This window comes from Bacillus sp. EB106-07-01-XG149 (assembly GCF_058791555.1).
The window spans coordinates 259,338-374,680 of record NZ_JBYTDP010000004.1; the positions used below are offsets into that span (position 1 = coordinate 259,338).

116 protein-coding genes, 5 pseudogenes, 2 riboswitches and 1 other annotated feature (1 of these 124 only partly in view) are annotated in these 115,343 nt (G+C 35.1%); of the genes and pseudogenes, 85 read left to right on the forward strand and 36 right to left on the reverse strand.

All coding sequences use genetic code 11. From position 1 onward, the window contains the following. The first annotated feature begins 131 nt into the window (after positions 1-131). From AC3WTA_RS18330 to AC3WTA_RS18345, 4 genes are all read left to right on the forward strand, one after another. Positions 132-452, forward strand: a complete 321-nt coding sequence (locus AC3WTA_RS18330) for a PadR family transcriptional regulator (protein WP_000429486.1) — start codon at positions 132-134, stop codon at positions 450-452. Positions 453-527: 75 nt separating this feature from the next. After that, positions 528-869, forward strand: coding sequence for a DUF1048 domain-containing protein (locus AC3WTA_RS18335; RefSeq protein WP_000891990.1), 342 nt, complete (start codon positions 528-530; stop codon positions 867-869). Between the two features lie 155 nt (positions 870-1,024). Continuing rightward, on the forward strand, positions 1,025-1,786 hold the full coding sequence (locus tag AC3WTA_RS18340; RefSeq protein ID WP_000063327.1) for an ABC transporter ATP-binding protein: 762 nt from the start codon (positions 1,025-1,027) through the stop codon (positions 1,784-1,786). Further along, positions 1,787-2,536, forward strand: a complete 750-nt coding sequence (locus tag AC3WTA_RS18345; RefSeq protein WP_000837804.1) for an ABC transporter permease — start codon at positions 1,787-1,789, stop codon at positions 2,534-2,536. A gap of 106 nt (positions 2,537-2,642) precedes the next feature. Here AC3WTA_RS18345 and AC3WTA_RS18350 read toward each other — a convergent pair whose 3' ends face one another. Continuing rightward, entirely contained in the window at positions 2,643-3,605 is a 963-nt protein-coding gene (locus tag AC3WTA_RS18350) for a helix-turn-helix transcriptional regulator (RefSeq protein ID WP_492332957.1), read from the reverse strand. Between the two features lie 110 nt (positions 3,606-3,715). On the opposite strand from AC3WTA_RS18350, the gene AC3WTA_RS18355 reads away from it, so the two are divergent. The 3 genes and pseudogenes from AC3WTA_RS18355 (at position 3,716) to AC3WTA_RS18365 (ending at position 5,384) form a co-directional block, all read left to right on the forward strand. Then, entirely contained in the window at positions 3,716-4,195 is a 480-nt protein-coding gene (locus tag AC3WTA_RS18355) for a GyrI-like domain-containing protein (protein WP_492332958.1), read from the forward strand. 146 nt (positions 4,196-4,341) lie between these two features. Then, positions 4,342-4,599 carry a DUF3963 domain-containing protein gene (locus AC3WTA_RS18360; protein WP_001036171.1) on the forward strand — a complete coding sequence of 86 codons (258 nt, stop codon included), beginning with the start codon at positions 4,342-4,344 and terminating at the stop codon, positions 4,597-4,599. Positions 4,600-4,751: 152 nt separating this feature from the next. Beyond that, positions 4,752-5,384: pseudogene (locus AC3WTA_RS18365) on the forward strand (LysE family translocator). Between the two features lie 298 nt (positions 5,385-5,682). Here AC3WTA_RS18365 and AC3WTA_RS18370 read toward each other — a convergent pair. Next, positions 5,683-6,273, reverse strand: a complete 591-nt coding sequence (locus tag AC3WTA_RS18370; RefSeq protein WP_098095140.1) for a TetR/AcrR family transcriptional regulator — start codon at positions 6,271-6,273, stop codon at positions 5,683-5,685. A gap of 742 nt (positions 6,274-7,015) precedes the next feature. On the opposite strand from AC3WTA_RS18370, the gene AC3WTA_RS18375 reads away from it, so the two are divergent. From AC3WTA_RS18375 to AC3WTA_RS18410, 8 genes and pseudogenes are all read left to right on the forward strand, one after another. Next, entirely contained in the window at positions 7,016-7,597 is a 582-nt protein-coding gene (locus tag AC3WTA_RS18375) for a CPBP family intramembrane glutamic endopeptidase (RefSeq protein WP_327965539.1), read from the forward strand. Between the two features lie 76 nt (positions 7,598-7,673). Further along, positions 7,674-7,901, forward strand: a pseudogene (locus AC3WTA_RS18380) (glycosyltransferase family 2 protein); the annotation flags it as partial. Positions 7,902-8,534: 633 nt separating this feature from the next. After that, a complete protein-coding gene (gene sigI / locus AC3WTA_RS18385) occupies positions 8,535-9,257 on the forward strand; it encodes an RNA polymerase sigma factor SigI (RefSeq protein WP_002096407.1) in 723 nt (240 codons plus the stop codon). Then, positions 9,247-10,509, forward strand: a complete 1,263-nt coding sequence (locus tag AC3WTA_RS18390) for an anti-sigma factor domain-containing protein (RefSeq protein ID WP_492332959.1) — start codon at positions 9,247-9,249, stop codon at positions 10,507-10,509. The genes sigI and AC3WTA_RS18390 overlap by 11 nt, the downstream gene beginning before the upstream one ends. A gap of 204 nt (positions 10,510-10,713) precedes the next feature. Beyond that, complete coding sequence (locus AC3WTA_RS18395; protein WP_000414279.1) at positions 10,714-14,061, forward strand: trifunctional glycoside hydrolase family 18/polysaccharide deacetylase/glycosyltransferase family 2 protein; 3,348 nt, start codon at positions 10,714-10,716, stop codon at positions 14,059-14,061. A 243-nt stretch (positions 14,062-14,304) separates the two neighbouring features. Continuing rightward, complete coding sequence (locus tag AC3WTA_RS18400) at positions 14,305-14,580, forward strand: ArsR/SmtB family transcription factor (protein WP_000646593.1); 276 nt, start codon at positions 14,305-14,307, stop codon at positions 14,578-14,580. 314 nt (positions 14,581-14,894) lie between these two features. After that, complete coding sequence (locus tag AC3WTA_RS18405; RefSeq protein ID WP_000955693.1) at positions 14,895-15,569, forward strand: hypothetical protein; 675 nt, start codon at positions 14,895-14,897, stop codon at positions 15,567-15,569. Between the two features lie 527 nt (positions 15,570-16,096). Continuing rightward, positions 16,097-16,477 (forward strand): hypothetical protein, encoded by a 381-nt coding sequence (locus tag AC3WTA_RS18410; protein ID WP_000453934.1) that lies wholly within the window; start codon positions 16,097-16,099, stop codon positions 16,475-16,477. 226 nt (positions 16,478-16,703) lie between these two features. On the opposite strand, the gene AC3WTA_RS18415 is transcribed toward AC3WTA_RS18410, so the two are convergent. The 3 genes from AC3WTA_RS18415 to AC3WTA_RS18425 all read right to left on the reverse strand — a co-directional run bounded on the left by AC3WTA_RS18415 (position 16,704) and on the right by AC3WTA_RS18425 (position 19,608). Next, positions 16,704-18,155: an FAD-dependent oxidoreductase gene (locus tag AC3WTA_RS18415; RefSeq protein WP_000371161.1), complete on the reverse strand. Its 1,452-nt coding sequence runs from the start codon at positions 18,153-18,155 to the stop codon at positions 16,704-16,706. Between the two features lie 326 nt (positions 18,156-18,481). Beyond that, entirely contained in the window at positions 18,482-18,697 is a 216-nt protein-coding gene (locus AC3WTA_RS18420) for a hypothetical protein (RefSeq protein ID WP_164083069.1), read from the reverse strand. Between the two features lie 587 nt (positions 18,698-19,284). Further along, positions 19,285-19,608 (reverse strand): winged helix-turn-helix transcriptional regulator, encoded by a 324-nt coding sequence (locus tag AC3WTA_RS18425; protein ID WP_001072966.1) that lies wholly within the window; start codon positions 19,606-19,608, stop codon positions 19,285-19,287. Between the two features lie 124 nt (positions 19,609-19,732). On the opposite strand from AC3WTA_RS18425, the gene AC3WTA_RS18430 reads away from it, so the two are divergent. The 7 genes and pseudogenes from AC3WTA_RS18430 to AC3WTA_RS18460 all read left to right on the forward strand — a co-directional run bounded on the left by AC3WTA_RS18430 (position 19,733) and on the right by AC3WTA_RS18460 (position 25,691). After that, entirely contained in the window at positions 19,733-20,266 is a 534-nt protein-coding gene (locus AC3WTA_RS18430; protein ID WP_002096412.1) for an NAD(P)H-dependent oxidoreductase, read from the forward strand. A gap of 133 nt (positions 20,267-20,399) precedes the next feature. Beyond that, on the forward strand, positions 20,400-21,899 hold the full coding sequence (locus AC3WTA_RS18435) for a class I adenylate-forming enzyme family protein (RefSeq protein WP_001259947.1): 1,500 nt from the start codon (positions 20,400-20,402) through the stop codon (positions 21,897-21,899). Between the two features lie 111 nt (positions 21,900-22,010). Continuing rightward, complete coding sequence (locus AC3WTA_RS18440; RefSeq protein ID WP_000985523.1) at positions 22,011-22,559, forward strand: GNAT family N-acetyltransferase; 549 nt, start codon at positions 22,011-22,013, stop codon at positions 22,557-22,559. Between the two features lie 182 nt (positions 22,560-22,741). Then, complete coding sequence (locus tag AC3WTA_RS18445) at positions 22,742-23,305, forward strand: GNAT family N-acetyltransferase (RefSeq protein ID WP_000775350.1); 564 nt, start codon at positions 22,742-22,744, stop codon at positions 23,303-23,305. Then, positions 23,302-24,009: an SDR family NAD(P)-dependent oxidoreductase gene (locus AC3WTA_RS18450; RefSeq protein WP_492332960.1), complete on the forward strand. Its 708-nt coding sequence runs from the start codon at positions 23,302-23,304 to the stop codon at positions 24,007-24,009. Before AC3WTA_RS18445 ends, AC3WTA_RS18450 begins: the two co-directional genes overlap by 4 nt. After that, positions 24,006-24,780 (forward strand): annotated as a pseudogene (locus AC3WTA_RS18455) (GNAT family N-acetyltransferase). The gene AC3WTA_RS18450 and the pseudogene AC3WTA_RS18455 overlap by 4 nt, the downstream one beginning before the upstream one ends. Positions 24,781-24,791: 11 nt before the next feature. Continuing rightward, positions 24,792-25,691 (forward strand): PhzF family phenazine biosynthesis isomerase, encoded by a 900-nt coding sequence (locus tag AC3WTA_RS18460; protein WP_000849087.1) that lies wholly within the window; start codon positions 24,792-24,794, stop codon positions 25,689-25,691. A gap of 33 nt (positions 25,692-25,724) precedes the next feature. Here the strand turns inward: AC3WTA_RS18460 and AC3WTA_RS18465 are convergent, their stop codons facing one another. Next, complete coding sequence (locus AC3WTA_RS18465; RefSeq protein WP_000801653.1) at positions 25,725-25,934, reverse strand: hypothetical protein; 210 nt, start codon at positions 25,932-25,934, stop codon at positions 25,725-25,727. Between the two features lie 175 nt (positions 25,935-26,109). Here AC3WTA_RS18465 and AC3WTA_RS18470 point away from each other — a divergent pair, with 175 nt between their 5' ends. The 17 genes from AC3WTA_RS18470 to AC3WTA_RS18550 all read left to right on the forward strand — a co-directional run bounded on the left by AC3WTA_RS18470 (position 26,110) and on the right by AC3WTA_RS18550 (position 42,661). Continuing rightward, complete coding sequence (locus AC3WTA_RS18470; RefSeq protein ID WP_070168981.1) at positions 26,110-26,949, forward strand: aminoglycoside phosphotransferase family protein; 840 nt, start codon at positions 26,110-26,112, stop codon at positions 26,947-26,949. A 27-nt stretch (positions 26,950-26,976) separates the two neighbouring features. Further along, complete coding sequence (locus AC3WTA_RS18475) at positions 26,977-27,534, forward strand: DUF7010 family protein (RefSeq protein WP_327965519.1); 558 nt, start codon at positions 26,977-26,979, stop codon at positions 27,532-27,534. 28 nt (positions 27,535-27,562) lie between these two features. Next, positions 27,563-28,387 (forward strand): MBL fold metallo-hydrolase, encoded by an 825-nt coding sequence (locus AC3WTA_RS18480; RefSeq protein WP_000788184.1) that lies wholly within the window; start codon positions 27,563-27,565, stop codon positions 28,385-28,387. Between the two features lie 16 nt (positions 28,388-28,403). Further along, entirely contained in the window at positions 28,404-28,970 is a 567-nt protein-coding gene (locus AC3WTA_RS18485) for an SGNH/GDSL hydrolase family protein (RefSeq protein ID WP_000855211.1), read from the forward strand. 356 nt (positions 28,971-29,326) lie between these two features. Beyond that, on the forward strand, positions 29,327-29,722 hold the full coding sequence (gene spxA / locus AC3WTA_RS18490; protein WP_000236196.1) for a transcriptional regulator SpxA: 396 nt from the start codon (positions 29,327-29,329) through the stop codon (positions 29,720-29,722). 30 nt (positions 29,723-29,752) lie between these two features. Then, positions 29,753-29,887, forward strand: coding sequence for a BA3454 family stress response protein (locus AC3WTA_RS18495; protein ID WP_000573513.1), 135 nt, complete (start codon positions 29,753-29,755; stop codon positions 29,885-29,887). A gap of 350 nt (positions 29,888-30,237) precedes the next feature. Beyond that, a complete protein-coding gene (locus AC3WTA_RS18500; RefSeq protein WP_492332961.1) occupies positions 30,238-31,296 on the forward strand; it encodes an RNA-guided endonuclease TnpB family protein in 1,059 nt (352 codons plus the stop codon). Between the two features lie 226 nt (positions 31,297-31,522). Beyond that, positions 31,523-31,936 carry an Rrf2-family transcriptional regulator SaiR gene (gene saiR / locus AC3WTA_RS18505; RefSeq protein ID WP_001083462.1) on the forward strand — a complete coding sequence of 138 codons (414 nt, stop codon included), beginning with the start codon at positions 31,523-31,525 and terminating at the stop codon, positions 31,934-31,936. 124 nt (positions 31,937-32,060) lie between these two features. Next, positions 32,061-32,396: an IDEAL domain-containing protein gene (locus AC3WTA_RS18510; RefSeq protein ID WP_000987459.1), complete on the forward strand. Its 336-nt coding sequence runs from the start codon at positions 32,061-32,063 to the stop codon at positions 32,394-32,396. Positions 32,397-33,431: 1,035 nt separating this feature from the next. Further along, positions 33,432-34,751 (forward strand): aromatic amino acid transport family protein, encoded by a 1,320-nt coding sequence (locus AC3WTA_RS18515; protein ID WP_001014153.1) that lies wholly within the window; start codon positions 33,432-33,434, stop codon positions 34,749-34,751. A gap of 170 nt (positions 34,752-34,921) precedes the next feature. Continuing rightward, positions 34,922-35,344 (forward strand): STAS/SEC14 domain-containing protein, encoded by a 423-nt coding sequence (locus AC3WTA_RS18520; protein WP_078183043.1) that lies wholly within the window; start codon positions 34,922-34,924, stop codon positions 35,342-35,344. Between the two features lie 252 nt (positions 35,345-35,596). Next, positions 35,597-36,073: a heme-degrading domain-containing protein gene (locus AC3WTA_RS18525; RefSeq protein ID WP_000107928.1), complete on the forward strand. Its 477-nt coding sequence runs from the start codon at positions 35,597-35,599 to the stop codon at positions 36,071-36,073. 388 nt (positions 36,074-36,461) lie between these two features. After that, positions 36,462-37,946: a glucose-6-phosphate dehydrogenase gene (gene zwf, locus AC3WTA_RS18530; protein ID WP_070168980.1), complete on the forward strand. Its 1,485-nt coding sequence runs from the start codon at positions 36,462-36,464 to the stop codon at positions 37,944-37,946. Positions 37,947-38,042: 96 nt separating this feature from the next. Then, positions 38,043-38,936: a phosphogluconate dehydrogenase (NAD(+)-dependent, decarboxylating) gene (gene gnd / locus AC3WTA_RS18535; protein ID WP_001263671.1), complete on the forward strand. Its 894-nt coding sequence runs from the start codon at positions 38,043-38,045 to the stop codon at positions 38,934-38,936. 51 nt (positions 38,937-38,987) lie between these two features. Beyond that, positions 38,988-39,656 (forward strand): fructose-6-phosphate aldolase, encoded by a 669-nt coding sequence (gene fsa, locus AC3WTA_RS18540; RefSeq protein WP_061672754.1) that lies wholly within the window; start codon positions 38,988-38,990, stop codon positions 39,654-39,656. Between the two features lie 267 nt (positions 39,657-39,923). Continuing rightward, positions 39,924-41,465 carry a gluconokinase gene (gene gntK / locus AC3WTA_RS18545; RefSeq protein WP_033657643.1) on the forward strand — a complete coding sequence of 514 codons (1,542 nt, stop codon included), beginning with the start codon at positions 39,924-39,926 and terminating at the stop codon, positions 41,463-41,465. Between the two features lie 128 nt (positions 41,466-41,593). After that, positions 41,594-42,661: a lactonase family protein gene (locus AC3WTA_RS18550; protein WP_000782254.1), complete on the forward strand. Its 1,068-nt coding sequence runs from the start codon at positions 41,594-41,596 to the stop codon at positions 42,659-42,661. A gap of 71 nt (positions 42,662-42,732) precedes the next feature. Here the strand turns inward: AC3WTA_RS18550 and AC3WTA_RS18555 are convergent, their stop codons facing one another. After that, positions 42,733-42,906, reverse strand: a complete 174-nt coding sequence (locus AC3WTA_RS18555; protein WP_001162795.1) for a DUF1272 domain-containing protein — start codon at positions 42,904-42,906, stop codon at positions 42,733-42,735. Positions 42,907-43,101: 195 nt separating this feature from the next. On the opposite strand from AC3WTA_RS18555, the gene AC3WTA_RS18560 reads away from it, so the two are divergent. After that, positions 43,102-43,923 (forward strand): pentapeptide repeat-containing protein, encoded by an 822-nt coding sequence (locus AC3WTA_RS18560; protein ID WP_000181439.1) that lies wholly within the window; start codon positions 43,102-43,104, stop codon positions 43,921-43,923. Between the two features lie 43 nt (positions 43,924-43,966). Here AC3WTA_RS18560 and AC3WTA_RS18565 read toward each other — a convergent pair whose 3' ends face one another. Further along, on the reverse strand, positions 43,967-44,851 hold the full coding sequence (locus AC3WTA_RS18565) for a DMT family transporter (RefSeq protein ID WP_000814709.1): 885 nt from the start codon (positions 44,849-44,851) through the stop codon (positions 43,967-43,969). A 327-nt stretch (positions 44,852-45,178) separates the two neighbouring features. Here AC3WTA_RS18565 and AC3WTA_RS18570 point away from each other — a divergent pair, with 327 nt between their 5' ends. Further along, positions 45,179-45,964 (forward strand): glycosyltransferase family 2 protein, encoded by a 786-nt coding sequence (locus tag AC3WTA_RS18570; protein ID WP_080014146.1) that lies wholly within the window; start codon positions 45,179-45,181, stop codon positions 45,962-45,964. Here the strand turns inward: AC3WTA_RS18570 and AC3WTA_RS18575 are convergent. From AC3WTA_RS18575 to AC3WTA_RS18595, 5 genes are all read right to left on the reverse strand, one after another. Then, positions 45,933-46,856 carry an NAD-dependent epimerase/dehydratase family protein gene (locus AC3WTA_RS18575; RefSeq protein WP_000723114.1) on the reverse strand — a complete coding sequence of 308 codons (924 nt, stop codon included), beginning with the start codon at positions 46,854-46,856 and terminating at the stop codon, positions 45,933-45,935. The two genes, AC3WTA_RS18570 and AC3WTA_RS18575, sit on opposite strands and share 32 nt — an antisense overlap. After that, positions 46,853-48,076 (reverse strand): class I SAM-dependent methyltransferase, encoded by a 1,224-nt coding sequence (locus AC3WTA_RS18580; protein ID WP_000435761.1) that lies wholly within the window; start codon positions 48,074-48,076, stop codon positions 46,853-46,855. Before AC3WTA_RS18580 ends, AC3WTA_RS18575 begins: the two co-directional genes overlap by 4 nt. 12 nt (positions 48,077-48,088) lie before the next feature. Then, a complete protein-coding gene (gene rfbG, locus AC3WTA_RS18585) occupies positions 48,089-49,144 on the reverse strand; it encodes a CDP-glucose 4,6-dehydratase (protein ID WP_000168669.1) in 1,056 nt (351 codons plus the stop codon). 1 nt (position 49,145) lies between these two features. Next, positions 49,146-49,913, reverse strand: a complete 768-nt coding sequence (gene rfbF / locus AC3WTA_RS18590; protein WP_000648811.1) for a glucose-1-phosphate cytidylyltransferase — start codon at positions 49,911-49,913, stop codon at positions 49,146-49,148. Between the two features lie 114 nt (positions 49,914-50,027). Then, entirely contained in the window at positions 50,028-50,822 is a 795-nt protein-coding gene (locus AC3WTA_RS18595; protein WP_002096423.1) for a glycosyltransferase family 2 protein, read from the reverse strand. A 276-nt stretch (positions 50,823-51,098) separates the two neighbouring features. Here AC3WTA_RS18595 and AC3WTA_RS18600 point away from each other — a divergent pair, with 276 nt between their 5' ends. From AC3WTA_RS18600 to AC3WTA_RS18615, 4 genes are all read left to right on the forward strand, one after another. Next, a complete protein-coding gene (locus AC3WTA_RS18600; RefSeq protein ID WP_000285637.1) occupies positions 51,099-51,506 on the forward strand; it encodes a MerR family transcriptional regulator in 408 nt (135 codons plus the stop codon). Between the two features lie 121 nt (positions 51,507-51,627). Beyond that, positions 51,628-52,956 (forward strand): hemolysin family protein, encoded by a 1,329-nt coding sequence (locus AC3WTA_RS18605; RefSeq protein WP_002096424.1) that lies wholly within the window; start codon positions 51,628-51,630, stop codon positions 52,954-52,956. A 52-nt stretch (positions 52,957-53,008) separates the two neighbouring features. After that, positions 53,009-53,422 carry an ATP synthase subunit I gene (locus AC3WTA_RS18610; protein WP_000613578.1) on the forward strand — a complete coding sequence of 138 codons (414 nt, stop codon included), beginning with the start codon at positions 53,009-53,011 and terminating at the stop codon, positions 53,420-53,422. 200 nt (positions 53,423-53,622) lie between these two features. Then, positions 53,623-54,171: a DUF2179 domain-containing protein gene (locus AC3WTA_RS18615; protein WP_000938437.1), complete on the forward strand. Its 549-nt coding sequence runs from the start codon at positions 53,623-53,625 to the stop codon at positions 54,169-54,171. Between the two features lie 95 nt (positions 54,172-54,266). On the opposite strand, the gene AC3WTA_RS18620 is transcribed toward AC3WTA_RS18615, so the two are convergent. Both AC3WTA_RS18620 and AC3WTA_RS18625 read right to left on the reverse strand, forming a co-directional pair. Further along, on the reverse strand, positions 54,267-54,494 hold the full coding sequence (locus AC3WTA_RS18620; protein ID WP_000830332.1) for a DUF3923 family protein: 228 nt from the start codon (positions 54,492-54,494) through the stop codon (positions 54,267-54,269). A 54-nt stretch (positions 54,495-54,548) separates the two neighbouring features. Then, positions 54,549-54,950 (reverse strand): hypothetical protein, encoded by a 402-nt coding sequence (locus AC3WTA_RS18625; RefSeq protein ID WP_070168976.1) that lies wholly within the window; start codon positions 54,948-54,950, stop codon positions 54,549-54,551. Between the two features lie 359 nt (positions 54,951-55,309). Here AC3WTA_RS18625 and AC3WTA_RS18630 point away from each other — a divergent pair, with 359 nt between their 5' ends. Then, complete coding sequence (locus AC3WTA_RS18630; RefSeq protein WP_001024489.1) at positions 55,310-56,224, forward strand: tetratricopeptide repeat protein; 915 nt, start codon at positions 55,310-55,312, stop codon at positions 56,222-56,224. A gap of 82 nt (positions 56,225-56,306) precedes the next feature. Here the strand turns inward: AC3WTA_RS18630 and AC3WTA_RS18635 are convergent, their stop codons facing one another. After that, complete coding sequence (locus tag AC3WTA_RS18635; protein ID WP_000834828.1) at positions 56,307-57,503, reverse strand: MDR family MFS transporter; 1,197 nt, start codon at positions 57,501-57,503, stop codon at positions 56,307-56,309. Between the two features lie 112 nt (positions 57,504-57,615). Between AC3WTA_RS18635 and AC3WTA_RS18640 the strand changes: the two genes are divergently transcribed. The 4 genes from AC3WTA_RS18640 to AC3WTA_RS18655 all read left to right on the forward strand — a co-directional run bounded on the left by AC3WTA_RS18640 (position 57,616) and on the right by AC3WTA_RS18655 (position 64,147). Beyond that, on the forward strand, positions 57,616-58,158 hold the full coding sequence (locus AC3WTA_RS18640; protein ID WP_002096427.1) for a CGNR zinc finger domain-containing protein: 543 nt from the start codon (positions 57,616-57,618) through the stop codon (positions 58,156-58,158). A gap of 41 nt (positions 58,159-58,199) precedes the next feature. Next, positions 58,200-58,955, forward strand: a complete 756-nt coding sequence (locus AC3WTA_RS18645) for a class I SAM-dependent methyltransferase (RefSeq protein ID WP_000446400.1) — start codon at positions 58,200-58,202, stop codon at positions 58,953-58,955. A 147-nt stretch (positions 58,956-59,102) separates the two neighbouring features. Then, a complete protein-coding gene (locus AC3WTA_RS18650; protein WP_000546428.1) occupies positions 59,103-61,610 on the forward strand; it encodes a collagen-like domain-containing protein in 2,508 nt (835 codons plus the stop codon). A 23-nt stretch (positions 61,611-61,633) separates the two neighbouring features. Further along, a complete protein-coding gene (locus AC3WTA_RS18655; RefSeq protein WP_033659165.1) occupies positions 61,634-64,147 on the forward strand; it encodes a BC_3345 family exosporium-associated protein in 2,514 nt (837 codons plus the stop codon). A 54-nt stretch (positions 64,148-64,201) separates the two neighbouring features. Here AC3WTA_RS18655 and AC3WTA_RS18660 read toward each other — a convergent pair whose 3' ends face one another. Together AC3WTA_RS18660 and AC3WTA_RS18665 are read right to left on the reverse strand one after the other, a co-directional pair. Beyond that, positions 64,202-64,345, reverse strand: a complete 144-nt coding sequence (locus AC3WTA_RS18660; RefSeq protein ID WP_000945246.1) for a hypothetical protein — start codon at positions 64,343-64,345, stop codon at positions 64,202-64,204. 96 nt (positions 64,346-64,441) lie between these two features. Continuing rightward, a riboswitch (cyclic di-AMP (ydaO/yuaA leader) is annotated at positions 64,442-64,584 on the reverse strand. 38 nt (positions 64,585-64,622) lie between these two features. After that, a complete protein-coding gene (locus tag AC3WTA_RS18665; RefSeq protein WP_000615114.1) occupies positions 64,623-65,084 on the reverse strand; it encodes a GNAT family N-acetyltransferase in 462 nt (153 codons plus the stop codon). A gap of 137 nt (positions 65,085-65,221) precedes the next feature. On the opposite strand from AC3WTA_RS18665, the gene AC3WTA_RS18670 reads away from it, so the two are divergent. Continuing rightward, entirely contained in the window at positions 65,222-65,470 is a 249-nt protein-coding gene (locus AC3WTA_RS18670; protein ID WP_000539721.1) for a GlsB/YeaQ/YmgE family stress response membrane protein, read from the forward strand. 63 nt (positions 65,471-65,533) lie between these two features. Further along, a complete protein-coding gene (locus AC3WTA_RS18675) occupies positions 65,534-66,655 on the forward strand; it encodes an AI-2E family transporter (RefSeq protein WP_000416918.1) in 1,122 nt (373 codons plus the stop codon). Positions 66,656-66,684: 29 nt separating this feature from the next. Here the strand turns inward: AC3WTA_RS18675 and AC3WTA_RS18680 are convergent, their stop codons facing one another. Beyond that, positions 66,685-67,842 (reverse strand): 1-deoxy-D-xylulose-5-phosphate reductoisomerase, encoded by a 1,158-nt coding sequence (locus tag AC3WTA_RS18680; RefSeq protein ID WP_098095106.1) that lies wholly within the window; start codon positions 67,840-67,842, stop codon positions 66,685-66,687. A 138-nt stretch (positions 67,843-67,980) separates the two neighbouring features. After that, positions 67,981-68,189: a binding site (T-box leader), on the forward strand. Positions 68,190-68,195: 6 nt separating this feature from the next. Between AC3WTA_RS18680 and AC3WTA_RS18685 the strand changes: the two genes are divergently transcribed. The 9 genes from AC3WTA_RS18685 (at position 68,196) to AC3WTA_RS18725 (ending at position 76,839) form a co-directional block, all read left to right on the forward strand. Then, the gene (locus AC3WTA_RS18685; RefSeq protein WP_098130960.1) at positions 68,196-69,233 is read left to right on the forward strand and encodes a tryptophan--tRNA ligase; all 1,038 of its coding nucleotides are present in this window, start codon (positions 68,196-68,198) and stop codon (positions 69,231-69,233) included. 77 nt (positions 69,234-69,310) lie between these two features. Then, positions 69,311-69,460 carry a hypothetical protein gene (locus AC3WTA_RS18690; protein WP_000256360.1) on the forward strand — a complete coding sequence of 50 codons (150 nt, stop codon included), beginning with the start codon at positions 69,311-69,313 and terminating at the stop codon, positions 69,458-69,460. Further along, positions 69,453-70,211: an ABC transporter ATP-binding protein gene (locus AC3WTA_RS18695; RefSeq protein ID WP_000005819.1), complete on the forward strand. Its 759-nt coding sequence runs from the start codon at positions 69,453-69,455 to the stop codon at positions 70,209-70,211. The genes AC3WTA_RS18690 and AC3WTA_RS18695 overlap by 8 nt, the downstream gene beginning before the upstream one ends. Then, complete coding sequence (locus AC3WTA_RS18700; RefSeq protein WP_070168974.1) at positions 70,208-72,697, forward strand: FtsX-like permease family protein; 2,490 nt, start codon at positions 70,208-70,210, stop codon at positions 72,695-72,697. Before AC3WTA_RS18695 ends, AC3WTA_RS18700 begins: the two co-directional genes overlap by 4 nt. A 374-nt stretch (positions 72,698-73,071) precedes the next feature. Continuing rightward, a complete protein-coding gene (locus AC3WTA_RS18705; protein ID WP_001258489.1) occupies positions 73,072-73,635 on the forward strand; it encodes a maltose O-acetyltransferase in 564 nt (187 codons plus the stop codon). A gap of 69 nt (positions 73,636-73,704) precedes the next feature. Further along, positions 73,705-74,898 (forward strand): MFS transporter, encoded by a 1,194-nt coding sequence (locus tag AC3WTA_RS18710; protein ID WP_000417597.1) that lies wholly within the window; start codon positions 73,705-73,707, stop codon positions 74,896-74,898. Between the two features lie 122 nt (positions 74,899-75,020). Then, positions 75,021-76,061, forward strand: a complete 1,041-nt coding sequence (locus AC3WTA_RS18715; protein ID WP_000003032.1) for an ROK family transcriptional regulator — start codon at positions 75,021-75,023, stop codon at positions 76,059-76,061. A 45-nt stretch (positions 76,062-76,106) separates the two neighbouring features. Further along, the gene (locus AC3WTA_RS18720; RefSeq protein WP_000687559.1) at positions 76,107-76,487 is read left to right on the forward strand and encodes a VOC family protein; all 381 of its coding nucleotides are present in this window, start codon (positions 76,107-76,109) and stop codon (positions 76,485-76,487) included. A gap of 97 nt (positions 76,488-76,584) precedes the next feature. Beyond that, on the forward strand, positions 76,585-76,839 hold the full coding sequence (locus AC3WTA_RS18725; protein ID WP_001288566.1) for a YbeF family protein: 255 nt from the start codon (positions 76,585-76,587) through the stop codon (positions 76,837-76,839). A 118-nt stretch (positions 76,840-76,957) separates the two neighbouring features. On the opposite strand, the gene AC3WTA_RS18730 is transcribed toward AC3WTA_RS18725, so the two are convergent. Both AC3WTA_RS18730 and AC3WTA_RS18735 read right to left on the reverse strand, forming a co-directional pair. Then, positions 76,958-77,407 (reverse strand): NUDIX hydrolase, encoded by a 450-nt coding sequence (locus tag AC3WTA_RS18730; RefSeq protein ID WP_000540474.1) that lies wholly within the window; start codon positions 77,405-77,407, stop codon positions 76,958-76,960. Between the two features lie 17 nt (positions 77,408-77,424). Next, positions 77,425-78,264: a DUF2785 domain-containing protein gene (locus AC3WTA_RS18735; RefSeq protein ID WP_000355448.1), complete on the reverse strand. Its 840-nt coding sequence runs from the start codon at positions 78,262-78,264 to the stop codon at positions 77,425-77,427. A gap of 123 nt (positions 78,265-78,387) precedes the next feature. Here AC3WTA_RS18735 and AC3WTA_RS18740 point away from each other — a divergent pair, with 123 nt between their 5' ends. After that, complete coding sequence (locus AC3WTA_RS18740) at positions 78,388-79,110, forward strand: GNAT family N-acetyltransferase (protein WP_098715471.1); 723 nt, start codon at positions 78,388-78,390, stop codon at positions 79,108-79,110. Positions 79,111-79,278: 168 nt separating this feature from the next. Further along, on the forward strand, positions 79,279-80,301 hold the full coding sequence (locus tag AC3WTA_RS18745; RefSeq protein ID WP_064475865.1) for a tyrosine-protein phosphatase: 1,023 nt from the start codon (positions 79,279-79,281) through the stop codon (positions 80,299-80,301). A gap of 38 nt (positions 80,302-80,339) precedes the next feature. Here the strand turns inward: AC3WTA_RS18745 and AC3WTA_RS18750 are convergent, their stop codons facing one another. Continuing rightward, positions 80,340-80,765 carry a DUF1648 domain-containing protein gene (locus tag AC3WTA_RS18750; protein WP_000464977.1) on the reverse strand — a complete coding sequence of 142 codons (426 nt, stop codon included), beginning with the start codon at positions 80,763-80,765 and terminating at the stop codon, positions 80,340-80,342. Between the two features lie 320 nt (positions 80,766-81,085). On the opposite strand from AC3WTA_RS18750, the gene AC3WTA_RS18755 reads away from it, so the two are divergent. Next, a complete protein-coding gene (locus tag AC3WTA_RS18755; protein ID WP_000875925.1) occupies positions 81,086-81,796 on the forward strand; it encodes a YjjG family noncanonical pyrimidine nucleotidase in 711 nt (236 codons plus the stop codon). Positions 81,797-81,909: 113 nt separating this feature from the next. Continuing rightward, positions 81,910-82,872: a tubby C-terminal domain-like protein gene (locus AC3WTA_RS18760; RefSeq protein WP_000955117.1), complete on the forward strand. Its 963-nt coding sequence runs from the start codon at positions 81,910-81,912 to the stop codon at positions 82,870-82,872. Positions 82,873-82,940: 68 nt separating this feature from the next. Here AC3WTA_RS18760 and AC3WTA_RS18765 read toward each other — a convergent pair whose 3' ends face one another. Both AC3WTA_RS18765 and AC3WTA_RS18770 read right to left on the reverse strand, forming a co-directional pair. Next, positions 82,941-83,141 carry a helix-turn-helix transcriptional regulator gene (locus AC3WTA_RS18765; protein WP_492332962.1) on the reverse strand — a complete coding sequence of 67 codons (201 nt, stop codon included), beginning with the start codon at positions 83,139-83,141 and terminating at the stop codon, positions 82,941-82,943. Then, positions 83,129-83,488 carry a DUF3796 domain-containing protein gene (locus AC3WTA_RS18770; protein ID WP_000859218.1) on the reverse strand — a complete coding sequence of 120 codons (360 nt, stop codon included), beginning with the start codon at positions 83,486-83,488 and terminating at the stop codon, positions 83,129-83,131. Before AC3WTA_RS18770 ends, AC3WTA_RS18765 begins: the two co-directional genes overlap by 13 nt. A gap of 179 nt (positions 83,489-83,667) precedes the next feature. Here AC3WTA_RS18770 and AC3WTA_RS18775 point away from each other — a divergent pair, with 179 nt between their 5' ends. From AC3WTA_RS18775 to AC3WTA_RS18795, 5 genes are all read left to right on the forward strand, one after another. Next, entirely contained in the window at positions 83,668-83,862 is a 195-nt protein-coding gene (locus AC3WTA_RS18775; protein WP_000958866.1) for a hypothetical protein, read from the forward strand. An 89-nt stretch (positions 83,863-83,951) separates the two neighbouring features. Further along, complete coding sequence (locus tag AC3WTA_RS18780) at positions 83,952-84,677, forward strand: ABC transporter ATP-binding protein (protein WP_000570198.1); 726 nt, start codon at positions 83,952-83,954, stop codon at positions 84,675-84,677. Next, positions 84,670-86,328, forward strand: coding sequence for a putative ABC transporter permease subunit (locus tag AC3WTA_RS18785; RefSeq protein ID WP_000036858.1), 1,659 nt, complete (start codon positions 84,670-84,672; stop codon positions 86,326-86,328). The genes AC3WTA_RS18780 and AC3WTA_RS18785 overlap by 8 nt, the downstream gene beginning before the upstream one ends. 56 nt (positions 86,329-86,384) lie before the next feature. After that, a complete protein-coding gene (locus AC3WTA_RS18790) occupies positions 86,385-87,143 on the forward strand; it encodes an SDR family oxidoreductase (protein WP_000716962.1) in 759 nt (252 codons plus the stop codon). Positions 87,144-87,480: 337 nt separating this feature from the next. Then, complete coding sequence (locus AC3WTA_RS18795; protein ID WP_492332963.1) at positions 87,481-88,191, forward strand: hypothetical protein; 711 nt, start codon at positions 87,481-87,483, stop codon at positions 88,189-88,191. Positions 88,192-88,241: 50 nt separating this feature from the next. Here the strand turns inward: AC3WTA_RS18795 and AC3WTA_RS18800 are convergent, their stop codons facing one another. Next, positions 88,242-89,174: a hypothetical protein gene (locus AC3WTA_RS18800; protein ID WP_000812112.1), complete on the reverse strand. Its 933-nt coding sequence runs from the start codon at positions 89,172-89,174 to the stop codon at positions 88,242-88,244. Positions 89,175-89,249: 75 nt separating this feature from the next. After that, entirely contained in the window at positions 89,250-89,723 is a 474-nt protein-coding gene (locus AC3WTA_RS18805; protein WP_001056338.1) for a hypothetical protein, read from the reverse strand. Between the two features lie 271 nt (positions 89,724-89,994). Between AC3WTA_RS18805 and AC3WTA_RS18810 the strand changes: the two genes are divergently transcribed. After that, positions 89,995-91,065, forward strand: coding sequence for a pyruvate kinase (locus AC3WTA_RS18810; RefSeq protein WP_492332964.1), 1,071 nt, complete (start codon positions 89,995-89,997; stop codon positions 91,063-91,065). Positions 91,066-91,209: 144 nt separating this feature from the next. Here AC3WTA_RS18810 and AC3WTA_RS18815 read toward each other — a convergent pair whose 3' ends face one another. Continuing rightward, positions 91,210-91,491 carry a DUF1292 domain-containing protein gene (locus tag AC3WTA_RS18815; RefSeq protein ID WP_002008111.1) on the reverse strand — a complete coding sequence of 94 codons (282 nt, stop codon included), beginning with the start codon at positions 91,489-91,491 and terminating at the stop codon, positions 91,210-91,212. A 158-nt stretch (positions 91,492-91,649) separates the two neighbouring features. Further along, a complete protein-coding gene (locus AC3WTA_RS18820) occupies positions 91,650-92,330 on the reverse strand; it encodes an NAD(P)H-dependent oxidoreductase (protein WP_000185905.1) in 681 nt (226 codons plus the stop codon). Between the two features lie 129 nt (positions 92,331-92,459). Here AC3WTA_RS18820 and AC3WTA_RS18825 point away from each other — a divergent pair, with 129 nt between their 5' ends. Next, the gene (locus tag AC3WTA_RS18825) at positions 92,460-92,840 is read left to right on the forward strand and encodes a winged helix-turn-helix transcriptional regulator (RefSeq protein ID WP_000340658.1); all 381 of its coding nucleotides are present in this window, start codon (positions 92,460-92,462) and stop codon (positions 92,838-92,840) included. 59 nt (positions 92,841-92,899) lie between these two features. On the opposite strand, the gene AC3WTA_RS18830 is transcribed toward AC3WTA_RS18825, so the two are convergent. From AC3WTA_RS18830 to AC3WTA_RS18845, 4 genes are all read right to left on the reverse strand, one after another. Continuing rightward, on the reverse strand, positions 92,900-93,499 hold the full coding sequence (locus AC3WTA_RS18830; RefSeq protein WP_000473710.1) for a hypothetical protein: 600 nt from the start codon (positions 93,497-93,499) through the stop codon (positions 92,900-92,902). A 265-nt stretch (positions 93,500-93,764) separates the two neighbouring features. Beyond that, complete coding sequence (locus AC3WTA_RS18835) at positions 93,765-94,076, reverse strand: hypothetical protein (protein WP_000860705.1); 312 nt, start codon at positions 94,074-94,076, stop codon at positions 93,765-93,767. Between the two features lie 162 nt (positions 94,077-94,238). After that, on the reverse strand, positions 94,239-95,516 hold the full coding sequence (locus AC3WTA_RS18840; RefSeq protein ID WP_000425318.1) for a histidine--tRNA ligase: 1,278 nt from the start codon (positions 95,514-95,516) through the stop codon (positions 94,239-94,241). A 280-nt stretch (positions 95,517-95,796) separates the two neighbouring features. Then, entirely contained in the window at positions 95,797-97,590 is a 1,794-nt protein-coding gene (locus AC3WTA_RS18845) for a hybrid sensor histidine kinase/response regulator transcription factor (protein WP_000490861.1), read from the reverse strand. A 268-nt stretch (positions 97,591-97,858) separates the two neighbouring features. On the opposite strand from AC3WTA_RS18845, the gene AC3WTA_RS18850 reads away from it, so the two are divergent. From AC3WTA_RS18850 to AC3WTA_RS18875, 6 genes are all read left to right on the forward strand, one after another. Further along, positions 97,859-100,021 (forward strand): serine hydrolase domain-containing protein, encoded by a 2,163-nt coding sequence (locus AC3WTA_RS18850; RefSeq protein ID WP_000834552.1) that lies wholly within the window; start codon positions 97,859-97,861, stop codon positions 100,019-100,021. 203 nt (positions 100,022-100,224) lie between these two features. Continuing rightward, positions 100,225-100,701 (forward strand): Cys-tRNA(Pro) deacylase, encoded by a 477-nt coding sequence (gene ybaK / locus AC3WTA_RS18855; RefSeq protein WP_000710893.1) that lies wholly within the window; start codon positions 100,225-100,227, stop codon positions 100,699-100,701. A 568-nt stretch (positions 100,702-101,269) separates the two neighbouring features. Next, positions 101,270-102,235, forward strand: coding sequence for a hypothetical protein (locus tag AC3WTA_RS18860; protein ID WP_000910100.1), 966 nt, complete (start codon positions 101,270-101,272; stop codon positions 102,233-102,235). A 412-nt stretch (positions 102,236-102,647) separates the two neighbouring features. Then, positions 102,648-103,406 (forward strand): DUF975 family protein, encoded by a 759-nt coding sequence (locus AC3WTA_RS18865; protein WP_000579983.1) that lies wholly within the window; start codon positions 102,648-102,650, stop codon positions 103,404-103,406. A 638-nt stretch (positions 103,407-104,044) separates the two neighbouring features. Continuing rightward, the gene (locus tag AC3WTA_RS18870; RefSeq protein ID WP_000659031.1) at positions 104,045-105,169 is read left to right on the forward strand and encodes a helix-turn-helix domain-containing protein; all 1,125 of its coding nucleotides are present in this window, start codon (positions 104,045-104,047) and stop codon (positions 105,167-105,169) included. A 12-nt stretch (positions 105,170-105,181) separates the two neighbouring features. Continuing rightward, positions 105,182-106,198: an alpha/beta hydrolase family protein gene (locus AC3WTA_RS18875; RefSeq protein ID WP_327965525.1), complete on the forward strand. Its 1,017-nt coding sequence runs from the start codon at positions 105,182-105,184 to the stop codon at positions 106,196-106,198. Positions 106,199-106,455: 257 nt separating this feature from the next. Here AC3WTA_RS18875 and AC3WTA_RS18880 read toward each other — a convergent pair whose 3' ends face one another. The 3 genes from AC3WTA_RS18880 to AC3WTA_RS18890 form a co-directional block, all read right to left on the reverse strand. After that, entirely contained in the window at positions 106,456-107,112 is a 657-nt protein-coding gene (locus tag AC3WTA_RS18880; protein ID WP_078183052.1) for a GAP family protein, read from the reverse strand. Between the two features lie 12 nt (positions 107,113-107,124). Further along, on the reverse strand, positions 107,125-107,883 hold the full coding sequence (locus tag AC3WTA_RS18885; RefSeq protein ID WP_000581359.1) for a MerR family transcriptional regulator: 759 nt from the start codon (positions 107,881-107,883) through the stop codon (positions 107,125-107,127). Between the two features lie 65 nt (positions 107,884-107,948). Further along, the gene (locus AC3WTA_RS18890) at positions 107,949-108,092 is read right to left on the reverse strand and encodes a hypothetical protein (RefSeq protein WP_001183897.1); all 144 of its coding nucleotides are present in this window, start codon (positions 108,090-108,092) and stop codon (positions 107,949-107,951) included. Between the two features lie 227 nt (positions 108,093-108,319). Here AC3WTA_RS18890 and AC3WTA_RS18895 point away from each other — a divergent pair. From AC3WTA_RS18895 to AC3WTA_RS18915, 5 genes and pseudogenes are all read left to right on the forward strand, one after another. After that, positions 108,320-108,547 (forward strand): annotated as a pseudogene (locus AC3WTA_RS18895) (TetR/AcrR family transcriptional regulator); the annotation flags it as partial. A gap of 35 nt (positions 108,548-108,582) precedes the next feature. Further along, positions 108,583-108,966 carry a hypothetical protein gene (locus tag AC3WTA_RS18900; protein ID WP_002096432.1) on the forward strand — a complete coding sequence of 128 codons (384 nt, stop codon included), beginning with the start codon at positions 108,583-108,585 and terminating at the stop codon, positions 108,964-108,966. Between the two features lie 19 nt (positions 108,967-108,985). Further along, a pseudogene (locus AC3WTA_RS18905) lies at positions 108,986-109,147 on the forward strand (RNA-guided endonuclease TnpB family protein); the annotation flags it as partial. A 288-nt stretch (positions 109,148-109,435) separates the two neighbouring features. Beyond that, positions 109,436-109,539: riboswitch (purine riboswitch) on the forward strand. Positions 109,540-109,714: 175 nt separating this feature from the next. Further along, entirely contained in the window at positions 109,715-110,593 is an 879-nt protein-coding gene (locus AC3WTA_RS18910) for a 5'-methylthioadenosine/S-adenosylhomocysteine nucleosidase (RefSeq protein ID WP_000742454.1), read from the forward strand. Between the two features lie 472 nt (positions 110,594-111,065). After that, a complete protein-coding gene (locus tag AC3WTA_RS18915; protein ID WP_000672209.1) occupies positions 111,066-111,893 on the forward strand; it encodes an endonuclease I family protein in 828 nt (275 codons plus the stop codon). A 142-nt stretch (positions 111,894-112,035) separates the two neighbouring features. On the opposite strand, the gene AC3WTA_RS18920 is transcribed toward AC3WTA_RS18915, so the two are convergent. Beyond that, positions 112,036-113,466: a YfcC family protein gene (locus AC3WTA_RS18920; RefSeq protein WP_001175955.1), complete on the reverse strand. Its 1,431-nt coding sequence runs from the start codon at positions 113,464-113,466 to the stop codon at positions 112,036-112,038. A gap of 201 nt (positions 113,467-113,667) precedes the next feature. Here AC3WTA_RS18920 and rraA point away from each other — a divergent pair, with 201 nt between their 5' ends. Both rraA and AC3WTA_RS18930 read left to right on the forward strand, forming a co-directional pair. Beyond that, positions 113,668-114,147 (forward strand): ribonuclease E activity regulator RraA, encoded by a 480-nt coding sequence (rraA, locus tag AC3WTA_RS18925; RefSeq protein WP_000266065.1) that lies wholly within the window; start codon positions 113,668-113,670, stop codon positions 114,145-114,147. A gap of 338 nt (positions 114,148-114,485) precedes the next feature. Then, a protein-coding gene (locus tag AC3WTA_RS18930) for a DUF4430 domain-containing protein (protein ID WP_492332965.1) crosses the window boundary here: on the forward strand, positions 114,486-115,343 show its 5' end (the start). 870 nt of this gene lie beyond the right edge of the window; only the first 858 of its 1,728 coding nucleotides appear in the window; the start codon lies at positions 114,486-114,488; its stop codon lies beyond the right edge, outside the window.

The window sequence follows — 115,343 nt, forward strand, 5'->3', positions numbered from 1 at the left end:
ACAATGTAGTTGTAATAAGTAATACTGAATAGTGTAGTTGTACTCAAAAGCTATTCAGTAAAAATTCGCCTTAGTACTCTGTGATACTGAATATAAGTCAGACAGAATAGGGGGTAAAGGAGGATCAGGACATGGAAAATTTAACTGAAATGCTAAAAGGTTCACTGGAAGGGTGTGTGTTGGAAATCATTAGCCGCCGAGAAACGTATGGCTATGAGATTACCCGCCACCTGAATGATCTTGGGTTTACCGAAGTTGTGGAAGGGACGGTTTATACTATCCTCGTACGATTAGAAAAGAAAAAGCTTGTGAATATTGAAAAGAAGCCATCAGATATGGGGCCGCCTCGTAAGTTTTATTCATTAAATGAGGATGGCCGTCAGGAGCTTGAACTGTTTTGGAAAAAATGGGATTTTGTATCTTCAAAAATTAACGTCTTGAAGTCAAACTAGCCTCATAATATAAAATGTTCCGGCTCATATTTGGAGAGTTTCTTGTTCTGCTTTATAAAAAAGGAGGAAAATAAGATGTTGGAAATGTTTAAAAAATTAATCGGTGATAAAAAAGAGTACAAAATGATGATGGCACGTGTTGGAGCACTACCGGAAGATTATCAGTTTGTGTTTAAGAAAATTCAAAACTACATGTGGAATTTCTCAGCGGGTAATGGGATGGATATGTTGCACATACAGTATGAATTAATCGATTTGTTTGAAGCTGGTGCAGCGGAAGGCAGACAAGTGCTTGACATTACTGGGGAGGACGTAGCATCCTTTGCTGATGAACTAGTGGCAAACGCTAAAACGTATGTCTCTAAGTATCGTGAAGATTTGAATGAAAGTATTATGAAGAAATTGAGAAAAAAATAAATGCAATTAGTAATACCGACTGATTAGCTGGTTACAAATGTGAATTGCCGCCATCGCTATTCAGTTATATTTTTAAATAACTACTAAGTAATACAGAATATCAGTGATACTAAATAGAGGTTATAGGTAACCTATTTTAATAAGGGGGAAAAAGTATGAGCAATGCAGCAATTTCTGTAAAAGGGTTAAAAAAATCTTTTAAAGATAAAGAAGTCTTAAAGGGAGTGGATTTTGAGGTGCAGCGTGGCGAAATTTTCGCGCTGCTAGGCTCAAATGGAGCGGGAAAGACGACAACGGTCAACATCCTTTCAACGTTAATGAAACAAGATGATGGTGAAGTGAGTATTTGCGGATTTGATATCCAGCGTCAATCAGATCATGTTCGTCAAAGCATCAGTTTGACAGGACAGTTCGCAGCTTTAGACGGCATGCTTACTGGAAGGGAAAACTTGATAATGATTGCTAAGTTACGTGGTGTTTCCAATCCCACTCAAGTTGCTGATAATCTACTTGCAAGATTTAGCCTGACTGATGCGGCCAAGCAGAGGGCAGACCAGTATTCAGGCGGGATGAAGCGCCGACTTGATATCGCGATGAGTTTGATTGGGGCGCCAGCAGTTATTTTTCTAGACGAACCAACGACTGGACTTGATCCGGAAGCGCGGATCGAAGTGTGGGATACAGTCAAGGAACTTGCCGGCAGCGGCACAACGATCTTACTTACGACTCAGTACTTGGAGGAAGCAGAACAACTGGCAGACCGTATCGCTATTTTGCATGGTGGAACAATTATTACGACAGGTACTCTTACTGAACTGAAAGAGATGTTCCCGCCAGCAAAAGTAGAGTATATCGAGAAGCAGCCGACGTTGGAAGAAATTTTTCTTGCGATTATCGGTAAAAAGGAGGAGATGTAAATGAAAAGCAAAACAGGGGTATTACTAGGGCGCTTAATGCGTAATATTATGCGTAGTCCAGATACAATTATTACTGTAGCGATTACACCGATTATGATGATGTTATTGTTTGTTTACGTATTTGGCGGGGCTATAAAGACTGGAACAGATAACTACGTTAATTATTTATTGCCGGGAATTTTGTTAATGGCTATCGCATCCGGTGTGGCTTACACTTCTGTACGATTATTTACGGATGTAAAGAGTGGGCTGATGGCACGTTTCATTACGATGCCTATTAAGCGCTCATCAATATTGTGGGCTCACGTTTTAACTTCTCTTGTTGCTAATGTGCTTACTATCGTGGTGGTTATACTTGTTGCGCTCTTAATGGGCTTTCGTTCTAGTGCAAATATGCTAGATTGGCTTGCGGTAGCGGGAATACTGGGGATGTTTACGTTAGCGCTAACATGGCTAGCTATCATTCCAGGGCTGAAAGCGAAGTCTATGGAAGGGGCGACAGCGTACTCGTACCCACTCGTTTTTCTTCCATTTATTAGTTCAGCCTTCGTACCTACAGAAACGATGCCTAAAATTGTTCGTGCGTTCGCTGAGAATCAGCCTGTAACTTCAATCGTGAATGCGATTCGCGCCCTATTATATGAAGGGACAGTTGGCAACGATATTTGGACTGCACTCGCTTGGTGCGTAGGTATCATGATCATCTCTTACTTTTTCGCTAGTAAAGCATTTAAACGTCAGTTAGGGTAAGTGAATTAAGTCATCCGAAATTATATATATTTTTGAAAAAGCACGGGAGGTTTTCCGTGCTTTTATTATTTGCTGTGCACTCATGGTAGAAAATACAGATTATCGCTCATGGGCAATATAAGGAGATTCGTCCTTGTAAAACTTCTAATACTTCTTCAGGCATTTCCCTGATTGTAATATCTTTCCCTAGGAAAAGTAGCCAATTTGTTATCTCTGTCACTTCATCGGAATTGTTAACATCGATAAATGTTTTTAAAATGGCTGTGGATTGGTAAGGGTTTGTATAGGAAATTGAAATTTTTAAAGGATGGTATTTTTTGTACTGGGCAATCGCTTTTGGACCAAGTTCAAGTACAAGGTTAATTGCTTCGTCCTTCTTATTGAGTTTTTCTAAAATCTGTTTCTTATTTAACCTCTTTTTCGTCGTGTACGGTTCGATATTGATGAGGTCATCGACAGGAAACAGCAGTTTCTTTTCTTCTTTTAAGTCAAACCCTTCAATGATCCAATGGCTTTTTTCTTGATAAAGGTGTAATAGATAAATTGGGTAAGACTTGATTTCCTCTTCTTCTTTGAGGGTAATCAATAAATGTCTATCCAAAAGAAGGATTTTGATGAGCCGTTCTAACAAAGGGTGGGGGAGGTCAGAAAGCTCAAGTAGATCGGGATTATAAGGGTTAGTCCCTTCAAAAAGCAAGAGTTGATTTAAAAGAACGAGGTCATCTTGCTGGGTTTCTGAGATGAGTCCTAGTAGTTTTTCGGCTAAAGATTGGCGACTCTTTAGATAGGGAAGTTGTTGATTTCTTGTAGCCATAAAGGCAATAAAAAGAGCTTTGACTTCATTGTCAGTAAAGCGAACAACGGGCAGGATAGAATTATGCATGACAAAATATCCACCAGTTCTTCCAACTTCAGCGACAAGTGGCATGCCCATAGCTTCAATTTCTCTTATGTCTCTAATAGCTGTCGATCGTGATATGTTAAACTCTCGTATGATTTCAGTAATTGTAAAGTGGGAGCGATTGTTGATATACCGCATAATTGTATTAATCCGTTCAACTTTTTTCATTTGAGTCTCCTAAACAGTATCATTTTTTGACATGATTTAAAGTTATTATAAACTCATCAGATGAAAAGATAAATCGTTTGATTCATTTTAAAAAAAGGAAGGTATTGAATATGAAAAATTATACGATAGAAGAAAAAGATAGCTTTATTGTGTTAGGTATTGGAACTGAAATTAAGAGTGACTATACAGACTTTGCTGGAATAAATAAAGAAAAGGAAGACTTTTGGTCGGCTGTTAAAGAAGATGGAAGGCTGGATACTTTAAAGGCTCTAGCTACAGACGAATACATTTTTTCTGTGAGCGAAGCGGTGAATAATAAGATGATGTATTATGCTGGTGTCATGACAGAAGCACAAATAGAAGAAGAATCTAGAGTGATCCAGTTTCCGAAGGGAGAATACTTAGTAGTGAAAGGGGAAGACAAAACGGCTGAAGAGCTAAGTAATAAGCTGACTGGCATCGCCTTCGGTCAAGCTTTACAAGAAGCAAAGGATTTTGCTTATGTTGGTGGGCCAAATACAACGGTTGAGATGGGGCAAAGAAACGGCTTAGTATTTGGTGAAATGTGGATTCCAGTTGTTAGGAAGTAAAGTGATAAAAGGTACGAATATGGAAAGTAGAGGCTAACAATATTGAATTGTTGGCCTTTTTGACATAAATAAATTATTCATATGCTACTACACATTATGTTCTGATAAAATGGAATAAAAGGAAATTAATGTAAGGTGGTGGCGATTTGAATAAAAAAAGGATATTTGAGCTATTCATAGTAGCGTTTGTTTTTCTATTCCTTCATGTAAGCACATATACCAATGAAAAATTTAACGATAAATTGGGTTCCTTTACTTTCGTTGTTCTATTTCTTATGGTTTATATTTACGCTGTATTTATAGAACGGTATTTTGATGATATACAAAAGTGGGTTCGAAATATCACAATTTGTTTTGCTTTGTTAGTAGTTGCTGTAGTGTCACTATGGATAGGTTATTTTTAAATCTTTACTTAAGAGAATGAGAAGTATGTGATTACCATACATTCGATCCGATCATATTACTTAGCTGTATCGGCTTATATTAATCTTTTCTCTCCTTAATCATGATAAAATGTACAATAGGAAATTTTATGTAGCATAAAGGGGGAAGGTTTATGGTTAGCTTTAGTACTTTGTTAGCCTTTGCAATTGTTTCACTTAGCATGGTTTGTTCACCTGGGCCTAATATGATTTATCTCATTTCTCGTTCCATTACGCAAGGGCGTATGGCAGGATTTATTTCTCTTTTGGGTATTATGCTTGGATTTGTGATTTATATAATCGCAACAATGTTCGGACTTACAGTGCTATTCCTTGCAGTACCCGCTGTCTACGAAGCAGTCAAATGGGCAGGAGCTGCTTACTTGCTCTGGCTCGCCTGGAATTCGATAAAACCGGGTGCTACTTCTATTATGGAACCTCGTACTATTTCTAATGAGCCACCACGGAAATTATTTTTGATGGGGCTTATGACTAATCTTCTAAATCCAAAGATTGCTATTTTGTATGTGTCACTGTTACCCCAATTTGAAGATCCTGAGAAGGGATAGTTGCTTCTACAAGGTGCAGTTTTAGGCCTTATGCAAATCACTGTTAGTTTTATAGTCAACCTTCTAATTGTGCTTACAGCAAGTAAAATTGCTACATGGTTTGGCACACGCCCAACGTGGCTGAGAGTGCAGCGTGGGCTTATGGCAAGTGTCTTAACAGGACTTGCTGTACGTCTTGCTTTTGAACGTCGACAGTAGGAGTATCTAAAAATTTGAAGATCTATTTTTATTTTAGGGGTAGGATAAAAGAGAGGTATGTGAAAAATATACAATGATAAATAAAATTCCTACTTACAAGCGATGAGTCAGTTTTTATGTAAATATATGAATAAGTTATGTGAAAAACAGATTGGTTGTATGCCTAATATACAACGTCTAAAAAGCTCCCTTTGCTAAAAATTATTCACCCCTCTCATAAATAGAAGATCATTTTTATGAGAGGGGTCCATTCAATTTAAGTCTATAAAAATTGAATGGAAGCAATGCAAGTTCTCACTTATCTAGAATAAGTGAAAAGATGATGTTTTATTTGTTCAATAAAATACTGATGGTGTATATTATCGTTCGATACTCGACTTGCCATAATAGCGCCCTCCATTGAAGATGCCAGAAAAGAAGCGAGCGATCTAATGTCTATATCTTCTTTAAGTTCATGTTTCTCTATTCCTTCTTTTATGAGAGAAGCCATTAACATTACTGTATCATCATAACCTTTTGCTGCTGCTGTTTGTAATTCTGGGAATACTCCAGTACTTTCAATTGCGCTATTAAGCAATGGACAGCCTCCAGCAATAGGGGGATTATTAGCTGCATCTTGATATACAAGGAAAATTGCAAGAATTTTATCGATTGCTGTCTTTTTATTTTCCATTGCTTTATGAAAATGACCCCACATAATCTCACCACTTTTGTTGTAGGCAGCAAGGACAATTTCTTCTTTATTTTTGAATCTACGATAAATAGACCCTTTAGGTAGTTCAGTAGCTGTCATTATATCCTGGATGGATGTGCGAGTTATCCCATTAGTATTAAATAAATATAAAGATGTTTCAATAATTTTTTCCTTTACCGTATCAACTTTAGTCATGTGTTGTAGTCCTCCTAATAAAAACGAGCTTAATATTCCAGGTAATGTTTATCCTCTATTTTTTGTAAGTATAAATAAGTTTGAAGCAAAAATATATTATCAATCCCTATCTTATGGAAACCTCAAACAATACAGTTTGAACAGAGGTTAATCAAATTGTATTATTTATATTTTTTAAATGAATTTTCTGTCAAAAATAACATAATCAATTGTTTAATTTAGTCATGTTAGACAACTAATTTTACCTAAAATCGTAGAAGATGTAAAAATATATAGTTAATTTTAGTGCATAGACATATGAGTACTATATATAATCTTTATCAATATGTTTAGCTAAAGTGTTTGAACTACTCCCACTTTCACTTCTTATATAATAATATCTCTCGCAGTTCTTGTGGGTAAAAGCCTGATCACTTCATTCTATAAAAGAAATAATTAATGAGTACTGGAATTTGATTGTAAATAAGAAACCGAGTTATAAATATATTTGCTTTTTTCTATTTTGTTAATCATTTGTAAAAAGGGTTTAAAAAACTAGAAACTTATAGTATCATTAGATTCCGGACCGGACCGTTCGGTCCGTTGACTTGTATGAATATATTTGGAAGGAGAACCTTATGCAGAAAGAAAAATCAAAGATTGTAGGTAATTTAATTAGGGGGATAATAAAGTGAACTTTATAAACAAGAATAAAAAAGAACTTATTATGTTAGTAATTTTAACACTGTTCTTACCATTTTAAATTGGCTTGTTCATATTATTTGGCATATCACTTTTAACTAATGTCAATTTAGTTGAATCAGAATTTCTTCTTAGTGCCATCGGTTTTACTGTATCTGCTATTGTAGGAATAATTTTCTTTAGGAAAGAAATCATTCAAAGTTTTACTTATTTTAAAGAGAAAACAATTTTGAAAATAGTGAGTATTCCTATGGTGGTTTTACTTATGATGATTATTGAAAATTCTATTATGCATTTTCTAGCAACTGGTCAGCCAGAGAATCAAGAACAGCTCCTTGAAAGGGGTGGGGAAGTACCTCTTATATGTACATTGCTTGTATTTGGTATTCTGGGTCCAATACTTGAAGAAATTGTGTTTCGTTATATTTTAATAAATCGCTTTTCGCATTATATTGGTACTGCTATTGCATCTATCATTTCGATTCTAATCTTTACATTCCTTCATACGAACCAGCTTTCGGATTATGCCATTTATTTACCAGGCGCGGTGATACTTACTATTGCTTATCTAATTTCTAAAAGATCCCTTGCATATGTCATAGCGATACATATGTTAAACAATTGCCTTGGTTTTATATTGTAAGAAGTTAGCCTTGCATCTGTTACAGAGTTAAAAAACTAGAGACAGATATTTATCTAATAAAATAGAGGGAAATATTATGGCTGAAACAAACGAATCTTTAGGAAGCGATTTACAAAAGGATGTGAAGTTTTCTGTTATAATCCCTATACATAATGAAGAAAAGTACATTAGAAAATGTTTGGATTCAATTACAAAGGTATCAGAGGCATATAAAAAGCAAACGGAAGTTATAGTTGTTTTAAATCGTTGCACAGATAAAACAGAGGAAATAGCAAAATCATATAAGTGTATTACATTAAAAAATTAAGATAAAAACGTATCTAAAAAGAAATGATTAAAAATATGTAGATAAGATATATTATGATAATCAAAAAAGATAACAATAGAGAAAATCGGCAGGAAATAGTGAGAACAGCAGATATTCTTATATATAATGAGAACCCAACTTAATTTAATAGATATTATAAGAAAACCATTGATTAGCCTTTTTTCAAATCAATGGTTTTTATTTTTGAAATAAATATATATTTTTATAAAAAATATTTTTTGACCCCCATAAAACTTTGTATTCCTTCGAATATGTATAGTGAAGAAAAATGATTATGAAAGAATATTGAAGTGTTAATAAAATTACTAGATTAAGTGGGTATCCGAAATAAAAGGATTAAATTACCAATGATATAGAGAAGAGTTATTTAAAGATTGCAGATAAAATAGAAAAAGAACAAGCAAAACAATATAAGAAATGAAAATGCAGACTTAGTTTTTGTATAAATAGAACAGAATAATCATTAAGAAAACGGTGAGAAAAGTCGTTCTCGAAAAATATGAGCAACAGTAAGAAGACAAGTTCAAAGAAAAATACTAACAAAATGTGGTTAAATGGTCACTTGTTTAGTGACCATTTTGCTATGTGAAGGAGGCTGGGAGATTACAAGTGTTGAGTTTAGTAATGAAAATCTTAAGAAAACCAAAAATAGAAGATATCGTATGTAACATACAAAACAACGGAGAAGATAAGGAAGCTTTTATCGTACAGTATCAGCCGTTTATTAGAAAATCAATCTCGTCTGTCTGCCGTAGATATATTACAGAACAGGATGATGAATATAGTATTGGATTGTTTGCGTTTAACGAAGCAATTGAACAATATTCATATAAAAAAGGGAAATCTTTTCTAGCGTTTGCTGATCTTCTTATAAAAAGAGATGTAATTGACTATATACGCAAGGAGTCTAAGCATAACCTTGTCTTTTTAAAAGAAGATGAGCAAGAGGAAATGTTAGAAATGCAAGTATCGCTTACGGAGTATATGAAAGAGATGGAAAATAGTAACCGTAAGGAGGAAATTCTTCATTTTCAAAGTGTGTTAGCGGAGTTTAAAATCACATTTTCAGAGCTGGCTAAAGAATCTCCTAAGCATCGTGATACGCGTGAGCACCTAATAGAAATTGTGAAGATTATTATAAAAGAAGAGGAAATGATGGAAGAGTTGTTCCGAAAGAAAAAATTACCGCTTAAACATATTGAACCGCGTGTTAGAGTAAGCCGTAAAACGTTGGAACGACATAGAAAATACATTATTGCAATGTGTATTATCTTTGCAAACAACTATACATATATTCTTGATTACATAAGAGGGGAGAAGCATGATGAATAAAGGAATTGTGATGGATATAAAAAAGCATAACGTAGTTGTTTTAACTCCAAATGGAGAGTTTATTACGTGTAAAAGAAAAGGGGATTCTTGCATGATTGGAGAGGAAATCTCGTTTGAAGAACAAGAACAAAGAGCATCGCGTTTTTCAATCCCTTATTTCTTAAAGCCGGCATCATTACTTGTTGCTTGTTTTCTATGTGCGCTGTTATTTTTCTACAGCCAACCGGAAGAAAAAGTATTTGCTTACGTCTCAGTTGATATAAATCCAAGTTTAGAGGCGAGCGTAACGAAGGATCTTCGCGTTATAGATTTGCAAGCTTGTAATGATGATGGAAGGCGTATTTTAAAAGAATTGAAGCAATGGGAAAATAAACAATTGCAAGACGTAATACGTACGATTATAAAGCAAAGTCAAGAGGATAAGTATTTAACGAATGATAAGCAAGTTATGCTAACGGCTGTTGCAAAGGATAAGTCACTAGCACCACAGTTGGTAAAGGAAATGAAAGAATTAAAGAAAGAATATGAGCTAAAACATATTACAGTCGAATATCAAAGTAGCACGATGCAAGTACGAGAGGATGCTAGAAAAGCTGGAATTGGCACAGGAGTCTATATAAAGCAAGAGAATGAGAAGAACAAATCGCTTACTCCACCTGTCACGCCGTCTAATCCGGTGGAAAACGAAGAAGAGGTGCAATCGCAGCCGGAGTCATCTCCTGATGCATCACCAGATTTGTCTCCTGTAAAAGAAAAAAAATATGAGAAGCCAGAACAGCAAGAACAAAAGAAAACAGAGGAACAGCCATCTAGGAAAATAAAAGAAAATAATGGACAACAGCAAGGAAACAACGGAAGAGGACCTCAACAAGGGAATAACGGAAATGAGCAAGGAAACAACGGAAGAGGACCTCAACAAGGAAATAATGGAAATGAGCAAGGAAACAACGGAAGAGGACCTCAACAAGGAAATAATGGGAATGAGCAAGGAAACAATGGAAGAGGACCTCAACAAGGAAATAATGGAAATGAGCAAGGAAACAACGGAAGAGGATCTCAACAAGGGAATAATGGGAATGAGCAAGGGAACAACGGTAGAGGATCTCAACAAGGGAATAATGGGAATGAGCAAGGGAACAACGGTAGAGGGTCCCAGAAAGAAAATAATGGGAACGAGCAAGGAAACAATGGAAGAGGATCTCAACAAGAGAATAGGGGCCACCAACAAGGAAATGAAAAGAAGAATCAATAGAATATGGAAGTGAGAGATTCAATCCAAAGCTAAAAGGAGTTATCTCGCTATTGTGAGCAGTAAAAACTCCCATCTCAAAATTTGGCTGAGGCAAAGAAGTTTGATGGGAGTTGGGCTGCTTATAAATGTTCGATTGATGAGGCTGATTAAAGTAGCACTTTATTATTCTACAGTTCTATTAAGAAGGAGTATGTGAAAAATATAATGGAGAAAAACATTCAACAAGAGAAAGATAAAGCAAAACCTGTTTTTTATGATCCGAAAGGAAGGAGAAACATAGCTTTTATTTGGTTTCTATGTATCTCAATAGTTAGCGTAAGTATTGTATTTTATTTTTTCTTTCAAAGTATTTTTTCAACACCAGAAATTCCAAATATGAATACCGCTGTACAACAAGATAATAAACTTGTACCAATTAATCAAAAACTTAGTGATCAGCAGTTAAAGAAGGAAGAATTTAAACCAAATACAGAAACGAAGGATAACAAAAATTTGGTGAATTTGTCGAAGGATAGTAAACAACGTAAAGAAGTGTATGGTTTTTATGTAAACTGGGATGAAAATAGTACAACGTCTTTAAAAGAAAATATCAATTCATTAACCACGTTAGTACCAGAATGGTATCATTTAAAAGAAGATTTAACGATTAGAAGTGAGATAAAACCTGAGATTGTAAAACTAGCAAAAAAAAATCATGTGAAAATTATGCCGTTACTTACTAACTATACAGAAAAAGCTTCTGGCCCTGATAGTGATCTTATCCATAAGTTACTGAATTCGCCGAATGATGTGAAGACGAAATTTATTAATGATTTAGTAAGCGAAGTTAAAAAGAGCCAGTTTTCAGGTATTAATATTGACTTTGAGGCCGTACCTGAAAGTGATAGAGAAAACTTAACAAATTTCATGAAAGAAATTACTACGGTCTTTCATAAACATGATTTGCTCGTTACACAAGATGTTCCAGCTAATGATAAGGCTTTTGATTATGGTGCATTAGCAAAAGTAATAGATCGAATGATTGTAATGATGTACGATGAGCATTATGGAGCGGGGGAACCAGGCCCAATTGCTTCAAATAAATGGTTTCAACATACATTAAAAGAACTGAATATTCCGTCTAATAAACTTGTAGTTGCTTTCGGTAACTATGGATATGATTGGGAAGTAAATAGTAAAAAACCTGCGAAGTCTTTAACTTTTTCAGAAGTTATGACAATGGCACATGATTCCAATATGAAAATTCAATGGGATAACATGAGTGGAAATCCATATTTTAGATATAAAACAGGAGAGAAAGAACATACTGCTTGGTTCTTAGACAGTGTTACTCTCTATAATCAAGTGAAAATCGCAATGGAAAACAATGCAAAGGGGTTTGCACTATGGAGATTAGGAGCAGAAGACCCTACAATATGGAAAGTTTTAAAAAATCCGATTGAGGCCCAAAAAAATCTTGATGCATTACATAAAATTACTAGTTTAGATGAAGTGAATTATGCTGGCCAAGGTGAAATTTTACAGATTGAGAATGAAAGAAAAAATGGGTTGAGAGATTTCAAAGTAGGAAAAGATGGGTATCTTACAGATGAAGTATATGAATCCTTACCATCGGCATACGAAGTGCAACGACATGGAAAACCAAATGGGAAACAAGTAGTATTAACATTTGATGATGGGCCAGATCCGAAATATACACCGGAAATTTTAGATATATTAAAAGAGAATAAAATAAACGCTGCTTTTTTTGTACTTGGTGAAAACGCGCAACTACATCCTAATATTGTGCAAAGAATATACGAAGAAGGGCATGAAATTGGCAATCATACTTTCAAGCATCCTAACGTCGCTGATACGTCTTTACTACGAACAAAAGTAGAGCTTAATACGACGCAACGTTTAATTCAGGAAATAACTGGACATTCTACTGTTTTATTTAGACCACCATATGAAGCCGATGCTAACCCAGATTCATCAAATGAAATATTGCCTATTTTGCGTGCACAAAATATGAACTATACAATGGTGGGGGAAGAAGTTGACCCTGAAGACTGGGCAACACCATCAACAAATGAATTAGTAAAGCGTACTCTTACTCCCATTTATAAGGGAGAGGGACATGTTATTCTTCTCCATGATGCGGGAGGGAATCGTACCCATACGGTAGAAGCGCTTCCCATTATTATTAAAGAACTTAAAAAAAACGGATATAGTTTTGTAACAATTTCAGATTTAATGAATAAAGAACGAGATGAAATTATGCCTCCTGTTTCTTCTGAGGGTGAGCAATATTTACTTTACAATAAAGCTGTCTTTTCAGGGGCGGGATACTTTAAACATATATTAACAACTATTTTTTATATTGCTATTGGATTAGGTATTTTTCGATTCTTATTCTTAATTTATTTTGCATGGAAGCAGAAAAGAAAAACGCTATCTCGCTATATTAATGCGTCCTATCAACCTTTTGTTAGTGTTGTCATAGCAGCATATAATGAAGAAAAGGTGATAGCTAAGACAATTCGCTCAATTTTGGATAGTAAGTATGGAGAATTTGAAGTTATTGTTGTGGATGACGGATCGACAGATGGTACGTCAAAAGTAATGCAAGAAACATTTTATAAACACCCTAAAGTTCGTTTCATTCAGAAAGAAAACGGCGGGAAATCATCGGCAATGAACCTAGCGTTTCAACAATCGCGAGGAGAGATCATTGTCACTTTAGATGCGGATACTATTATTGCGCAAGACGCTATTTCTCTCATGATTAGACACTTTGAAGATCAGAATGTAGCGGCAGTTTCAGGTAATGTCAAAGTGGGGAATAGACGAAACTTGTTAACTACTTGGCAACATGTTGAGTATATTACAGGGTTTAATTTAGAACGTAGAGCTTTTGATGAGTTAAATTGTATTACAGTAGTTCCAGGAGCTATTGGGGCATGGCGTAAAAAGAATGTAGTTGAATCTGGATATTTAAGTGAGGATACGTTAGCAGAAGATACGGATCTTACTATTACATTTTTACGTCAAGGATATAAAATTGTATATGAAGAAAAGGCCTATGCTTTTACGGAATCACCTGAAGATGTGAAAAGTCTCATTAAACAGCGATATCGTTGGTCATATGGTACACTCCAATGTCTTTGGAAACATCGAAAAGCAGTGTTTCATACAAAACATAAAACGTTAGGATTTATTGCATTGCCTAACATGTGGTTATTCCAATATGTTCTGCAATTCATTGCTCCTTTAGCAGATATATTAATGATTATGGGGCTGTTTAGTAGCAATCCGCTAAAAGTGTTAGGGTTTTACCTTGTATTCTTTTTATTGGACCTTCTCGCGTCTCTCTTTGCATTTAAATTAGAGGAAGAGAATCCGAAACCACTAGCATGGTTAATTTTACAACGCTTTATTTATCGTCAATTTATGACTTATGTTGTCATTAAATCTATATTCTCATCTATTCGAGGAGTAGCGGTAGGATGGAATAAATTAAAGAGAATGGGGAGTGTTCAGCATTCCACGGAGCATAAGGAGGCATCTTAAGAGGGCGGGTTACCTGCTCTCTTTTTTCATTGGTTTTAGTAAGTAATATGTAATATAAAGCCTTCGCTTCCATAACGAAATTCCTAATCATTACTGATAGTGAGACATTATGTTAAGATACTCCTTTAGTTTCGGGAAAAAGTTTTTTTATCTTTTTTTAAAATGACGGACATAAAATCATATATACCTTCGAATTATATATATGGATATCAATAATATTTATATAAAAGGGGAGTAAGAAATATGAAAGCAAATAAAGAAATGTACGTAGAAATCACTGAAGTGTTAAAGGTATTGGCACATCCTGTCCGTTTATCTTTAGTAGAAATAATGCTTACAAAAGGCCCTACTAACGTAACAACAATGTATGAAACATTACAAATGCCTCAAAGTACAATTAGTCAACATTTATCTAAACTAAAAGCTACTAAAATGGTTACAGGTACTCGGAAAGGATTAGAAATTTATTATGAAGTAACGGATAGTCGTACAAAGGCAATTTTATCAAGTTTGTTGTAACGCTGACTGTCTAGACTTCAAAATTAAGAAGAGGATACGAAAGCAATTCTATGGAGAGAATTTTTAAGGTTTTTACACAAGTGAAGATCTGAAGCAAAGTCCCTTAATAAATAAAATAGTTGTTTGAATATATGGTATAAAATAGAATTTTTATACCATATTTCTTATATATGTAATAGAAGGAAGAATGTTTTGATTTCAATCTATACGCTATCTTTATAATTATTAATTACCTTAAACGTTTGAGAAAATAATAATAGGTTTGGAGTAAAAGTAAGTCCATCCAAGCTTAATTCCTAAGTGGAAAAATCAACATGCTCACTATAAAAATAATCATAGCTAAAATCCCCTGCACCCTCGGTTTTTTAAAATTACTTGTTACCTCATTTAACATTGAATTAATCCATTTTGTTGACCCAGCATTAATGTATCAGGTTACATCAAATGAAAAATTCCAAGAATCAGATGCTCAATATAAAGTTAAAGAGCAAATAGAATGGATTGCTCAATGTAATGTTGATGCTATCCTTATTACTTGTACAAATTATATTGCAATTTTACATGAAGACCAACTTTCAATATCAGTGCCAATCATTAAAATTGATGTACCGTTCTTTGATTACATATGCAATATACAGCAACCTCAGACAATTATTTTTACAAATCCTGCAACTGTTGAAGGTACAGTAGAACGCCTTAAACATCATGCTAATAGCCGTCAAAAATCTTTAGATTTAGAGGTTATTGTCATAAATAGTGTTTTTGAATTGATAATGAAAGGACTAAAAGAAGAATACAACCAAGAAATTACAAAGTTCTTAAATCAAATCATTAAAGATGAAAAGAAAGTTATCTCTGTTGCTCAATTATCTATGGTTGATGCAACTAAGCAAGTTGAGCATAAAACAGCTAAGACTATTATTAATCCATTGAATACATTAGTATCTTATATTGTAAATAAATTAAAATTAGAGAAGAAAAATCAGTGATAAACTGTTGTGTTCTTCTTTAGCTAAAGGGTTCAATTGTTGAGTGGCAGAGAAAGGAAATAATCAAAAATCCTCTTTTGAAAATTTGGGAACTTGAACAAATTGGATTAATAAAATAGCATCCTTATTTAAGTAGTAAGGATAAAATAATCATTTGCAATTTAAAAAAAGACGTATGATTAATTTAGAGTTTTTATTATACCGCCCCCTAATTTTCTATGCCTAATTGAAATTAGGGGGTTTTTTAGGTAATCCTAACTTATTTAATTTATATTCTAAAAGAAGTACCACAAAAATCAAAGAAGAATTTGCGAGATTACTTTTAAAATCAGTAACATGAAAACATCCAAAGTACAAATAGGAATTGAAAGTGATTATTTTTAAATATCAAAAAGTTAAGGGAATAGTTATAGTTGGGTAATATTGATACAAATTAAAATAGAAAAGATATGGAAGTCCATCTATAGATCTAATACTAAAGGGAAAATAACTGAAATATAAATGTAATTGAAAGGAGTGGAGTAACAATGGAGGTAAGCTTTTTTTTAGGATTTTTTTGGGGATGGGTAACGGTTATCATCACAGGAATACTTTTTGTGCGACCATCTGTACTACGTGAACTGAAAAAATTAGTGGTAGAAGACAGGGGATTTGGAATTATGTATGGATTTTTATCAATTTTCCTAGGTTTAGGTACTGTTATCCTACATAATGTTTGGGCCTTTAATTGGCAGGGACTCATTACACTTACTGCATGGCTCGCACTATTAAAAGGAATTTATGTAATTGCATATCCTGAACCATCCAAGAAAACTGATTTTGAAGTAAGGGTGCTATCTACTCGTATAGTGCTTGCTATCCTTGGTATTTTATCTTTATGGATGCTTATAATACTTTATATGAAATAGAAACAAATATTTTTGATTATAAGAGTGTAGGTGGGAGTTTTCTATAGTCCATCGGAGTGGAATTTTATAGTTAACTGTAAGTTTAGTATTTTTCCCTTGTAGACATGTTTTTATAAATAGTGAGATGGGCAAAACGAAAAGAATCCTAAATAAATAGGATTCTTTTCGTTTTATAAAAGTGAATTTATCTTGTATCACTAATATAATTGATAATCATTTTTCTGGACTATTCGCAGTTATCTACCTTGTTATACTCAATGTCGGCTATGTGACCATCTGGTCGAATCAAAATGGTATCTATATTTTTCAACTCGGAATCTTGTATTTCTCCTACAACTACCTTTATGTGCGAATCAATATTCATTTTATTTATCTTATCTATATAAGAAGGGTGTATTAATAAAATAAAGTTACCATCTTTCATTAATTCAAAGAGTTTATAATTTTTCTTATTTAGAGAAGAAATAGTGAGATTTGTACATCTTTTTCCTATCAATGGATGTCTTTCTGTATCGTGCATCGATGAATACATTACCCCTAAGCCGCTTACTCTTTCAGATAAATCGTGATTTATCTCGGGATATGTAAGTAAGTGCGAAAATAAATCCCTTAATTCCATTCCTGCGTTTGAAAAGTTTATCATTAATTGTTCTTGCGCTTGTACTTCCTTGAAAAATTGTTTTCCCACAGCATGTCTTTCAATATGATAACTTTCTAATAGACTTTCATATTTATTTTGTTTTATTGCGAGTCCTAATTTCCAGCCTATATTAAAAGCATCTTGTAGACCTACATTCAAACCTTGTCCTCCAGCAGGGAAATGAATATGTGCTGCATCCCCTGCTAAGAATACACGCTTATGTTGATAAGTATTTGCTAGTTTGGTTGCATTGCCAAAGCGAGAAAGCCATATTGCGTTCTTAATTTGAAGATGTTCACCTGTAATACTATAAATACTATCTATAAACTCTTTTTCTGTAACAGCAACATGAACGGGTATCGTCTGATTCTTAGGATCAACAATTGCAAAACGAAATACATCAGGTGCAATAGGTACCATCATTAATATCCCATTTATATTAGAAGTAGATAAAAATGGAGTATCTGGTATATCTTCTAAAATAACATCACCTAATATAGCAGTAGTTGTTGTGTTTGTTCCATTAAACGGTATATTTGATAATTCACGAACTATACTTCTTGCTCCATCAGCTCCTATTACATATGGAACTTCTATTTTATATATTGTTTCTCTTTGTTTTATTTCTAGTTGTACGAATGTTTCATATTGTTTTAAGTCTTTCAGAGTATGCCCGCGTTTAATGACTACACCTAATTCTAATGCACGTTTTTCTAATATTTCTTCTGTAATAGATTGGGGAATAAAAAGTGTATACGGAAAATCAGTATTTAAATTTTTAAAGTTTAATCTTGTATCTAAGGCAGCAAAATGACTTGTATTTAATTTCTTGCCTCTAGCTAAAAATCGATCTGCAATACCTCTCATAGCCATCAATTCTAAGGAACGGGGGTGTAGTGTGAGTGCTCTAGAATTTCGTACTCGGTCTAATCTTCTCTCTAAAACAACAACTTTTACGCCTTGGATAGCTAATTCACATGCTGCCATAAGTCCAACTGGACCACCACCAATTACCGCTACATCATAATAATTGTCCATATCATGCCCTCCATTTATTTAATTGTTTAAGAGCTAATGTGAAAAATTGTAAATAGATTTATAAATGCTATCTATTGTACATATATAATTATACTCCATTTTAGTTTCCCTGGAAACTAAAATGGAGTTCCTAGGAAAAGTCTACATAGTAAGTGTGTAGTTAAAGCTATATAGCGTGTGTGCAGCAGTAGCCATTGGGTAGCATTGATATGTAATGGCGTTTGCATTAAAGGCTGCAGCTTCTTCTGCTTGTGCTATTTTTGCTAAAAATGCTACTGCTGTAGTTCCATGTGGGAGTTGTAAAGGTCTTTCCGCTATTCGTAGTTTTAATGAAGTAGTAGTGGTTTTAACTCGACTTCAAATAATTCGCTTTCAATTTCAGTAAGTGCATACATCGATACAGGATGTGGAGAGGTATTAGATAAGACTTGTGATGAAAGAAGTTCTCCTGATGACGAGTAAAATGTAACAAACACTTGTGAAAATGGAGGGACCATAATGATTACACGGTCAGTTTTTTGTAACGTATTAACCAACTCCAAAATAATATATTTTTATAAAAATCAAAAAACAATAGATAAATATAAAGATATTATTATGGGTACTTTTCCGATAGTGAATTAAGAAAATTAATAAACTCTTTATTTTATTGTAAATAATTTAAGAGCACACAAATATGTGTGCTCTTAGAATAGAAAGGTAGTTTTCTATGAGTAGGGAGTCCCCATATAATAAAATATGCTTGTCCAATTTAAATGTGAGAAGTTTTTTATAAAAATGCTATTTGGTAAGTCTATGTGAAAAATCACCTTGTACAGGAACTCTTTGCAAAGTATTTTGTCTGCAGTCATGATTATTAAAGTTGATGAGAGCTGTTATTCGGCTAATAAAACCACATCTCAAATTGTTGACTATATGTCTAACAACTAGGATGTGGTTCAATTAATAAAAAGTATAGGATACTTTTGTTATAAAGAGTATTTATAGATGAATGTTATTGTTTTTTACTTCTGAAAGAATTGAGGTTCTAAATTACAAGTTGTTGGAGTCCCTCTACTATAACATTTCAATAGAAATATTGAACTACTAATATGAATGTATCAGATTTAATAAAGACGGTAATGTTCTTTTAGTCATGTAATCTTTTCATTTGATGATCTTTTCCCCATTCACATAGCTCATCCATAATTTGCATTAAAGATTTACCATATTCACTTATTGTGTATTCAACCTTTGGTGGTACTTCTTGATATACAGTACGATGGATAATCCCATCAGCTTCAAGTTGCCGAAGTTGTTGAGTCAGAACTTTTTGCGTAATGTTTGGGATTTCTCGTCGGATTTCACTTGTTCGCATTTTTCCATCCATTAACACACATAAAATATGAACTTTCCATTTTCCGCCGATTACATCAAGTGTCGTTGCAATTGGGCAGTCATCATTTTGATTCATATAACACCTCCACAGGTACTTTAAGGTTCCTATAGCACTTTAAAGTACGTACTTTTCAATTATATGTGACTCATTCATACTAATACGTAAAGGTTTGAATAATTTATAAAGGGGATGGAAGATGATGAAAACACTTGTAATTGTAGCACATCCTGATATTGAAAAATCAAAAATTAATAAAAGATGGATTGAAGAACTTGAGAAATATTCGGATGAAATTACGGTGCATGAATTATATAAAGTGGCACCGAATTGGGAGTTTAATGTGGAAGAGGAACAAAAGCTGTTAGTAGAACACGACCGATATATATTTCAATTTCCGCTATACTGGTACAGCTCACCACCATTATTAAAAAAATGGTTTGACGATGTATTAACATATGGATTTGCTTACGGATCAAAAGGAGATAAAGTGAAGGGGAAAGAATTTGGGGTAGCTATTTCTATAGGTGGATTAGAAAAAGACTATGAAAATAATGGGATCACGATGGATGAGTTAACAAAACCATTTCAAGCTACATGCTTATATACAGATATGAAATTTATACCTTCGTTTTATTTATACGGTGCTGAATATAAATTAAGTGATGAAGAGATTGATAAAAGCGCACCGGAGTATGTACGATATGTGATGAATAAGGAGTATTCTAATATATAAGAGGGAATAGCCATTTACTTGTTAAGTAGATGGCTATTTTTATAAAAATTATATTCACTAAGTGTAATCTTTAGTAAATTAATAGTTAATCTGGTAAAATAAAAAACCTAACATATATAAAGGGGAGTTTTACTTGAGAACGATGCAAAAATTATTACAAAAAAGAGCAATGCAATCACCAAATTTGGAAGCGCTTGTGGGGGGAGAGAAAAGGTATTCGTTTCAGCAGTACAATGAACGAGTAAATCAGCTTGCACACTATTTGTTACAAAGCGGTGTACAAAGAGGAGATCGTATTGGAATACTATGCAAAAATAATCATCCATTTCCAAGCGTTATGATAGCAAGTTTAAAAATTGGAGCTGTGTGTATTCCACTAAATCATCAGCTTACTGCGTATGAATTAGAAACGATTGTAAAAGAAGCAAAATTAAAAGTGTTAGTTATTGATGAAGAGTTCCATGAAGCTTTAAAGATTGATGCTGTTAAAGAAATTCCTTATGTAATGAAAACGACAAAAGAAGGCTTTGGTTCATTTGAATTAACATTACAAGAACAGCCAAGTACAGAGCCGAACGTAGAAGTTCATGAAGGTGATGATGCGATTTACTTATTTACTTCAGGAACGACTGGACAGGCGAAGGCATGTGTCATTGGACATAAAAACTTACATCATTATTTTGCTGAAATTGCAGGACAAAGAGAAATTCCAGCAGGTGAACGCTTTTTATCCGTGCATCCATTGTTCCATATGAGTGGCGTGCTTTCTATTTTAAATTGCATTTATCATGGCGTTACGATGATTTTCTTAGCTGATTCGAATCCTACTCTCATTTGGGATAAGATTGAAGAAGAGAAAATTACGACGATGCTTGCGTTCCCAGCTGTTTATAGCTACATGCTTGATGAGCTAAATAAAAAAGAGCGTAACATTTCAACCTTTAAAGTAGCGCAAAGCGGTGGTACAAAAGTGCCAGAAACACTTATTCAAAAATATATGGAAAAAGGAATATATATGGTGCAAGGCTATGGGAGTACAGAAGGTTGGGTTGTCACTTCATGGCATCCAATGATGGGAAAAGAAAAGATGTCTTCTGTAGGAAAAACTTTGAAACATGTAGAACTGAAAATTGTTCATCCAGAAACAGGTGATGAACTAACAAAAAATGAAGTTGGCGAGATTCATGTGAAAAGTCCATACATGTTTAAAGGGTATTGGAATAATGAAAAGGCGACGAAGAAGGTAGTAAAAGATAGTTGGTTTAACATGGGTGATGCTGGCATGATAGATGATGACGGATTCCTGCATATTATGGGAAGATATAAAGACGTTATCATACGCGGTGGTGACAACGTATATCCAGATCAAGTAGAAGATGTCATTCATGAAATACATGGTGTTTTAGAAGTTGCAGTAGTTGGGGTTCCGCATGACTTTTGGGGTGAGGTTCCGACAGCGTATATTGTAAAAGATATGCAAACGTCCTTAACAGAAGAAGAAATTATACAACATTGTAAAGAAAAATTAGCAAGTTATAAAATACCAGAAGTTGTATTTATGGAAGAATTACCGAAAAATGCTTTAGGGAAAGTGTTGAAGAGGGAATTAAGAGAAGGTGTACTTGTAAAATAAAAAGCGATTAGATGATGAGGAATCCAGTTATGTACAAAGCATAACTGGATTTTTTGATGTAATATTGAAAATAAAGGAATTTCATTCATTTCAGTACAAGGGGGAGAAAATATGGCTATAAAATTAGAAACTGAGCATTTATGTATACAACCTTTTACCAATGATGATGTATGTAGAATTAAAGAATTGGCTAATGACAAGGAATTAGCCAATATTCTTGGGCTCCCACACCCATATAAATTGGAGTTCGCGCAAGATTGGGTTGATATGCAACCAGAGCTTATAAGGCAAGGAATCGAATATCCTTTAGGAATCATTTCTAAAGAATCAAGAGAAATTGTAGGTACAATTACACTAAGAATTGACAAAGGTAACAATAGAGGAGAACTTGGTTATTGGATTGGTAAGAATTATTGGGGCAAGGGTTTTGCAACCGAGGCTGTAAATAGAATGATTCATTTTGGCTTTATTGAATTAGGTCTAAACAAAATTTGGGCATCTGCTATTTCTAGAAATAGATCATCGATTAAGGTGTTAGAGAAGGCGGGTTTACGTAAAGAAGGCACATTAAGACAAAATAGACTGTTATTAAATACATATGAAGATGTTGATGTTTATGGAATATTAAAGACAGAATACAACGTTTTAAATTACAGATAAGATTGGTAGTATGATGACAAAAGGAAACCCTTCAGAACAGGGTTTCCTTTTTGTATTTCTCAAAAATCAACATTGTAGTTTAACAAACCCTTGTTTATCAAAAACATAATAATTTACTAGATTTTGTATTTATTGTAAGATAATAAAGAATATTCAATCATTAATTAAAGGATGAGATATAAATGAAGCTGCCGCTATTACAAATAGAGACAGAGAGACTTATGATCCGTCCGTTCCAAAATGATGATTATGAAAGTTGGTTCGATGGCTTTCGTAAGAGGTTACCATCGCAGTATAAATATGACGACGGTTATCAAGATATGGCCTCATCAACGAAAGAATGGTTCACGGAATGGATAAGAGGGTTTGATGAAGCAGCACATCGAGATGAGATGTATGTATTAGGTATTTTTCGTAAAGAAGACGGAGCTAATATTGGAAAGCTAGAGCTTATAAAAATTTTACGTATGGACTATCAGTGGGCAATGATGGGGTATTCCATACATAATCAATACTGGAAAAATGGATATGGCATGGAAAGTGTGAAAGCTACGTTACCGTTATTTTTTAATCGTCTTCATTTTCATAGAATTGAATTACATATACGTGTTGATAATGAGCCATCCGTTCGTCTTGCGGAACGAGCAGGTTTTTCTTTTGAATGCAAGAGAGAGGCGTTTTCTTTAGAGAATGGTAAGTGGATGGATTTTCTTATTTATTATAAAAATAAGGAGATGGACATATGAGAGTGTTTATTACAGGTGGAAATCGTGGATTAGGGTTACAGTTAGTAAAAGTATTTCATGAAAATGGGCATATCGTTTATCCGTTAGTTAGAACGGAGGCTGCGGTAACGCAATTGAAGCAAATGTTTAGTCGTAGATGTTTTCCTATATTGGCAGACTTATCGACTGATGAGAGTACGGAACAAATTAAGAAACAACTTGCTGCGGAATATACAGAGTGTTTGGATGTAGTTATAAATAACGCTGGAATTACTGGAAAGGAGACTGAAGTTTTACATACGAATTCAGAAGAGTTAACGGACTTATTTAACATTCATTGTTTAGGTATAATTCGAGCTGTAAAAGGTACATATGTAGCTTTAGAGAAATCGGATCATCCGAGAATAATAAATGTGTCCTCTCGCTTAGGATCATTACATAAAATGGCGCACAAAGAGTTTCCGCAAGGTCAGTTTTCCTATTCCTATCGAATTGCTAAAGCTGCACAAAATATGTTAACGCTTTGTCTGCAACAAGAGTTTGAAGATAAAGGAATTCGTGTAACTGCCATTCACCCTGGAAAATTAAAGACTGACATTGGTGCTTTTGATGCGAATATGACTCCGGCTGAAGGAGCGCAAAATATATATGATTGGGTAATAGATTCAAATGAGGATGTTTCAGGGAAGTTTATTGAGCCAGGTGTGGGTGAATTAAAGTGGTGATATACGATCTTACAATTATTCAGAATTTATTTGGTCCCTCGAAAAAAAGTATTAAATGGCTTACCAAATGCATTGACGATTGAAGAGATAGAAGAAGATGCCTTTTATAACGTACAAACTTATAAAGAGAAGATAAGTAGATTTGAAGAAATTTGTTTTAACTGGGAGTTAAAAAGAGCGAGTATTGTATTAAATAAGAGGTTTAGTAGTTATAACTCAAGTGCGAGAGTGTTACTTGATGCGGATTTTTCTTTACATGCAGCAAAGATAGAAGTGTGTAGAGAGTTAGACGATGTAGAGGCGCTTTAAAAACAATTTAAATACCGTTCAATAGGAGAAACGTTATCGGTAAAAGATTTTAAATGCATTTGGGAGCAATGTATGTTGAACTCAGGAAATAAAACTTTCATTTTAAATATTGATGAGCATTTTCATTCAGTGCAAACGGAGTTAGGTAAAGGGTGGGAGAAGTCATGCATTGTTTTTTATGATGAAAAAGAGCCAATTGGTTTGTCCATACCGCATATAGAGCCTGGAACAGAAAGTGAAGGACGATTATTTTACTTTGGGGTAATGCCTCATTATCGAGAGAAAGGAATCTCTTCCCAGCTGCATCTTCAATCTTTACATATGTTAAAAGAAATGGGCGCTACTTATTACATCGGAAGCACACATACTTCAAATGAAAAGATGCAGAAGGTATTTTGGAGAAATCATTGTTCGGTGAAAACGGAGATAGAGCTTTATTATAAAATTTTTAAAGAAAGTTAGGAGAAATGAAAATGAAGACTATAAAGGTATTTCATTACGATGCATTTACGAATAAACCGAATATGGGGAATCCCGCAGGTGTTGTATTAGAGGCAGATGGATTAACAGAAGGGGAAATGCAGCGTATTGCTGAAAAAGTTGGGTTTAATGAAACATCCTTTGTTCTTTCTTCAAAAGAAGCAAATATAAAGATTCGCTATTTTACTCCCGGTCATGAAATGGATTTATGTGGTCATGCGACAGTAGGGACTATATATGCACTTCATGAAAGGGGATTATTAGAAGGGAATCATAATTTAACAATTGAAACGAAGGCAGGGATTTTGCCGATACATATAGGTGCGAATGAAAGTGGAGAAACAGTTATTAAAATGAGACAAGCAACACCCCAGTTTCAAGATTTTACAGGTTCTCAAGAGGCATTAGCACATAGTATTGGCCTTGAAGTAAATGATTTAGATGGAAAATTACCAATTGTATATGGAAGTACTGGTATTTGGACTGTAATTGTACCTGTTAAAAATCTAGAAGCATGTGAGAAAATGAAACCTAATAATAATGAATTTCCATTTGTGCTAAAAGAAATACCAAAGGCCTCTATTCATCCGCTTTGCATAGAAACATATAATGCAGAAGCAAAAATGCACGGTCGTCATTTTTCATCACCTTACTCTGGAACAATAGAAGATCCAGTGACAGGAACAGCTTCAGGTGTAATGGGAGCGTACTATGCGACGTATTTGAAGAAAGATTTTGATCATGCAATGGAATTAATCGTTGAACAAGGACAGGAAATGAATAAAGATGGTCGTGTAACGGTATATGTAACGAAAGATATAGAGAATGAAAAGCTACAAATAGATATTGCGGGAACAGCGGTGTATGTGAAAGAATTTGAAGTTTCGATATAAAAAAAGAAAGCCCGGAATACATCCGGACTTTCATTATCTGTTCAACACTTCAATATACGAAGCATCTCCAGTTGTTCTTAAAGCAGAGCGGAAATTATTGTTTTCTAACGTTTTAGCGACTTGCTGTAACTGCTGTGCATCATCATGATGGATAAGTAAGCTGTCCGCACCGCTTTCTTCTATATGAATGTGCTCAACATTTCCAATAGCATCATGTACTGCTTTTAAAAATTCAGGTTTCATAGTGACCTCCTATATGTGTGTAACGTTGTTGTTATTATTTCCTTATTTTTGAAATGTAAAAGTAAATGAATTTTTGTTATATTAAGATTTTGGAAGGGGTTTCCTGTTTGTTTGTCAAATAATAGTAAAGTTGTCTTTTAAGTTGAGGGAATCTTCGGAATTGAAGGGTGAGGAAATGGACATTTCAATAATTGCTGCGCAACTCGTTAAGGAGAAAGTGATTTCACATGATCCAAATAGCATAAAAGTGTTGAACGGAGGAACGACAAGTACTGTGTATTTGTTGGATGAAAAATATGTAGTAAAGCTGAATGAACCGGACGTAATACGTGAAGAAGCTAATTTTCTCTCGTTTTATGAGGGGAATACTTTATTTTCAAAGCTTTTGTATAAGGAACCTTTCCATACATATTTCGTATATTCTTTCCTTGAAGGTAATACTTCGTGCGAACAAGGATATAAACGAAGTACGCTTCGTACACTTGTAAAAGAAGTTATTAATAAGTATAAAATTGTTCCAGAGGCAGATGGCTGGGGATGGAAAGAAAGTCCGGTTCAATCTTGGAATGAATTTTTAACAGGAAATGTGAAGACAGCTTATGAAAATGTAAAGCGTTACATAAGTGAGGAAGAGTATAGAAAAGTTCTTAAACTAGCAAATAGGGATGCCGGAGTAAATCAGCCATTTTTATTACATGGCGATTTCGGATTTCATAATTTTATATTCCAAGAGAATGAGCTGTATGGAGTAATTGATCCATTACCAGTGCTAGGAGATCCTATATATGATTTAATTTATGCATTCTGTTCAACTCCGGAAGATTTAACGAAAGAAACGATTGATTATGTGATGAAACAATGTGTATTTCATAAAAAAGAACGAGATTTATACGAGGAAATAGTAATAGGATTATATTTGCGTATAGATACATGTTTAAGACACCACCCGAAAGATTTAGAAGATTACTTAGTAGCTTGGCGTTATTGGATGGGTGAAATTGAGCCGGCTTTATAGTACAAATAGTTTGGGGGAGATAGTGAAATGAACATAGCAGAAGCAAAACGAGATTTAGCACAAAGAACGAAAAAAGGATTTCCAGTTATAATAGCTGGTATTTTATTTTGGATTGTAACGAGTGTAACGGGTATTCTTCTTTCAGAAAAACAAGTTGTGTGGGTGTATTTAATTGGTATGGGCTGTGTGTTTCCTTGTGGCTTAATGATAGCTGCTATATTGAAAATTGATATGTTTGCGAAAGGAAATCCGCTAGGGACTTTAGCTGGATTAATTGGCGGGATAAATGTATTAAATATTCCGTTTGTGTTACTTGCCTATTTTCAATTTCCAGAGTGGTTACCTTTTGTAGTAGCGATGTTAATAGGTGTTCATTTTGTGCCGTACGTATGGATTTATGAAAGTAAAAGTTATGGTTTACTGTCAGTAGGGACTGTATTCGTAACGTCAGTTTGCGGGATTCTTTTTGCCGACAATGGATTTACTGTAATTCCATTGTCAGTTACAGCTGTCTATTTACTGACTCTAATAGGTTTAGTAATTGAAAATAAAACAGTAGATCATTATCAACAAAAATCAGCTTAATAAAAATATAGGGATAGGGGGAATTAGTTTGAAAAATTTCGTTTGTACAACGTGCGGCGTACAGTATGCAGCGAGTGTGGAAGAACCGGTAAGTTGTGTTATTTGTGATGAGGAGAGACAATATGTGAATCCGAAAGGGCAGTCTTGGACGACTTTAGAAAACTTGCGAACGAGTGATACATATAAAAATGAAATGATAGAAGAAGAACATGGACTTTATAGCATTACGACAAAACCTAAATTTGCGATCGGTCAAACCGCATTTGTTATAAAAACGGATTCCTATCGTTTATTATGGGATTGTATTACTTATTTAGATGAAACGACAATTGAGAAGATAAAAGAGTGGGGCGGGTTAGATGCGATTGCACTATCTCATCCTCATTATTATTCAACGCAAGTAGAATGGGCAGAAACGTTTGATGTACCCATTTATATACATGAAGACGATAAAGAGTGGGTAGTACGCCCGAGTAGTCGTATTATTTATTGGTCTGGCGAGTCTTTACAATTAGCGGACGGAATTACTATTCATCGTCTCGGAGGACATTTTAGCGGCGGTTCTGTATTACATTGGGAAGAAGGAAATGATAGGAAAGGTATTTTATTAACAGGTGATATTATTCAAGTTGTAGCGGATCAGCAGTGGGTGAGTTTCATGTACAGCTATCCGAACTTAATTCCATTGCCAGCGAGAAAAGTGGAGGGAATGGCGAATCGAGTGAAGCCATTACAATTTAATCGTTTATATAATGCTTTTCACGGAGTAGTGAAAGAGAATGCAAATGAGGCAGTGGAACGTTCTGCTGAAAGATATATTAAGGCGGTAGAAGGAAAGTTATTTCGTACGTAAAAGGAGAATCAGCTCTATGAAAACGTTAGTATGCTTCGGTGATAGTATTACAGCTGATGAAACGTTTTTTGATGGAACGCCAAGGTTAACACCGCGTCTGCAAGAGATGTTTCTAAATTGGAAGGTGGTAAATGCGGGGGTTCCGGGCGATAATACGTTCGACGCGTTACATAGGGTTGAAGATGATGTACTATCACATAAACCAGACTTTGTAACAGTTTTTCTTGGTACGAATGATTCGGTATTATTTGATCCAGTACCATTACAAGTATACAAAGACAATTTAGAGAAGATTGTAAGTAAGATTTCACCAGAAAAAGTATTACTTATTAGTCCTGCACCAGTTGATGAAAAACGCCAGCATAATAGAACCAATAAAGTACTTGGTCAGTATGCAGACGTAGTAGAGGAAGTGGCGAAGGAAACAGGAAGTTATTTTCTGAATTTATATGCTGAGATGATTCAAGAACAGAGTTATAAAAGATTTGTAGAAGATGATGAAAAAGACGGTTTACATTTTGGCCGACAAGGTTATGAATATTTAGCGGAGTTAATTGGTAAAAAGTTAAAAGGGATTTTGTAAGAAGCAAAGTGTGCGCGCTTTGCTTTTTTGTTCGCGTATTTCCTCCTACAATGTTGCTGTGTTCAATGCAGTAGCTTTTATTATGCTAAACATGTAGGAAAGAAATAAATAAAGTGGAATATAATTTGTTTCGCTAATGGAATGCATCCAAGACTTAACAGTTGATTAATTGAACTGTAAAGTTTAAAATTACAGTATAGTTTTTAGAAGTGAGTTGCCATCGTTTGTAAAAAACAGATAAATTAAATATATTTTGAATAAATAATATAACGTGTATTTCATTCTAAACTGTAATTTTTTTTAATACATTTCAATAATCTATATAATAATTTAAAAAGTAAAGGAGTGTGTAAAATATGGTGATTTTATATACGACAGCAAGCTGTAGTTCATGCCGAAAAGCAAAAGCATGGCTTGAAGAACATCAAATTGATTATACCGAAAAAAATATCGTATCAAATTCTCTTACAGTCGATGAGCTTAAATCCATTCTCCGTTTAACTGAAGATGGTGCTACTGAAATTATTTCAACTAGATCTAAAACTTTTCAGGAATTAAATATAAATATTGAGGCGCTTTCGCTTAATGAGTTTTATAAATTAATAATTGAGTATCCTCAAATGTTACGTCGTCCAATTATGCTGGATGAAAAAAGATTACAGGTTGGTTTTAACGAGGAAGAAATCCGCAAATTTTTACCGCGTAGCGTTCGAACATTTTTGAATATTGAATTGCAAAAAATGGCTAATTAATAAGTAATATTTTGAAAGGAGGAAGCAAAAGTGATTGAAGTATGTGTTACAGTTAATTATAAAGATAGAAACTATCACACAAATGTTATTGTGAGTAAAGATACGATTTGGACAAAAATTAAACAATTGGCAGAAGAACAAGTTAAGAAACAGTGGACTGTTTAAATTTATTTGCAACTTAAAAAGTTAAATGAAGTTAGGAGATATAGGGGAGTTCTGATAGAATATAAAGGGATTAATTTTTTCATGCTAAGCATTCTTCTTGAATATTTTAACATATTATCCGAAAGAAGTCTCCTTCCTCAGGCGTGTGAAACACGATAGTCTAGCGGCATTTCGGAGATGAATTTCGGTTTGGCGTAGCCAAACATTTGGTTTTCCTATTTATTTCGCCTCTGATATAATCAGTCTTATAAGAGGGGAATTTTGGTATAACAATGAAAGTAGATAATAATCTTGTAGTGTTCAGGTTGTGTGATCACCGTCATAGCTTATGGAAAATGAGGTGAATGGATATGCCAAAGCAGAATAAGGCGTATAAATTCCGTCTGTATCCAACAGAAGAACAAGCACATCTCATACGAAAAACATTCGGGTGTGTACGTTTTGTGTATAACAAAATGTTAGCTGAACGAAAAGAAGTATATGCAAAATATAAGACAGAGTATGAATGGTTGAAAGAAGTTGATTCATTGGCATTGGCCAACGCGCAATTAAACTTGCAAACTGCGTATAAGAATTTTTTTAGTGGTCAAAGTGATTTTCCTACATTCAAAAGTAAAAAGAGTAGAAAATCCTATACAACGAATCGAGTAAACGGAAATATTATGTTATTTGATGGTTATATCAAATTACCAAAGTTGAAAATGGTGAAACTGAAGCAACATAGAGAAATCCCGCCAAAACATATCATCAAATCGTGTACGATTTCGATGACACCTACTGGTAAATACTATGTGTCCATCTTGACTGAATATGAAAAAGAGATTGTACAAAAAGAAGTACAAAGTGTAGTTGGATTAGACTTCGCAATGGCTGAATTGTACGTGAGTAGCGAAGATGAGAAAGCCAATTATCCTCGCTTTTATCGTCAGATGTTAGAGAAATTAGCGAAGGCACAACGAGTATTAGCAAGACGTGTGAAAGGTTCAGAACGCTGGAATAAACAACGAATTCGTGTAGCGAAGTTGCATGAAAAGGTCGCCAATCAACGTAAAAATTTTCTTCATCATAAGTCTAAAGAATTAGCTACGAGTTTTGACGTTGTAGCAATCGAAGACTTACATATGAAAGGAATGTCACGAGCATTTAGATTTGGTAAGAGTGTAGCGGACAACGGTTGGAGGATGTTCACGACATTTTTAGCATATAAGCTACAAGAACAAGGAAAACAGCTTGTAAAAATAGATAAATGGTTTCCTTCTACAAAGATGTGTAGTAATTGTGGAAATAAAAAAGAAATGCCATTATGTGAACGCACGTATGCGTGTTTGTGTGGACTCACAATTGGCCGTGATTATAATGCAGCGATCAATATCAAAAAGGAAGCCATCCGCTTATTAGTGTTGGCATAAATAGTAATAAAATAACCTTTGGAACAAGGGAGTTAGCTCGGCTGTCCTAGGACAAATTCGTTAGCTATCAAAAGTAGCGATGAACCGAGAAGCCCCTACTTCAAGTAAGCTCGTAAGAGGTACTAAGTGGTGGGTAGTTCACCGTTTGACTAACCTATCTGTAATATTTATGGCTACAGTATGTTACTAAGCGAGAAATCATATTTTTTATCGTAGGAGGACAACAATGAACAGCGACTTTACTTTGGCCATTCACAGTTTAACTTATTTAGCTTTACAGCCAGATCGGATGTCAACAAGTAATGCTATTTCAGAAAGTGCAGGTGTTCATCCCGTACGCATTCGCAAAGTGCTAAGTTTGTTAAAAAAACATAAGTTTATACAATCAAAAGAGGGAACTGGTGGAGGTTTTATTTTTGCCTGTGATTTAAGTGAAATTAATCTTTGGAATATTTATCAAATAACCTCTGAAGGTGCATTGCAGCCGAAGTGTCCAGAATCAAATGATCAGTGTATTGTAGGTTCGAACATGCGGAAAGTTCTTTTTGCTATTTTCTTAGGTGCGGAAGAACATCTAGGTGAATATTTAAAGAATTATACAATGAAAGAAGTTGTTGACCTTATTAATCAAGAACGTTAAGCGGCTTAATTATTATGTAGCCGTGAGTTCTTAAAAAATAACTGTAATTAAAAATAATACAGTTTAAGTTAGTTTTTATATCTTTTTTATCGTTACAAAAATATTGATAAGAAGGTGAAAAAGTATGATGTCAAATAATAATCATGTTTTAAAAGTGGGAGATTGGGTTCGTGGAATATCAAATGAGGGTGAATTCATAGTTGGTTACATTGTATCACTTGATGAAGTGGAAGATGTAGTTACAGTTAGTATTGTGAAACGTGACGACAAGTACACAATGAACGAAGCGATTTTACTCTTTAGTAAACACGTTAACAAACTCCCTGAATCAAAGGTAATAAATAAGGAGCAAATCCTGTATCTTATAGACCTTGCATTATTAACAGGGGATGAAGAATGGTTTATTGAGCTTTCTGCAAAATTAAACTTGATAAAAGAGCTAGTTAATGAGGGATTTTAAAGGTTAAATTATTCGCTTTTCATAGGTTGAATCGTGTAATAATCAATAATATCATCTCTTTTGTTGCATTTTAATAAAAGTGGTGATTGAATGATGTAAATGAGCTGTCCATATGGGCAGCTTATTTTATTTTTTCGTGTAGCAAAATGTGAGCGGTTCTCTCGTTAGCATCAAGTTTAAAAATGTATATGAATGCACTGTTTATAATATATATCCTAAAATTTGGTTTATGCATTTAAAAAGATATTTTTTTCACCACATTAATTATTTATTAGGATATCTTTTTTAGTTTGAAATAAAATTTTTAGATAAAGAAAAATATAAAAAATTTTAAAATGAGTAGCTTAAATAAACAATATTTTACTGTGTTTTATGCTGATTAATTCCATTTTAAGCGATAGGAACAAGGGTTGCATGCTAACTGTAAAATATTATCCATGTAAAATTATATCCAATTAATATTTCTGAAAATATAAAAATATTAATTTTATAAATATACACGTTATAATGAGTGCGTCGAGAGAAATTTTATTATCTCTGGAGAAAATATAAAAAATGCGATTATTAGTAAGAAAGGTGTGTGGTTAGAGGCGAAATGTATGTAAAGTGCTTCAGTGGCTTGTGTAATCAATACCATAAATGCTGCCGAAGCTATTAAAGTGATGTATAGGATTGAGAAAGAAATGCCTCATAAATGAAGAGAGGCCGGTTTAACTGAAATTACTTTTACAAGTAATTTAGAGAAACCATAAAAGTAATACACTGTTATTAGAAATGTTGCAACGTATTTATGAAGTCTATTCAATATTGTTCTCTTAAGCGGTCTTTATATAAAGAGCGGATATTACGAGTAAACTTTTTTGTGAACGCTAACATTTATGTTAGGACGCTAACTAGCGAATGTTTCAATTTGGATTCATTATGATGAAGGACTTGCAATGTGGGGCAACTTGTAAGGAATTCATTTTCCGAAAAAAGGAATATTTGTTAGCTATAAAGAGAGACGCAAGAATAGATACAAGGGGGAGTTATTATATGAACGGGAATACTGCAAAGAAAATAGAAGTTCAAGCTGAAAATATCGCACTAAAAAATGAGCAATATGCAGATCCGAAAAAGTGGCATAAGCAGGATACTACATGGGCATTGAGCCTATTTGGAACTGCAATTGGAGCAGGGGTGCTCTTTTTACCGATTAATGCAGGTTCAGGTGGTTTATTATCATTACTACTAATTACATTGCTTGCATATCCAGTTATGTATTACTCACATAGGGCACTTGCTAAAATGATATACGCTTCTAATTCTGCTGATGAGGGGATCACAGGTACAATTAGAGAGTATTTCGGAAATAAAGCAAGTATCATTTTTAACATCGTATATTTCGGTTCAATTTATACAATCGTGCTAATGTATTCGGTTGCGCTTACAAATACTGCAAGTAGCTTTATCGTGCATCAATTGCACATGCCAGAGCCTCCAAGGGCTATTTTATCACTTGTATTAGTTCTTGGTCTTATCGCTATACTGAATTTTGGTCAAGATATTACTGTAAAGATCATGAGTATGCTAGTGTATCCTTTCATAGCTTCTCTACTGTTTATCGCAATATCTTTAATTCCACAGTGGAATACGTCAATGCTTAGCTTTTCAGCTGTTTCTACTGCTTCAACAGGAACAGGATATTTTGGAACGATATTGTTGATTCTACCAATCATCGTATTCTCATTTAATCATTCACCTATGATTTCATCATTTGTTGTGAAACAGAGAGCTACGTATGGAATAGAAGCTACTGATGCTAAATGTGCGCAAATACAAAAAGTTTGTTATATCATGACATTCGCTGTAGTTATGTTCTTCGTTTGGAGTAGTACACTGAGCTTGACTCCAGAGGATTTAAAAATGGCAAAAGAGCAAAACTTATCAATTCTTTCATATCTTGCTAATGAGCTTAATTCACCTGTAATTACGATTGCAGCTCCAATCATTGCTTTTGTGGCTATTACAAAATCATTCCTTGGCCATTATATCGGAGCATTTGAAGTAATGCGTGACATGATTATTAAGTTCGGTAAATCACGTGGAAAAGTTATTGAAGAAAAAACAATTAAGACAATCGTCCTTACTTTTGTTGTATTATCATGCTGGTTTGTTGCTTATACAAATCCAAGTATTCTTGGACTTATTGATTCTCTAAGCGGTCCATTAGTTGCTGCTATCTTATGTCTATTACCGATGTATGCAATCAATAAAGTACCAGTACTAGCTAAATACAAAGGGAAAATGAGTAACGTATTTGTTATTATTGTAGGTGTACTTACTGTTTTAGCAAGTATTAAGTCATTATTCTAATTCACGATTGTTAGTTCTAATGTAAAATAAAATAGAACGATTTTGGGACAGACTTCTCCGTTTGGAGAGTCTGTCCTTTTTTAAATTAGCGACACAAGATCATCTTTCACATAGGCTCTTTTCGTAAATAAGATTGCTTCAATGCGTAACAATTTTATCTTATTGATTTCATGGGATATTTCCGTATAATTGTAACTAAGGGAGATGATTCCAATTTAAGTAAACTGAATATTAGTACAACTGTTTCCGGAGATATAATTGTTACTCGTCTTATAGGCAAGATTAAAACAGATGATGTTTATGAATGGTTTAATGGCTTCGAGCAAGTTTGTCAGCAATTCATTTCCGAGGGACGGAAATACAAATTGCTGGTAGATAGAAAAGGGTACACGCCAGATCATTTTTCTGTTCAAAAAGTATGGAAAGATAAGTTTTTCAATGAAACGATTTTGAATCACAGTAAGGCAATTGCTTTTCTCCTTGAAGAAGGGGAGATACTGAATTATTTACAACAATCCAATACAAAAGAATCTATAAAATTTTTCGATGATTATGAACAAGCATTCATTTGGTTGAATGAATATCCTATATGAAAATTTTAGCGAACCGGTTGCTCAATCAACTGGTTTTTTTATGCTTGTAAGAAGTATCCGGAAGAAAACTTCTATACGAAATGTTTAGTACGAAAGGACATACATTTTTAAGGCGTTAAATATAATTCATAATAGCACCAAGAAGAAAAGAATACGCTTTACGTTATTAGGTTATATGGAAAGTCAGTACGGTAGGGTCGCATAATTTTAAAAATAGCAATGTGGCATAAAGTGAGTAAGGGGGATAAACATATGAGTACTTCAAATTTGAATGAAATTAGTAAACAAATTTTAATAGAGGAGGAAACACTTCAATTTTCGTCTTTTACAAATGAAGATGCTTTGCAAATAGGTTTATTTATCGTTGAAACAGCGAGGAAGGAAGGGAAATTGATTGCTGTTGATATAGCGAAAAATGGTGTGCAACTATTTCATTTCAAGATGACCGGGACAACTGCGGAAAATACACAATGGATTGAGCGTAAAAAACGAGTTGTTTCTTTGCATAATCATAGCTCGTATTATATGCAGATACAAAGTGAAATAACGGGCATTCCATATAATGAAAAATATCTTTTAGATAGGTCGGATTATGCTGCATTTGGTGGTTGCGTTCCTGTGCAAATAAAAGATGTAGGAGTTATTGGAATGATAACAGTTTCAGGGTTACCACCAGAAGAAGATCATGAATTAGTTATAAGGGCAGTTAAAAATCATTTGAAACAATAATAAAAAGGCAAAACCGAACATATTCTTGTTCGGTTTTGCCTTTTTATTATTCAGCTCATGAACATATTTCTAATAAGATGTTACGGAATAAAAATCTTTAATTCGAGACACTTTTCTTGACGATTATAATCTATGTAGTTAATATGGTAGACATAACGTAACTTAATTACTAAAAGTAATTAAGTTATTTAATATAAGTTAAACTGAGTAAGTAGGATGTGGGGAAAATGCTTTGAATTGCCACTATTAATATTGGGGACAATGAGAAAGCGACAAATATAAAAAATTAGAATTTAAGAAGTAAGATTGGATCAACAATAATAGTAGCTTCTGTACAATGCATTTTTACTATAGTGACAATGACTATACATCACGAGGGGGACTGAAATTGGAATCAATGACCTTTGTTTTATTTGGAGCAACAGGGGATTTAGCTAAAAGGAAAATTTACCCTGCACTATATAACTTATATAGAGATCAAAAGCTTCCAAAGCAAATATCCGTTATTGGGCTTGGAAGACGTGAAGTATCTCATTTAGATTTTCAAAAAAGAGTAAAAGAATCAATAGAAACTTTTTCTCGTCGCAAAGATGAAGGTACTCCGAAAATAGAAGATTTTTTAGAGTGTTTTCGTTATTGTCCATTAGATGTGAATAAGCCAGAAGATTATAAAAGGTTATTGCAAGTAGTTCGTGAAAGGGAAGAAGAACAAAATATACAAGGGAATAGAATGTTCTACCTTTCAGTTACTCCTGACTTCTTTGAGACCATTGCTTTAAATATTAAAGAAAGTGGACTTGATAAAACGGATGGATGGAAGCGCCTAATGATTGAGAAACCATTTGGTCATGATCTTACATCTGCCCGAGAGCTGAATGATAGGCTTAGTCGAACGTTTGAAGAAGACGAAATATACCGTATTGATCATTATTTAGGTAAGCCGATGGTTCAAAATATTGAAGCACTTGAATTTGCAAACCCTGTTCTCCAATCGATTTGGAATAAAGAACATATTGCGAATGTACAAATCACAGCTAGTGAAACGGTTGGTGTAGAAGAAAGAGCAGCATATTATGATCATGCAGGAGCCATTCGTGATATGGTTCAAAATCATATGCTGCAAATATTAATGATGACTGCTATGAATCTGCCGGAAAAGATCAATGCATGTGAAATTCGTGAGGAAAAACGAAAGGTCATGGAGACTCTTCGTAAAGTGAAAAAAGAAGACGTTCAAAACCATATCATTCGCGGACAATATGCTTCAGGGGAGATAAAAGGACAACAAGTTGTGGCGTATAGAGAGGAGCCAGGAGTAAATCCTTCTTCTCAAACAGATACATTTGTTGCGGCTCGCTTATGGATTGATAACCCATTTTGGACTGATGTTCCTTTTTACATACGAACAGGAAAAAGAATGAAAGAAAAGTCTACTCGTATTGTAATTGAGTTTAAAAATACGTTAAAACAGCAGTATCAAGATAGTAATCCAAATGCAGCGCCTAATTTGTTAATCATTGAAATTAGCCCAAATGAAAATGTTTCACTCCAATTAAATAGTAAAAATCCATTGAACAATGGAGAGCTTGAACCGATCCGTATTCATTTTACTTGTGAGCAAACAGGTGTGGGAATACCTGAAGCTTACGAAAGGCTTATCTATGATGCTGTATGTGGAGATTCTACATTCTTTGCTCACTGGAGAGAAGTTGAATTGTCATGGGAATGGGTGCAGCCAATCCTTGAAGCATTCGAAGAAAACTTGTTACCTCTTCATGAATATGAGTCTGGCTCGTATGGTCCGGATGCTGCTCATGCTCTATTACAAGAAAGTGAATTTAAATGGTGGTTAGATGAAGGATTGAAAAAATAAGTACATCCTTATAAGTAAAGAAATATGACAAAAAGATATTCATCATTTTATTAATGTGTATTTATGATGAAAGGTAATTCAAGGAGGAATTATATTATGAGAGTAGGATTAATTGGTTTAGGTAAAATGGGATTAAATTTAGGGAAGAATTTAATTGATCATAAACATGAAGTAGCGGCATTTGATTTAAATACGAGTGCGGTGGAAGAAATGAAAGAGTACGGTGCTACAGGTGTATCTAGTTTAAGCGAACTCGTTCAATCATTGGAATCACCAAGAATTCTATGGGTGATGGTTCCGCACGCTGTTGTTGATTCTGTTATTAATGAGGTTACACCGCTGTTATCAAAAGGAGATATTTTAATTGAAGCTGGCAATTCACATTATAAAGAGTCTATTCGCCGATATGAGCAATTAAAGAAAGATGGTATTCACTTTATGGATGCAGGAACTTCTGGCGGAATGGAAGGTGCTCGTAATGGTGCTTGTTACATGATCGGAGGAGATCAAGAAGCTTGGGACATCGTTGAACCTATCTTCCGTGATACAGCTGTAGAAAATGGATTCTTATATGCAGGGAAAGCTGGTAGCGGTCACTTCTTAAAAATGATTCATAACGGAATTGAATACGGAATGATGGCTGCTATTGGTGAAGGATTTGAGGTTTTAGAGAAGAGTGAATTTGATTACGATTATGAAAAAGTATCAAGAGTATGGAACAACGGTTCAGTCATTCGTTCATGGTTAATGGAATTGACTGAAAATGCATTTTCTAAAGATGCAAAACTGGATGAAATTAAGGGCGTTATGCATTCTTCTGGTGAAGGGAAATGGACAGTAGAAACAGCATTAGACCTTCAAACAGCAACTCCTGTTATCGCAATGTCTCTATTAATGCGCTACCGCTCATTAGATAATGATACATTTACAGGGAAAGTTGTAGCAGCACTGCGCAATGAATTTGGCGGACATGCAGTAGAAAAGAAATAAACATTTTAAAAGTATAACTCGTTAACGTTTAAAAAATGGAGGGAATAAATCATGAAGTTTTTTATTGATACTGCAAATCTTGAGGACATAAAAAAAGCATATAAACTAGGTGTTTTAGCTGGCGTGACAACAAATCCGTCTTTAGTAGCGAAAGAAGGCATTAAGTTTGAAGACCGTATTGCAGAAATTTGTCAGGCAGTACCTAACGTTGAATCTGTTTCGGCAGAAGTAACTCCAGATGTTGTAGAAGCTGAAGAAATGATCTCTCAAGCAGAAGAACTGATTAAAATTAACGGTGGTGATAAAAACATCACGATAAAACTTCCGATGACGCTAGCAGGATTAGAAGCTTGCCGCTACCTTACTGAAAAAGGTGTGAAAACAAACGTTACACTTATTTTCACTGTGAACCAAGCTCTTTTAGCTGCTCGAGCAGGTGCAACGTACGTTTCTCCATTTTTAGGTCGCTTAGATGATATTTCTGAAGATGGCGTACTATTAGTTGCTAAAATTGCTGAATTATTCGATGTTCACCAATTAGATACACAAATTATTGCGGCTTCTGTCAGACACCCAGATCATGTAACTCGTGTAGCGATGGCAGGTGCTCACATTGCAACAATTCCTTATAAAGTCATTGAACAACTTGCTATGCATCCGCTAACAGATCAAGGTATTGAAAAGTTTGCTGCGGATTGGGCGAAAGCGCCTAAGTTATAAGGAAGTAAAGTTTTCACAAATTGCTTTTCACGAGAGGACCAATCTCTATGTAACTTCATCCTGTAAAATAAATCCTGAGTTTGGTACCTTATTACGTGAAAGCAGCGATATAAAAAGACACCATGCATTTTCAAAACAGCACAATGGTTATAAAAAGGATCCCCTTATGGAGAGTGAAGTTTATGAAAACGTAGCTCTCATAAGGGAGCGTCTTTTTGTATACATCATGGTGCTCTTTTGCTATAGGAATAATTTGAAAGGGGTTACATAGTGAGCTCGAAATATATGATTGGTGTAGATATTGGGACAACTAGTACAAAATCAGTTTTGTTTTCGGTGGATGGATCAGTTATTACAAGTCATGGGATTGAATACCCTTTATATTCTCCCGCACCAGAAACAGCAGAACAAGATCCAGAAGAGATTTTTCAAGCGGTCATACATACGATTAAAGAAACTATACAATCGAGTAATGTGCAGCTAGTTGATATTCTTTGTGTTTCTTTTAGTTCGGCAATGCATAGTGTCATTGCTGTAGACGAAGCAGGGAAGCCGTTAACGAGATGTATTACTTGGGCAGATAATAGAAGTGCAAGCTGGGCAGAAAAAATAAAAAATGATATGAATGGTCATGAAATTTACCTTCGTACTGGAACACCAATCCATCCTATGTCACCACTTTCAAAATTAGTTTGGCTTAAAAATGAACATGCTGAGTTATTTGCAAAAAGCTATAAATTCATCTCAATTAAAGAGTATGTTTTCTATAAGTTATTTAATGAATATGTAATTGATTATTCTATAGCATCAGCAACAGGGATGTTCAATTTGAAATCTTTAAAGTGGGATGAAGAAGCTCTTCGTGTTGCAGGAATTTCGGAGGGAAAGCTTTCTAAACTCGTTCCAACGACGCACAGCTTAATAGGATTAGATGAAGAATTTGCAAGAGAGATGAATGTACTTGTTACTACTCCTTTTATAGTCGGTGCGAGTGATGGGGTACTATCGAATTTAGGTGTAAATGCAATAGAACCTGGAGTAGTTGCTATTACAATTGGTACGAGCGGTGCGGTGCGAGTTGTAACAAATCAGCCTGTAACGGATCCGAAAGGTAGGACTTTTTGTTATGCGTTAACTGAGGACCTTTGGGTAATTGGTGGACCGGTTAATAACGGTGGTATGATTTTTAGGTGGGTTCGTGACCAATTATGTGCGTTAGAAGTTGAACATGGGAAGCGCTTAGGAAAAGATCCTTATGAATTGCTTACTGAAATAGCAGCGAAAGTGAATCCTGGATCGGATGGTTTATTATTTCATCCGTATTTAGCAGGAGAAAGAGCTCCTTTATGGAATGCGAATGCGCGTGGATCTTTCTTTGGGCTTGGGCTACATCATAAGAAAGAGCATCTTATCCGTGCTGTTTTAGAGGGAATCATTTATAACTTGTATACAGTTCTTCTTGCTTTAAAAGAGCTAATTGGTGAACCGAAAAAAATTCAAGCGACAGGTGGCTTTGCAAGATCGGAACTTTGGAGACAGATGATGGCGGATATTTTTCATCAAGACGTATATGTTCCTGAAAGTTTCGAAAGCTCTTGCTTAGGAGCGGCAATCCTCGGGTTATATAGCTTAGGTGAAATAGATACATTACATGTAGTTTCTCATATGGTAGGTGCCAATTTTTATCATGAGCCAAACATGGAAAGTGTGGAGAAATATAAAGAATTAATACCGATCTATATTCGTCTGGCCCGTCATCTGGAAGAAGAATATGAGAGTATAGCGGCTTTTCAGAAAAAGTGGGTTTAGAGGCTACTTGGCAGGGAAATATGGTAACTTATAAAGAGGTACTCAAGTTTTTTTAGATGTTCTTTCAAAAAATAGTTTAAGGTTGTTCTGTAAAAAATATGAGGGACAAAAACTATAGGGAGAGGGTTATGAAAATGAAGGATAACAAAGAGTTTATTGGATATGTTGGAACGTACACGAAAGAAAATAGTGAAGGAATATATAAGTTTACTTTAGACACGGAAGCAAAAAAAATTAGTAATGTAACACTTGCGGCCAAGCTGGATAACCCTACATATGTAACGATTAGCAAAAATAATCAATATCTCTATTCTGTTGTTAAGGAAGGCGAATCTGGTGGTGTAGCTGCTTATTCGATTCATAGTCATACTGGAGAGCTAAAGGAAGAAAACAGACAAGTAGTAGAAGGGGCTTCTCCTTGTCATATTAGTGTTGATAGTGGAAACCATACGGTAGTTACAGCAAATTATCATAAAGGAACGATTGAGTCTTTTGTAGTTAATGAAGAAGATGGAACTGTAAATGCTGCCACATCTATTATGGCACATGAAGGTTCAGGTCCGAACAAAGAAAGGCAAGAAAAACCACATGGACATTATGCGGGATACACTCCTGATGAAAAATATGTAGTGGGTGTTGATTTAGGGATTGATAAAATCATTACGTATGAAATAAAAGATAGTAAGTTAAAAGAAGTAAATAGTTTGTCTGTAAACCCAGGAAGTGGTCCGAGACATATTGCTTTCCACCCGAACGGAAAACATGCTTATGCCATGACTGAACTTAGCTCGGAAGTTATTGCATTATCATATAATCCGGAAGAAGGGTCCTTTACAGAGTTGCAGTATATTTCTACCGTTCCAAAAGAATTTGATGACAATAGTCAAGGAAGTGCGATTCATATTTCTTCTGACGGCCACTTTGTATATGCAGGTAATCGCGGTCATAATAGTATCGCTGTTTTCAGTGTGGATCAAAATTCAGGTCAGCTTACATTTGTTGCACATACATCTACAGAAGGAAATTGGCCGAGGGACTTTGTATTAGATCCGACTGAAAAGTTTCTTATTGCGACAAATGAAAAGTCACATAACCTTGTGCTATTTTCAAGAAATGAAACGACAGGGAAGTTAACACTGCTACAATCTGATGTTGTTGTACCAGAGCCTGTTTGTGTGAAGTTTTTAAACGTTTAATTTGTGATTGGTAGAATTTCTATATATCCCAAAAACAATAAAAAAGCAAAGCGATATCGCTTTGCTTTTTTCTATTTCTTCTTCGGTCTACGTACTAATTCGCCGCCACAGTTTGGGCAAACATTTTGTCTTTCTTCTGTACATGGTGCACAAAATGTACATTCATACACGCAAATGTATGCTTCGGAATTTGATTCGAGAGATTGGTCGCAAATTTGACAGTTTGTTTTCATTTCGAGTGCCATAGTAAGTCTCCTTTTGGTTTGAATATTTATAATTTAATTATAATTCATTAGATAGAAACTGTCTTTTTCAATTGAAAGGAAATCAAATGATAAAGTTATGATTTGAAATGAAAGAGTCTATTTTATTTTAAAATTGATTATTTAGTGCAGTTGGAATATTATGAAATAGTCAAAAGACAACAGGGGGTATATATTTTGACTAATCATAACGATCATTTAAAAGCAAACTGTGAAAAATGCTTCGGTCTATGTTGTGTAGCGTTACCGTTCGCAGCATCGGTAGATTTTGCGGTGAATAAAGATGGCGGGAAGCCATGTTCTAACTTACAATCAGATTTTAAATGTAGCATACATAAAAATCTTAGAGGAAAAGGTTATAAAGGTTGTACAGTATTTGAGTGTTTCGGTGCTGGACAGAAGATTTCTCAAGTGACATTTAACGGGATTGATTGGCGGAAAGATGCAAAGCATGCGAGAAAAATGTATGATGCTTTTCCGATTATGCATCAGCTTCATGAAATACTGTGGTATTTGAATGAGGCTATTCTTTTGACGGCCACACAACCGATTCATAAAGAACTAAGTAAAGCAATTGAAGAGACGGAGCGCCTTTCAAATTTAAATGCGGACGAGTTAATGAAAGTAAATATTCCGTTACACCGTGCAGAAGTAAATGTATTACTTTTAGAAACGAGTGAGCTAGTTTGGAAGGAAATGAATGCCGCGCATAAGAAACGAATGAGTCACCGCGGAGCAGATCTTATGGGAGCAAATTTGAAGAAGAAAGATTTGCAAGGAGCGAATTTAAGAGGAGCTTATTTAATTGCGGCAAACTTAAATGGAGCAAACTTAAGAGGAGCAGATCTTATCGGAGCAGATTTACGAGATGCAGATATTCGTGGGGCTGATTTTACAAATAGTATTTTTCTGACGCAAGTTCAAATTAATGCAGCGAAAGGGGACAAACATACGAAATTGCCGAAAATGTTGTCCCGTCCATCGCATTGGAGTGCGTAAAGAGTATGGAACAGGCAGAGATTAAGAATCTCTGCCTGTTTTTTCATTTCTTTTCAAAAGTAGTAATGAAAACACTACATATAATAAGAATACCACCAATAAAAAAGTTACTATTTAATGTCTCATTTAATAAGAGCCAACCAAGCAACGATCCGACGATAGGTTGGAAGAAGAAAAATAACGATCCGATGCTTGCGTCCATTAATTCTAATCCTTTATTCCAAAGGAAAAAGGCACCTGCCGTTGAGACGACACCTAAGTAAATTACGCCTAATATTACGTACGTATTTACTGTTTCGATAGAGGTTGATTGTAGTTCCCATATCATAAAAGGTGTAATGAAAAAGAGTGAAAAGAATATGGCGTACGTTGTAATAACTAAAGATGAAAATCGAGCTGAAGCAATCTTCACATAAATGGATAGTAAAGCCCACGTAATAGCGGCCCCGACTAATATGATTGTACCGATAAAATAGGAGCCAATTTCAATATCCCATCCAATGACGATAATGACACCGATTGTCGCTATTATAGTAGATAGCAATCTGCGAGCGGTTAGCTTTTCTTTTAAAATGATTGCTGCAAATATAACCATAAATGCAGGTGTAGCTGACGTTACTAACGAGCCTGTATGAGCGTCGGATAATTTTGTTCCGATAAATTGACATGTGATCGAAATGAAATAGCCGATAAATCCAATCCAGGCGAAGAGTAGCCAATCTTTTTTGTGAATGGTTACTTTTTTCTTTTGCTTTTTTTTAGCTATTTTCAAAATTGCATATAAAACAACAAAAGCAATGATAAAGCGTAGCCAAACGAGTGTCAGTGGTGGGATAAAATCGAGTACGTATTTACTAACAACATACATACCGCCCCATATACTTGCTGCTAGTGATAAACATATAGCTCCTAAAATTGTTTGTTTCATGTAAAGTACCTCCGTCTATTTTTAGGGTATTATGAGTTCCCTAAGACGAGGCATAGTGTTATGTGTTATATGAATGCCCGCCTTAGTTTATAGACGGCCTACAGGTTGATCGTTTTCGAATGAAGTGTTGTAGTACATGAATGCATTCCTCCTTCATAATTTTATAATGATATTATAACTTAATTTTCAGTTTGTTTGGATGTTTCTTTAGAAAATGGAAATTGTTTAAGAAAGCATAGTATATGGTAGAAAAACATATTTTTGAAATAAAAGAAACCAATTACATTAATGATAAGTATAGTAAGAGTAGGATGAAAAAGTAGATTAATAGAGAAAGAGGAGGAGATTGTTATAACTACAACCGTTATTTCTCATTTTTATAATGAAGAATATTTATTGCCGTGGTGGCTTATGCATCATACGAAACTGTTTAATCATGGCATTTTAATTAATAAAGGTTCTACTGATCGTTCAGTGAAAATTTGTAAAAAATTCGCGCCGCATTGGGAAGTGCGAGATTCTTTAAATCCAGAATTTGATGCACTAGCGACAGATAATGAAGTGATGATGGTAGAACAAGAAGTAAAGGGATGGAAAATGATTTTAAATACGACTGAGTTCCTTTGTGTGCAAGATAAAAATCAGTTTTGGAAATCACTAAATGAATTGGGAGGGAGGATGTATTGGCTGGAAGGGCTTATTATGGTCGATGATCTTAACTATAATTATCCAGACCTTAACTTTGGAATACCTTTAATGAAACAGCGATTTCACGGTTATTTACCAGAAGATTGGCCGTTATGGAGAAGAGGTAGATTTATTCATAATCATGAACATGGAAGTTATACGGTTGGAAGACATTTATCTGCACATGAATCTATGATTTATCCGCCACTTGCGTGTATTGCATGGTTTGGTTTCAGCCCTTGGAACGATGCGATGAGAAAGAGGAAATTACAAATTGGTCCTACTCTTTCTGAAGCTAGTAAGCAAGGGGGAATGGGCACGCATCATATTATTACACCTGAAAAATTAGAAGAATGGTATAAGGATTTAGCAAGTGGGACGAAGGATTTACGTTTTAGTAATGCGTATCGTTATGCTTTTTTATAAATGATTCCCACCATAAAATTGTTTCTTCGATTCCAGTATTTAGATCGTATGTTGGTTTCCAGTTTACTTCAGTTTTTAAACGCTCTACATTAACGCCGACAAATAAAGGTTCATCTTTAGAGAAAGGAATCGCACCTAGTTTAATGAAATGTTCTTTTCCTATTTTTTTAGCAATGATAGAAGCTAATTCTTTAATTTGTACAGATTGACCAGAAGCGATATTGATTGTTCCTGTAACGCCATGTTCTAATACTGTTACGAGAGCATGAGCGACGTCGCTCACATGGAGAAAATCTCTTGATTGTTTTCCGTGTGTACATAGTGCTTCCTCATTTTTTAATAAGGAATTGATAATGTTAGAAACGAGTCGGTTCCCTTGTTCGTGAGGGCCATACATATGAAAAATGCGGCCCCAACACATGCTGAGGGCGGTTTGCTCAGCATACGTTTGTAGCCAGGAGTGTAGCGCGTTTTTACATAATGAATACGGTGTTTTATAGGAAAGAAGCGGTGAATCTTCAAATAGTACGCCGTTAAACCATTCATATTCTGCGCCAGTACCGGCAACAACGACTCGCTTTCCACCGCAAGTTGTGAAGTGTTGAATCAACGAGATACTGGATGTAAGCCAATAGTAATTATTAATAGATACATAACACGCTGGCGGCACTGCTTCCCAAGCTAAATGAATGAGATGACTAGGCTTCATGTCGTAAATGAGTTTTTTTACTTCTTCATCGCAAAGTAAGTTTAATTTATGCCAATGGCAAGAAAGGTGAGAAGGCTTATTTGTATTGTAAGTGGCGTGCACTTCATAGCCCTTTTGTATAAGAGAATTTACAACATATTTACCAATCCATCCACTACCGCCTGTTACAAGGATTTTTTTCATGGCTCAATCACCTCAACTTCTGGAATCGTTACTAAAAATTTGCCGCCCCATTCACGAATGAAAGAGCATTCTTTCATAATTTCATCTTTTAAATTCCAAGGAAGTATGAGAATGTAATCGGGTTTTGTACGTTTAATTTCTTCTGGAGATTTTATTGGAATGCGAGTTCCTGGTAGAAGGAGATTTTGTTTGTGAGGATTTTTATCTACTGTATAAGCTAGAAATTCTTTTCCTATCCCGCAATAGTTTAAAAGGGTGTTTCCTTTAGCTGGAGCACCGTAACCGATAATTTGTTTGTTTAAAGCTTTCGCTTCGATAAAAAACTTTAAAATATTTATTTTCAATTGTTCGATGTGTTTAGAGAAAAGGAGATAGCAATCTAATGTATCTAGCCCGTGATCTACTTCTTTTTGGATTAAGTTTGTAACATTGGAATGGATAGTGGATGAGTCATTATGATGGTTTATAAAAATACGCAATGAACCACCGTGCGTTGAAAGTTCTTCTACATCGACAATTTGTAAATGATGGTGAGCTAAAACTTTTTGAAGACTTATAAGTGAGAAATAGGAGAAATGCTCATGGTAGATCGTATCAAACTGTTTAAGGGAAATTAGATTTAATAAGTGCGGGAATTCAATTGTTATCGTGCCATCTTGTTTTAATAACGTTTTTAAACCGGCGACAAAATCATGTAAGTTTGGAACGTGTGCTAATACGTTATTTGCGACGATTAAATCAGCTTGTGGTAATTTTTTTGCTAAGTCATTGCTGAAAAAATTCACTTCAGTAGGAATTCCTTTTTGAATAGCGATTTCTGCTACATTTTTTGCTGGTTCAATTCCTAACGTTTCGATATGTTCTTTTTGAAAGTATTGTAATAAGTACCCGTCGTTACTCGCGATTTCAATTACTTTCGAATGATTTGTTAAGTTGAAACGCTTAACCGCCATTTCTACATATTGTTTAGCGTGTAGTAGCCAACTGGAGGAGTAAGAGCTGAAGTATAAATAGTCATGAAAAATGTTGTGCGGAGATTCAAATTCATCTAATTGTACAAGTAAACAAGAGTGACAAACAAATGTGTGGAGCGGATAAAATGGTTCCATTTTATATGAGTGTTCAGGAGCTACAAATGAGTTAGCGAGAGGGGAAACACCTAAATCTAAAAAAGTATTTGTGAGTAATGAGTGGCAAAAACGGCATTTTTTCTGTTCCATTTTATAGCCCCCTTATAAATTTTTGAATGCACCGATTTGTTGGCGCGTGAAAGATTCCATATTTTCACCAGATGCATATTTTTTGTACCAATCAACAGTCCAAGCGATAGAATGATCTGTTGATAACTTAGGAGTCCAACCGAGTTTATTTACTGCTTTTGTACTATCTAGTGTTAAAATGGGCGATTCATAAGGAGTATTTGTATGGGGGAAATGGATTGTTAGTGGTTGATTCCATAATTTCATTATAGAGTGAATGATATCATGAACTGTTCTGTTAGGTTCATTTATCGGGCCGAAATTCCACGCTGCTGCATATTCGGCATCCTTCCAAAGCTTCTCAGCTAAAAGGATATAGCCATGTAAAGGATCTAATACGTGTTGCCACGGGCGAATCGCGTGCTTGTTTCTAATATTTAATGTATCATCTTGTAAATATGCACGAATGACATCTGGGAATAATCGGTCTTCTGCCCAATCACCGCCGCCGATGACGTTACCTGCTCTTACTGAGGCAAGATGCAGAGTGTTAGTGCGAAAGAATGATTTTTGATAGGACGTTGCAACTAGTTCAGCGCAAGCTTTACTAGCACTATAAGGATCGAAACCTCCTAGCCGGTCAGTTTCCACGAATGCTCGGTTACCGCTCCCGTCATTTTCATAGCATTTATCACTTGTAACATTAATGATACTACGTATACTTTCTATATGTTTTGCGGCTTCTAATACGTGAACGGTACCTAAAACATTCGTTTTAAATGTTTCGATAGGATTTTTGTATGAAGTGGTGACGATTGGCTGGGCTGCTAAATGAAATAGTATGTCCGGGGTATGTTGTTTCAGGGTATGGAATAAAGAATCGTAATCTGTAATGTCGCCTTTAATTGATGTGCATTCTTTTGCTACGTTACCTTGTTCAAAAAGGTTAGGGATGGATGGGGGATGAGAAGAATAGCCAACTACTTCTGCGCCTAAAGAACTTAAAAAAAGGGTGAGCCATGAGCCTTTAAAGCCAGTATGTCCCGTAATGAATACTTTTTTCTTATTCCAAAAAGATGATGAAGCCATATTACCAAACCTTCCACGGAGCATTATTACTTTCCCATAGCTCGACTAATTTATTTTTATCGCGCAATGTATCCATTGGATGCCAAAAACCAGTATGTTGATATGCAGCCAATTCGTTTTTGTTTACTAACTGAACTAAAGTGTCTGTTTCAAAAACAGATTTATCTCCACTAATGTAGTTGAAAACATCAGGATTTAAAACGAAAAATCCACCGTTAACCCATCCGCCATCACCTAGTGGCTTCTCTTGAAAGGATGTTACAGATTGTTTATCTAAGACGAGAGAACCGAATCTACCAGGAGGTTGTACGGCTGTAACAGTAGCCGTTTTGCCGTGTTTTTTATGAAAAGCAATGAGTTCTTTTATATTTACATTACTTAATCCATCGCCATAAGTGAGGCAGAAAGGCTCATCCCCGACGTAATGTTGTATTTTTTTAACTCGTCCACCTGTTTCGGTATTTAGACCAGTATCGATTAATGTAATTTTCCATGGTTCTATACGATGAGAGTGGTTCGTAATTGTATTGTCACTTAAATGTATCGTGAAATCGGACATGTGTAAGTTGTAATTTAAAAAGAATTCTTTAATTGCATATCCTTTATAGCCTAAGCAAATAATAAACTCAGTAATCCCGTAATAACTATACAAACTCATAATGTGCCATAAAATAGGCTTTGTTCCAATTTCAATCATAGGTTTTGGTTTTAAATGAGTTTCTTCCCCAATCCTCGTTCCATATCCACCTGCAAGAATAACAGCTTTCATTTTTTCCTCCTAAAATAAAAATTTATAATATATACAGTATTCATATGAAATACAAATGGTATGGTTTTTAGCTAAGTGTGTAAAAATGTGTGGAACATGATAGGGTGAGAAATATTAAGGTTTGAATTTAGGGAATAATTGTTGATACTCAGGGTGATTACGTAGGTCTTGTGTTATGTTACTAAGCTCTAAAAATCGAGTTTCGAGTTCCTCAGAGGACTGACCATAATGAGTTTGAAGGCCCATTTGAACACCCGTTTTTGAAAGAGTAGGTGTAATTTGTAATTTTCTTATCTTTGCATGTTCGTTCCAAGGGCTAAAATAAAATTTAACAATAAATGAAGGGGAGTTATAAACTGTATGTTGATGTCGAGTAAAATGTCTACCAGGTAAATATGCGCCGTCAAGATGATTGTGTATAAATCGCCAAGCACATCCGATTTCTGGTTTATAAGGAAAAAGACCATGGTATCGTTGCTCTACTAACGGAATAGAATATCTTAGTTTTGAATAATTGTAATTATGCTTATCAATCATGACAATCATTCTAATTGCGTACATATTTTGGCCTAACATATGAAGTGATGAGAAAAATTCTGCTACATTGTTACAACAAAGAAATTCCGTAGTATTTAATACCATTTTCCAACCTGAAACTTCTCTTTCAATTTCCATCACCTCAATATCAGTATTAGTGGGATCGAAATCAAGGAATCTTGAATTTCGTACTTCCCAGTTGGGAGCAAATAATTTACAAATTTCAACCGAACGATCTGTAGAACCTCTATTAATTAATATGCCGTGATCAAATATTTTTGTATGATGCATAAGCCACCATGGTAATAAATACTCCTCGTTATAAAAATGAGAGATAATTGTCCTAGTGATTTTAATCTCCTCCAGTTGCATAAATAATGATTTTATTTCAATATTATTATCATATGTTTTAAATTAAGGAAGGTTGACAGGAATGTGTGATTCCATTTTTACATTTTGGTATCGGCATATCGAAAAAACAGTAATCTAACTATATGGATAGAGTTATAGAGTGTGAATATACTACATACTTAGATGGCATGTGGAATTGTGTATAAATTATGAATAATAAACCGTCACGTTTGACTGTACAGTTTATGTATTGTATGATGTTAGTAATATAAACAAGGGGGGAAGATCGTTGGGAAGGTGTATCGAATCGGACAGTTGGCTCTCATGGCTCACGTGTCGAAACGCACGATTGATTATTATACGAATCTAGGTATCTTAAAAGCGGAGCGATCTCAATCTAATTATCGCTATTACGATGAAACAGCATTTGAGACATTACAATTTATTGAGAAGTGCAAAGAAATGCATATGCCGCTTTGTGAGATTAAAGAGAAAATCGAGGAGAAGAAGAAGCTGCTCGGTATCAATGAACACGTTTCGAAACAAGTGAATGAAGTGACAGACCATATTCATCGGTTAGAAGCAGAGTTAACGGAGTTAAAGCCGCTTTTAGATGGATTGACTGATTCACAACGTGAAAAAATATCGAAATCTTTATCTGGTCAAACGACAGCTTTAATACAGACACTTGCTCTATTATTATAGAAAAAAGTGAAATCCGACCTCTTTAATTTTTGTATCGGGCTATGTTTTCTAGTGAACAAATAAGAAAACATTATAGTATACAGGAGGTGGACACCTTAGTTTTTTAAACTAAGGGGATTCATTGGAAATATTTAATTTAGTCATGGTTGCGATTTTAATCGCATTTACTGGATTTTTCGTAGCAGCAGAGTTTGCGATTGTAAAGGTACGTTCAAGTCGTATTGATCAGCTTGTTGCGGAAGGGAAACGCGGTGCTTTAGCAGCGAAAAAGGTAACAACAAATTTAGATGAATATTTATCTGCTTGTCAATTAGGTATTACAGTTACAGCTATGGGATTAGGTTGGTTAGGTGAACCGACAATTGAAAAGTTATTACACCCGTTATTTGAGAAATGGAACATAAATCCTTCTATCTCATCAGTATTAACATTTGGTCTTGCCTTTATGCTAATGACGTATTTACACGTTGTAGTAGGGGAATTAGCTCCGAAAACGATGGCAATTCAAAAGGCTGAACAAGTAACATTGTTATTGGCAGGTCCGTTAATGATGTTCTATAAAGTCATGTATCCATTTATTTGGGTATTAAACGGTTCAGCTCGTGTTGTAACTGGCTTATTCGGTTTAAAACCAGCTTCAGAACATGAAGTAGCTCATACAGAGGAAGAATTACGCCTTATCCTTTCAGATAGCTATGAAAGTGGCGAAATTAATCAGGCTGAATACAAGTATGTAAATAACATTTTTGAATTTGATAATCGTATTGCAAAAGAGATTATGGTACCGCGAACAGAAATCATTGGTTTCTACCTGGAAGATTCAGTAGAAGAACACATGAAAGTAATCCAAAATGAGCGATACACACGTTATCCGATTTTTGGAGAAGATAAAGATGATATTATCGGTATGGTCAACGTAAAAGATTTCTTTATTCGATATATGACCGAAGATCAAAAAGATTTATCATCCATTCGCACGTATATGCGTCCGATTATTGAAGTGATGGAAACAACTCCAATTCACGATTTATTACTTCAAATGCAGAAGAAGCGAATTCCGATGGCTGTTTTATATGATGAGTACGGAGGAACAGCAGGAATTGTAACGCTTGAAGATATCTTGGAGGAAATCGTCGGCGAAATTCGTGACGAATATGATGAAGATGAAGCACCACCAATTCAGCATGTGAATGAGCACCATAAAATCGTTGATGGAAAAGTGCTTATTTCAGAAGTAAAAGATTTGTTTGGATTACACATTGAAGAAGACGATGTGGATACAATCGGTGGCTGGATTATGATGCAAAATCATGAAATTGAAGAAGGACAACATGTTGAGGCGGAAGGTTATGAATTTAAAGTGTTAGAAAAAGACGCTTACCAAATTAAACGTGTTGAAATTCGTAAAATGGAACAAGAGCAAGAAGAAGAGAAAGCAGCAACTGTGTAAGTTGCTGCTTTTCTTCTAACGTATAAAAAATGCGAAATTAGGAGCGGATATTTTGATTCAAGCAGCCTTACGTGTATATCGATTACAATTGTATGCGATCTTTAGTGGTTTACTACTTATGTGGACGATTACTCCGTTTGGAAAACAAGTAACAGGGTTTGGTATCGGATTAGCTGTAAGTGCCTATTGTCTTTGGTTATTAGCTCGCAGAGTGGAGAAACTTGGGAAAAGTATCGTAATGAAGGAAAAGGCTCCTGGATTAGGAGTTCTAAACCGATTTGCAGCTGCCATTTTAGGAGCAATCATCATGTATGAAATTGAGCATGAAATGGAAATGTGGGCATTTGGTACAGGCATTTTAGGTGGTCACTTTTTAATGATTGTAAATTTAGCTTATGCAAATATGCAGTTAGTGAAAGAGGAAGAGAAGCAAAGGGAACATGCTTCGAAAAACATAGAGCTATGATGAAAGGGGCCTAATGGGGTTCCTTTTTTGTGTTTAAGCGAGCTAATGAAAGGAATCAAATTTACGACAAATATAATACGCTTCTTTTTTACGTTTTTCAATAGTATGAAAAATAATGTAAAAAAATTTAAAAACCCATCGATTTCTAAAGGTTATGTATGTTATTATGACAAAAGACTTTTTGAAAGAGGTGGATACCAATGTTACAAGCGTTACTTATTTTTGTGCTTCAAATTATTTACGTTCCAATTTTAACAATCCGTACGATTTTGCTTGTAAAGAATCAAACAAGATCCGCTGCTGGTGTTGGATTGTTAGAAGGAGCTATTTACATTGTCAGTTTAGGTATTGTGTTTCAAGATTTATCAAATTGGATGAACATTATTGCCTATGTCATTGGTTTTAGTACGGGACTATTATTAGGCGGTTATATAGAGAACAAATTAGCAATTGGTTATATTACGTATCAAGTTAGTTTACTAGACCGTTGTAATGAATTAGTAGATGAATTACGTCACTCAGGATTTGGCGTTACAGTATTTGAAGGCGAAGGTATTAATTCTATACGTTATCGTTTAGATATCGTTGCAAAGCGTTCTAGAGAAAAAGAACTGTTAGAAATTATTAATGAAATTGCACCGAAAGCGTTTATGTCTTCTTATGAAATCCGTTCATTTAAAGGCGGATATTTAACGAAGGCGATGAAGAAAAGAGCGTTAATGAAGAAGAAAGATGAACATGTATCGTAAAGAAAAGGGAGTAGTGCAGCTTTAAAAGCACGGCATAATCCCAAAATAAAAAGAGAGGAATCTAGTTTGAAAAAGATTCATCTCTTTTTTCTGCGTTATTTTTTTCTACTCTTTCTCAGATTAACAAGTAACCATACAACTTGAATAATGATTGGTAATATAAATGCAATTAATAAAACGATAAAGGCTATTAATTTCAGCTCCGGTGTTTGAGTAACACCGGTCCCATCAACCTCTCTTAGCCAAATGATAGCTGCCAATATCCCGAAAGTTATAATCCAAAATATGTTACCAATCCACCAATAAATCCATCTTCTTTTCATGCTAGCCCCCCTTACATTTACCCTCTGTTAAAAGTAAATTTTCGTTCGTTACATTTATAATGAAATACCTATAAAATTAATTTTTTTAACTGTATATCTAACTTGTTTAAAGGTTACCATGTCTCCATCTTGAGTATCATCTTTCGTTTGCAAAAGTTGAACTTTTGGTTTGTAATCTGTCTTATGAGCGTGCTCGATATCTTTAATGTTAACTTTGTAGGATTCGCCATTATTAATTTTTTGTTCCAATACTTTTTTATTGGCAACATAAATAAACGTCACTTTATTTTCATCAATACCTTCAGTCTTAATTTCTAATTCGTTATCTTTTGTTGTAATCGTTGGTGTTAATAATTCAATACTGCCTTTTCCAGTTTCTAAAGAATTTTCTACTATAGTTGAACATCCGGATAATATGATTCCGATGAATAGAAGAACAGCTAATTTCTGTTTCATAACATCCCCCAATTTCAAGTGATTTTTGATTTTGGTATTGCTAGACTGCTAGTGTGGAACGTAAATGTTTAGCTAGCACACTTTTTAATTGTACCATAATATGTAAATTAAAACAGGCTGTATATCCAATTTAAGGGGTTTGAAAAGTTTACTTATTGTTTTAAATTAGTATCTTTCCAGTAGGTATATATTTTCTGTAGAAAGCAGTGTTGTTAAAATCATTATGAATTGGATATCCAAATGTAGATAGGAGAAAGAACGTAATACGAAGCGCACTACTTTTTTATAGAAATTACAATTTTTTCATATTAAAATAACGATATGGAATAGATGAATTCATTCACTTCGGAGGTAGTTACTTGAACATTAACGAGAGGGCAATTGAAATGTTTGAACAAAATAAATATGTGGAAGCAATGGAACTGTTTCATCAAGCAGTACATGAATCTAGAGGTGTACAATCTCTCAATAATCTTGCTTGGATGTACTTTTATGAGGAAGAAAATGACGATAAAGCTCTGGAATTAATAAAAGAAGTTGTTAAGTTAGATCCGTCCTCATACTTCCCTTATAACATCTTAGGGGAAATTTACACGAAACAAGAAAAATGGGAAGAAGCGAAAGAAGTATTACAAAAGTCTATTTCGATGCAACCATCCAATGAAGCATTTCACAATGTAGCTGTAGCGCATTATAACCTTGGAGAGTTAGAAAAAGCTTCGGAATTTTTCTTGCGAGTTGCAGAGGATTCGGACTATATAATGTATAGCTATGTAAAATGTTTAATTGATTTAGGGCGAACGACAGAAGCGAAAGAGAAGTTAGATGCTTTTAACAGGAAAGCTGATAATTTTTTAGGAGAAATTCATGTAGCAGATTTATATGTTGAGTTGAATTGCTATAACGAAGCAATTGAATGGTTCGAAAAGGGATACAAAGAAGTTTGGAAAAGTCCTAACTGGATTAGTAGGTTTGTGTATGCTCTATATAAAGCTAATAATTTCTCCCGTATAAATGAAGTTATACAGGAATCTATCGAAGCGAAAACATCAGAAATAGAAGATGTTCAGAATGAAGAAGTAGAAGAAAACTGGACAGAAAAAGATAAGACAGAGTTAATTGAGGAATATACAGAAGAGAATAATTGTTATAAAACAATGATAGAACGTATCAAATCTGGATATGTTCCAGGGTTAGAATTTGAAACTTATCATTTAGGGGGTTGCTATTTATTTGGTTGTAAAAGACATAATCATCTTGAATATGAAAAATAAAAAGATTCGACTGTCAAATATGATGGTCGAATTTTTTTATTATAGGTTGCTTGTCTAAAGGTACCATCTCAATTGTAATGTGTTAAAGAGGTTTCGTCTCATTACATAGGTATATATCCTCTTTAGAGCTCCCTTTTTTAATATTTAAAATATGGAGTGAAATAAAACCAATAACTCCTATTCCGCCGAAAATAAGCCATGGTGTATACATTCCGTTTAAATTGGTTGTAAAAGATGTACCGGTATAATTACCGATGATAAAACCAAATGCGAGTGATAGTTGATAAAATCCGAAGTAAGTAGCTGTATATGATTCGTTACTGTAATTTGCAATAGCGATATCAGCGTTAGGTAATACGAGTGTTTCACCGATTGTAAATAAAATTACACAAATAAATAGCCAATATGGGTGTTGAAATAAAGGGATAAGTAAAAAGGAAATACTCATTAATAAAACACCGTATTTAATAATCGAAAGTGTGTTGTATTTATGAAATAGTTTTCGGAATAACACTATAAATATGACGCCTGTTATTGCATTTATCGTAATAACTAGTGTAGCAAGCTGATTGCTATTACTAATATTTTTCATATGAAGTGGAAGTGCGACAGTAAGTTGAGTAAACATAATATAGAAGGAAATCATAATAAATGAAAACAAAAGGAAAGATTTGTTTTGTGAGATAGCTTGTATCCCTAATGTAATAGACGTGTTTTCAGTAGTGACTTGGAAGTGATTTTTAAGTAAGTAAAAGATAAAAGCGAATAACAGCATAAGAGATCCTGTTAGAGAAAAAGCATAGATTGGATCGAGTAAGAGTAAGAGCCCTCCTGCAATTGGTCCGATTATTGCACCGCAATTAAAACTAAGGTTTAAATATGTAAATAAATTTTTTCTCATATGAGCTGGTTGTGAGCCGAATATGGCGCGCGCAGCAGGTTCGTAAAATGCAGTTCCGAAGCCAATAAGTGCAGAAGAAATAGAAATTGTATAAAAATCAGAGCATATTCCTAAAGCGATAAATCCGATTCCTCTTAAAAATAATCCGGCTATCATCATAATGATATAGCCTATTTTGTCAGCAATTAATCCTGAGAATAATGGGATAACTCGTGATGTGATTGTCATAACCGTCAACACTGTTCCTACTTGAACAGCAGAAAAATGAAGAAAGCTTAATAGATAAATAGCTAAAAATGCGTATACTGCAAAATACCCAAAAGACATAAAAAATGAAGAAATAAGCATGAAACGTATCGGTATTGAGAAACTTTTCATAGAACTCCTCCTAATATTGTAACCGGTAAAATTATTTAATGGTTAACTATTTTATATTATAATTATACATAAAGTCAGAAAAAAGTAAATTTTAAGAAGAAGGTGAATGGAATTGAATCAAAATGCACCAAATGAATTAGAATATATTCGGGAATTTTTAAATACATGGAAAATACCAAACGATACGAGAGAGCCAATTGATATGCTGCAAACAGAAGAGGATATAAAGCTCTTTATGGAAGAATATTTTCATGAAGAGGTTCCGTTTCATACGATAGAGGAATTAAAAAGTTTTCGAGAAGATATTCGGGTGGCAATTGAAGGCGGAGAATCATTGCAAAGGTGGTTAGAGAAATACCCATTTCATGTACATGTAAAGAAAGATATGAAAGGTATTACATATGAGCCTGTGCACGAAGAGAATGTGTATACAAAGATATTAAATATTGTGCTAATGGCGATTCAAGAAAATTTGTGGGGAAGATTAAAAGCATGCCCAGATTGTCGCTGGGTATTTTATGATCATTCGCGAAATGGAAGTAAAAGATGGTGTGGTATGTATGCTGGAGAAGAAGGAGGAAGAGCGTGCGGAACGATCGCGAAAGTGAAAAATTACCGGGCGAAGAGAAAAGGGAGATCGGGTTATGATGTGTAATTAATATTAGGGGAAGAAAATAGGATGGGGGAATGAAGGATATGGAAAGTACACAAATGTTAGCTTTAAATAAAAAGTGTTGGGATACAGTTGCACCTTATTTCTTTCAAGTGGATTGTTTACCGAAATATGGTCCGTATACAGCGTCTGAAGATGAGATTCATTTGTTAGATTCAATCAGAAATAAAAAGGTTCTTGATATTGGGTGTGGAAGTGGGCATTCGTTGCAATATATGGCAGAGCACGGGGCAGAGGAAGTATGGGGGCTTGATCTTTCAAGTGAACAAATTAAAACAGCGAATGAAACGTTAAAGTGTTGGAATCCAAAGTTAGTATGCGGAGCGATGGAAGAAGAAGGAGATATTCCGAAAGAATATTTTGATATTGTATATTCCATTTATGCATTAGGTTGGACTTCGAACTTAAGAAAAACGTTGGAACTAATTTATTCATATGTAAAGCCAGGAGGAAGTTTTATATTTAGCTGGGAGCATCCCATATATTCAAACTTAATGTATGGAACAGAGGAGATTGCTTTAAGCTCGTCTTATCATGAGGAAACTCCTATTACGTTTGAAACATTTAAAGGGGAACATGTACAAGCAACGTTATATAAAAGAAAAATGAGTACATACATAAATGAGTTAAATAGAGCGGGATTTACAATTGAGAGAATAGAAGAACCTGAACCATCTAGCGCGTTTGATGAAGAATTAGCTGAGCCGTCTACGAAATATTATTCGTTATATAAAGCTAGAGTGGTGCCAACTACTTTTATTATTAAGGCGAGGAAGTAAAGTGTTTTATAAAAAGAAGCCTATCATTTCAAATACATGAAATGATGGGCTTCTTTATTTTTAAAAAAATGAAGTCAGAGGTGTACTTTTCATATAAAAATGCATTTCATATAAAAGGTGTAATGATTTTAGGGAAGGGGGATTGTTGTGCATCATCATAAAAATTGCAAAAAATTCGGAGTGGCACTGCCTCTTCCGCTTATAGGTGCAACTGGTCCAACAGGTAATAGTGGCCCTGTAGGTCCAACTGGAGGGCATGAAGGTCCGGTCGGTCCTCCGGGAATTACTGGACCTAGAGGAGCAACTGGTCCACAAGGCCCCCAAGGTATCGAGGGAATACAAGGTCCGCGAGGGACAACAGGAGCTCAAGGAATACAAGGTGCCGTTGGTGATACTGGAGAGCAAGGAATTACAGGTCCGGTTGGTTTACAAGGTCCTCAAGGATTAATTGGAGAGCAAGGTCCTGTTGGTGATATTGGATTACAAGGACTGGAAGGAATACAAGGGATTACAGGCCCTGCTGGTAGTCAAGGTATACAAGGTTCCCCGGGGATACAAGGGGAAATTGGAGAAAGAGGACAAACGGGAGCACAAGGAATGCAAGGTGTGATAGGTGAAGGTGGTATTACAGGTGTAATAGGTCCTCAAGGTCCTCAAGGAGCGCAAGGAATACAAGGGGAGGATGGAACTACAGGTATACAAGGAGAAGAAGGTCCCCAAGGAATACAAGGAATTACTGGAGAGCAAGGACACCAAGGTGATCAAGGGATACAAGGTGTAATAGGTCCAACTGGTTCTACTGGAATACAAGGACCTCAAGGTATAAGCGGAATAAAGGGGATAACAGGTGTAATAGGCCCTCAAGGTCCACAAGGTGTTCAAGGCATACAAGGACTAAACGGATCCACTGGTTTTCAAGGAGCAAAAGGAGTACGAGGGATAACAGGAGCAACAGGGAGTATTGGTATACAAGGACCAGAAGGACCTCCGGGTGCTCCGACGGGAACAACCGGTCCAATTGGTCCATCTAGTGGAGTGACTGGTCCATCTGGCCCACCCGGTCCACCTGGGGGACCAACAGGTCCAACTGGAGTAACTGGTGCGCGGGGTGTAACAGGGGGAACTGGTGCAGTAGGAATACAAGGGTTACAAGGTATAACAGGTCCCACTGGCCCTCAAGGTGTAAGGGGTGCACAAGGTTCTCAAGGGGTAATTGGTGTAGCTGGCGTACAAGGTGCACAAGGTTCTCAAGGTAACCAAGGAATAACAGGAGCAACCGGTGTAGAAGGTCCTAAAGGGATACAAGGTCTGCAGGGAGAAATCGGTCCAATTGGTGCAGAAGGTCCTAAAGGTGTGCAAGGTATACAAGGGGTAACAGGTCCAACAGGAGCGCAAGGTATACAAGGCTTACAAGGAATAATAGGTCCCACAGGCACAACAGGAGCGGCAGGAGTCCAAGGCCCACAAGGAATACGAGGGGAAACAGGAGCAGCTGGTCCACAAGGTGCTCAAGGTATTCAAGGAGTTCAAGGAATAGCAGGAGCAGCTGGCGTTCAAGGCCTACAAGGCCCCCAAGGAATACAAGGGGAAGTTGGATTGACTGGTGCTCAAGGGTCTCAAGGGTCTCAAGGAGTTCAAGGAATAATAGGTCCAACAGGAGCTATCGGTTTGCAAGGACCTCAAGGAATACAAGGTATAGTAGGCCCGACAGGAGCTCAAGGTTCTCAAGGTATGCAAGGAATACAAGGAATAACCGGTCCGACAGGTGCGCAAGGAAGTAGAGGTCCCCAAGGGAATTTAGGAGAAAACGGGATAACAGGTTCACAAGGAGTGCAAGGTGCGCAAGGTAGTCAGGGACCCGAAGGACCACAAGGAAATGTTGGAATTACTGGTGTAACTGGAGAAACAGGAGCGACAGGAGCAACAGGGGCGACCGGAGTACAAGGTATACAAGGCGTTCAAGGGATTATGGGGATACAAGGAAGTACAGGAAGTACAGGACCTACCGGAGCAACGGGAGCAACCGGAATACAAGGTGCTCAAGGTATTCAAGGTCTACAAGGCCCAACTGGAGTAAGTGGAATGACAGGGATTAGTGGTAGTATAGGCCCAGTCGGAGCGCAAGGTAGTCAAGGGCCGATTGGAGCTGTGGGACCTACCGGAGCCACTGGTAGTATAGGGCCTATAGGTTTCTTAGGAATAGTAGGTGCAACAGGAGCAACTGGCTTACCTAGCGGAGGCGGTTATTTCTTTTCTACTTCAACGAGTGTAATTGCAGCGAATGCGTTAATACCAATCAATTCAGGATCTACAACTTTTGGTTCTGGTGTTAGTTTAACAACTGCAACAACTGTAACGTTAAGTACACCGGGAATATATTTAGTCAGCTATTATTTTCAAGGTGATCCAAATGGGGGGAATGAAACGATTTCCGTGAGGCTTACTTTAAATGGAACGCAAGTCGCAGGGAGTTTTATTTTTTATGTTACAGGAGGTACCTTTGTATTAGAACCAGCGATTTCTAATACGATGGTCATTAATGTTGCTTCTTCAAATGCTACTTTATCTTTGCAAAATGGTCCATTATCTATTGGGCATGTAACGACATTATCTGGTGTGATAACTGCTAGTTTAAATGTATTAAAAATAGTTTGACACGTTAGTTATAACGGGGGGAGATGCTTGTGAGGGAGCAAGATAAGTGTAGTAAGTTTCAATCACCTATTCCTTTTCCGGCGTCAGGTATTACGGGCCCAACTGGTCCAACTGGTCCGACAGGGTCTTTAGGTGGACCGACTGGCCCGCAAGGAATACAAGGCGTACAAGGACCAATTGGCCCAACTGGTCCAACAGGAATTCAAGGAGTACAAGGAGTACAGGGAGAGATTGGCCCAACAGGTCCAACTGGTTTAACAGGACCACGGGGTGCTCAAGGTAGTCAAGGGCCGATGGGGGAACAAGGTCCACAAGGAATTCAAGGTGTTCAAGGAATACAAGGCGAAAGGGGTCCGATTGGCCCAACTGGAATTCAAGGGATACAAGGTATACCTGGGCCAATGGGAGAAACAGGTCCAACAGGAATACAAGGTATACAAGGAATACAAGGTGAAATCGGCCCGACGGGTCCAACAGGAATACAGGGTATACAAGGAGTGCAAGGTGAAATTGGTCCGACGGGCCCAACAGGAAATACGGGAATACAAGGTGTTCAAGGTAATTTAGGGAGTAGTGGTTTACAAGGTGTAACAGGTATACAAGGAATTCAAGGTCCGATGGGGCAGGCCGGTCCAACTGGTTCTCAAGGAATACAAGGAGAACAAGGGCCAATAGGATCAACAGGGGCAACTGGTGTTCAAGGTTTACAAGGTCCACAAGGTGAGATGGGGCTAACCGGTCCAACCGGCTCTCAGGGGATACAAGGGGTGCAAGGTGTAATAGGCCCAACAGGGGCAACTGGCTTGCAAGGGGATCCCGGTCCAACCGGCTCGACAGGTCAGGCGGGAGTAACTGGTCCAACTGGATCTGCAACAGGTCCAACAGGAGCAACGGGTCCAACAGGTCCGCCAGGAGGCCCAACGGGTCCAACGGGTCCGGCAGGATCACCGGGAGGTCCAACTGGTCCGACGGGAGCAACAGGGGCAACTGGATCGACCGGAGCAACAGGAGCGACTGGAATCCAAGGAGTGCAAGGAATACAGGGACCGACAGGGGTAACTGGTTTAACAGGTTTGCAAGGCGTACAGGGTCCAATGGGGGTAACAGGTCCAACAGGTGACCAAGGAATTCAAGGTCCACAAGGAGTAATGGGAGTAACAGGTCCAACGGGTTTACAAGGTTTACAAGGCGTACAGGGACCGGTAGGAGCAACAGGTCCAACCGGTCTTCAAGGAGTGCAAGGAGCACAAGGTCCAATCGGCCCAACAGGACCGCAAGGAATACAAGGAATGCAAGGTGAGCAAGGAGTAATGGGAGCAACCGGCCCAACGGGTTTACAAGGTCTTCAAGGAATTCAAGGTCCAATCGGTCCAACCGGTCCACAAGGATTGCAAGGAGTGCAAGGCCCAAGTGGTATAACGGGTCCAACAGGTCCTCAAGGAATACAAGGCATACAGGGGCCGCAAGGGGCTATAGGTCCAACAGGTCCAACTGGAATACAAGGAATCCAAGGTCCACAGGGCCCGACTGGTCCAACAGGGGCAACAGGCCCACAAGGAATTCAGGGGATACAAGGTTTACAAGGTCCAACAGGTCCACAGGGCATTCAAGGAATCCAAGGAATCCAAGGTCCGATTGGTCCAACGGGCCCAACTGGACCTCAAGGGATACAAGGGATAACTGGCTCGACGGGTCCAACGGGTCAGGCGGGTGCAACCGGACCGACGGGAGTAACGGGACCTCAAGGTCCTCAAGGAATCCAAGGTCCACAAGGGGTAACCGGAGCAACCGGAGCAACTGGCCCGACAGGAGCAACCGGTCCACAAGGCGTGCAAGGAATCCAAGGTCCACAAGGGATAGTAGGTCCGACGGGAGCAACTGGAGTGACGGGAATAACAGGTCCTCAAGGAATACAAGGAATTCAAGGTCCACAAGGTGTGACGGGAGCAACCGGAGCAACCGGAGCGACTGGAGCGACTGGTGCAACAGGACCGACAGGAATCCAAGGCATACAAGGAATAACAGGAGCAACAGGGGGAACGGGAGTAACAGGCCCAACAGGTGTCACGGGCCCAACCGGTTTAACAGGAGCAACTGGATCATCTGCAATATCAACAGGTGGCGGCTATTTCTTTTCTACTTCAACAAGTACAATTGCAGCCAATGCCAACATTCCAATTAATTCAGGATCTACAGTATATGGAACAGGAGTATCTTTAACTAGTGCTACAACTGTCACAGTATCCACCCCAGGAATATATTTAGTAAGCTATTATTTCCAAGGGGACGCGACTGGTGGGAATGAGACGGTATCTGTCAGACTACTATTAAATGGGACGCAACTAGCAGGGAGTTTTATACAAAACGTAACGACAGTAACTGTAGTAATCGAACCTGCCATTTCAAATACGCTTCTTGTGAATGTAACGAGTGCCAATTCAACATTAATATTACAAAACGGTCCATTAGGTGTAGGGCATGTGACCACTATAGCAGGTGCGATTACGGCAAGTTTAAATGTAGTGAGAATATTATAAGGAATATAAAAAACACAAGGAATGTCTGTATAGACATTCCTTGTGTTTTTCTCTTTATCTTTTCGGTTGAAAAATATGCTGAAAGAAGTATTTGTGATGTAAGTTATCTACAACTTTATTTGCTTGATATGTGCGATGTTGTTCGAGTCGAAGTCTTTGCTCCATCATTTTTATTGCGTGATCAGATAAACGTAACATTATACATGTCTCCTTTTCTATAAATATAGGTGTCTATTGGTATCGATCCCATATTTATAATTAAGGAGGTACACTGTGTAACATAGGCAAAAAGCACCTTCCTCTCCCATTACGCTTACGAGGTTAGCTGTCGGACTCGGGAAGTGAGAGTTTCCCTACTTAAAAAAGATTCGCCCCAAGTAGCATGGCTACAAAAATGGTTCCCCCGCTCCAAATTTTGGACTCAGCAAAAGGTTTTATAAAGTAAAAGATAACACAAATAAATCGACAAGTCAAACTATTTGATGTTTTCTGATTTTTTTAGTGAGGTTAAAACCACTCCATCGGATAATATAATATCATTTATTTTAATAAATCCATGTTTTTTATATAAAGACAGAGCAGGTGTATTTTCTTTCCCTGTTTGTACAATATATGTTTGTGAAGGGGAGAACATGTCAAATACATAAAGTAGTAGTTTTGTAGCGATTCCTTTATGAAAATGATCGGGGGATACTACTAAACGATGAATATCAACTTCCTCTTCATCCATTTTAAAAGAAATAAACCCGGCAAGTGTATCTTCATAAAAATAGCCGTAGAAAATTTCATCACATGATCGAATATCGGCTACAGTATCATAAAGGCGAGGGATAGCTGTACTATTTATATATTGTGCCTCGATTTCATAAGCTGGTATTTGAATGCTTAAAATAGAAGTAGCGGTTTTGTGAGAAGTTGTTATTAATTTTTGAATCACTCGGTAAAAACCTCCTTGTAAGCTTTATTTTCATAGATTTGACAAGATTTTTCTTTATTGGATATAATAATTATAATAGTTACATAATAATTTAGTATCAAAAAGAAATACACCATAATAGAAATGGAGGACTAAAGATGGGATGGATTATCACATTAATAGTTGGTGCTATTATAGGTGCAATTGCAGGTTCTATAACGGGTAAAAATTTTCCGGGTGGTATGTTTGGAAATATTATCGCAGGTTTATTAGGTGCTTCGTTAGGTGGTAGATTATTTGGATCTTTTGGGCCATCATTTGGTGGGATTCATGTCGTGCCAGCATTATTAGGAGCAATCGTATTAATTCTTATTGTATCATTTGTAGTGAAAGCTGCAAGAAAATAATGATATAGATTATGATGAAGAGCCCTGAATAAGGGCTTTTCATCATTCGAAGAGGTGGTTTCATTGGAAAAAGTAAATATAAGAAAAAGAGATAAGTTGAAAAAGTTTTTTAGAGAACAAAATTATTTAGCTGTGTTACTTGGATTTGCGTTATTGTTTATTAACATATTATTGCTAACGAAAATTTCTTTTGTATTTACTCCGTTTATCGTCTTTTTAAAAACAATTTTCTTCCCTGTATTATTAGCGGGTGTACTATTTTATATTTTACATCCATTCGTTTCGCTTTTAGAAAAGAAAGGCGTTTCAAGAATCGTATCAATCGCTTCTATATATATAATAGTACTAGGATTATTTGTGTTTTTAGTTGTAACAGTAATCCCGATTATTAAAGATCAAATTGATGCATTAATAGATAACTTACCGTATTTCGGTCATGAAATTGAACGAGCAGCACGTAGATTCGGGGAAAGTAATTTACTAGGCAAAATTCAAGAGAATTTAAATATTGATGTAGCGAGTATGGTAAAAGACTACACAGTTGATTTTACGAAGTCGTTATCATCAGTAACTGGAAATGTAACTGGATTTTTAAGTACTGTTACAGAGGTCGTTTTAACATTTGTAATGGTTCCATTTATATTGTTCTATCTTTTAAAAGATGGTGAACAATTACCGAATCACTTTTTAAAGTTTATTTCAGAACAAAGACACCCAGCAGCGATGAGAATACTAGATGATATGCATTATGCGATTAGCTCGTATATTAGAGGGCAAATTATCGTTAGCTTGTTTATCGGTATTATGCTATTAATCGGTTACCTTATTATTGGTATTAAATATGCGGTATTACTCGCTATTTTAGCAATGATTGTAAATATCGTTCCGTACGTAGGACCAATCATTGCAATTACACCAGCATTAATTATCGCATTTATTGACTCGCCATCAATGGTGTTAAAAGTAATTATCGTAATGATGGTCGTACAATTAGCAGAAGGTAAATTTATTTCTCCGCAAGTTATGGGAAAAAAGCTAGACATTCACCCGATTACTATCATTTTTATTATTTTAACTGCCGGAAATTTATTTGGAATTATGGGGATTATTTTAGCAATTCCAGGATATGCGATATTAAAAGTGTTAGTAACGCATAGTTATAGATTTGTTAAGTTAAATACGTAGGAAAAAGAGCTAAAACAGATAAAACTGTTTTAGCTCTTTTTTATTAACAATTTATTTGCATATTGGCGTGCCCATTGATCCGCTTCTAATATAGCATCTAATGAAGGATCTTTTACGTTATGATGAGCTTCAATTGTTGTGTAAATTGTTTTTTCAATATCGAAAAAGGCAATTTCGTTTTTAAGAAACAGTGCATTTGCAATTTCATTTGCTGCATTTAATACAGCAGGGGTAGTACCACCGATTTTGCCACATTCATATGCGTATTGTAGACAAGGGAACTTCTCTAAATCTGGTTTTTCAAAATGTAAACTACCGAGTTCTAATAAATTTAATTTTTCATAGGAAGAAGGTAGCCGAGTAGGATAGTGAAACGCATATTGAATCGGCATTCTCATATCAGGGGCACCGAGCTGCGCCATAACTGATCCGTCAATAAACTCCACTAAAGAGTGAATGATACTTTCTTTATGAATCATAACATCAATTTTTTTATAAGGAATATCGAATAGCCATTTCGCTTCCATTACTTCAAAACCTTTATTCATTAACGTGGCAGAATCAATCGTTAGTTTTGCACCCATTAGCCAGTTTGGGTGTTTTAAAGCATCCTTCGCTTGTAATGTTTTCATTTCTTCACGTGTTTTATCACGAAAAGCACCGCCAGAAGCTGTAACAATTAACTTGTCAATTTCTTTATTATTTTCTCCGTTTAAACATTGGAAAATAGCTGAATGTTCACTATCAACTGGAATTAAACGACATCCGTTTTGTTTCGCAAGTTCAGTTACAATATGTCCAGCTGCAACTAAAGTTTCTTTATTAGCAATAGCGATATCTTTCTTCGCTTTTAATGCTTCAATTGTTGGGAGTAATCCTGAAACACCAACGACGGAACTTAATACAAGATTTGAATTAGGGTGAGTAGCTACTGCAATTAAGCCATCAGTTCCGTATGTGATTTTTGTATTCGCTGAAATACGCGTACGAAGTGTGTCTGCTAACTCTTTTGTTGCCACACTTACAATACAAGGTTGAAATGTTTTGATTTGTTGCTCAAGAAGATCAATATTATAATTTGCGGTTAAACCGACGATTTTAAAGTGTTCAGGATGGGCTGAAACGACATCTAATGCAGATGTGCCAATGGATCCTGTTGAACCTAAAATAGATATATACTTTACCATGAAAAAACCTCCAAAGTTGTTTCGAGTATTTCTGCAAACCTATATGTTATTGGACAAGTAAAGTGGAAATTCCTGCTATATAAAACGGAAAATTTAGGTTTATTTGAAAGTTAAATGTGATAAACTGTAAAAAAAACCCTAAAAGCAATGAAAGAGAAGAGTACATATTCGAAACTTTTCAGAGAGCTGATGTGTGGTGGGAATCAGTAAGGGATGAATATGGAATGGGCTCTGGAGCTTCTAGCTGAAATGAGTAGGCAAAGACGGTTACTTCACGTTAAGAAGTTGAAGTGAGCTATTAATGATAGCTAATTAAGGTGGTACCGCGGGAGTCTCTCGTCCTTTTTTTTAGGATGGGAGACTCTTTTTATTTTGAGAAAGGAGGAGTTAGGTTGAGTGAAAAAATAATGTTAACAGGGATTAAGCCGACAGGTTATCCGCATTTAGGGAATTATATTGGGGCGATAAAACCTGCATTGCAAATGTCAAAGAAGAATGAAGGAAAAGCATTGTATTTCATAGCTGATTATCATGCGTTAAATGCTGTACATAATCCAAGTCAGTTTAGTAATTATACGAAAGAGGTAGCCGCTACTTGGTTATCACTCGGACTTGGTGAAGATGTTATTTTTTATCGGCAAACAGAAGTGCCGGAGATTCTAGAATTAGCTTGGATATTAGCTTGCCTAACTCCGAAAGGGCTTATGAATCGTGCCCATGCGTATAAAGCGAAGGTGGAGCAAAATAAAGAAGCAGGTTTAGAGATAGATGCGGGAGTGAATATGGGATTATATACGTACCCGATTTTAATGGCTGCTGATATATTACTATTTCAAGCGACGCATGTACCAGTAGGAAAAGACCAAATTCAACATATTGAAATTGCTCGTGATATTGCGACGTATTTTAATCATACATTTGGTATGACATTTACGCTTCCGGAGTATGTCATACAAGAAGAAGGTGCCATTTTACCTGGTCTTGATGGAAGGAAGATGAGTAAAAGTTACGGAAATGTAATCCCATTATTTGCAGATCAAGAAAAACTACGAAAATTAATATTTAAAATCAAAACAGATTCTTCACTTCCGAATGAACCGAAAGAACTAGAAACATTATTTATGACATATAAAGAATTTGCGATGGAAGATGAAATACAGTCGATGCGCGAAAAGTATGAAACTGGAATCGGATGGGGCGATGTGAAAAAAGAGTTGTTTCGCGTTGTAGACCGCGAATTAGCCGGACCTCGTGAGAAATACGCTATGTATATGAATGAGCCAAATTTATTATACGAAGCGTTAGAAAAAGGGGCCGAGCGGGCAAGAGGAATTGCGAAGGTAAATTTAGCGGAAATTAAAAAACGGATTGGATTTGAGAGGGAACGCTGAGCGTTCCCTTGTTTTTTTATAAAAAAATCGAACGAAATTTAAATTTGTTACCAATATAGAGTGAGGGAGGGATAGAAATGGTTACAATTCTCGAATTAAAAATGTTACTAGTTCAAATAGGAACAGAAATTGTACCACCTAGTAATTTGAAAGAAAAAATTTTAATTCAGGTTAATTTGGTGAAGGGAATAAAACTTAATAATGTTGAGGTGAATAATGATGAGTGAAGTTGTCTTAGCAGTTCAAGATTTAAGTAAAACATATGAGAGTGTAGATACAAATGTTAGGGCGTTACAAAATGTATCTTTGGAGTTAAATAAAGGAGAACTCCTTGCCATAATGGGGACGAGTGGATCTGGGAAGAGTACATTACTTAACATACTTGGTGCTTTAGACAAGCCTGATGAGGGAGTTGTATATGTAAATGGTGAAGTGCCTAACAATATGTTTGTTGAACCATATGCGACGGAATACAGGCGGGATAACATAGGATTTATTTTTCAGTCATTCCATTTATTAAAGGATTTATCTGTAGAAGAAAATATTGCATTACCCCTCATATTATCAGCTGATTCAGAAGAGGAGATACGAGAAAAAACAAATAAAATATTAGATGTTCTTGGTTTAGTAAATTGGAGAAATCATCGACCAGTTCAGCTTTCTGGGGGACAACAACAACGTGTTGCAATTGGTAGGGCGTTAATAACATCTCCTCCAATTGTTCTTGCAGATGAACCTACTGGAAATTTAGATTTCAATACGTCTAATGATATTTTACGAGTACTAGTCGATATGAAACAAAGATTCAATCAAAGTATGATTCTTGTTACTCATGATCCTCACATTGCTACGTATGCAGATCGGGTTCTCTTCTTTCATGATGGAGAAAATGTTGATGATTATACGTGTACTCATGGAGTAAATGATATGAATATCATTTTAGATAAATTTAAAAAATTACTGGAGAAATCAAAATGATAAAATCAGTACGAGGATTAAGTTTACGCTTTTTTAAGACGAATAAATTCACTGCTATTTCCTCTATCGTTAGCGTTATGTTGGCTGTTTCTCTAATTATTACGATGGTTGTATTTTCGAGTCATGCGAAACAGTCTGTTATAAATGAAGTGAAAAATGTATATGGAGATATGGATTTATCAGTTGGATATAACCCTGATCAAAATAAGTTGATGGATAAATCTTTACTACAAAATATTAAAGAACAAAAAAATATTGAATACATATCAAAAGTATTAGTAAATCATTTGCAAGTGAATAAATTGAATACCGCTATTTATACAGTAGGTGTTCAAAATGATTCGTTATCGAAAAGTCGATATCACTTCTCTAAAAATCTATCAAATGAAGAAGTAACATTAAATCATGGATTAGCAGAAACTCTACAAGTAAACGTTGGGGAAAAGATTGAAATAGAAAATAAATCCTATGTAGTAAAAGAAGTGTTATCTGATATAGAAGCTGGAGGTTCAGCTCCAGATATACTCGTTTTATCGAAAGGTGCGGTGAAACAGCACGTATATGAAAAAACGGGTAAACACAATGAAGCTACTTATGTGTTGATAAAAGCAAAAGCGAATGCGGATGTACTAGCTTTGTCTAATCAAATTCATAAAATAGACAAAGAATTAAGAATCGATATTGCGGAGGAAGACGAGTTTTTAAAAAGTAACTTAGCTTCATTACATATTTTTATAGTTATTTTATCTGTATTAATACTTATTATTACTTCATTATTATTAATGTCTAATTTTGAAGTGTTTTTATATAAATATAAAAGTCAATTTGCGATTATGCGATCAATGGGAGCAACAACGAAACAAATGTTTACAGTTATATTCATTCAATGTAGTGTAATTAATTTCTTTGGTGGAATATTTGGTTTGTTACTAGCTGTAATAAGTAACCGTTTTTTACAAAGTTGGCTAGAGCATTTATTTGCTTTTCAAATTAATTCGATGAGTTTCGACTATAAACTAGCAATTGTAACTGTGATTTGTAGTATCTTTTTTATTGAACTGTTTATGTTATATCCGTCATATAGAAGTTCGAAAATATTGCCAGTAAAGCTTATGCGCGAAAATGAAGAATCCGATTTTTCTAATAATAAAACACGCAGTATTATGGGGAAATTCCTTTTAATTAGTAGCATAGTTTTAACTGCTTTAGGTGGATTTGTAGCAAATACTGGAGATACGCAGGCGATAGTGATATTAATAGGATCTATATTTCTTGTTTTAGGAGTGTATGTTTTATTTCCTATTTATCTTTCTTGGATATTAAAATTATGTCTACCTATGATGAAAAAAATATTTGGAAGGAATACATTTGTTGCTATTAAAAATGTAATTCCACAAGTGAGAAAAAATACATTTGTTATCTTAATGATAAGTACAATGATGGTGATAGTTGTCTTCGGCTCCACTATATTTAAAACGATGCAAAAAAATAATGAAAGATATTTAAAACGAGAATTTCCAACACATATTGTTGTGGAAAATCGTTTGACTAATGATTCAACCATTACCTTACCTCATATACAAAACATATTTAAAGAAATAAGTAGTGTAAAAGGAGCTAGTACAATTAGTACGAACTCACTGGCAGAATTAAAACAAGGTGAAAATTATATTACTTTTGACTATAATTTAGGTGATTTAAAGGAAATGGAAAAGCAAGGATTACTGTCAGAAGTACCTGCAAATTTGGAGAATAGTATAATTGTTACAAAAGAGTTAGCGGAGCGGTATAAACTTCATGTAGGTGATATCGTTCAATTGGGTCTATTTTCAGAACAGGAACAAAAAGTTAGACCGACTAGTAAGGTAGAAATCGGATTAATTGTTAACGAGCTACCGAATTCTCCTTCAGTACTTATGGATTGGAGTAATGTAACATATAAACAAGATTATACAGTTTTTGAGCGGGCATTTATTAGTTCAAATAACGAGAGAGAGACGTTGGAGCAATTAAAGAAAGTGAAAGGTCAATATCCACAATTAAAAATAAGTAGTTATACTCAATCGTTAAAACAATCTAATTTAATGTTTCAGCAAAGGTGGTCCATTTTCATCGTTGTTATTGTAGTAATTTTGTTTAGTGTAACATTAGGGGTATGTAATACACTTATAAATAATATTCAATCTAAAAGAAAAGAGTATGCTATTTTACGAGCAATAACAGTTAAGAAAAAAGGGATTGTACAAATTATTTTGACGCAAGTTAATTTATATGTACTTATTGGAATCGTACTAGGGGCTGTTATAGGAGCATTATTAACCTATATGGTAAGTATAATAGATCGTACACCTTTATTTTTTGATTTCAAACTTATCGTAACGGTAATAGCGGGGATGTTCGGAATAGTCCTTATTATTTTTATACCTTTTGCTAATAGAATAGGGAAAAGGGACATTGTAGAAGAGTTAAATAAGGATAATAAATAAAAGAGGTTAACCCAAGTTGCTATTCAGCTACTTTTGGGTCAATCTCTTTTTATTAACAATTGATTTGAATATTGGTGTGCTCATTAATAAATGTATAGTATAGCCCCTAAAGGAGAGGATTTCATATGATGATGAGTCTCAATGGTTTTAATGAAAAACAATGGATCAATCATTATATTAGTTAAATGCCACCAAGTAATATCATTAGGTGAAGTAAGGAGTTCACATTTCCTTTCAAAACTTATTAGTTGCACATATTAAAAAATATGCTAATATAGGGATACTTATTAAACTTGTTTAATAAGTATAATTAAAGTCACTTATTAAAGTTGTTTAATAAGTGTAATTCATTCTATAACAAAGGAGATGATTGTATGAGAACAGAGAAAGAAAAGATGTTAGCGGGAGAAATGTATATTGCGGATGACGAAGAATTAGTGGCTGATAGGGTGGAGGCAAAACGTTTAACACGCCTTTATAACGAGGCGATGGAGACAGGAGATGAAAAACGTTTTACATTATTAAATCAGCTTTTAGGTTCTTCAGCTGATGGGAAAGCCCAAATTAATCCTGATTTTCGTTGTGATTACGGCTACAATATCCATGTTGGAAAGAGCTTTTTCGCAAATTTTAATTGTGTGATTTTGGACGTTTGTGAAGTACGAATCGGTGATAATTGTATGTTTGCACCAGGTGTCCATATTTATACGGCCACTCATCCTTTACATCCGGTGGAACGGAATTCTGGTAAAGAATATGGAAAGCCTGTAAAGATTGGTAACAACGTTTGGGTTGGCGGGGGAGCTATAATTAACCCTGGTATTTCAATTGGAGACAACGCTGTAATTGCCTCAGGGGCAGTTGTGACAAAAGATGTACCTCATAATGTAGTTGTTGGTGGTAATCCAGCTAAAGTTATTAAAACGATAGACTTATAGAAATCGTTTTTTACGGGTATATGAATAAACTGGTGTCTTATCGTATAGACAATGTGAAAGGTGTTTCATATGGAGAAATATAGTGCGGACAATCATACAAAGACATTACTTGCCTCTCGAAACGCTCTTTTTCTCTTATTTGCTTTGCCAGGTGTCGCGTTTGCTACATGGATTTCAAGAACAGCAGCTACTCGAGATATGTTAGCAGTGTCAAATGCAGAAATGGGCTGGATTTTGTTCGGACTATCTGTTGGTTCAATAATTGGTTTACTGAGTGCAAGCCGCTTCATTGACTGTAAGGGAGCTAGAGACGTTATTATAGGCAGTATGTTTTTTATGATTGTTGGATTGATTTGTTTAGGTATAAATATTTATTTTGTTTCTAGTATGGGGGCTTTTAGTAGCTTACTAGTATTTGGAGTAGGCTACGGATTGGCGGAAGTCGCATTGAATGTAGAAGGTTCTTCCATTGAGCAGAAATTAGGAACAACTCTTCTTCCGAAATTCCATGGCTTTTTTAGTGTAGGAACTTTAGTAGGCGCGCTCAGTGGTTCTGTCGCAGCGTCGCTTCACATCCCGATTCTGTATCAGTTTCTTGTGATTTCGGTCATGTTTCTATTACTTGTATGTATGGTGTATCGTTTTCTTCCGCATGGAACAGGAAAGAAGGAGAAATCGCGGAACAAAAGGAGAGAGAAGCGTACTTCCTTACGTATGGAAAAAAAGGTGCTTTTAATTGGTCTTTTTGTGCTTGGAATGGCATTTGCAGAAGGTAGTGCAAATGATTGGCTACCTATCGTGATGGTAGATGGACATGAGCAAAGTATAGTGGCAGGTTCTATTATGTACGCAATTTTTGTATTAGCAATGACGTTAACTCGTATGTGTAGCAGCTATTTCCTTGATCGATTCGGTCGTGTCGCTGTCGTACGTGCCACTATTATGATGGCGATTCTAGGAATTTCAATCGTAATATTTGGGAGTAATTCGTATTTTCTAGCATTTGGCGTAGTACTGTGGGGGATTGGTGCAGCGCTAGGGTTCCCAATTGGTCTGTCAGCTGCTGGAGATGACCGTGAAAACGCGACTTCTAATGTTGCTGCAGTTTCTATCATTGGTTATACAGCCTTTTTAGTCGGACCACCATTTTTAGGGATACTTGGGGAAGCATTCGGAATACGTAATGCCTTACTAGCTGTTTTATTATTTGTTCTTTTGTCTGGAATTGTATCGTCTATTACAAGAGAGAATACACCGAGCTAAATAAGGATTGCATGCAGCGGAAATATATCATCTCTATTGCTTTAGAAAATGATGTATGATATATTGTCAACGCAACTTATTAAAAGTGTTTAATAAGTATGTTGATTAAGGTGGTGAGCGATTTGAGTGAACAATTTGTTACTCAAAAATCGATTAAAGAGACGATCCTTCGCGGCATTCGTACGGCTCTTCTAGAGCAAGGAAGTGCGACGAAAGTTGAACTTAGTAATACATTAGAAATTAGTTTTCCAACGATAAGTAAATTTATAGAAAATATGAAACAAGATGGTGAAGTCACTTTAGTCGGTTTAGATGATTCAAGTGGCGGAAGAAGAGCGAAACGATATGCGTATAATCCGGAATATATGTTAGGATTAGCGATATTTTTAGAGAAAAATGAAACAAACTATACCATTTTTAACTGTTTAGGGGAAGTAAAAGAACAAGGAAGTACTTCAAGTGTATTAATTGATACTGGCGTAAATCTATTATCTAAACATATTGAAAGTCTTATAGCTACATTCCCGAAAATAAGCTCTATATCAATTGGTGTGCCTGGTTCGGTTGATAATGGTCGTATTTTTTATATACCTGGTTATGAAAAGTTCCAAAATTTTAATTTGAAAAATCATTTGGAGAATCTGTTTTCTATACCTGTAGTAATAGAAAATGATATGAATGCCGCAGTCCTTGGCTATTATAAAAATACTGGAAATAATGATAAATCATCTCTTGTATATTTGTATTCAGGTCAAAACGGCCCAGGGGCGGGAATTATGATAAATGGAGATGTGGTACGAGGGAGTACCTTTTTCTCAGGGGAGATATCTTTCGTTCCACAGTATGATAATAAAAACTTCTTACAATCTTTGAGAAGTGAAGATGCAGTAAGAGATTCAAATAATCCAGAGCAATATAATATAGATGCTATTACTCGTTTAATAGCTACATGTATAGCTATTATTAACCCGCATGCCTTTATCTTTTGTGATGATGAAGTGAACCAATTTGTAATAGATCAAATTGTAAAAACTTGTCCGAAGTACATTCCAGCGGAACATATTCCGAAAATAACAGTGAGCGATTGGAAAGAAGATTATTTATATGGATTAAAAAGCCTTGGACTTGATCTGATGATTATAAGAGCAAGCAAAGAAAATTAAATATCAAATTGTTGGTTGAATCCTGTGAAAGAAAAGGTGTCGATTATGAAAATTGAACATGTAGCAATTTGGGTAAATGATTTAGAAGGTATGCGTGATTTCTATAAACAGTACTTCGGTGGTGAAGAAAATAGCTTATATCACAATCCGAAAAAGCAGTTTGAATCTTATTTTATAACTTTTGAAGGTGGAGCGCGTCTAGAACTTATGAGGCAAGTAGGGATAGACGGTAATACACAAACACAAACAATAGGATATGCGCATATTGCTTTTTCTGTAGGTAGTAAAGAAAAAGTGAATGAATTAACCAATACATTAAGTGAAGCAGGGTATGCTGTGTTAAATGGCCCACGTACTACAGGGGATGGTTACTATGAAAGTGTAGTAAGTGACCTTGAAGGAAACCAGATTGAGATAACAATCTAACATTATATTTATTAATAACTGATAAAAAATAAAACTTTGTTGTTCCCCCAAATGTTTACGAGAAACCTATTATTATTTCAGAAAGGGGGACATAACAGTGAGTGAATTCATTTTTATTTTCTGTATATATCCATTGCTTATTTGTATTTTTTCAATAGCTGGGACATATAAATTAGGTGCATTTTATGTGATGCCAATGGTAATATTTCTTATTTTTCTTATGTTAAATGTTACATTGTATGATCCATCATTTTTCTTTTGGGTGGGCATGTATACTATTTTTTCATTCATTACTTCTTATATAACACTCTTATTTGTAAGGGGATATACAGCTGTAGAAAGTGAACGTTAATATCATTTGGTTATTTTTGGGGGAATAGGGATTTACGGTGAACGATAACAACCTCATTTCGCGTTATCATGACGGGAAATGAGGTTGTTTTATTTCTATATACACTATGTAATGTTTTTTAATTGGAGTGCTGAAACTCCTTAATAATTCTATCAATAACAGGAGGAAGATTACTAGGTAACGCATCTAGCGGAAAGAAGCGTAGTTCTTTCGATTCTGTTTGGTCGCATACAAGTTCACCATTGAATTCGCGGCAAATATAAACAACGAGTACACCGTGTACTTGATCGCCGTTTGGATAGATTTGAAAGAAATCTGGTCCTGAGTATGTACGGAATAGTTCTGGATTTTTGATGAAAAGTCCAGTTTCCTCATATACTTCTCGCTTTAAAGCGTCTTCTAACGTTTCGTTATATTCTAAGGCTCCGCCAATAATACCCCAGCGGTTAAAATCTGTACGGAGCTGCAGTAATATTTCATTGTTCTCATTTAATATAATGGCGTGTGAACCTATTAAAATAAGTGGATGATTTCCTACTAAATTTCTCATGTCTTCAATATAACCCATGTTATTTCTCCTTGCTTTTAATAATAGTTAGGAAGTTCTTTTAACATTCTTTCTGTTTTACGTGCTGTATAGGCTAAGTTATAATCATCTTTCGTTCTGAAAAATAATGTGCGTAAAAAGGTTTTAATGTTGGCACATAATATACAATACTCATTAAGTGAAAGGCGTTTTCTAATTTGAGGAAGCCTTTTTATTTTTTTATAAATAATTGAAATTAACTCATCTTGCGGAAAATCATGATATAGCATCGATAGTAACGGTGTAACAATTCGTTCATCTTCATTATTATGAAATAGATCCGATGGGATAAAAATTTTATTTAATAAACAATGAATTAATTCTTCATACCACTCAAAGGTCGTATAGGAATTGTGAACAATTTCAGTAAAGGCATCTGATACGTGGGCAAGACAATGAGCCCATCCTTTATTTTCAATATAGCCTCGAAAATCCGTTTCTAAGTTTGTATATGAAATGAGTTTGTTTTTTATTTCTTCAATGTCCTCCTCTGTGAAAAAGTAGTGCGAGTTAGCGAATTGGAGTATTAGCGCAATTAATGAAACAGTGTAAGAACGTGTGAAAACCCCATCTGTATGTGGGGAGTAAATGTCATAATATAAATACTCATCACTTAAACAAGTTTGTAGAAGTAATTTCAGTTGATCATCCATAAGGAATTCATGATGAATGAAATGTGCAAAACATTTATATATAAGTTGGTAACGAACGTAACTATCAGTTGTTCCGATATACTGAAGCATATTGAGCGTTAACTCATTCAAATCTATATGTTGCAGTTGCGTATAGTCATTTTGTTGTATAAGCTCTAACTGTTGTTGCAATGCTGTAATATCCAATGGAGAACCTCCTCCGCACTTTAAAGATGCAATGTTTTCTAGTATTCTATATATTCAAGGACAATCCTGCTCATGCAAGGAGAACAAGTAGAAATTCTAGTATGATATAGATGAGGGAAGTATATGATGACTATAGAACAGTTAGAAAAACATTTTAAAATAAGAAGAAATGCTTCTTCTATAATAATAAAAGAAAATAATGCAGAGCCTTTTACAGAAGAGAAATTAAAGGAAATCATGCAATATTGCGTTGCTGAGGCTGAAAAAGAGGGAATAGAAAACTTGCATTTTGAAATTTCTTCAAAAAGCCTAAATTATGATGTGTATAAGAAATGTTTCGAAACGTATTCATTTGAATATGCTACTGAAAACATGATTGTGTTTAAGGATATATATGAAGTAGAAGATGTAGAAAGTGATATTAATTTTAAGCTTATTGAAGAAGTAGGAGAAGAAGCTTTTTATTCTCTTTGGAACGAGATGACAGAAGAACAAGTCACTTATGATCAATTTGTAAATATGATGCTACAAGAAATTGGTGAGCAATGGAAAGAACATTGTTTAACAGCGAGTATCGATGAAGAGCCGATAGGGATTGTAATCCCGCATATTGAAAAGGGGACGTTAGAAGAAGGAAAACTAATGTATTTCGCAGTTGCTCCAAATATGCGAAATAAAGGGTATGAAGCAGCATTCTTTACAGGGGCAATGTTTGTCTTAAAAGAAATAGGTGCATCTTATTATATTGGCGAGACAAATGTACAAAATGAGTGGATGAAGGATGTTTTTGGGAAGAATGGATGTCAGCTGCTTAGTTCCACTGAGCGATATGTGAGGAAGTTTTAGGAGTACTATCTTGAACTTATTTAGCGGGAATCCGTGTACAACTTATGAACAAGTAAAAGAACTTCTTGCCTATTTGTAAGATAAAAAGAAAAATGAGAACGACAAAATAGATATTCCTATAATACAATAGAGAAAGATTCGATTATATGAGAAAGCGTTGGTGAAAGAATGGAGCAGCAAAGAAATTGGTTACAAGCAACTGTAGAAAGAAATGAAGACAATACGTTACATATAAAATGGGAAAATAATATAGAAGAAGTTCGCATTTATTGGAGTACTTCACCAGATCATATTGAAGAAACGGGAGAATTACTTGCAACGGTAAATGGAGAATCATCATGTACACTTGTAAACCCGAGTGAAAATGAGCGTCCATATTTTAGACTAGTTGGAAGTAATGGACAAGCAGTGACAGTAGCTGAGCGTAGATTACCATTAAAAGGCGCGTTTAACTTCCGTGATATGGGAGGATATGAAACGACTGAAGGTCGTAAAGTAAAATGGGGCAAGTTGTACCGTTCTGAAGAATTAGCAGGACTAACAGAGTGGGATATAGACTATTTACAAAAGTCTGGCTTAAAGTTAATTTGTGACTACCGTACAGACTTTGAAGTGAAGCATAAGCCGAATCCAAAAATTACAGGTGCTCGTCAAGTATGCTTACCAGTTATGCAAGACTTGGCGAAAGACTTGAACATAAATGAATTTTTCCAAGTTGGTGACCTTTCTATGTTAGGGAAACCAGGCGAGTACCTTGTGAAAATGAATCAAGATTTCGTAAGTGGTAATGAAGCATTCGTGAGCTTCTTAAACTTAGCGCAAAACCCAGAAAACTTACCGTTAGTAAACCACTGTACAGCTGGAAAAGACCGTACTGGATTCGGATCAGCACTATTATTACTTTTACTAGGTGTACCGGAAAAAACAGTAATGGAAGACTATTTACTAAGTAACGGTTTCCGTGAAAAGTTAAATGAAAAAATGATGGCCTTTTTAGGTGCAAAACTTCAAAACGATGAAAGTAGAGCGATATTAGGTGCGATGTTTGAAGCGCGCGCTGAATATTTACAAGCTGCGATTGATGAAGTGAAAAAGCAATACGATTCAGTTGAAGCGTATGCTGAAAAAGCACTTGGCTTTACGAAAGAGTCGTTAGAGGAAATGAAAGCATTATTGCTAGAAGATAAATAATGAGGAGGGAGGCTAATTGGATTAGCCTCCTGTTTCTATTATGAAATTTTTCGTTGCCTTATTATTCCTATTACAATTGGAATAACTGTACCAATTAACAATATCGGTAAAAATAATTTTCCAAAACCGCCGCTCCAATTTAAAGCGATTGAAATTGTTTCAAATTGGATGAAAGCAAAGATAAGTAAACAGACATTTTTTAATTGATTTAGCATTTTTCTACTATTCAAATAAAACTGCTTAGCATTTGATTCATTCAATCTTTGTGGGTAGTTATGAACTTCTGGAAACTTTTCTAAAGTTTGCATTAATAGGAGTATGAAAGCTCCTATTAATGGCAGAAGCAAAAGTTGCCACTTTGATCCCCAGCGATCTACATCCCCATATGCGTTATAATGTGCGGGTACTTCCTCGGGTAATCTTCCCCAAATAATAATCAAAAAAATGATTGATCCAAAGAACAATGAATATCCAATGATATCTCCAACCCATTCACTTTTTGTTTTTGGGATTTGTATTTTCGGTCTTCCCCATGAATTTACTATGTCTTTCCGCTCCTTTCTATTCCTGTATTACCTTTTTGAAAAATCGGATTCATTATCCGAATTATCTCAAATTTATAGTATTTTCACAATTAATTATTTTTGAATAACATGACCCGTGTACCTTAAACAACTTTAAGATTGCTGTACATCTAGGATTCGTAAAGGGAAAAAGTTCGACTTAAGAGAGAATTAATGAGAAAATACAAGTTGTAAATAACGTACTAGTTGAGGAGAGCATAATGAAATATAAAGTTATATTATTCGACGTAGATGATACATTATTAGATTTTCCTGAAACGGAAAGAAATGCTTTGCATAACGCGTTTCTACAGTTTGGTATGCCTACAGGGTATAATGATTATCTTGCAAGTTATAAAAAGATTAGTAATGGATTATGGAGAGATTTAGAAAATAAAATGATTACGCTAAGTGAATTAGCAGTAGATCGATTTAGACAATTATTTGCCGTTCATAATATAGAAGTAGATGCGCAGCAATTTAGTGATGTATACCTTGAAAACTTAGGAAAAGAAGTACATCTTATAGAAGGTGCAGTGCAATTATGTGAAAATTTACAAGATTGCAAGTTAGGTATTATTACGAATGGATATACGAAGGTGCAACAATCTAGAATCGGAAATTCGCCTTTATGTAATTTCTTTGATCATATTATTATTTCAGAAGAGGTTGGTCATCAAAAACCAGCACGTGAGATTTTTGATTATGCATTTGAGAAGTTTGGGATTACTGATAAATCAAGTGTATTAATCGTTGGAGATTCGCTAACTTCTGATATGAAAGGCGGAGAAGATTACGGCATTGATACGTGTTGGTATAATCCGAGTTTGAAAGAAAATATGACAGATGTTAAGCCGACTTATGAGGTGGAGAGTCTGCTACAAATTTTAGGAATTGTGGAAGTGGCGGAAGAAAAGGTAGTTTCATTTTAATCGTGTTGATATATTTTGAGTTACGGTAGATATATTGGAAAAATCGTCGATATAATTTGAGTTGCGTTCAATTTATAGGTACGATCGGTGTAATAACTAGAGGTGAGTGAAAGATGTTAACGTTTTTATTTGAGTTAGACAAGAGTATTCCGCAGAAGGATGAGCCACGGTATGCCGCTTATGCAAATGGCTTTATTGAAGGGGATTTAACAATTCGCGCGAGTGACAGCGTATTTTTTCAGAAGCCATGCATGAAGGTTGCAGAGCTTGGCATTTATTTAGGACAGTGGATGGAACAAGTGCAACATGGGCAGAAAGAACAATTGAATTATGAAACGAGTGACCGTGAGGAAGTAATTCTCGGATTCGTATATGAAGAGGAAGATCAGTGGAGAGTTTTTTCAAGTTGGCAACAATTTGAACTTCAAGAGCGTATATCAACTACAACATTAGTAGAGAGCGTTCAACACTATTTATATGAGCTAAATAAGGAACTGCGCGCGATAAAATATCCCGTTACGTTTGATCAGTACTTAAGAGGAGAGCGAATGATGCAGCTTTCTTACAAACGACTGTGTGATAGTAAAGCGGATACGACGTCGATAGAGGTTTACAATGAAAGCGAAAGAGTAGGCGCAGTACGGGGCTATTATAAAAATATGTTGATGAAAGTGCTAGACTTTATTCCGAAAGTCGGTAGTAATATCATTTATGAAATAAAGGATAGTAAGGACAACATTCGCGTCATTGCAAAGGATGTAAGTAGGCAGCGTCAAAGAAGGATTTTAGTAACGTACATCGATCATAATGATACAGAGCATGAAATACTTGTATGTGATGGAAAGTTATTAGATGCCAATTTCTTATTTACCTTTACATATAAGAGAGAAGAATATGTTGTTCACAAAACTTCAATTGGGCTTGGAAAGTTATTACGAAACGGTTATGTAATCGCAGATTGGAATATTCGTCTTGAGGAAGATATGTATTCTATCGAGATGGATGTATATGATGAAGATTATATAGAGGATCAATACTTACTGTTAGGCGTATTTCATGCTGTTTTGTATGGGTGATAAAAGAGAAGTACCGGTATTCTTCATGGGAAGGATGCCGGTATTTTTATGTAATTCTATGTCCTTAATTAATCCTCAAAAATAAAAATCTCATCAATTGTACTATGAAGTGCTTTCGCAATGTCGTGAGCAAGTTGTAAGGAAGGATTATATTTTCCTTTTTCGAGATGGCTAATTGTTTCACGGCGTACACTAACACTTTTCGCTAAATCTTCTTGTGTCATGTTCAATTTGGCGCGGTATTCTTTTATTTTCGTTATGAACGCCATGGCGCATCTTCCATTTCATCAACAGGTTTATCATAAAAGAACATAGAGAAGCCGAACGTAAGAATGAGTGTGCTGAAAATAAGAGCGATATCAATCTCTTGTAGTGTAGGGTTTGGAAATAACATTTCAATAAACATAATGATAGCGGTCGTTAGTAATGTAACGATAAAGGCATTGCGGCACGATTTATTGACGATTTGTTCAAACAGTTCATCGTGTTGAACTGTTCTATACGATGTGAAAAAGGAGAAGAAACAGAACATAGTAAATAATCCTTTTTCGTAAAAAAAGCCAAGGAAACCGAAGAAACCGAGAAATCCTAAATATTTTATCCAAGTTGTTTTCATGGTAGGTCCTCCTTGCAATGTTAGAAATAATTCACGTTATGTTATAAATATATCACATGTGGAAATGTAAAGTAATAATAGTTTTCCAATTCTTTTCATAATAATAGTAAAAAGAGGAAATATACTGCGAAATAAAGAGGATAATATTGTAAAATGGTTGTAAGGAGGGGGAGAAAGGAATGCTAACTTGGATCATGATCGTTGTATTACTTGTAGTGATTACTGTAGTGGCAACGGTGTTAATTGGGCGGAATGGTGATGCGAATTATAGTAAAGCGACAAAAGGGAATATTAAACGGCTGACGATGATCTATATTTTACTAGCTGTCGTTTTAATCGTTGGATTAGGCGTGTATATTTATTTTAAAGGTTAAAAAAACTGAAAAAATATAAAAATCTAAAAATAGAAGTATGCTATAATATTGATATAGTTATTTGGTAATTAAGGAAAGGATTGGATGGAATGATTGAAATTACGAATGTGTCAAAAAGTTATAATGGGTCTACCTATGCAGTAAAAGATTTAAGTTTATCTGTGCCTAGCGGAGAAATTTTTGGATTTTTAGGGCCAAATGGTGCGGGGAAATCAACGACAATTAAGATGATTACTGGTATTCATGGAGTGGACAAAGGGACGATTACGATTAACGGTAAAGATATTATGAAAAATCCGATGGAAGCGAAAAAGACGTTTGGTTATGTTCCAGATAGCCCAGATATGTTTTTGCGATTAAAGGGAATTGAATATTTAAACTTTATGGCAGATATGTATGAAGTGCCGAAAGAAGTACGACAAGAGCGAATCGAGTCTTTAGCGAAGAAATTTGATCTTTACAATGCGTTATCGGATCAAATTCAAAGTTACTCGCACGGTATGAGACAAAAAATCGTTATTATTGGTGTGCTCGTGCATGAGCCAGATGTATGGATTTTAGATGAACCGTTAACGGGGCTTGATCCGAAATCCGCATATATTTTAAAAGAAATGATGAGAGAACATGCGGATAAAGGAAAGATTGTATTTTTCTCTACACACGTATTAGAGGTGGCAGAAAAAATATGTGACCGCGTCGCGATTATTAATAAGGGAAAACTTCAGTTTAAAGGGAATTTAGGTGAAATGAGAGATCATTTTAAATCCAATGAATCACTTGAAAAAATGTTCTTGGAGATGACGGGCAATGAGTAAAATTTGGACGTTAACGAAAGTATTATTAAAATTAAATTATGCAGATTTTATAACAGATAAGAAGAAGCGATGGGCGTATGTATTTTCATTTGCAGCCATTTTATTTGTTGGCTTTTTAATATTTGGTTCGATGACGCACGGATTGTATGAAGGGATGAAACATTTAGGGCAAGACCCAGGAATGATTATCGCAATGGGACTTGCGATTGCGAGTATATGGGTATTTTTAATGAGTATAACGAACATTTTAACTGTATTTTACTATAGTAATGACATTGAAATGTTATTGCCGTTACCATTGAAGCCAGCGCAGATTATTTCGGCAAAGTTTTTAACGGTATTAATTACACAATACGTAATGAGTTCATTTATTTTATTACCAATCTTTATTACGTACGGGTTAAAAAGTAGTGCATTTATTACATATTACATATACATGATTTTTATTTACTTACTCTTCCCGATTGTGCCGTTAGTATTAGCTTCATTACTAATGACAGTTATTATGAGGTATACAAATATAGCGAAAAATAAAGATCGAGGCAATATATTTATTGGAATCGTAAGTATACTATTTATTGTAGGAATTAATGTGTTTTTACAGTGGAAAAATAAAAGTTCGTTTTCTGAAGATGCACTTACGAATTATCTTGCGAACAACGAATCTTCTCTTCTAGTACAAATGACAAATTATTTTCCAACTACATATTTTGGGGCAGTGGCATTAGTAGAAAATGCAAATTGGAAGGGTCCTTTATACGTAATCATCTTTGCACTTATTTCATTTGTATTTTTTGTGTTGTTTTATTACATTGCAGAGCGTACATATTTAAAAGGGGTTATTGGACTTTCAACGAGTACAGCAAAAAAAGAGGTCATTTCAGCAGAAGGCTTACAGAAATCAACGGTACAAAGTTCACATTTGAAAGCGTATGTGAAAAAAGAATTTAAAACGTTATTCCGTACACCACAATTTTTCTTAAATTGTATCGTACAAACTTTTGTTATGCCGATTATGTTATTCTTTGTTTTATTCGTGCAAGATGGGAATTTAAAGTGGATCACAGGGTATATTGATAATCCAAAATCAGCAGGACTTGCAATTGGCGTTGGTCTTTGTGCATCGTTATTTTTAATGGGAAGTAACGTCATCGCAACAACGTCATTTTCACGAGATGGAAGTTCATGGTTTGTGAATCGATATTTACCAGTAAAAGCTTCGGATATCTTTTTTGCGAAAGCAATCACTGCTTGGTTAATTAATGTAATTATTTTAGCGGTATTCGGTATTACGATGGCAGTTGTAGCAGGGATTTCTCCTGTGTTCATGTTACTGTGGTTTTTACTAAGTGCGAACGGGTTATTGTTAATTAATTTAATCGGTACACGTTGGGATGCACAAACTGCAGATATACATTGGGATACAGAGCAGAAATTATTTAAGAGCCGATATACAACTTTGTGGAATTTTTTAGCTAATATTTTTATAGCTTTAGTTATTGTTGCGGGAGTAAGTTTATTATACTTCTTCCTTCAAGTAGGACTATGGGTTATGTTTATCGTTTTATTTGTAATGTTTACGATTGTAAATTATATCTTCATTAAAATTTTAAAATTAGGTGCAGAACGCATATTGTCAAATATTGAATAAAAAGATAGATCCTCTGTATTCGTGCAGGGGATTTATCCATAGATGGAGGAGAAAAGGTGAAGAAAATAGCAATTGTAACAGGGGCAACTCGTCTGAATGGAATTGGTGCAGCTGTATGCAAGGTGCTTGCTCAAGAAGGGATAGACATTTTTTTCACGTACTGGTCTCAGTATGATAAAGCGATGCCGTGGGGAATGCATGACAAAGAACCCTTTTTGTTGAAAGAGGAGATTGAAAGTTTAGGTGTTCGCTGTGAAATGGCAGAAATCAATTTATCGCAGTCGTATTCACCAAATCGTTTGTTTTATATGGCCTCAGAACGTTTAGGTGATCCATCTATTTTAATTAATAATGCAGCGTATGCTGCTCATACGAGAATTGAAGAATTAAATGTAGAACAGTTAGATAAACATTATACAGTGAATGTTCGCGCTACTATGTTATTAAGTTCATTATTTATAAAACATTATGCACTGAAAACGAGTGGCAGTATTATTAATCTTACTTCAGGACAGTCATTAGGTCCGATGCCAGATGAATTAGCATACGCAGCAACGAAAGGAGCAATTGAAGCATTTACAAAATCAGTAGCACCAGTTGCGATGGAGAAGGGGATTACAGTGAATGCAGTTGATCCAGGGCCGACGAATACAGGATGGATTACAGAGGAGCTGAAGCATCATTTAGCATGGAAGTTCCCGCAAGGTAAAGTAGGAGAACCGTCAGATGCAGCGCGCTTAATTTCTTTTTTAGTAAGTGAAGAAGCAAAATGGATTACGGGGCAAGTCATTCATTCGAATGGTGGTTACTCATAAATATATTATGTTAACAATTGTTGAGAAACAAAAAATGAAAGAAAATTTTATTTTTTTGTATAAATAAAATGTCAAGAAAGATAAAAATTTGATAGGAGAGTATATCGTCATATGAAGATAGTAATTCTTCATGTGACAATATACTCTTTTTCTTTTACTACAGAGAAGAAAAATGAAGTAGAAGAAACTCGAATATTCAAATTGGTTTATCAGTTTTTGTACGTATTATTATGAAGATTACTGTCGGAAAGATGGTAATTCGTATGAAAAGGGATTTTTTAAGGGGAAATCGAATCGTAAAGGGGAGGATAAATAAAGTAAACATAGGGGGATTTATATGAAAATGAAAAAGGTCGCTATCGCATCGATAACAATTGGTACAATGCTTACTATGGCAGCTTGTAGTCCTTCAGCAGAGAAAGAGACAGAAAAGAAAGAACAAGTAACAGCGCAAAATGAAGGAGAAGCAAAAACGACAAGTGTAGATGAGACGTCAAAAACAACGAAAGATACTGAAAAAGATACAAATACTTCTTCAAATGAAAAAACAGATAAAGATGCAAAAAATACGAAAGAATCATCAGGAACAGAAAGTAACGGTAAAACGTCATCTCAAAATGAGAATGTGAAAACAAAAGAAAAAGAGACGACAGGAAAAACGAATGACGAAACGGCTAGCGGAAAAACGACAGATCAAAGTACAAGTACAAACTCAAACGGAAAAACAACGAAAGATCCGAAGAAAAGCGTAGCTGTGAAAACAAATGTTAAAGAAGTTGCTGCATTAATTGAAAGCTTAGACAAGCAATTAGCTGCAAACCCTAAATTAGAAACAGTAAATAAACTTGGAAAACAAATTAATGAAAAGTGGGATGTGATTGAGAAAGAGTTAGAAGCATCTCACCCAGCTGAATATAAAACAATTGGACAAAGTATGTATCCGTTAATTGTAGGAGCAGAGAAAGAAAAGATAGATATTAATAAAATGAAGTCATTAACGACGAAAACGAAAAAAGATTTAAATCAGTTATTAACGAAACTTTCGTAGTTTCAAAAGCCTACTGTGGAAGTAGGCTTTTTTGTTTTTTTTGTAAAAGTCTATTTTTTTTCAATTACGATACGAAATGAACCGAATGCTTGTTGACTGACATAATCTTCTTCGCTAGTTTTATAAGGAAATGGAAAAGCGACGAGCTGAAAATTACTTTCCTGATCCACTGAAGGCAATGTAAAATTGAAAATTTGTCTCGTTTCAGGTGCGACCGCAGTATAAACGATTTTTTTATCATTAAATATTTCAACTTGTTCCCAATCTTTAAAGGCCACGATTGCGTAAGTCATTTCATCTTTTGTTTCATTACCGTTTGATAGAGTTAATTTTTTACCTTCCTTTTCAGAAAATACCGTTTGTAATTTTTCTTCATTGTTCGTAACAAATAAAGGTTCATAAAGATCGTCTTTTAAAATAGCATCTGGATTTATAAAGGTGAGTTTTATTTTTTTGCTTCCCTCCTGAGGGGGATTTATGGAGTATCGCATACTTAAAATCTCTTCTAATATAACCGCTTTATTTAAGTCATTATCTTTTAATTTATATTCAGGTTTTTTAATTATTAAAAAGGTTAATTCACTTGCATTAGGAGAAGTGTGTAAAGAGATTCTCGTAGTAATTGAACTATTTGGTTTCATATCAAAAGAATAGTGTGATACTTCATTAGCGGCTTCTTCTATTTTAAAAGGTTTTTGTTCGTAATCTTCTAGGACAATTAATCCATATTTTCGGTCTTCATCAACATTATGTATGAATGATAACGATACATTTATTTTATTATTCTCCATAGTAATTTCACTACCATTGTTAATATGTTGACCTTTAGTATTCTTCAATCCGTACGAAATAGTATTGGTTTGTTGCTCTCGCTTATTTTCTTTAGGAGATGTATGTGGTTGTATGATTGAAGTAGGGAACAAAACATAAATTATAATTAACGAAATAAGTATAACACTGATAATAATACACATTTGTTTCATAAATAGCACCTCAATATATTTAAAATAAAAGAGAAAAAAGATATGCAAGATGCATATCTTTTTTTCTCTTTCTTACTAGGAAGCTTTTGTTTCGTGATTCACATCATTATAACCATTAAATTTATAGGTATGATTACCAATAGCATAATCATCTCCATCATAAACACTTGTGTTGGTCGCTGTAGCACTTACATAAGTTGATTTTTTGGCACTATTACTTTTCGTATTCACTATTGAGCCATCGCCATTGAAAGTTCTTGCTTTTGCATAAATATAGTCTTCGGTCGTAGTTGGTTTCGATTTAGCAACTGCATATGGGTTACCGAAAAAGGGAGTATACACGCTAATGTTAGGGTCATTCTTAGGTGCAGCTGCAACAACCAAACTAGGAACATTAGATGTTTTTGCTGATTGAACTGTATCGTAGTTAACCAAAACGGGCTGCTTGTCTGCAGCACCCACCTCTGAAGCACTTGCGTAATTAGTAAAACCAAAACCTAAAACCGCTAACCCTAAAGTTGCCACCGCTAAAGATTTTTTCATATTCACTAATTTTCCCACCTTTTTTAAATTTTTGAGTTCGAACTCATTTCATACAATATATGAAAATTTTGAAACTCTCAATAACTTGTCCCATACTTAACTTACCTTTTACTTTTGATTCAACATTTCTTCATTTGTAAAAAATCGAATATCTCTTCTAATGCTTAGCCAGCAAGGGAAATAGGTTTAACTTTATGAAATTCGTGTAAATTTAAATCTAATCATTTCATGATCTCTGTTATTTTTAAGGTTATGTGGGAAACTTATCTAAAAAAGGATGGTGATAAAAATGACAATCGATAGAGTTTGTACAATTGGCCCAGCAAGTAATAATAAAGCAACGTTAGCGCAGTTAATAAATAATCGTATGAAAATAGTGCGGTTGAATTTATCACATGGCACGCATGAAAGTCATAAAGACATCATTCGTTTAGTCAAATCGTTAGACGATTCTATTAAAATTTTAGGGGATGTACAAGGTCCTAAAATAAGGTTAGGTGAAATAAAAGGAGAGCAAATTACACTTCAGGCGGGAGACTCTTTTATTTTACATACACAACCAGTTACAGGGAGCAATAGAGAAGCAAGTGTTGATTATGCAGGAATCGCGAATGACGTGAAAGTTGGAAGTAGAATTTTAATTAATGATGGCGAAGTTGAGTTAATCGTTGAAACAGTAAGTACGGACAAAATAGAAACAAAGGTCAAAACAGGTGGCAATATCTCATCTCATAAAGGGGTGAACTTACCAGGGGCAATCGTTAGTTTACCAGCTATTACAGAGAAAGATAAAAAGGATATCCAGTTTCTTTTAGAAGAGGATGTTGATTTTATCGCATGTTCTTTCGTAAGAAAACCTAGTCATATAAAAGAAATACGAGATTATATACAACAGTATAAAGAAACTTCCCCTAATGTAATTGCAAAAATAGAAACGATGGAAGCGATCGAGAATTTTCAAGATATATGTAAAGAAGCAGATGGAATTATGATTGCAAGGGGCGATTTAGGAGTAGAGTTGCCGTATCAATTTATTCCGCTCTTGCAGAAAATGATGATTCAGGAATGTAATCGAACGGATACATATGTTATTACAGCGACACAAATGCTTCAATCAATGGTAGATCATTCTATTCCAACAAGGGCTGAGGTGACTGATGTGTTTCAAGCTGTACTGGACGGAACGAACGCTGTTATGCTTTCTGCTGAAAGTGCATCAGGCGAGCATCCAATTGAAAGTGTAAAAACATTACGTCTCGTTTCTGAATTCGCTGAGCATGTGAAAAAAGACGGTCCTTTTGTGATGAAAGATGTATTGGAATTGCTGCATAAGTCTTTGGATGAGTGATAAAGTGAAACTTTAATCAGTTGGGGTTTTGTCCATCCCCCACTGATTATCAGCCCTCACCAATCGGGCTTTTACTGCTCGGAGAACAGCGGGATAAATAAAAAGAGGGCGGATATGCATCCACCCTCGTGTTTTTCATTCATATTATTCTTGCTCTTGCTCGTCCAAAATTTTATCAAAAGCAGCAGATACTTTATCAAACTCTTCATCATTTTCAATGTATGAAAACTCATTATCTTCTTCTACTTTTAAAAAGAAAATATCAATGTCTTCCTCAGATTCTGTTTGAATGTCTTCTACGAATGCAACTGCAATATATTCTGCGCCTTCGACATCCATCGCTCCAAGTACTTCTACTTCCTGATCCTCATTATTCTCATCACTGAGAGTAAACACTTCGCCAACTTCAATATCAGACATATCCATTCTCCTCCTGTTCGACTCTAAAAAATAGAGCGCTCAAACTGTATACATACTAACATATCTTTCCATGAAAAATCAATTTCATACATTGGAAAAGCAACTGATTCTTCAATAGAATAAGTATTTAGCTAGAAGGAGTTTTATTTGTGAGTGCTATATTACTAAATCCATTCAACAATTGTATCCATAGTCTGTCTTGTTTTATCACGCTTTGGCTCTTCTTTACGGTAACCAAAGGCAACCATAACAGATACTTCAAGATTATCATCTTTTATAATGCCTTCTTGACGAAGTAAAGAATCTACTTTCTCTTTATCAAATCCTTCTATTGGACAAGAATCAATGCCGATTTGAGCTGCGCTCGTCATCATATTACCTAAAGCAATATAAGATTGCTTAGATGCCCAATCGAATACAGCACGTTCGGATTGTAACAAGTTAAAATCTGATTCCTGGAACTTTTTGAAGAATTCATATCTAATTTTTTGAGTGTCTTCAGGTAATCCAATAATATCGTTCATCATATATTTAATATACTCTGCATCATAATGCATATCTTTAATGTTTCTTGAAAGAACAATGACAAAGTGACTAGCTGTTACAAGTTGCCCACCAGCGCCCCATGAATACGGTTGTAGTTTTTCTCTTATTTCTTTATTTTGTACGACAATAAATTTCCAAGGTTCATATCCAAAAGAAGAAGGAGATAATCTGCCTGTTTCTAAAATGAATTTAAAGTCTTCTTCTGAAATTTTGTGCATAGGATCGAACTCTTTACATGCATGTCTGAAATGAAAAGCCTCCATAATTTTTTCTTTTGTAATTTGTGTTGTATTTGTCATAAAAGTTCCTCTTTTCATTAATTTATTTTTGTAAGTAAATTATATTTTTAAAGTAACTTAGACACAAGTACGCACATTTATGTGTTATAGTATCAAAAAAGATACTATTGATAAGGGAAGGGATTTATTATGGATTGTTCAAATGAAAATAATATAAATTACCCATTTCTAAATAAATATTCTTGTCCAGTGGAAGCTATGGTTGAGGTTATTGGCGGAAAATGGAAAGGGGTTATTTTGTATCATTTATTAGATGGTACAAAGAGGTTTAATGAATTAAAAAGATTAAAACCTAATATCACACAAAGAATGTTAACACTGCAGCTGAGAGAACTTGAAGCAGATGGCATCATACATCGTGAAGTATACCGTGAAGTGCCTCCAAAAGTAGAATATTCATTAACTGAGCTTGGTGAATCACTACGTCCAATGATTCTATTAATGATGGAGTGGGCAACTAATAATATGGAGAAAGTTTTGGAGAGTAGAAATACGAAAAACAATAGTTAAGGGTTGTAGAAATAAAAGGTGTTTTCCATATGTGAAGACACCTTTTATTTCTATATTTTTTACTTTTTAACTTCAACTGCTGAAATTGCAAAGTCATTCAAGTTTACAGTTTTACCATACCAATCAGAGTGTTTGAAGACGATACCTTTACCATATCCTTCAGTTGAAGTACGATCCCATAGCGTTGTCGAATAGCTAGCAGTAGGGGATGCTGTACTTACAGAAGAAATTCTATTTTGCCAATTAGGAGGCAAATTTTTAAAACCGCTACTAAGAGAAAAATACTCGCCACCTTTATTTGCATGTTCATAGAAATCTGTACTATTAGGTCCGCTCCCTCCAACACCAAGGGGATTGATTGTATTATTCAACCTTTGTTTGTCTTTTTCAATAAAAGAATCTAAACTTTCTTTGTTCGAAAATCCATAAGATAACCAGTCTCCATTTTGATTTTGTTTCGGTAGAACTACAGTTATTTTTACGTCCTCCTTAGATGGAGCACCCAATTTGTTAAACAAATCTACAGTCTTTTCATCTACAGTTACATATTCAAAAGAGCTAATCGAATAATCCTTTTCGGTACTAGCTGATACTGACCCCATTCCGCCAGTTAATGCTGTAATGGCTACTGCTGCACCTACTATTAATTTTTTAAACATGAATTCATCTCCTTTAAACTTAGATTTTTTGCATAACTAAAATGTATGTTAATCGGAGTTCATTGTAAATATTTAGAATTTTATAAAAATAAAACAGAATATTCTTTTATTTGTCTGGAGTAAGAAATGCAAGTTTAAATAAAAAAGGATTTACTTAAAAAGTAAATCCTTTTTGGGTGTTAGTAATAAGCTTAGTTTGTGAGATGATTTTGTGATTTGCTAACCTAATTCAAAACTTTACTGATTAAAGTTTTATATTATCCAGCTATGAATCATACACTTCTTTTTTATTTGTGGAAGCAGCATCTAATAAAAGGAAAATGGCTGCTATAATATGTAGAACCATTTCTATATAAGGAAAGAAGGCAACTAGAGTAACGATAATACCGATATAATGAGGGTACGTATTCATGCCTGCTTTTTTAGCTAATAAAATAGTAGTGATATGTAAAGCAATCAATAGTAGCAAAGGTATCCCATATAGGTTAACAAGACTTGGAAATAAATAATAACAAGGACGTAATAAAATATGATAGATCCCTGTAGTCCACTTTAGTGCTTGTATGTAGGTTTTCAAAGTAAATCCTTCTAAAACAATCCATATCTATATATTACCAAAAATAATAGGTAATTGGATATTAAATACTTGTGGTTTTTAGTAGAATATAATTATTTTATGTTAACTAATTGTTTCGTAATCTATAAAATAGAAAAACCACCCAAACGAGGGTGATTCGTATTATAAATAACTACTTAAAGAAGAAAGGGGAACCTTCACCTCACTACCTTCCTTCATATTCCGTAGCATAACGGTTTCTGTATTAAGTTCTTCTTCTCCAATAATAAGCACATAAGGGATATTCTCTTTATTTGCGTAATTAAGGGCACGTTTTAATTTGCGTCCTGCTAGTTCGAGTTCGACTTTTAAGGAAGTGGTAGAACGTAATTGCTGGGCAATTTGTAAGCATTGTAATTCTGTCCCGAGTGGGATGATAAATACATCCGCTGTAGATGATATCGTTTCTTTCTGTGAGAGTGCTGTATAAATAACGTCTAAACCGAATGAGATACCGACTGTTGGATAGCTCATATTATCGCCACGGAATGCCCCAATAATATTATCGTATCGACCGCCGCTACCGATGCTGGATGTAATCGAGCCGTCTTTTAGAAAGATTTCATATACGGTGCCTGTGTACATTGTAAGTCCTCGTGCTAAAAATGGATTGAATATAGCATTCTCATTTATTCCAAGGGCAATCAAATATTGTTGTAATTGTTGTAATTCGTTTACTCCTTCGGCAACGAGTGGAGTATTGAAAGCTTCTTTAAAGTCAGCAATTGAAAGCTTTAGACAAGATAAAACGGTATTACATATCGTATCAGCCATTTCTTCAGTAATTCCGCGCTCTAATACATCTTTTCGTACACCATCAATCCCAATTTTTTCGATTTTGTCTAATGATAAAATTACGTCACTCGTTAGTTCACTAGGGATGTTAATGGACTGGAGAATACCGTTTAACAATTTTCGATTATTATATTGGATTGTTACTTCTAAGTTTAACGTTCGGAACAGTTCAAATGCCATGCTCATAAGTTCCGCTTCTGCCATGACTGATTCTACACCGACTATATCAACGTCACATTGAATAAACTCACGAAATCTTCCTTGTTTAATTGGCCCATCTCGAAATACTTTTCCAATTTCATACCGTTTAAAAGGAAGGCGAATGTTCGGATTCATTGCCACGACTTTTGCGAATGGAATTGTTAAATCGTAGCGTAAGGCAAGGTCACGTTTTCCTTGATCTTGAAGCGTATAAATTTCTTTTAAAATTTCATCGCCACCGCCGTACTTGTAAGACATAAGCTCATACATATTTAACGTTGGTGTTTCTAACGGTTTACATCCGTATCGTTCAAACGTGTCTTCACAAGCTCTTTTAATTTTATTTCGCAACACTTGTTCCTCTGGTAAATAGTCTTTCGTTCCTTTTACATTTTTCATTTCCATTGTAATCACTCCTTTTTAAATTAAAAAAAGCTATGCAGGTATAAAAATACCCACATAGCTTTATGAACGCTTCGTGGGTCAACAGGAAAAGCCCTGTACCCACGAAGAAAAATTTTTCTTCGGATACACGGCGTTACGTATGATGATGAAGTTGGAAAGAAGTATTAACATTTCGCATGACAAATCTCTCCTTAACATAAGTTTTTTCAAATTATATCAGATGATTTTTGAATTATCAATATTTTTAGTTTTGAAGCGAAATGTATTCATTGCACATTGCCTACAAGATGTTTTCTGTTCGTGCCATTTTTATCGCTTCTTCACGATTGTTAACACCTAGTTTTGAATAGAGATTTGAGCAGTAATTACGGATTGTTCCTTCAGATAAAAATAGCTTAGCTGCAATAGATTTATAGCGTAATCCGTTTGATAAATGTTCTAAAATTTCCATTTCCCGTTTTGTAAGTCCGTATGGAAAAGTTTGTTTAGTTGATTTGATTTTCGCTAATTGCTCACGTTGAAGTTTCATTTCTTCAAAAATGCGTGTAGCAACTGATTGGTCAATCCAAGTTCCACCGTTATAAATAAGTTTCAAGGCCTCCTTCATTTCTTGTGGATGAATAGATTTCAACATGTAACCTTCAGCTCCATGCTCTAGTGCAGTTGATGCTTGTAAGGAATCTTCAAATGTTGTCATAAGTACAATCTTCATATTAGGCCAACGTCGCTTCATTTTTAGTAAAGCCTCAATACCATTCATTTCTGGCATCTGAATGTCCATTAGTACAATGTCAGGTTGTAATTGTTCACATAATAGTAATGCCTCAGATCCATCGTATGCCTTCCCAGCAACAATAAAATCATTTTGGTTCTCTAAAATTTGCTCTAAACTATTTGTAATAAGTGCCTGATCATCAACGACCAATAAGCGAATTATGTCATGTACAGGTTTTGTTTGTAATGGAATATTACAAACAATTAATGTTCCCTGTTCAACATTAGACTGAACCGATAATGTCCCCTGAACTTGTTCAAGTCGCTCTTTCATTCCACTGAGTCCAAAGCCAAATTGAATTTCTTTCATTCCAATCCCGTTATCTTCAATTTGCAATCGAAGTTGTTGGTCGTCGAAATGTAGTTGAACGGATATGTTGCTCGCTTTACCGTGCCGAACAGCATTTGTTAACGACTCTTGAAGACAACGGTATAGGCAAAAATTCACTTTTTGCATTACAAGGGTCTCGTTTCCGATCATACGAAATGTAACGGTTGTACCTGTAGATTTCATAAATTCATCTGTTAATTGTTGTAGTGATTCACTTAATGAATTATTAAGTGGATTATGAGATAGCTCATGTAGATGCTTTCGAATATCATTTAGACTATGCTGAGCAATACTGATAAGGGAATCAATTCGTTCAGACTGTGAATCCGGTACTGATGATCTTAGTGATGTGACGCCAGCGATGAGAGAAGTAAGTGTATGACCAATTGTGTCATGTAGTTCATGTGACAGTCGATTACGCTCTTCTATTAAAGTAAGCTCTTCAATCCTTTTAATATGTTGCTCTAATAGTAGTTTTTGCTCTTCAATAATTCGAGATTGCTTATGATACTGAATTAATATATTAAAAGAGATGCCAATGGCAAAACCGAGACTACAACTAACGATTAGTTCATATGGCGGTCGGTTGGCAATCCAAGCATTCAATAGCGGGAATGCAAATCCACAAAAAATACCGCTCCATATGTAATTATTTTGATTACTACATAGTCCAATAATGATTACGAGTAAAATGAAAGACCAAAGTAAATTTGGAGCTATGGATGCTAAGTAAAGATAAAAACAACCCGCAGTGATAATATCGAATGCAGGGTACCATTCTGGTTTCTTATATCGAATAATTAATGGTACAAGGTAAACGACAAAAGTGAGAGAAAGTACAATCATACTTGATGTATGAATGGATGTTGGAAACATAAAATTAGCGCTGATAATAACAATTAGCCAAAATGTTCGTATGAGCACAAATATCCAGTCATACCAAATCCATTCTTTTGTGAATGAGAACATAAATTAAGCACCTACTTGTATTTTAAGATTAATTATCAATGATTCAGATTCATCATGTAACATATCTTTGAAATCGTCAATAGAAAAACAGTCAACAAAGTATGTCATATGAAGCAGTTGACAGTTTGTCACATGTTTTATATGACATTTTTGCATAAAGCGTCAAAAATAAATTAAAACGTTTTGTCACTATGTGATTTAACAATATTGAAGGTAAGGTGAGGGAGTGAGGCAACAGAAAAATTTAAAATAATAGGAGCGATGCATAATGAAGTCATTTATCTTAAAAAAAGGAACAGTCCTTACTTTAACAGGAGCAATATTGGTTGGAGCATTAGCAATACCTTCTTATGAAAACGTACATGCGGTAAACAAAAGGACATCAATTGAACAAGTTATTGATAAAGCTGCCGATGTAAAGGATATTCCAGGAGTTATTGTTACTGTGAAAAATGGAGGGGCAAGTTGGGCATATGCTTCTGGGGAAGGTAATATTGAGAGAAATCATAAAGTAGATGCTGATTCTACTTTTAGAATTGGGAGCACAACGAAGACCTTTGTAGCTACAGTAGTATTGCAGCTTGCGGGTGAAAAGAAGTTAAGTCTTGATGATACGGTAGAGAAATGGTTGCCAGGACTTATTAAAGGGAAAGGCTATGATGGCAGCAAAATTACGATTCGCCAACTATTAAATCATACAAGCGGAATTGCTGATTACTTGACTCCAGATCTTAAAGAGAAATTAATAGAGAATCCAAGTGAGAATTATACAGCGGAACAATTAATTTCTCGTGCCTTACAATTAGAACCAGTAAAAGGATGGTCATACTCGAATACGAATATGGTCATTATTGGATTAATTATTCAGAAAGTAACAGGGGAATCATATGCTGAGCAGATACAAAAACGAATTATTGATCCTCTTAGTTTAAAAGAAACGGTACTTCCTGGAAGCTCAATGGATATTCCGAAAAAAAATGCCCGTGGCTATTTAAATATGGGAGATAAATTAGTAGATATTACTTTGTTTAATCCCTCATTTGCTAATGCTAGTGGTGAAATGATTTCGACAGGAGAAGATATGACAACGTTCTTCCGTGCCTTATTAGGTGGTAAATTACTAACACCGGAAATACAGAAGGAGATGATGACTCACACAGTAGATACCCCATTAGGAAAGTATGGACTTGGTATTCACGCAACAAAATTACCAGATGGTACTGAAGTATGGGGACATGGTGGTGGTATCCCTGGTTTTACTAACTTTGCTGGTGGAACGAAAGATGGTCAGCATGTTATCTCGATAAATATTAATGTATTAGGCGCAGAGAAACAGATTAATAATATTTTAGCTTCAGAATTTGCAGCAAAATCAAAAAAGGAACCCACTGATAAGGAAAAGAAAAGTAAACATCGAGAAGAAGTACAAAATGTAATGGATCAAGTAGTAACGAATAAAAAAATTCCTAGTGTTATAGCTGGCGGATTAAAGGACGGAAAGCGTTGGTCGTATGCGACAGGAACAGCTAGTTATGAGATGCCACGCCCTGTAGAACCGAATTTTTCGTTCCGTATCGGGAGCATAACGAAGACTTTCACTGCTTCTGTTGTACTGCAATTGGCTGAAGAGAAACAATTAAACCTTGATGATACAGTTGAAAAATGGTTGCCGGGAGTTATACAGGGTAACGGATATGATGGGAGTAAAATTACAATTCGTCAGTTATTAAACCATACAAGTGGGATTGCAGCATATACTGATTTAGATATGCGGGATATTACATTGCCTCAAAACCCATTTCGTTATTATAGTACCGATGAGCTCATAAGTTTAGCACTTGCAAAGCCGCCTGTATTTGCACCAGGGGAGGGCTGGAACTATTCAAACACAAATACTGTTATAGCCGGGGAAATTATTCGGAAGGTAACAGGGGATACGTATGCGGAGCAAATTAGAAAAAGATTTATTGAACCGCTCGGGTTAAAAGAGACATTCGTAATGGAAGCAAGTTCGCACATACCGGGTAAGCATGCGAATGGATATAATATGGATAGATCAGGTCGTTTATATGATTTGACAGAAATTAATCAGTCATGGGCAAATGCAGCTGGAGATATGGTTTCAACAGTGGAAGATTTGACTACATTCTTCAGTGCACTGTTGGGTGGGAAGCTCTTAAATCAAGAGCTAATGGATCAGATGTTCACAACAGTAGATTCGCCTATAGGTAAGGTTGGACTAGGAATTTATGAAGAGAAAACATCAGACGGACAATCGTATTGGGGGCATGCTGGTGGGACTTTTGGATTTGAAACAAGAGTCGGTGGACCTATTGGAGGAGAACATATTTTAGTAACTGCTATTAATGCAGTCGGTCCAGAAGTCATTACAGGCAGGGATAAAATATTTAATAAAGAGTTTAGACGTTAAATGAAAAATCGACATCGAGCCTTCCGTTTGAAGGCTCGATGTCGATTTTGTCTATGTGATTTTAAATTTAATGGGAAATAAAATCTTTGTAGGATGATGCATAAATATATCTACAAAAATGTGAAGTTATGCAGGTGAAATGGAAAAGGGTGTATAATAAAAGAAAACTTAATAATATGAAATAATCTTTTAAGGAGACCGCTATGAAAAAAGATAAAACAAATGCGATGCGAATATTAGATAAAGAGAAAGTCGAATATTCGATGATGTCATATGATCCAGACGATGGAAAAATTGATGGCGTATCAGTAGCTGAGAAAATTGGACGAGAAGTGAGAGAAGTATATAAAACGTTAATCGCTCAAGGGAATAGTAAAAATTATCATGTGTTTATCATTCCGGTAGATGAAGAACTGAACTTGAAAGCAGCAGCAAAATTAGTTGGTGAAAAGAAAATTGAAATGATTCCTGTGAAAGATATTACGAAAGTATCAGGGTATATTCGCGGTGGTTGTTCACCAGTCGGAATGAAGAAGTTATTTTCAACATGCATTGATGAGAGTGCGCAATCGCTTGAAACGATGATAGTAAGCGGCGGGAAAATTGGTATACAAATTGAGCTGAAAGTGGATGATTTGGCAAAAGTGACGAGAGCGCAGTTTGGTGAAATAACGAAATGATTATACATAGGGAAAGAAGTTCTAGTTTTAAAGGATAATTAGCTCATTATGGGGACTGATTATCCTTTTTTATATATTTTTTTGCTACTGATAACGATAATTATGTAAGTAAGCTGTTCACATGGGCAGCTTATTTTATTTTTCCGTATAGCATAGATTATTTTGGAAAATGCTGACGGTATCCCTGGGAGTATGAAAAAACAACAAAATACTAAACTTTAGAAGTTAAATAAAGGATGATCAAAATGTAAAAAGACATTAAAGCTATTAAATTTTAAAACCTAAAAACAAGCATAACCCCGTTCTAAATTTAGGGCGGGATTAAAATATTTTTATTATTTGTGAACACTAAGGTTTCTGGTAGGGGAGTGTCTTAATTTAAAATTGGTGATGTGCTAGACTTTATGAGGGCGTTTCGCAGAACTGTTCCAATATGTGTTACTATTTAGTTGTTACATCAATAATTACTAAAATAAGGTAAAGTGTATAGGGATGAAGAGACTAGCGATAAGTTTAGTATCTGAAAAACCTAATTTTACTGGTCAGTGAAGGGGGATCTGTATTTGATATGTTAAAAGATGATATTATTTTGGATAAGCTGCAGCAATTTGTTTCTGAGGAATCTATTCAACGCCAAAGTATGAAGAGTAGCTTTGCTGACTTTATACTGTCATTTGGTGAAACGTCGAAAGCTGCAAATTGGATAGTTAGCTATATCGAGAGCTTATGTCATGCCAAGCATGATAAGGGTGTTTACACTCAAATGAACAACCCTGAATTAATTGCTGATTTGTTAGAAGTGGCTTATGAAAGTTTGAGTAGGGACGCTGATTTGCAACCATACGTTACGCAAATCACAAGATTATTGTATATTGACAAGAAGGAACGAGATATGTTAGATTCTGAACGCTATGTTCAGTACCGGGCAGCTGTGATGTTGGATAAATTAATTTCCTTAAACGTTTCGTTGCCACCGGAAGTAGAAGAGTTGGTGTTATCGGATTATTATAGACAGGATATACCGACAAAAGAGTTCATTTGTAGTATATGGAGGAGATTGGCTGAAAGAGGCACTAATATATCTAATCATATAAGTTCACTAGTCATCAATGTTAAGAACCACGAATCTGCTACTCTCACTAATAATAGTATACTAGCTTTATGGGCATGCATTCGCAGGGGATTCTTTGATACACCTATCCCTGATAGTAATCAAACTTATCACGTATGGCTTTGGCACATGACTACAAGCTGTGTAGATAAACTGAAGAAAACATACGAGGAACCTACCCGCTCAGTGGCAGTAGGCTGTCTTCTTGAAACTGTAAGGATATATCCGGAGGCTCAATCTTTGATTCTAGAGTGCATGGATAAATGGGGAATTGCAGAACCAAAGCGTCCACGTAGTGATTTTCAACGAGATTTAAAAGAGCTTTTTTCACGTTGCGAAAATCATCCAGACATAAATTGCTTACCAGAGAATTATGTTATTACTAAAAGAGGAATCATGTCGAGAACTAAATCTAACTCGTAATTCAAATAACGTAAGGATCGTACGAATCACATTTGATTATTTTGAAGAATGCTGATGTCCCAGGAAGTATAAAAAAGCAACAAAATACCAAACAAAATTATATGAAGCGAGATACCATATAATTGTAATAGATGCTTTTTACGAATTTTCAATAGATAAAACTAAATGAAAAAATAGGTAAAAAAGTGGAGGGGTATTTATCTAAATATATAGAATTTTTAACAAAAATTCATAATTATGTTATATAATGATGTTAACAAACTATATTTTAGGCATTACCCCCGATTGTGTAGAATAAATGATTTTTTGATGAGTTAAAGTGTTTGGCTAAAAGAACTTGTAGCGAGGCCTTGCTACAAGTTCTTTTATTTTTTCAGTAAAGGAAAATAAGAAAAAAGAAGGGGACACAAGTATGATCGGAAATTTAAAGAAAGCAGCATTGAATTCGTTAGATGGGAAATGGGGGGTAGGTATAGGAGTATCAGCTTTATTCTATTTTGTACCAACCTTAAGTGCATCAGCAATCGCCTTTTTTATGTATTTAATATTCGTACTGTTTATCGGGATAATTGGCCCTGATGCATTATTTATTTATTCAATAGGTGGGCAACTACAAGTAGATCCAGTAGCACTTGCTGTACTTATTCTCAGTTATATTGGTTTAGGGGTGGTATGTTTCCTAATTTACAGTGTTATACAAGGTATCTTTAATTATGGATATTCTGTTTTTACTTTACACTTAGGGAAACAAGAAGAAGCTAAGGTAGACGATGTATTTTCAGGATTTAAAAAGAATAATTTGTTTAAATCAATGAAGTTAGGTTTGATGCAAGCTATTTTTCTTTTTTTATGGAGCCTATTACTTATTGTTCCAGGTATTATTAAATATTTTTCTTATTCCATGTCGTATTACATATTAGTTGAGAATCCTGATTATACAGCAAGTGAAGCATTGAGAGAAAGTAAAAGAATAATGAAAGGACAAAAGTTAAAATTATTTGTTCTTTGGCTATCATTTATTGGTTGGTTTTTATTAGCTGCATTTATAGGAATGTTTACGTTTAATCTATCATTTATTTTCATTTCTCCTTATTACAATACAACTGTCTCACATTTTTACTTAAATTTAATTAAAAAACAGGATATTGGAGAAGCGAAGGTAAGTATATAAATAAGAAGAAAGTGTAGAATAGGTGAAATGTATACTATTCTTAAAAGTGGGTATGCAATTAAGCATATCCGCTTTTAATATTATGTTAAAAATCGGGTATATTACGTTTGTTATGATTTGAGCAAGGGTACCGGAAACATGTTGCAAGTTGGAGTGAATAGGGTAAGGATATCGCAAACATGTTGCAAGTTTAATAAAATAGGTATAGCACCACATCACTTTCAAGCTACGGTTATAAAGTCCTCCTAATCAAAAAAAATATCTCTTTACAATTATTTATGAGCATTTAGTTTAGCTTTATCAATCATATAATTACCTACCTTTTGCATTTAATATATCATTGTAAAGACAGAAATGGGTTATGGCTATAATTCTATATAGGCTTTTTCGGCACCTGGGACTTTAAATTTATTTACATTATATTCGCTAATTGTATATACCTTTATCTCTTCAAAATCTTAGCTAGATGGCTATGTATCGGTATCCCACAATAAAAAGGCAGGAACATATCACAAATATGTTCCTGCCTTTCATTGTAGAGAGATGTTTCCTAACAGTTGATTTTGTTAACGAAAGTCGACTTCAAATCCATATTTTGTATGAAATAAAAGCATATAATAAAAGTATGAGGTGATGATGTGAAGGAGATAAACATTCATAAAATAATTGCAGATAAGAGAAAAGAAAAGAGAATTACACAGGAAGAGTTAGCGGCGTATATCGGTATTACGAAGGCGTCTGTTTCCAAATGGGAGACGGGGCAGAGTTATCCGGATATTACATTTTTACCACTGTTAGCATCGTACTTTAATATAAGTATAGATGAACTAATCTGTTATACACCGCAAATGGGACAGGAAGATATTAGAGATTTATATCATAGACTAGCGGAAGCTTTTAGTGAAGAACTGTTTGATGAAGTAATGAAGGAGTGCAGAGAAATAATCAAAAAATATTATTCTTGTTTTCCATTATTACTTCAAATGGGACTACTTTTTATTAACCACCATATGTTAACAAAGGATACGGATAAAAGAATTGAAATGTTAGAAGAGGCAATGTCCCTTTTTAGCAGGGTGCAGGAAGAAAGTGATGATGTTTCTCTTGTAAAAGAGGCGGTATCGTTTCAAGCAACTTGCTATCTTATACTCAATAAACCGAATGAAGTATTGCAATTGCTTGGCGAAACGATACGACCTAACGTCCCAGCGGAAGACCTAATCGCACAGGCGTATCAAATGCTTGGGAATACTGAAAAAGCGAATAAAATAATGCAAATTAGTATGTATCAACATTTAATACAACTCGTTGCAACAATACCGAATTATGTAGTAGTAAATGCTTCAAACGCTGAAAAGGTAGAGTTAATTTTATATAGAGCTTTCATGTTAATAGATATATATGAAATAGAAACATTACATCCCAATATGACTTTAAAAGTATACTATGCTGCTGCACAAGTATATTGTATGCAAGGAAATTTTGAAAGAGCATTAGAAATGTTGCAGAAATACGCAACAGTTTGTGCAGCTAGTTTCACATTAAATAGCCTTCATTTACATGGCGATTCCTATTTTGATGCGATTGATGAATGGTTTGCAGAATTTCCACTCGGTGCTAAAACGGTTAGAAATGAAGAGATTATAAAGCGGAGCATGTTACAAAGTATTGCAGAGAATCCAGTTTTCGCTCCGATGAAAGATGTAAGAGAGTACAAAAATATAATAGCGAGTTTGAAATTTAAATTGGATATAAAAGAATAGAGGGGGGACAAAATGATGATCTTTGATGAATATGAAGTAGCGATAAATAGTGAATTTACTTTGCATGGTACGATTACTAAACCGAAAGCTGACGGGAAGTATGCTGCTGTTGTCATTATCGCTGGATCTGGAGAGATTGATCGTGATGGAATGATTGTACCGTTAAAGCTTGCGTCGAATATTTACAAAGATTTAGCACATGTAATAGCGAGGCTTGGAGTAGTAACGCTCCGCTTTGATAAGCGCGGAGTAGGAAAGAGTGAGGGAGAATTTCTGAAGACTGGAATGTGGGATTTAGTTAGTGATATAGAGGCTACGATTACGTATGTAAAGGAACAACCATTTGTTGATTCGGAAAATATCATTTTAGTTGGTCATAGTGAAGGGGGTATGTTAGCAACTGTAGTAAACGCAAGAACACCAGTTGATGGACTCATACTTCTTACAGGAGCTGCGGAATCGTTAGAAGAAGCTACGAAAAGACAAAGAGAGATTGCTTATAAAGAATTAAAAGAACAAAAAGGAATAAAGGGAAAACTCATGCGCCTTCTTAATGTAGAGAAACGTGGAGAGAAGCAGATGGAAAAAATAAAAGAGAAAATGATGAATACAGAAAAAGATACAATTAAAGTAGGTTTTAAACCGATGAACGCAAAGTGGTTTAGAGAGCATTTTCAGCATGATATTTATAAAGATTTACAACAAGTAACATGTCCAGTGCTAGCTATTGCTGGTGATAAAGATATTCAGGCTGATCCTGAAAAAGCGAAACGAATTGATCATTATGTGAAGGGTGATTCTGAAGTACATGTAGTGAAAAATATGGATCATAGTTTGAAACGTTTTGAAGGGGAGTTCAGAGCTTTAGAGTTTAAAAAGAATTATGAAGAAGGGGCGGGAAAGCCACTTCACCCGATGCTGGAAGAAATAATTGTGAATTGGATAAGTGCGAATTTTATCTCGCATAAGATCCCTGCATCAACATTAAGTGAATATGAGGGAGATGGAAAGGAGAGTAACTGTCTGTAAAAGACGGATTGGTTTAGATTAATAATAGGTATAAGTTCAAGCACATCTCCCTGATTGTACATTCTATAGTAAGATAATAAACTTTTGTTATTAGATCGCTATAGAAAATCCTCTTATTCAATCTGATATGCTACTAAATTCTGTAGAGGGGTGTTTGTATAAGGTTCGAAGTATAAATTCATATTCCGCTTCAAAACTTTTATCTAAATCAATATAGGTGTAGGCTCAAAATAAAGTTAGAACAATTATACAACACTCTACAAATAATCCAGGCTATTTAATATTAAGAGGAAGCCAACTATACACATAATCCATGACAGCGCTGACCCTGAATGATTAGCGATTTTCATTCGAAGCCTCTCGAGAGGTTTTTGCATCCACCGACCAAACAGGAGATAGAAGAGAAATAGCACGAGAGAGGGCAATACCATAATAAAGTTGTATCCAGCTAAAATAGAAGACCATTCTACCCATGATAGATTAGAAGTAGTTAGTATGCCAATTGCTACAAAATAAGGAAATGCAGTTCCCGCTTCAATTAATGTAGTAGTGAATCCGAGCGCAATTATGGAAAGAATGCTATTTGATTTTGGTGAAGGGAACTTTGAACTTTTCTTTGGTGGAATATAAAAGCTTGCGATGAATAATAGGGCTCCAATAATAAATAATGTCCAGCTTACGATTCGGTTTTGAAATACGCCAGAAATAATCTCAAATAAAAAATTTAACCCTAGCATGAGTGAAACTCCAACAACAAAATAACATCCAGCTACCGTCAATAAATAAACGAATAAACGTTTCGTGAGACGCTCTTTATCTGTTAAAAGTAGATATATTGTTACTCCTATTGTAGTAGGGCTTAGCGTGTCCAATATAGCTAATCCGCCTATTAGGAGAAGTTGTTCTGTACCCATCGTGATTTCCCCTTATTTCGGCTCAGGCTTATTTTTTTCATTCATAAAAATGGCATATGCCTCGTTCATAAACTGAAGCACATCTTGATCAATTGGGTATAAACTAAGTTTCTCTGATTGTTTGGGAGACATCCTTATCTCCCAAAGCTTATTTAGAAATTCATCCTCACCTTCAAATTCTTCTAAGCGTTTTTCCTCCATTCTTCTCATGATATTTTGAACTTTTGTTGCCTTTGGACCGTCCTTCATATAACGTTTTAACTGGCCGATGAGAGCAATCCATTCAAGTGAATCAGAACAGTCACTTGACATTTTAGGAACCTTTTCTAATAATTTTATTTCTTTTTCTTTAAATACAGATTCGCGATAATACTGTTGTATATCTTTATCTTTGCTGGATAATTGCATAATCTTCTGAATCGCAATCCAGCTTTCTTCTCCTTCTATCGCAATTCCATTTATCAATTCCCGTAAGGATAATTCTATTTTCTTTAAATGTTCCTGCTCTTTTATTACATAAGATAATTGATTCTGTAAACTATCCGACCAATCCCATTCATTGAAGTCGAGCATATTTTTAATCTCTTGTAACGGAAATCCAACTTTTTTTAAAAATTGAACTTGCTGTAGTTTTTTTATTTCTTCATTTGTATATAAACGATGGCCACCTTCTGTTTTTGATGCTGGTTTTAATAATCCGATTTTATCGTAATAACGCAGTGTCCTTACTGTAACGCCTGCCAGTTCTCCAACTTTATTAATGTGTATCAACTGATAAACCTACCTTTCTGAACGTTAAGATTTTATCGTTAACGATTATTTTCTTCATACCACATCTATTCTTCTTTACTAAAAAGATTTTTAAGTAAGTAACCTGATCCTAATCCAATTAGTACACCAGGAAATGCATAATCCAATGTCAGTCCGATCCCTGCACCTATAATGACACATCCATAAATAATAATATCGCCTTGTTGCATCTAAAAACCTCCTATTTTTCTAATTTCTTTTATGAAATTGCGAAATAGTAGCTACTTAACAGTATATAAAATGACCCAACGTCAACTTCAAGTGTTTTTGATTTTTATTAATACATTTATATAAACCTTTAAAGCGCCCTCTAACGGAAGATTTAATTTCAAAATATTTTGCGGGCTTATCGTTCCAAAATATTTATACTAAAATATATAATACGGGGGTGTGGTTAATGGGTAGAAAGATTAGTTTTAATAAAGAGCAAGCTTTAAATAAAGCTATGTATTTATTTTGGGAGAAAGGTCATGATGCTACATATATATTAGATCTTAATGAAAAGAAGGGTATAAGCTAATCTACTCTTTATGATAGTTTTGGAGATAAGGATGCTCTATTTAAACTGGTTTTGGAACATTATGAAAACTTCGGTGTCTTAGCATACAAAATTCACGTACTGTTCTTGTTATCCTGAGGTGAAATGGGAGGGAATGTCTTTTGGGAAGTAGACCTGTAAAGTTATTTTTTAAATCAATTCTATTTTTTTTCTTATGCGGTATTGTTGTTTATTCTATATTTCAGATTATGTTTGTCTGGAGTGTTTCGACAGGATTAGGGAGGGATGATATAGTCGGATTTTCTGATAATAAGTATGTAATTGGTCGTCCACCTGTTAGCTATAATTTATATAAAAAAGATAGTGGGGAAACTATATTAGATAATGTTATTGGTTATAAAAAAGGAAAAACGAAAAGCTATGTTCGGAATGAAATCGAATTTGTAGTGATAAATGAGATAAAGGGTAGCTATGAATTGTATAAAATAGAAAAAGCTTCAGAAAAGGATATAGAACGGCTGAAAGAAATGCAGAAATTAGAATGAAAGAGACTATTTGAAGGATAAAAATGCTGTTGGGTTAGACTTCGCAATGGCTGAATTGTACGTGAGTAGCGAAGATGAGAAAGCCAATTATCCTTGCTTTTATCGTCAGATGTTAGACAGATTAGTAAAATCGCAACGAGTATTAGCAAGGCGCGTAAAAGATTCAGCTCGCTGGAAGAAATAATTGTGAAGTGGATAGAGGCGCATTGTATCTCGTAATACGAGGGGAAAAAGACTTCCAGATCGATATAAGGCGGAAGTAAGAAAGCTTAATTGTTTGTAAAAGCTCGGTTGTTGTAGGTGGATTTAGTTCAGTATTCAGAATATAAGTTTTTAACGTTATTTTTTACTTAAAAATGGATAAAAAAATTAATTTACCATTTAAAAAACGAACATTAAAAAATATTTTAATAAAAATGTTCACATTTAGATTGCGTGCACACTAAAAGTTTGATATATTACCAATATAATAATTTTACACATCATCACTCGTATATACTCGGTAATATGGTCCGAGCGTTTCTACCTAGTTCCCAATGAAAGAACTGGACTACGGGTTAAAGTGTTCGGCCGTGCTGTTCAATGAGCGCTATCGATCTATAATTTTGCATTTGTTTTACCTTATGCTTAATTAACTTTGACTATCGTAGTTCTAGAAAGTAGAGATTCTTCTACAATTTCTAGAACTTTTTTGTTTGGACCAAAAGTATCGAGTATAGAAAACAACAAGAGAAAGAGGAGATTATTTATGAAGAAGAATACGTTGAAAAAATGTGCTGCCCTAGTAACTACTGTTGCATTGTCATTCTCGATACTTGCGGGATGTAATGCGAGTCCGAAACAAGTTGAGGCAAAAAACAATCAAAAACCAATCTTAATTCAAGGGCCAATGCCGATAGAAGCTGAAAAGTTTGCAAAAAGGTTGAAAAATGTGAAAGAAGAAAAGTCTGGAACTTTCGTATTTTATAAAGGAACTGTCGACAATTATCCTGTAATTGTTGCGAAAACAGGTAAAGGAATGGAAAATACAGCAGCCGCTACAGCAGTGGCTATTGAAAAATATAAGCCTATAGCGATTATTAACCAAGGAACATCAGGTGGACATGATCCTAATTTAAATGTATTTGATATTGTTTTAGGAAAAAAAGTCGCGAATATAGGTTCATTAAAAACAACAAATATGGATGAGAATCAAGGGATTGAACCGACAAAATGGATTTCAATGGACTTAATGGCTTCGGAAGGAAGTGCAGGAGAAGATCCAAATGCTGAGAAAATCCGATACTACGAGGGAGATAAGGATTTACTTGCAGCAGCTAATGCGGTGAAAGATAAATATACAAAAGGTAAAGTGGTGGAAGGGACTATAGGTTCAGCAGATCTTTGGAATAATGAAGTGGATAGAATTAAGTGGTTCCATACAAAATACGGTACATCTGTAGAAGAAATGGAAGGTGCTGCAGCAGCGCAAATCGCAAAAGCTTATGACGTACCATTTTTAGGGATCCGAGTATTATCTAACAATAAAACAAACGGCGGAAAATACAACCCAAATACAGCGGCAGCAAATCAAGAATATGTATATGAAGTAGTTAAAAAGTATATAGATTCGATACCAAATAAATAGTAGTAGTTTTGTCCCAATATAAAAATGTTATCATTACTGCGCAATGTGTTGTGAACTCAGAATTAACAAAGTTTCTTTCATTAAAATAGATTGGTGCCTTACATGGTATCCAATCTATTTTTGTACGTATTCTACAGAGGAAGAAGGGTTTTACACAAAAAATAAAGACAGTTATAGAAAAAAGAAAAGTCGAACGATTTATCAAATATGCATAATTGCATAAAAAAATTGAAATTTCTAAGTTAACATTAAACTACCTTTAAATTGTAAAGAATATTTTAATAATCTTTACTAGAGAAGGATATTCCTTGAGAAGTAGATAAACCAAAAGTGTGGAAATGATACAGACTCAATAGAGTTTTGTATTAAATAAAAAGAAAAGGGTGGATATGGCTTTCTAAAAGTTTTTGGGGGTTAGAAAGCACTTATTAGTTAATAGCTTCAAATTATATTTTAAAGGGGAAATGGGTATATGAAGTTTCGAAATACAAAGCTTGCTATGGTTACACTATCTTCATTTTTTATTTTAGGTACTGCATCTCTATCATTCACAAATATCATACACGGTGAAGTAGCTTCTGCATCACCACAAGAGATTACTGCAAAAAGCTATGACGATACATATTATAATAATGCAATAGGAAAAACGGGTTTAGAATTAAAGAAGGAACTTCATAATATTATTGATGATCATACAAAGTTATCATACAGTGCGGTTTGGGAAGCACTAAGAGATACGGATGAAGATCCAAATAATAAAAACAATGTGATACTCTTATATACTGGGCGTTCACAAGGGAAACTTACGAATGGTTCAGGAGTTGATAATTGGAACCGAGAGCATGTTTGGGCAAAATCTCACGGTGATTTTGGAACGACTGCAGGAGCTGGAACAGATTTGCATCATTTAAGAGCGACGGATGTATCTGTAAATAGTTCACGTGGAAATCTGGATTTTGATAATGGTGGTGTGAATCATTTGGAAGCGACAGAATGTAAATACGATAGTGATTCTTGGGAACCTCGTGATAGTGTAAAAGGAGATATCGCTAGAATGCTATTTTACATGGCTGTTCGTTATGAAGGAGACAACAGCGAAATAGATTTAGAATTAAATGAAAAGGTAAATAACAATAAAGATCCATACATGGGCAAACTATCCGTTTTACTAAAATGGAATGAACAAGACCCGGTAGATGAGTTAGAGCGAAAGCGTAATGAAGTGATTTTTACGAAATATCAACATAATCGTAATCCTTTTATTGATCATCCGGAATGGGTAAATAAAATTTGGAACTAAAATACTTAAAGGTATTTTACTTTGAGAGAAGGGATTGATCACTATGATCAATCCCTGTTTATATCTATACTAGAATAAGTGATTTTTATAGGATTGGAGAATAGAATAGATATTTTATCAAGTTAAGTATAATAAGAGTCTTTTAATACGGTCCCCACTCAATATTCACGCCAATAATAAGAAAAATAAGTCCAATGATAAACCAAATGAATGCAAGTGGAGCCATAAAGCGAATCCATTTTCCATAAGAAATGCCGCTCGCTGCGAGTACGCCCATTAAAACACCGGAAGTTGGATTGAGGCAGTTCACTACACCTTCTCCAAGCATAACAGCTTGTACTGTAACTTGGCGTGTAATGTGCATGAAATCGGCTAATGGAGCTAATATCGGAATGAAAATAACAGATTCTCCTGTCCCCGATGAAATGAGGAAATGTAATGCTGCACTACTTACATACATACCGATAACGCCAAATACAGGGCTATGTCCTTCGAGAGACTGTGCGAGTTGATTAACGATTGTATCAAGTAATTTGCCTTGTTCTAAAATGACTGAAATACAACGAGCCATTCCGACGATCAAAGCACCGTATATGAGATTTTGGCAGCCTGCTAGAAAAGTAGAAGCGATATCGTTTGCTTTCATACCACCTATTATTCCCGCTGTAATTGCTATGAAAATAAAAGTAGCGGTCATTTCGGCGTCTGTCCAATGTAGACGAAAAGCGCCTATTAAAAATACAATTAATGATAAAGCTGAAACGAGTAAAATTAATTTATGGCGTATTGTCCAAGGAACTTCTGTTTTCTGCGCCTCTTTTCCACTTGAAAGAGCATTACTTGGAAACCAGTTGTCACCGAGTATGCTTCCTTTATTCGATTTTTTTAAGCGTTTTACATACCAATTAATATAAAGAATGGTGGCAATTAAAAAAGAAATATAAATTACCGTACGTAAACCAATTCCTGAAAACATCGGAAGTTCTGCAATCTTTTGTGAAATACCTAAAGGTGAGGGAGATAAAATAGTAGCATTAAAACCAGCATAAGTGCCTAAATAAATAATTGCTACGCCGACGATAGCGTCCCATTTTAATGTGCGTGCAACGATGATGCCGATGGGGATAAAGCCGATAACTGAGTTAACGATAATGCCAGTTGTTCCGAGAATAGAAAAGAGTGCGGCGACAATGCAAATGAAAAGTAATTGCTGATTACGAAATTTGTTAATCACATGATAGATTAAACCGTCAAGGGCACCTGTCTTTTCAAGAATGGCGATGGCTCCACCTGTAAATAAAATTAAAAAGATGATCGGAGCAGCAAGTGTCATTCCTTTTTCAATAGCGGTAAAGAAAGAAACAAACCCTACTGGCGATTGTGGAACAGAATGATAACTTCCTGGTATTGTCGTTGTAACAGTACCGTTTGTAACTCTTTTAAATTCTCCAGCAGGAACGAAATATGTAGCAATGGCACAAAGTAAGGCGATAAAAAATAGTAGTACGTACGCGTCAGGCATTTTAAACTTTCGTTTACTCGGCTGCTTTTTTACCTCCGTATGTAATTGCATAAAAACCCTCCTTTTTCACTTGGTTAATTTTTAATATTCTGAAATTTATCTGTGAAATAGATTATAATAAAGGTAGCTTCTTAAGGCAATAGTTTTTCTATCCTTTTCCTGCACATACAAATTATTGCAACATGAGACAAGGAAACGAAAATAACCAAAGAATATGTTATATAGAAGGAATAAGGAAAAGAGGGGAAAAAGATGTGGAAAACTACGGATCTATGTGATGAGTTTGAGAATGAATTACAAATATGTCGCCAGTCTTTTCGGTCTTTTGGGAAGAAAGAACAATTTTACGGGAAAATTGCAACGGTAAAAGTGAAGGATGATAATGTACTAGTGAAGGAAGGATTGCAAACATTACCAGAAGGAACGGTATTAGTTGTTGATGGCGGAGCATCTACGAATTGTGCTTTACTTGGCGATAATTTGGCAGCTATTGCGGAGGAAAGAAAGCTGGCAGGAATTATTGTAAATGGATATGTTCGTGATTCTAGTGAATTAAAGAATATTAATATTGGTATTTTGGCGTTAGGGACGATGCCAAATAGAAGTGTAAAAGAGGGAAAAGGAGAGCGGAATATTTCGTTGCAATTTGGACAAGTAGAATGGAAGCCGAATGAATATGTGTATGCGGATGAAGATGGCGTCATTATTAGTGAAAAGAGTTTGCATCGTTAAGGGCTAGTAAACTACTATTCTCAGAAAATAAATCTGATAAGGAATGGACAAAACTCTTTGTCAATAGTAAAATAATACAGAAATTTATAATTAAAAGAATGTATAGGTTTATCGTTTTACGATAACTTAAATGGAAGTAAGTTGTGCCTAGAAAAGTGAATGTTATCACAATGATACGTTCATAAACAAAATTATTTTTCCTATACAAATATAGCCGCGAATGATGCGGGTCGGAGGTGTTGCGCAGTTTGTTCGACACTTACAAAAAAAGAGTGTCAATTGCACGCCCTTGAGGGGCCTTTTTTTGTGTAAATAGTAGTAAGGGAGGAAATTTTGGGATGGCAATGTTGAAAAAATGGCTGCTTACGTCGTTAATGGCAGTTACACTTGTATTTGTTTCTTTTGCGAATACAGTACATATTACGTTTGCTGAAGGAAATACAGCAAAACTTGCAATTATTGGGGAATCACAAAAGGGCATTATGTTGTGTCCGAAAGAAGAGCAGATTACAGATGGGGAAACAGCTTTAAGTTTGCTGCAAAAAGTCATGGGGGACAAAGTAACAGCAGAGACGATGTCGTTTGGAACGTATGTTAAAGGCATTGACGGTTTAATGGCTGAGGACACAAGTGGCTGGTTGTATGATGTGAATGATAAATCTGCAGAAGTTGGAGCAGATAGTTATAAATTAAATGCTGGAGATGTTGTTGTCTTTCGTTTTGTTGCAGACTGGAGCAATATGAGCCAGGAAACATTACAGCAAACATTAGATAAATTTGGTACTTGTAAAACTGTAGAAGAACCAAAGACAGATGATCCAAAACAAGAAAAACCAGAAGAACCAAAAACAGATGATCCAAAACAAGAAAAACCAGAAGAACCAAAAACAGATGATCCAAAACAAGAAAAACCAGAAAAACCAAAGCAAGAGAACATTCAAATTCCAGCAGCGCAAGTAAATGAAGCGATCTCTAAAACATCTGAAAAGATGTTACAAGATGGAATTGAAAGTGATTGGGTAGCTTTAGGCCTTTCTCGTTCTGGAAAGAATGTTCCAATTGAGGCGAAATTAAATTATGTTAAGTCAGTAACTGAAAAAGTAGAAAAGCGCATTAACCGTTTTTCAGCGACAGATTTAGCTAGAACGATTATTATGATGAATGCAATGCAAGCAGACCCTACAAAGGTGGGCGAA

Bases quoted from the DNA above. Each gene is read 5' to 3' on its own strand.
- AC3WTA_RS18850 (WP_000834552.1), top strand. From the start codon at position 97,859: ATGAAGTCATTTATCTTAAAAAAAGGAACAGTCCTTACTTTAACAGGA.
- AC3WTA_RS18705 (WP_001258489.1), top strand. From the start codon at position 73,072: ATGAGAACAGAGAAAGAAAAGATGTTAGCGGGAGAAATGTATATTGCG.
- AC3WTA_RS18520 (WP_078183043.1), top strand. From the start codon at position 34,922: ATGGGATATTTCCGTATAATTGTAACTAAGGGAGATGATTCCAATTTA.
- AC3WTA_RS18515 (WP_001014153.1), top strand. From the start codon at position 33,432: ATGAACGGGAATACTGCAAAGAAAATAGAAGTTCAAGCTGAAAATATC.
- AC3WTA_RS18740 (WP_098715471.1), top strand. From the start codon at position 78,388: ATGATGACTATAGAACAGTTAGAAAAACATTTTAAAATAAGAAGAAAT.
- AC3WTA_RS18785 (WP_000036858.1), top strand. From the start codon at position 84,670: ATGAGTAAAATTTGGACGTTAACGAAAGTATTATTAAAATTAAATTAT.
- AC3WTA_RS18710 (WP_000417597.1), top strand. From the start codon at position 73,705: ATGGAGAAATATAGTGCGGACAATCATACAAAGACATTACTTGCCTCT.
- AC3WTA_RS18780 (WP_000570198.1), top strand. From the start codon at position 83,952: ATGATTGAAATTACGAATGTGTCAAAAAGTTATAATGGGTCTACCTAT.
- AC3WTA_RS18615 (WP_000938437.1), top strand. From the start codon at position 53,623: ATGTTACAAGCGTTACTTATTTTTGTGCTTCAAATTATTTACGTTCCA.
- gnd (WP_001263671.1), top strand. From the start codon at position 38,043: ATGAGAGTAGGATTAATTGGTTTAGGTAAAATGGGATTAAATTTAGGG.
- AC3WTA_RS18345 (WP_000837804.1), top strand. From the start codon at position 1,787: ATGAAAAGCAAAACAGGGGTATTACTAGGGCGCTTAATGCGTAATATT.
- AC3WTA_RS18410 (WP_000453934.1), top strand. From the start codon at position 16,097: ATGGAGGTAAGCTTTTTTTTAGGATTTTTTTGGGGATGGGTAACGGTT.
- AC3WTA_RS18625 (WP_070168976.1), bottom strand. From the start codon at position 54,950: ATGAAACAGAAATTAGCTGTTCTTCTATTCATCGGAATCATATTATCC.
- AC3WTA_RS18440 (WP_000985523.1), top strand. From the start codon at position 22,011: ATGGCTATAAAATTAGAAACTGAGCATTTATGTATACAACCTTTTACC.
- AC3WTA_RS18350 (WP_492332957.1), bottom strand. From the start codon at position 3,605: ATGAAAAAAGTTGAACGGATTAATACAATTATGCGGTATATCAACAAT.
- AC3WTA_RS18880 (WP_078183052.1), bottom strand. From the start codon at position 107,112: ATGGGTACAGAACAACTTCTCCTAATAGGCGGATTAGCTATATTGGAC.
- AC3WTA_RS18845 (WP_000490861.1), bottom strand. From the start codon at position 97,590: ATGTTCTCATTCACAAAAGAATGGATTTGGTATGACTGGATATTTGTG.
- AC3WTA_RS18825 (WP_000340658.1), top strand. From the start codon at position 92,460: ATGGATTGTTCAAATGAAAATAATATAAATTACCCATTTCTAAATAAA.
- AC3WTA_RS18595 (WP_002096423.1), bottom strand. From the start codon at position 50,822: ATGCAACTGGAGGAGATTAAAATCACTAGGACAATTATCTCTCATTTT.
- AC3WTA_RS18890 (WP_001183897.1), bottom strand. From the start codon at position 108,092: ATGCAACAAGGCGATATTATTATTTATGGATGTGTCATTATAGGTGCA.
- AC3WTA_RS18915 (WP_000672209.1), top strand. From the start codon at position 111,066: ATGAAGTTTCGAAATACAAAGCTTGCTATGGTTACACTATCTTCATTT.
- AC3WTA_RS18635 (WP_000834828.1), bottom strand. From the start codon at position 57,503: ATGAAAAGTTTCTCAATACCGATACGTTTCATGCTTATTTCTTCATTT.
- AC3WTA_RS18525 (WP_000107928.1), top strand. From the start codon at position 35,597: ATGAGTACTTCAAATTTGAATGAAATTAGTAAACAAATTTTAATAGAG.
- AC3WTA_RS18815 (WP_002008111.1), bottom strand. From the start codon at position 91,491: ATGGATATGTCTGATATTGAAGTTGGCGAAGTGTTTACTCTCAGTGAT.
- AC3WTA_RS18465 (WP_000801653.1), bottom strand. From the start codon at position 25,934: ATGAAACCTGAATTTTTAAAAGCAGTACATGATGCTATTGGAAATGTT.
- AC3WTA_RS18920 (WP_001175955.1), bottom strand. From the start codon at position 113,466: ATGCAATTACATACGGAGGTAAAAAAGCAGCCGAGTAAACGAAAGTTT.
- AC3WTA_RS18755 (WP_000875925.1), top strand. From the start codon at position 81,086: ATGAAATATAAAGTTATATTATTCGACGTAGATGATACATTATTAGAT.
- AC3WTA_RS18690 (WP_000256360.1), top strand. From the start codon at position 69,311: ATGGTTACAATTCTCGAATTAAAAATGTTACTAGTTCAAATAGGAACA.
- rfbG (WP_000168669.1), bottom strand. From the start codon at position 49,144: ATGGCTTCATCATCTTTTTGGAATAAGAAAAAAGTATTCATTACGGGA.
- AC3WTA_RS18695 (WP_000005819.1), top strand. From the start codon at position 69,453: ATGAGTGAAGTTGTCTTAGCAGTTCAAGATTTAAGTAAAACATATGAG.
- AC3WTA_RS18475 (WP_327965519.1), top strand. From the start codon at position 26,977: ATGAACATAGCAGAAGCAAAACGAGATTTAGCACAAAGAACGAAAAAA.
- AC3WTA_RS18730 (WP_000540474.1), bottom strand. From the start codon at position 77,407: ATGGGTTATATTGAAGACATGAGAAATTTAGTAGGAAATCATCCACTT.
- AC3WTA_RS18670 (WP_000539721.1), top strand. From the start codon at position 65,222: ATGGGATGGATTATCACATTAATAGTTGGTGCTATTATAGGTGCAATT.
- AC3WTA_RS18425 (WP_001072966.1), bottom strand. From the start codon at position 19,608: ATGAATCAAAATGATGACTGCCCAATTGCAACGACACTTGATGTAATC.
- AC3WTA_RS18500 (WP_492332961.1), top strand. From the start codon at position 30,238: ATGCCAAAGCAGAATAAGGCGTATAAATTCCGTCTGTATCCAACAGAA.
- AC3WTA_RS18645 (WP_000446400.1), top strand. From the start codon at position 58,200: ATGGAAAGTACACAAATGTTAGCTTTAAATAAAAAGTGTTGGGATACA.
- AC3WTA_RS18680 (WP_098095106.1), bottom strand. From the start codon at position 67,842: ATGGTAAAGTATATATCTATTTTAGGTTCAACAGGATCCATTGGCACA.
- AC3WTA_RS18795 (WP_492332963.1), top strand. From the start codon at position 87,481: ATGAAAATGAAAAAGGTCGCTATCGCATCGATAACAATTGGTACAATG.
- AC3WTA_RS18830 (WP_000473710.1), bottom strand. From the start codon at position 93,499: ATGTTTAAAAAATTAATAGTAGGTGCAGCAGTAGCCATTACAGCATTA.
- AC3WTA_RS18840 (WP_000425318.1), bottom strand. From the start codon at position 95,516: ATGGAAATGAAAAATGTAAAAGGAACGAAAGACTATTTACCAGAGGAA.
- AC3WTA_RS18800 (WP_000812112.1), bottom strand. From the start codon at position 89,174: ATGAAACAAATGTGTATTATTATCAGTGTTATACTTATTTCGTTAATT.
- AC3WTA_RS18390 (WP_492332959.1), top strand. From the start codon at position 9,247: ATGATGAATAAAGGAATTGTGATGGATATAAAAAAGCATAACGTAGTT.
- AC3WTA_RS18655 (WP_033659165.1), top strand. From the start codon at position 61,634: ATGCTTGTGAGGGAGCAAGATAAGTGTAGTAAGTTTCAATCACCTATT.
- AC3WTA_RS18550 (WP_000782254.1), top strand. From the start codon at position 41,594: ATGAAAATGAAGGATAACAAAGAGTTTATTGGATATGTTGGAACGTAC.
- AC3WTA_RS18370 (WP_098095140.1), bottom strand. From the start codon at position 6,273: ATGACTAAAGTTGATACGGTAAAGGAAAAAATTATTGAAACATCTTTA.
- AC3WTA_RS18720 (WP_000687559.1), top strand. From the start codon at position 76,107: ATGAAAATTGAACATGTAGCAATTTGGGTAAATGATTTAGAAGGTATG.
- AC3WTA_RS18745 (WP_064475865.1), top strand. From the start codon at position 79,279: ATGGAGCAGCAAAGAAATTGGTTACAAGCAACTGTAGAAAGAAATGAA.
- AC3WTA_RS18555 (WP_001162795.1), bottom strand. From the start codon at position 42,906: ATGGCACTCGAAATGAAAACAAACTGTCAAATTTGCGACCAATCTCTC.
- AC3WTA_RS18775 (WP_000958866.1), top strand. From the start codon at position 83,668: ATGCTAACTTGGATCATGATCGTTGTATTACTTGTAGTGATTACTGTA.
- AC3WTA_RS18770 (WP_000859218.1), bottom strand. From the start codon at position 83,488: ATGAAAACAACTTGGATAAAATATTTAGGATTTCTCGGTTTCTTCGGT.
- AC3WTA_RS18400 (WP_000646593.1), top strand. From the start codon at position 14,305: ATGAAAGCAAATAAAGAAATGTACGTAGAAATCACTGAAGTGTTAAAG.
- AC3WTA_RS18765 (WP_492332962.1), bottom strand. From the start codon at position 83,141: ATGGCGTTCATAACGAAAATAAAAGAATACCGCGCCAAATTGAACATG.
- AC3WTA_RS18335 (WP_000891990.1), top strand. From the start codon at position 528: ATGTTGGAAATGTTTAAAAAATTAATCGGTGATAAAAAAGAGTACAAA.
- AC3WTA_RS18685 (WP_098130960.1), top strand. From the start codon at position 68,196: ATGGGAGACTCTTTTTATTTTGAGAAAGGAGGAGTTAGGTTGAGTGAA.
- AC3WTA_RS18760 (WP_000955117.1), top strand. From the start codon at position 81,910: ATGTTAACGTTTTTATTTGAGTTAGACAAGAGTATTCCGCAGAAGGAT.
- AC3WTA_RS18430 (WP_002096412.1), top strand. From the start codon at position 19,733: ATGAAAACACTTGTAATTGTAGCACATCCTGATATTGAAAAATCAAAA.
- AC3WTA_RS18810 (WP_492332964.1), top strand. From the start codon at position 89,995: ATGGTGATAAAAATGACAATCGATAGAGTTTGTACAATTGGCCCAGCA.
- AC3WTA_RS18565 (WP_000814709.1), bottom strand. From the start codon at position 44,851: ATGAAACAAACAATTTTAGGAGCTATATGTTTATCACTAGCAGCAAGT.
- AC3WTA_RS18470 (WP_070168981.1), top strand. From the start codon at position 26,110: ATGGACATTTCAATAATTGCTGCGCAACTCGTTAAGGAGAAAGTGATT.
- AC3WTA_RS18330 (WP_000429486.1), top strand. From the start codon at position 132: ATGGAAAATTTAACTGAAATGCTAAAAGGTTCACTGGAAGGGTGTGTG.
- AC3WTA_RS18700 (WP_070168974.1), top strand. From the start codon at position 70,208: ATGATAAAATCAGTACGAGGATTAAGTTTACGCTTTTTTAAGACGAAT.
- AC3WTA_RS18445 (WP_000775350.1), top strand. From the start codon at position 22,742: ATGAAGCTGCCGCTATTACAAATAGAGACAGAGAGACTTATGATCCGT.
- AC3WTA_RS18865 (WP_000579983.1), top strand. From the start codon at position 102,648: ATGATCGGAAATTTAAAGAAAGCAGCATTGAATTCGTTAGATGGGAAA.
- AC3WTA_RS18405 (WP_000955693.1), top strand. From the start codon at position 14,895: ATGCTCACTATAAAAATAATCATAGCTAAAATCCCCTGCACCCTCGGT.
- AC3WTA_RS18620 (WP_000830332.1), bottom strand. From the start codon at position 54,494: ATGAAAAGAAGATGGATTTATTGGTGGATTGGTAACATATTTTGGATT.
- AC3WTA_RS18340 (WP_000063327.1), top strand. From the start codon at position 1,025: ATGAGCAATGCAGCAATTTCTGTAAAAGGGTTAAAAAAATCTTTTAAA.
- AC3WTA_RS18355 (WP_492332958.1), top strand. From the start codon at position 3,716: ATGAAAAATTATACGATAGAAGAAAAAGATAGCTTTATTGTGTTAGGT.
- rfbF (WP_000648811.1), bottom strand. From the start codon at position 49,913: ATGAAAGCTGTTATTCTTGCAGGTGGATATGGAACGAGGATTGGGGAA.
- rraA (WP_000266065.1), top strand. From the start codon at position 113,668: ATGTGGAAAACTACGGATCTATGTGATGAGTTTGAGAATGAATTACAA.
- AC3WTA_RS18875 (WP_327965525.1), top strand. From the start codon at position 105,182: ATGATGATCTTTGATGAATATGAAGTAGCGATAAATAGTGAATTTACT.
- AC3WTA_RS18485 (WP_000855211.1), top strand. From the start codon at position 28,404: ATGAAAACGTTAGTATGCTTCGGTGATAGTATTACAGCTGATGAAACG.
- AC3WTA_RS18580 (WP_000435761.1), bottom strand. From the start codon at position 48,076: ATGGAACAGAAAAAATGCCGTTTTTGCCACTCATTACTCACAAATACT.
- AC3WTA_RS18510 (WP_000987459.1), top strand. From the start codon at position 32,061: ATGATGTCAAATAATAATCATGTTTTAAAAGTGGGAGATTGGGTTCGT.
- AC3WTA_RS18910 (WP_000742454.1), top strand. From the start codon at position 109,715: ATGAAGAAGAATACGTTGAAAAAATGTGCTGCCCTAGTAACTACTGTT.
- AC3WTA_RS18460 (WP_000849087.1), top strand. From the start codon at position 24,792: ATGAAGACTATAAAGGTATTTCATTACGATGCATTTACGAATAAACCG.
- AC3WTA_RS18395 (WP_000414279.1), top strand. From the start codon at position 10,714: ATGGAGAAAAACATTCAACAAGAGAAAGATAAAGCAAAACCTGTTTTT.
- AC3WTA_RS18860 (WP_000910100.1), top strand. From the start codon at position 101,270: ATGTTAAAAGATGATATTATTTTGGATAAGCTGCAGCAATTTGTTTCT.
- AC3WTA_RS18575 (WP_000723114.1), bottom strand. From the start codon at position 46,856: ATGAAAAAAATCCTTGTAACAGGCGGTAGTGGATGGATTGGTAAATAT.
- ybaK (WP_000710893.1), top strand. From the start codon at position 100,225: ATGAAAAAAGATAAAACAAATGCGATGCGAATATTAGATAAAGAGAAA.
- AC3WTA_RS18415 (WP_000371161.1), bottom strand. From the start codon at position 18,155: ATGGACAATTATTATGATGTAGCGGTAATTGGTGGTGGTCCAGTTGGA.
- AC3WTA_RS18820 (WP_000185905.1), bottom strand. From the start codon at position 92,330: ATGACAAATACAACACAAATTACAAAAGAAAAAATTATGGAGGCTTTT.
- AC3WTA_RS18660 (WP_000945246.1), bottom strand. From the start codon at position 64,345: ATGTTACGTTTATCTGATCACGCAATAAAAATGATGGAGCAAAGACTT.
- AC3WTA_RS18450 (WP_492332960.1), top strand. From the start codon at position 23,302: ATGAGAGTGTTTATTACAGGTGGAAATCGTGGATTAGGGTTACAGTTA.
- fsa (WP_061672754.1), top strand. From the start codon at position 38,988: ATGAAGTTTTTTATTGATACTGCAAATCTTGAGGACATAAAAAAAGCA.
- spxA (WP_000236196.1), top strand. From the start codon at position 29,327: ATGGTGATTTTATATACGACAGCAAGCTGTAGTTCATGCCGAAAAGCA.
- saiR (WP_001083462.1), top strand. From the start codon at position 31,523: ATGAACAGCGACTTTACTTTGGCCATTCACAGTTTAACTTATTTAGCT.